Source organism: Pseudomonas sp. PDM17 (genome assembly GCF_014851985.1).
In the GTDB taxonomy this organism is placed as follows: Bacteria; Pseudomonadota; Gammaproteobacteria; order Pseudomonadales; family Pseudomonadaceae; genus Pseudomonas.
Map to the genome: position 1 here is coordinate 57672 of NZ_JACVAT010000007.1, position 115343 is coordinate 173014.

Sequence of the window (115343 nt, forward strand, 5' to 3'; positions counted from 1 at the left end):
GACGGTGCGCTCCAGCCACTTCGGCAACGACCTGGACGAGAACCGCCTGATCCTCAGCTACGTGCTGCCGCTCTGGTAACCAACTGACCGCCTGACTCCTGATCGTCAAGCAAGCCCACTACAACAAGAACGACGCGCGGCTCCTGGCCGCGCGACAACTGGAGATACTTCGATGAGCGTGGTCATCGCCCTTGCGGCCCTCGCCCTGCTGATGCTCGCCGCCTACCGCGGCTACAGCGTGATCCTCTTCGCCCCCATCGCGGCACTGCTCGCGGTGCTGCTGACGGACCCTGCCGCCGTCGCCCCGGCCTTCACCGGGGTGTTCATGGAGAAGATGGTCGGCTTCGTCAAACTCTACTTCCCGGTGTTCCTGCTCGGCGCGGTGTTCGGCAAGCTGATCGAGCTGTCGGGCTTCTCGCGCTCCATTGTCGCCGCCGCCATCCGCCTGCTTGGCACCAGCCAGGCGATGCTGGTGATCGTGCTGGTCTGCGCCCTGCTCACCTACGGCGGCGTCTCGCTGTTCGTGGTGGTGTTCGCGGTCTATCCGTTCGCCGCCGAGATGTTCCGCCAGAGCAACATTCCCAAGCGGCTGATCCCGGCGACCATCGCCCTGGGCGCGTTCAGTTTCACCATGGATGCCCTGCCCGGCACCCCGCAGATCCAGAACATCATCCCCACCGCCTTCTTCAACACCACCGGCTGGGCCGCGCCCTGGCTGGGGCTGATCGGCAGCCTGTTCGTGTTCACCGTCGGCATGCTGTTCCTCCGTCGCCAGGCCGGCAAGGCGCGCGCCGCCGGCGAGGGCTACGGCAGCGAGTTGCGCAACGAGCCGGAAACCGCCGACGACATCCGGCTGCCCAACCCGCTGCTGGCGCTCTCGCCGCTGGTGCTGGTGGGCGTCGCCAACCTGCTGTTCACCCACTGGATTCCCCAGGTCTACGGCAAGACCCACAGCCTGCAACTGGCCGGCATGGCCGCGCCGGTGGCCAGCGACGTGGCCAAGCTGACCGGCATCTGGGCGGTGCAGGCGGCGCTGCTGCTGGGCATCCTGCTGGTGCTGGTGACCAGCTTCGCGGTGATCCGCAGCAAGCTTGCCGAGGGCAGCAAGACCGCCGTGGGCGGCGCGCTGCTGGCGGCCATGAACACGGCTTCGGAATACGGCTTCGGTGCGGTGATCGCCTCGCTGCCGGGCTTCCTGGTGCTGGCCGATGCGCTGAAGAAGATTCCCGATCCGCTGATCAACGAAGCCATCACCGTCACCACCCTGGCCGGCATCACCGGCTCGGCGTCGGGCGGCATGAGCATCGCCCTGGCGGCCATGTCCGAGCAGTTCATCGCCGCCGCCCACGCCGCCAACATCCCGCTGGAAGTGCTGCACCGGGTCGCGGCCATGGCCTCTGGCGGCATGGATACCCTGCCGCACAACGGCGCGGTCATCACCCTGCTCGCGGTTACCGGCCTGACCCACCGCGAGGCCTACAAGGACATCTTCGCCATCACCCTGATCAAGACCCTCGCGGTGTTCGTGGTGATAGGTACCTTCTACGCCACCGGGATCGTATAAGAATCCGCTTGTGGCTAGCTGCGCGTCGGCATAACTGCGTCAAAAGCAGGCGATGACTGCTCATTGACTACACGTCAACTCCGCGCCCTCGCCTGCTTGTTCCCTGTTCTGCTCCAGCTCGCAAGGCCACAAACGAATTCTGGGCAGTCCTGTGTATTGATAGTCGCAGCAATGCGGCCAACCCGTTCCAGAGGAGATTTGCATGACTCTCAAAGGCAAGACCGCACTGGTCACCGGCTCCACCAGCGGCATCGGCCTGGGCATCGCCGCGCGCCTGGCACAGGCGGGTGCCAACGTGGTGGTCAACGGCTTCGGCGATATCGACGCGACGGTACGCGAGCTGTCGGTACATGGCACACGCATCGGCCACCACGGCGCAGACATGGCGCAACCCGAGCAGGTTGGGCAGATGATCGAATACGTCGAGCGCGAGTTCGGCGGCCTCGACATCCTGGTCAACAACGCGGGCATCCAGCACGTCGCGGCGCTGGAGGAGTTCCCCGTGGAGCGCTGGAACGCGATCATCGCCATCAACCTCTCCTCGGTGTTCCACACCACCCGCCTGGCGTTGCCGGGCATGCGCCAGCGCGGCTGGGGGCGCATCCTCAATATCGCCTCGACCCACGGCCTGGTCGCCTCCGCCGGCAAGAGCGCCTACGTGGCCGCCAAGCACGGGGTGATCGGCCTGACCAAGACCACCGCCCTGGAAACCGCCACCAGCGCCATCACCTGCAACGCCATCTGCCCAGGCTGGGTGCTGACGCCGCTGGTGCAGCAGCAGATCGACGCGCGCATAGCGGCCGGTGTCACACCCGAACAGGCACGCCACGACCTGCTGGCGGAGAAGCAGCCGTCGCTCGACTTCGTCACTGCCGACCAGCTGGGCGAGCTGGCGCTATTCTTGTGTTCTGAAGCCGCCGCCCAGGTCCGCGGCGCCGCCTGGAACATGGATGGCGGTTGGGTCGCGCAGTGATCCACCCGCAGCGGCGAAGCACTTCCGGCGACGCTTCGTGTCAAGATGATGGGGGCCGCTGGTCGGCGGTGCCCACCGTTCCTTCGCTGGAGTCGTCGTCAATGAACCCACTGCTCTGGACACCCTCCCCCGAACGCATCGCCGCCACCCGGATGGACGCCTTCCGCCGCAAGGTGGCGCAGCAGCACGGAGTCGACCTGCCCGACTACGCCGCATTGCACGCCTGGAGCATCGCCGAGCGCGAAGCCTTCTGGCTGGCCATCATCGACACCTTCGGCGTGCAGTTCCACGAGGCACCCACGGCAGTCCTCGAGGAAGGCCCGGAAATGCCCGATGCGCGCTGGTTCCCCGGCGCCACCCTGAACTTCGCCGAACACCTGCTGCGCCGCCGCGACAACAAGCCGGCGCTGATCGCCATCAGCGAGGATGAGCGTCGCGAGGTGATCAGCCATGCCGAGCTGGCCGCCCAGGTCGCCGGCCTGCAGCGTGCCCTGCGCGAAGCCGGCGTGGGCGTCGGCGACCGCGTCGCGGCCTTCATGCCCAACACCTGGCAGACGGTGGTCGGCATGCTCGCCACCACCAGCCTCGGCGCCACCTGGTCGAGCTGCTCGCCGGACTTCGGCACCCATGGCGTGATCGACCGCTTCGGCCAGATCGAACCCAAGGTGCTGATCGCCTGCGCCGGCTACCGCTACGCCGGCAAGATGCTGGACCTCAGCGCCAAGCTCAACGAAATCCTCGCCCAGCTGCCCACCCTGGAGCAGCTGGTGATCGTCCCCTACGCCAACGGCCACGCGCGACGCAGCGACTTCCAGACGCCGGCGCTGGTCAGCCTCTGGCAGGACTTCTTCCACAGCGGCGGCGAGCCGGTATTCACCCCGGTGCCTTTCGACCACCCGCTGTACATCCTCTACTCCTCCGGCACCACCGGCGTCCCCAAGTGCATTGTCCACGGCGCCGGCGGCGTGCTGCTGCAGCACCTGAAGGAGCACGGCCTGCACGTCGATCTGGGCAACGACGACACGCTGTTCTACTACACCACCTGCGGCTGGATGATGTGGAACTGGCTGGTCTCGGGACTCGCCGTCGGCGCGACGCTGGTGCTCTACGATGGCTCCCCCTTCCACCCCGGCCCCGAGCGCCTGATGGACCTGATCGACGCGGAGAACATCAGCGTGTTCGGCACCAGCGCCAAGTACATCGCCGCACTGGAAAAGGCCAACGTGCGGCCACGCCAGAGCCACTCGCTGGAGCGTCTGAAGACCCTGCTCTCGACCGGCTCGCCGCTGGCCCACGAGAGCTTCGACTACGTCTACCGCGAGGTGAAGCCCGACCTCTGCCTGTCGTCGATCTCCGGCGGCACCGACATCGTTTCCTGCTTCGCCATCGGTAACCCGACCCTGCCGGTGTGGCGCGGGGAAATCCAGTGCAAGGCACTGGGTATGGCGGTGGAAGTCTGGGACGAGGCCGGCAGGCCGGTGCGCGGCGAGAAAGGCGAGCTGGTCTGTGCGCGGCACTTCCCGTCGATCCCGGCGGGCTTCTGGAACGACGAGAACAACGAGAGATTTCTCGATGCCTACTTCGCCACCTTCCCCGGCGTCTGGGCCCATGGCGACTACGCCGAGGAAACCGCACACGGCGGTCTGGTGATCCATGGCCGTTCCGATGCCGTGCTCAACCCCGGCGGCGTGCGCATCGGCACCGCGGAAATCTATCGCCAGGTGGAGAAGATCGAACAGGTGCTGGAGTCCATCGCCATCGGCCAGGAGTGGCAGGGCGACGTGCGCGTGGTGCTGTTCGTGCGACTGCGTGACGGCGTAGAACTGGACGAAGCGCTGCAGGAACGCATCCGCCAGACCATCCGCAGCAACACCACCCCACGCCACGTGCCGGCGAAGATTCTCGCAGTCGCCGACATCCCGCGCACCATCAGCGGCAAGATCGTCGAACTGGCGGTACGCAACGTGGTGCACGGCCAGCCGGTGAAGAACACCGACGCGCTGGCCAACCCGCAGGCGCTCGAGCTGTTCAGGGATCGGAAGGAACTGGAGAGTTGAGGTTCTCAGGTGACACCGTGCCGATGCACTCCCCTCACCCCAGCCCTCTCCCGGAGGGAGAGGGGGCAGATTGTGCCGGCTGACGCCATGGATGCTCACTACACCGAACGGTCCCCTCTCCCGCTTGCGGGAGAGGGTTAGGGTGAGGGGCTCTTGCTCTTGTAGGAGCAAGCTTGCTCGCGCGCCCTACACCGACAAATCAGAGTCGTAGGGCGCATAACCTGGAACAGGAGATCCGCCGGCAAATCCTGCGGCGGATAACGCTGGCGCGTTATCCGCCCTACCAGAGCGGCCCGAGCGTCAGCCAAGCAGTCACCGCCTGGATGCGTGGTCCGGGCGGCGCTGATCAGGCGTCGCCCAGCGACTCGGTGCCCAGCTCGTCCCACACCGCCTCGGCGAGGTGGAAGGTGGCGTTGGCGGCCGGGATGCCACAGTAGATCGCGCTCTGCAGCAGGACTTCCTTGATCTCTTCGCGGGTCACGCCGTTGTTGCGTGCGGCGCGCAGGTGCAGCGTCAGCTCGCCTTCGCGGTTCATGCCGATCAGCATGGCGATGGTGATCAGGCTGCGGGTGTGGCGCGGCAGGCCGGGACGGGTCCAGATGTCACCCCAGGCATGACGGGTGATCATTTCCTGGAACTCTTCGTTGAAGGCGTTGCGCTTCTGCAGGCTGCGGTCGACGTGGGCGTCGCCCAGTACCGCGCGGCGCACCTGCATGCCGGCTTCGTAGCGTTCTTTCTCGTCCATCTCTAACTCCTACAAGAGCAAAAGCGATCAGGCACGCAGGAAGTCCAGCACACGCTGGCTGAAGGCATCGCCGGCCTGCACGTTGGACAGGTGCGCGGCGCGGAACTCCACCAGCTCGGCGCCGGGAATGCGTGCCTGCAGGAAGCGGCCGTCCTCGGTGGTGGTCACCGGGTCGGCAGCGCCGCAGACCACCAGGGTCGGCGCAGTGATCGCACCGATCTCGCCACGAAAATCGGCATCACGCACAGCCGCGCAGTTGGCTGCGTAACCTTCCGGCGAGGTCTGCGCCAGCATGCCGACGATAGGCTCGACCTTGCCCGGCTCCGCCTCGGCGAAGTCCGCAGTGAACCAGCGCGAGATCGACGCGTCACGCAGGTTGCGCATAGCCTCGGCGCCGCCACTGAGCACGGTCTCGATGCGCGGGTTCCAGACTTCCGGGGTGCCGATCTTCGCGGCGGTGTTGCACACCACCAGACGCTCGATGCGCTCCGGTGCATGGATGGCCAGCCACTGGCCGATCAGGCCACCCATGGACAGGCCGCAGAAATGCGCGCGCGGGATGTCCAGCGCGTCCAGCAGGGCCAGCACGTCACGGCCGTTCTGCTCGATGCTGTACGGGCCGGGGGTGACCAGTGAGCCGCCGTGGCCACGGGTGTCATAGCGCAGCACGCGGAAGTGCTCGGCGAAAGCCGCGACCTGCGCGTCCCACATGTGCAGGTCAGTACCCAGCGAGTTGGACAGCACCAAAACCGGAGCGTCGGTGGGGCCTGAGAGTTGCGGCCCTTCAAGTAAGTAATTCAGGTCGCCATCGGCGAGATGTACGGCAGGCATGCAAGGCTCCTATGGGGATTCTTTGCGCAAGGAAAGTACTTGGTGTTCGGCCAGCGCGCGCTCGACCCAGCGGCGCGCCTGGCCCAGGTAATGGGCGGGATCGAGCAGGCGATCCAGTTCCCCGGCATTCAGTTGGGCGGCGACCTCGGCGTTGGCGCCGAGCACCGCGCGCAGATGTGCGCCCTCCTTCACCGCCTGCTTGCAGCACTGCTCCACCAGGTGGTGCGCGGCGTCGCGACCAATGCGCTGGGCCAGGGCGATGCTCACGGCTTCGGCGAGCACCAGGCCACGGGTCAGGTCGAGGTTCGCCAGCATGCGCCCGGCGTCGACCTCCAGGCCTGGCACCAGGCTCAGCGCCTGTTGCAACGCACCGGAGACGAGGCAGCACAGCTCCGGCAGGCTTTCCCATTCAGCGTGCCACAGGCCGAGGCTGCGCTCGTGCTCCTGGGGCATCGCGGCGAACAGGGTCGAGACCAGGCCCGGCGCGCGGGTGGCCGCGCCGATCAGCACTGCGGCGCCCACCGGGTTGCGCTTGTGCGGCATGGTGGAGGAACCACCCTTGCCCGGCGCGGAAGGCTCGAAGACTTCGCCGGCCTCGGTCTGCATCAGCAGGCTGAGATCGCGGCCCAGTTTGCCGAGGCTGCCGGCAATCAGGCCGAGCAGGCTGGCGAACTCCACCAGGCGGTCGCGCTGGGTGTGCCAGGGTTGTTCGGGGAGTTGCAGGTCCAGCTCTTCAGCCAGCGCGTCGGCCACGGCGAAGCCCTGCTCGCCCAGCGCGGCGAGACTGCCGGAGGCGCCGCCGAATTGCAGGCACAGCAGGCGCGGCTTGAGTTCGCTCAGCCGCTGGCGATGGCGGGTAATCGCACCCAGCCAGCCGGCGATCTTCATGCCGAGGGTGACGGGCGTGGCGTGCTGCAGCCAGGTGCGGCCGACCATGGGCGTGCCGGCGTGGGCTTGTGCTTTTACGGCGAGCGCGTCAGCCAGCCGGGCGAGGTCGCCTTCGAGCAGCTCGATGGCGCCACGCAACTGCAGGACCAGCCCGGAGTCCATGGCGTCCTGGCTGGTGGCGCCCAGGTGCACGTAGCGCTCGGCTTCGGCGTCTTCGGCGGCGATGCGCTTGCCCAGCGCCTTCACCAGCGGGATCGCGGAATTGCCGGCGCTGCAGATGGCCTGCGCCAGTGCGGCAAAATCGTAGAGTTCGGCGCGGCAGGCGGCGGCGATGGGCGCCACGGCGCTCGCCGGGATCACGCCCACACGGGCCTCGGCACGAGCCAATGCGGCCTCGAAGTCGAGCATGCCCTGCACCCGGCCGTGGTCGCTGAAGATCGCGCGCATGGCAGGCTGGGTGAAGTAGGCGTCGAACAGAAGGTGGGTGCTCACTGGGGTGGCTCCGGAGATCGGCGGGCGTTGTCGGACAGTATGACCGGAGAGCTGGCGTAGGGCGCATAACCTGGCACAGGTTATCCGCCGGCTACTCGACGGATAAGCGCTGGCGCGTTATGCGCCCTACGGTCTACACGGCTGAGCGATTACACGCGCTCGACGACCAACGCCACGCCCTGCCCTACGCCCACGCACATGGTGCACAGGCCGAGCTTGCCGCCGGACTTCTGCAGCTGGTGCACAGCGGTCAGTACCAGGCGCGCGCCGCTGGCACCCAGCGGGTGGCCGAGGGCGATGGCGCCGCCGTTGGGGTTCACCCGTGCGTCGTCATCGGCGATGCCCAGATCACGGGTCACCGCCAGGCCCTGCGCGGCAAAGGCTTCGTTCAGCTCGATGACATCGAACTGGTCGACCGACAGGTTCAGGCGCTCCAGCAGCTTGCGCACCGCCGGCACCGGACCGATGCCCATCACGCGCGGAGCGACGCCAGCGCTGGCCATGCCGAGCACTTTCGCCCTCGGCGTCAGGCCGTGTTTCTTCACCGCCTCGGCGCTGGCGAGGATCAGCGCCACGGCGCCGTCGTTCACGCCGGAAGCGTTGCCGGCAGTAACGGTCTTGCCTTCGCCGTTGACCGGCTTGAGCTTGGCCAGCGCTTCCAGGGTGGTGTCCGGGCGCGGGTGTTCGTCGGTGTCGACGACGGTCTCGCCCTTGCGGCCCTTGATCACCACCGGGACGATTTCCTCGGCAAAGTAGCCGTTGGCCTGGGCGACGCCGGCACGCTGCTGGCTGCGCAGGGAGAAGGCGTCCTGGTCAGCGCGGTTGACGTTGTAGTCATCGGCCACGTTGTCGGCTGTCTGCGGCATGGCGTCCACGCCGTACTGCGCCTTCATCAGCGGATTGATGAAGCGCCAGCCGATGGTGGTGTCCTCGATCTTCTGGCCGCGGCCGAAGGCGCTGTCGGCCTTGCCCATCACGTAGGGCGCGCGGGACATGGACTCGACGCCGCCGGCGATGACCAGCTCGGCCTCGCCGCTGGCGATGGCGCGGAAGCCGGTGCCTACCGCGTCCAGGCCCGAGGCGCAGAGACGGTTGAGGGTCACGCCCGGCACGCTTTCCGGCAGGCCAGCCAGCAGCAGCGCCATACGCGCCACGTTGCGGTTGTCCTCGCCGGCCTGGTTGGCGCAGCCGAGGTAGACCTCGTCCAGCGCGGCCCAGTCGACTTGCGGGTTACGTTCCAGCAGCGCCTTCACCGGCACGGCGGCGAGGTCGTCGGCGCGCACGCCGGAAAGCGAGCCGCCGAAGCGGCCGATGGGCGTGCGCACGGCGTCGCAGATGAAGACCTCGCGGCTCATTCCTCACCTCCCAGCTGGCCGTGGGCGGCGGCGGTGCGGGCTTCGAGGGCGCGCAGGGCTTCCAGCTCGACGTCGGTCGGCGCGACGGTCTCGGTCACCTGCTCGGCGAAGCGGATCGCCCAGCCGGTGTTCTCGACCACCTGCTCGCGGGTCACGCCCGGGTGCAGGGTGGTGACGATGAATTCGTTGCTGCCGGCTTCCGGCTCCATGATGCACAGGTCAGTGATGATCGCCACCGGCCCCTTGCCGGGCAGGCCGAGCTGCTGGCGGTGGTCGCCGCCCTCGCCGAAGCCGACCGAGGTGATGAAGGCCAGCTTGTCGACGAAGGTGCGGTGGGACTGCTTGAGGATGATCAGCACTTCCTTGGCGGAACCGGCGATCTCCGGCGCGCCGCCAGCGCCGGGCAGGCGCACCTTCGGCTTGTTGTAGTCGCCGATGACGGTGGTGTTGATGTTGCCGAAGCGGTCGACCTGGGCCGCGCCGAGGAAGCCGACGTCGATGCGCCCGCCCTGCAGCCAGTAGCGGAAAATCTCGCCGGTGGGCACCACGGTGTCCGCGGTTTCGGCCAGTTCGCCGTCACCGATGGACAGCGGCAGCACGCTGGGCTTGGCGCCGATGGGGCCGGATTCGTAGATCAGGACCACGTCCGGCGAGGCGGTCAGACGCGCGAGGTTGGCGGCCTTGGATGGCAGGCCGATGCCGACGAAGCAGACGGCACCGTTCTTCAGGCGGCGGGCGGCGGCCACGGTCATCATTTCATTGGTGCTGTAGGCGCTCATTACTTGGCCTCCGCGAGCTTGGCTTTGAACTCGTTGAAATCTTTCGTGCCGCGGATGTAGGTATCGATCCAGGCGTTGAAGGTGTCGCGGTCGCGGGCGATCGGGTCCCAGGCCTGGTAGAAGCGGTTGTCGCGCTCGGAGTAGCCGTGGGCGTAGGACGGGTGCGAACCGCCGGGCACCAGGCAGACGGCGGACAGCGCCCAGGTCGGCAGCACGCAGGAGTTCATCGGCGCATTCAGGTCGTCGACGATTTCCTCGACGGTGACGATGCAGCGCTTGGCGGCCAGGGCGGCTTCCTTCTGCACGCCAAGGATGCCCCACAGCAGCACGTTGCCCTTGCGGTCGGCCTTCTGCGCGTGGATCACGGTGACATCCGGACGCACCGACGGCACGGCAGCCAATTGCTCACCGGTGAACGGGCAGTTGATGAACTTGATGTTCGGGTTGACCTTCGGCAGGTCGGAACCGGCGTAGGCGCGCAGCACGGCGAACGGCAGGCCCGAGGCGCCGGCGACGTAGGAGTTGGCGAGGTCGGCGTGGCTGTGCTCGTCGATCTCCAGCTCCCGCGGCCAGCCCTTCTCCACCGCGTCACGCAGGCGATGCAGCGAACCGACACCGGGGTTGCCGCCCCAGGAGAAGGTCAGCTTGCGCACGCAGCCGGCACCGATCAGCAGGTCATAGACCAGGTCGGGGGTCATGCGCACCAGGTGCAGGTCTTTCTTGCCCTGGCGGATCAGCTCGTGGGAGGCAGCGGTCGGGATCAGGTGGGTGAAGCCTTCGAGCGCGACGGTGTCGCCGTCGTTGACGAAGCGCTCGACCGCTTCGCGGAGAGTCAGGAGTTCAGCCATGGTCGGTCTCGTTGTGTAGGGGTGCCGATGGGAAAACAGTACCGTCGGGGGGATGGACGAACAATGCGATAATCGACTATTGGTGCGAATATCGAACACTTCTCTTAGGGGGCTAACGGCTGGATTGCGGGGCGGATCGAGCGGAGCCAGGCCCGCCACAGCACGAGTTCCAGTGCAGCAGAGCGCTCTGGGTAGGATGGGTGGAGCGCAGCGATACCCATGCTGTCGGCGCACGGATTGATGGGTATCGCTGCGCTCCACGCCATCCTACGGCGGGGTTACCGGCAAGGCCGGACGTTGGCGGGGATCACGCTTCCTGCAGCGCGCGAGGGCGGTTGCTGCGGTCCTCGGCATCGACGGAAACCGCCTGCTGCAGCTGGAAGTCGAACTCGATCTCGGCGAAGCGCCCGTCCACACCACGCGCCTTGGCGGCAGCCGCGTCCTCGACAAAACGCACCTCGCCGATCAGCCCGTCTCGGGTGGCGTAGGCGAAGTCGTCCCACAGGTACTGGTCACCCGCGAGGTTGATCTGCGTGGTCAGGTGGCGATGCCCCGGCGCGGAGATGAAGAAGTGGATGTGCGCCGGGCGCTGGCCGTGGCGACCGAGCTGGTCGAGCAGCTCCTGGGTCGGGCCGTCCGGCGGGCAGCCGTAGCCGCTGGGCACGATGCTGCGGGCCTTGTAGCGGCCTTCGGCGTCGGTGACGATGCGCCGGCGCAGGTTGAACTCGGACTGGGTGCTATCGAAGTACGAGTAGGTACCCTGGGTGTTCGCGTGCCAGAGGTCGACCACGGCGCCAGCCAGCGGCTTGCCCTGCGGGTCGAACACGCGGCCGGAAAGGAACATCACGGTACCCGCGTCCTTGCCGTCGTCCATCCGCGCTTCGCCTTCGGACAGCGGCGCGCCGGCCACATACAGCGGGCCTTCGATGGTGCGCGGGGTACCGCCGCCGATGCCGGCAGCCGCGTCCTGGGCGTCCAGCAGCAGGTCGAGGTAGTGCTCGACGCCGAGGCCGGCGACGACCAGGCCGGCTTCCTGGCGGGAGCCGAGTCGGTTGAGGTAGTCCACCGCTTTCCAGAACTCGTCGGGGGTGACGTTCATGTCTTCGATCAGTTTCGCGGTGTCCTGCAGGATGCGCAGGACGAGGTTCTTCACGCGCGGGTTGCCCTGGTCATTCAGGGCGCCGCTGGCCTCTTCGAAGAACTTCTGGATGTCGGCAGTCTGGGAAATCTTCACGGTCATGATGCGATCCTCAAGTCTTGTTCTTGTTGATTCGTCCGGGACGTAAATCAGCGGTCGTCGGTATGGATCGAGGACGGATGGCGACAGAGCCCGTCGACCTCGATGTCCATGTAGGGGAACAGCGGCAGCTGCATCAGGGTGTCGTGCAGTTCCTCGACGCTGGCGAGGTCGAACACGCTGTAGTTGGCGTAGTGCCCGGCGATGCGCCACAGGTGGCGCCACTTGCCCTCGCGCTGCAGGCGCTGGGCCAGCTCCTTCTCGTCGGCCTTGAGCTGGGCGGCTTTCGCCGGGTCCATATCGACGGGCAATTTCACGGTCATCTTCACGTGGAACAGCATCGGGTCTTCTCCTCTATCGGGCAGTCGGAAAGGGTTGCAAATCAGTGGCGTCGGAAGCGCGCCAGGCGCTCCTCGTCGAGGGTCAGGCCCAGGCCGGGCGTGCGCGGAACGTGCAGCTGGAAGTCGCGGTAGACCGGCGCCTCGGTGACGATTTCCTCGGTGAGCAGCAGCGGGCCGAACAGCTCGGTGGCCCAGGTCAGCTTCTCCAGGGTGAGGAAGGCGTGGGCCGAGGCCAGGGTGCCGACCGCGCCTTCGAGCATGGTCCCGCCGTACAGCGCGATGCCGGCGGCTTCGGCGATCTGCGCAGTGCGCAGCACGGCGCGCGGGCCACCGTTCTTGGCGATCTTCAGGGCGAAGATGCTGGCGGCGCCGTCAGCGGCGAGGCTGAAGGCGTCGGCCACGCTCTCGATGGATTCGTCGGCCATGATCGGCGCCGGGCTGCGCTGGTTCAGGCGCACCTGGCCGCTGCGGTTAATCCGCGAGATGGGCTGTTCGATGAGGTCGATGCCGTTCTCGCCGAGCACCTGGCAGCCACGGACGGCCTGGGATTCGTCCCAGCCCTGGTTGACGTCCACGCGCACGCTGGCGCGGTCGCCCAGCGCCTTCTTGATCGCCACCACATGCTTGAGGTCCTGCTCCAGCGGGTTGGCGCCGATCTTCAGCTTGAAGATGCGGTGGCGGCGGATGTCGAGCATCTGCTCGGCTTCGGCGATGTCGCGGGCGGTGTCGCCGGAGGCCAGGGTCCAGGCCACTTCGAGACTGTCGCGCACGCGGCCGCCGAGCAGCTCGCTGACCGGCAGGCCGAGGCGCTTGCCCTGGGCGTCCAGCAGCGCGCTCTCGATACCCGAGCGGGCAAAGGTGTTGCCTTTGATCGATTTGTCCAGGCGCTGCATGCAGGCGTTGATGTTGCTGGCGTCCTGGCCCTTGAGTAGCGGCGCGAAGTGCGCGTCGATGTTGGCCTTGATGCTTTCCGGGCTCTCATTGCCGTAAGCCAGGCCGCCGATGGTGGTGGCTTCGCCAATGCCCTCGACACCGTCGGAGCAGCGCAGGCGGATGATCACCAGCGTCTGCTGCTGCATGGTGTGCATGGCCAGCTTGTGCGGACGGATGGTCGGCAGGTCGACGATGATCGACTCGATGCGTTCGATGACGGGGCTACTCATGGACGGCGTTCCGGTCTGGGATTTGTGGATGGGCCGGGCCGCACTGCGGCGATACCCGACAGGTGTTTTCACGATTGACGAAGGATTGCGCCGGGGCCTGCAGGCAGTCCAATATCGTTGCCATCTTGTTGCATACCCTGGAGGTATCATGGAACTGCGACACCTGCGCTACTTCCGCGAGGTGGCCGGCACCCTCAACTTCACCCGCGCCGCCGAGCGCCTGCACATCGCCCAGCCGCCGCTGAGCCGGCAGATCCAGCAGCTCGAGGAACTGCTTGGCGTGGCACTGCTGGAGCGTGGCCGTCCGCTGCGCCTGACCGACGCCGGGCGCTACTTCCACGAGCAGACCGGCACCCTGCTGGCGCAGCTGGAAAGCATCTGCGAGAGCACCCGGCGCATCGGCCAGGGCGAGCGCCAGTGGTTCGGCATCGGCTTCGCGCCCTCGACGCTGTACGACGGCTTGCCCGAGCTGATCCGCGAGTTGCGCGGCGACGCCGCTCTGGAGCTGGGGCTGCAGGAAATGACCACGGTGCAGCAGGTCGAGGCGCTGAAAAGCGGGCGCATCGACATCGGCTTCGGGCGCATCCGCATCGACGATCCGGCGATTACCCAGCAGGTCTTGCGCGAGGAGCCGATGGTCGCCGTGCTGCCGGCCGGGCATCGCCTGCTGGGTGCGCCGCTGAGCCTGGAACAGCTGGCCGGCGAGGACTTCGTGCTCTACCCCGCCAACCCGCGCCCCAGCTACGCCGACCACGTGCTCGCGCTGTTCGCCAACCACGGACTGAGCGTGCGCGTCGCGCAGTGGACCAACGAGCTGCAGACCGCCATCGGCCTGGTCGCCGCCGGGCTGGGCGTGGCGCTGGTGCCGGCGTCGGTGCAGCAACAGCACCGCGCCGACATCGGCTACGCCACGCTGACCGACGCCGGGGCGGTCTCGCCGATCATCCTCAGCCAGCGCCGCGGCGACGTCAGCGCGCCGCTGCAACGCTGCCTGCAACTGATCGGCGCAGACCTGCCGTAGGCGCATCATGGCGGTGCCTCAGCCCAGGTCGCCGCCACCCACCGGCAGGGTCACGCCGGTGATGTAGCTGGCTTCGTCGGAAGCGAGGAAGAGGATCGCGCCGACCTGCTCGTCGATGCTGCCGTAGCGCTTCATCAGGCTGCTGTCGAGGGTCTGGTCGACGATCTGCTGGTACCAGACCTTCTCCTGCTCACTCTGCTGCGCTGCGTTGCGCGGGATGCGCCGCGGCGGCGCTTCGGTGCCGCCGGGCGCGGTGGCGTTGACCCGCACGCCGCGCTCGGCGGTCTCGAAGGCCAGGCATGCGGTCAGCGCGTTCACCCCGCCCTTCGCCGCACCGTAGGGCACGCGGTTCACCCCACGGGTGGCGATGGACGAGACGTTGACGATGGCGCCCGCGCCCTGCTCGAGCATCGGCACCAGCGCGGCGCGGCAGCACCACAGGGTGGGGAACAGCGAGCGGCGCACCTCGGCTTCGATCTCGTCCTCGGCGTAATGCTCGAAGGGCTTCGCCCAGATGGTGCCGCCGACGTTGTTGACCAGGATGTCGAGGCGGCCGAAGCGCGCCAGCGCCTGATCGACTACACCCTGGCAGTCGGCAAAGCGCTCCAGGTCGGCAGTCAGGGTGAGCACTTCGCCGTGCTGGCCGAGGGCGTCCTGCAGTTCGTGGACGATTTCCGAGCGGTCCACGGCGATGACCCTGGCGCCCTCTTCCACCAGCCGCTCGGCGACGCGCCGGCCGATACCCTGGGCGGCGCCGGTGACGAGGGCAACCTTGTTGTCGAAACGGGACATGACGTTCTCCTGTCAGTGTGCGGCCACGAGCCCGCCCGAGGGCTTCTCGCTGCCGCGGATAAGGGCCACGGCGATCAGCGCCAGCAGCAAGGGAACGGCCAGCGCCAGGTAGAAACCGGCGACGCCGCCCCATTCGAGGAAGGTTCCGCCCAGGGCGGAACCGATGATGGCGCCCACCCGGCCCAGGCCGATGGCCCAGCCGGTGGCGGTGGCGCGCAGGCTGGTCGGGTAGGCCGAAACCACCAGGTAGTTGAGGGCGATCTGCTGCCCGCCAATGCCCAGGCCCGCGGCGCCGACCAGCAGGAACACCAGCGCCCAGTTGTCGCCGCTCAGGGACAGGCCAAGGCTGACCATCACGCCGAGGGCGAACAGGCCGAGTAGCACGTTGCGGGTGTTCAGGCGCGGCAGCAGGATCGACAGCGGGATGGCGCAGAGGATGAACACCGCATTGACCGTGACGGTGCCCAGCGGCGCCTGCTCTACCGGCAGGCCGGCGGTCTTCAGCACGGTGGGCAGCCAGGAGAGGAACATGAACCAGGCCACCCAGTTGAACAGGTAGGTCAGCCACACGGCGAGGGTATTGCGCGCCAGCCCCGGCCCGAACAGGGCGCGTACGCTGGTGCGGGTGGCGGCTTCCGGCACGCTGAAGCGCACGTCATCGGCGAGCGTCCGCGAACTGATCCGCGCGAGAATGCGGCGCACCTGCGCCGTCTCGCCCGAGCGGGTGGCCAGGAACTGCAGCGACTCCGGCAGCGCGAAGTACAGGCCGACCAGCAGCACCAGCGGCAGCAGCCCGCCTGCGAGGAAGATGCCCTGCCAGCCGATCAACGGCATGAGCTGGGCAGCGAGCAGCCCGCCGAGCATGGCGCCCGCCGGAAGGCCCAGCAGAATGCCGGTGACGATGGCGCCACGCAGGCGCGCCGGACCGTACTCGGAGGCCAATGCCAGCAGCACCGGCGTGGCGCCGCCCATGCCGAGGCCGGCGAGGAAGCGCAGCACCAGGATCTGCTCGGCACTGCTGGCGAAGGCCGTGGCCAAGGTCGCGAGGGCGAACAGAGCGACCGCGCCCATCACCGTCGGGCGGCGACCGAAGCGGTCACCGAACAGCCCAAGCGCCATGGCACCCAGGGCCATGCCGACGATGCCGGCGCTGAGGATCGGCGCCAGGCCACCGGTGGAAAGCTGCAGGGTCTCGATGATCGCCGGGCCCGTGTAGGCAATGGCCTGGGTATCGAAGCCATCGAAGATGGCGACCAGGAAACACAGGGCGAACACGCGCCACTGGAAGGAACTCAAGGCGGCGTGATCTATCACGTCAGGTATGTTGCACGTCTGGCTCATGTGGGTCTCCGCTGCGAGGGCAATGCCTCGCTGATTGTTGTTATGCAGGCCCTGCCAGGGGCCCAGCCCGGAGGCTAGGGCGCGGTGGCACCGAGGAAAAATACTTTGTCGGCATGCCTGCATACCCACTGGGTATGCAGGCGTATTCCGGGCTCAGGCGGCGCTGGCGGCAAACTTCTCGTAATAGAAATTCGCCGGCGTGATGCCCTGCTCGCGGATGTACTGGCTGACCGCCTCGACCATCGGCGGCGGACCGCATAGGTAGATGTCCACCTCGCCGTCGTTCAGATGCACCGGCTCGATGTGCTGGGTGACGTAGCCCTTTTGCGGGTAGCTGCTCTCGGGACTGGCCACGCAGGCGCTCCAGGTGAAGTTGGGGATGCGCGCGGCGAAGGCTTCCAGGCGATCCATCTCCACCAGGTCGAAGTCATGGGTGACGCCGTAGATGAGGTGCAGCGGATACTCGCAGCCGCGCTCGGCGATCTGTTCGAGCATCGCGGTGAAGGGCGCCAGGCCGGTGCCGCCGGCCAGCAGCAACAGCGGCCGCCTGATCTCGCGCAGGTAGAAGCTACCCAGCGGGCCGACCAGGGACAGAGCGTCGCCGGCTTTCGCCAGGCCGGTGAGGAAGCTGCTCATCAGGCCGCCCGGCACGTTGCGGATCAGGAAGCTGACCTCACCGCCCTTCTGCAGCGAGCTGAAGGAGTAGGCGCGGCTTTGCTCGCTGCCCGGCACCTGCACGTTGACGTACTGCCCCGGCAGGAAGGCCAGCTTGCTCAGCGATTCGCCCTTGATCGACAGCGCAATGGTGCTTTCGGAGAGCTGGCGCACTACGCTGATGCTGGCCTCGAAACTGGCCTGGGCGGTCTTGCAGACTTGCGAGGAGGCCGGTACGCGCACCACGCAATCACTCTGCGCGCGCATCTGGCAGGTGAGCACGTAGCCCTGCTCGGCTTCGTCCTCGGTCAGCGCGTCCTCGATGTAGTCCTGGCCCAGGTCATAGCGGCCGGATTCGGCGAAACACTTGCAGGTGCCGCAGGCGCCGTCGCGGCAATCCAGCGGAATGTTGATGCCCTGGCGGTAGGCCGCATCGGCCACGGTCTCGCTGGGGCTGGCGTCGATGAAGCGGGTAACGCCGTCTTCGAAGTTGAGCGCGATCTTGTTCATGTCATTCGCCTCAAAAACGCGGCTTGAAGCGTCGCGAGCGCAGGCCGGGCAAGGCGGAGGACGGTTCGGAAGCGCAGTTCACTCTAGTGAATGAGCATTACGGACCGTTCTCCAACGCAGCACGGGCAAGCGCAGCAGCTTCACGCCGTGTTTTTCAGATGTGGTAGATGTCGATGACTTGCCTGACGTAGTCGTTCTTCAGCACGACCTTCTTCGCCTTTACCAGCGGCTGCTCGCCGCGTACATCGAGCGTGTAGAAGCTGGTGCCGAAGTAGCTGTCGACGGTCTTGTAGCGGAAGCTCAGGGTGTGCCAGTTGAAGCGCACCTGGCACTGCCCGTCAGCCTCGCCGAGCACCTCGATGTTGCTCAGGTTGTGCGAGGTACGAGTGTCCGGCAGGGTCGCGCTGGAGCGCTCGGTCTTGATGCGGAACACGCGGTCTTCCAGGCCGCCACGGCTGCCGTACCAGATCAGCGAGATTTCCCGCTGCGGGTCTTCGGTGAGCTGGTCGCGGTCGTCCCAGGAGGGCATCCAGAAGGTGGCGTCAGCGGCGTACAGCTCCAGCCACGCATCCCAGTCCTTGTCATCGAGGTAGCGCGCTTCGCGGTAGAGAAAGTCGCGAACGGTCTCGTAGCGGCTCATCACACGCCCTCCTCTGTCACGGCGATGCGATTGGCCTGCTCGGCGGCCAGCGCATCGATCATGGTCTGCTGCCAGTACTGGTGCTGCAGCACGAACAGGCCTTCGTCCTCGGTGCGCACGCCGGACAGAGCCGGCGCCAGGTCGATCTCACGCGCTGCGTCGTCGGCGCCGTCGATCCAGTGCTTCGCTCCGCGCGACATGTCGTTCCAGCCACCCGCGCTGCCCTGGTAGGCCTGCTGGCAGGAACGGAACTCCTCCAGGTCGTCCGGCGTGGCCATGCCGCTGACGTTGAAGAAGTCCTCGTACTGGCGGATTCGCTGGGCGCGCGCCTCGCTGCTCTCGCCCTTCGGCGCGATGCAGTAGATGGTGATCTCGGTACGGTTGACGTCGATGGGCCGGGCGATGCGGATCTGCGAGCTGAACTGGTCCATCAGGTAGACGTTGGGGTACAGGCAGAGGTTGCGCGAGTTCTCGATCATCCAGTCGGCGCGGGCGCGGCCATGGTCGCGGGCGAGCTCGTCGCGACGCTCGAAGGCCGGGCGCGCCTCGGGGTTGGCCCAGCGGCTCCAGAGCAGCAGGTGGCCGTGGTCGAAGGAGTAGAAACCGCCGCCGTGCTTGGCCCAGCCACCGGCACTCATGGTCTTCACTTCTTCGCCGGCTTCGCGCTGCTGGCGCTGGCTCTGGGTGGCAGCGTAGTTCCAGTGCACCGAGCTGACGTGGTAGCCGTCGGCGCCGTTCTCGGCGGTGAGCTTCCAGTTGCCTTCGTAGATGTAGCTGCTGGAACCGCGCAGTACTTCCAGGCCTTCGGGGGACTGGTCAACGATCATGTCGATGATCTTCGCCGACTCGCCCAGGTGCTCCACCAGCGGCTTGACGTCGGCCTTCAGGCTGCCGAAGAGGAAGCCGCGATAGGACTCGAAACGTGCCACTTTCGTCAGATCATGGGAGCCCTCGCAGTTGAAGCCTTCCGGGTAACCGGCCTCGGCCGGGTCCTTGACCTTGAGCAGCTTGCCGGAGTTGTTGAATGTCCAGCCGTGGAACGGGCAGGTGTAGCTTGCGCGGTTGCCGGACTTGTGCCGGCAGAGCATCGCGCCCTTGTGGCTGCAGGCGTTGAGGAAGGCGTTGAGCACGCCGTCCTTGTTGCGCGCGATGAAGACCGACTGGCGACCGATCATCGTGGTCAGGAAGTCGTTCTTCTCGGGGATCTGGCTTTCATGGGCGAGGTAGACCCAGTTGCCTTCGAAGATGTGCTTCATCTCCAGGTCGAACAGGCGCGGGTCGGTGAACATCTCCCGCCGGCAGCGATAGACGCCTTTGGCAGGGTCTTCCTCAAGCAGCGAACGCAGGTAGTCGATACCCAGGGACATGGCCGGGGCCTCCGTTGTTATTGTTCAGGCAGGCTCAGGTTAGGGCTGGGTTGGCGGGGGCAATATCCGCTTTGTGCAGAGTGCTATCCGTTTTCTGCAGGGTTGCCGTGAAGCCGCAACGAAGGCCCGCGCGAGCAGGCCGCCGGGGATTCAGAGGTGGAAGATAACGCCGTATTCAGCGGCCACTTCGACGGTCTTCGGTACGTCCACGGGGCCGGGCGCAAGCTCGCGATCCAGGGCGCGGAACATCTCGATGGCCTGGCTCTGGGCGCCGGTGATTTCGAGCATCTCGCCACCGCCGGGGCCGAAGTTGAAGCCATGCAAGGTGCCGGCGGGAATGTGGATCAACGTGCCGGCCTGGCAGGCGGCCGTGCGTTCGGCGACCGTGAAGACGACTTCGCCGTGGAGCACATAGAAGGACTCGTCCCAGTCATGGGTGTGCGGCGGCGGCCCGGCCCCCTCCTCGCCTGCCTGAAAGGTAATCCGCTGCGCCGCCGAGTCGGTGTCGGCGACCAGCACGTTGATACGGATGCCGACGACATTGAGGGCCGGGCTGCGCGCTCCCGGCGAGAGAATGAACGGGGTGGGATTCATGGACGCGACCTCGCTGGGATTGCGCAGGAATTGCGCACGCCTCTTCCCAGTACAGCCCCACCCCGGCAAGCGAAGCGGGGAATCGGAGGAACGGCAGCACGTAGGGCGCATAACCCGGAACGGGTTATCCGCCGGCCACCTCGCGGCGGATAACGCTGGCGCGTTATGCGCCCTACCAATCGGCTTTCGCAGGAATGGCCTGGTGCCCTGCCGCCTTCCCCGGCGAACGCTTGAGTAGGATGGGTGGAGCTTGCGACACCCATGCTGTCGGTGCGCCGGAATTGATGGGTATCGCTGCGCTCCACGCCATCCTACGTTGGTGCTCAAGCATAACCTCGGCGTGAGCCAGCAGAGATCAGCTGCGACGCCTGAGCGTCTCCGACGGCAGTTCGCCGAACTGCTGGCGGTAACCTTCGGCGAAGCGCCCCAGGTGCAGGAAGCCATAGTCCAGCGCCAGCTCGGTGACGTTGCGCACCGGGCAGGCCGGATCGGCCAGGCAGGCACGGATGCGCTCCAGCTTGAGGCGGCGGATGTACTGGCGCGGCGTGGCGCCGGCATGCCGCTCGAACAGCGCATAGAGCGACCGCAGGCTCATGGAGGCCTGGCGCGCCAGAGCTTCGACGTCGATGTCCTCGCGCACGTGGCCTTCGATATACGCCTCGATGCGTTCGAAGGAAGCGCTGGCACCGGCAATGGGTTCGCGGCTGACGTTGGTCTTCAGCAGAGTCAGCAGCTTGCTGGCGACTATCTGCTGGTAGTGCTCGTCGACCCGCGCCAGGCGCTCGCCGGCTTCGGACTCCTGGCAAACCATCGACAGCAGGTTGACGAAGCCTTCCAGTTCGCCCAGCTGGTAGCGGTTCTCGGTGAAGCGCACACCGGCGCGCGGATGGCTCCAGCGCTGCTCGGCACAGATGGATTCGAGCAGCGTTACCGGAATCTTCAGGATGAATTTCTCGCAGTCGTCCGAGTAGGTCAGGTCGACCGGGTCGTCCGGGTTGATCAGCAGCAGCTCGCCCGGCGCCAGGTAGTGCTCCTGGCGCTGGCCGCGCCACAGGCAGTGGCCGCTGAGGAGGATCTGCAGGTGGAAGATGCTCTCCAGCGCCGGCGAGGTGACGCGCACCGCGCCGCCATAGCTGATGCGGCACAGGTCGAGGCTGGCAAAACGGCGGTGGTTGAGGCTGGCCTGGGGATGGCCGTGGGCCGGCAGGCGCAGGTCGTGGGTGCCCACATGCTGGTTGACGTAGCCGGACACTGCATAGGGGTCGGCACGCTCGAACACGCGGCTGCGCTCGCTCAGCAGGCTTTGCATACAGGCACTCACTCTTGTGGCTGGCCGCGCTCTTCGTCGCGGCTCGTGCGCCCAGTCTATGCCGTGGCCCGGAATACGGGCATCGGCCGGGATGGACGGTCGTGCGGGCAATCCGGATGCAAGGCAGGCCCGCGAATCCGCTTCACCCTAGGGGTCGGTAGCGGCCGGCGCAATTCGACCTGTGGCGCAGTGTTCGCCAATCGCACGCTTTTGTCGCCCACTCATTGCCAGCAGGTGGTGCCGGTTCCCGTGCCGGTGTTGCTGCGGGTGCCGGCCTGGTCGAGGCTCAGGCTCAGACACGGCGCGTCCTTGGCCTGGGCCCCCGTGGCGGTGGCGGTGAGTGTGTAGGTGGTGGCCGTGATGTTGGAAATGGCCAGGCTGTAGTACTGCAGAGCGTTGACATTGCTGGTCATGTTCAGCCCGGCAGCAGTGCTGGCGTAGGCGTTGTTCTGCGAGTAGTAGCGCTCCTGCCGGGCCGCCGCCTCGCTGAGCACGGCCTGGGCTTCGACCCGGTGGCTGCGCAGGACATAACGCTGGTAACTGGGGAAGGCCACGGCGGCGAGGATCGCTACTATCGCCACCGTGACCATCAGTTCGATCAGGGTGAAACCCCTCTCCCACCGACGTTGATTCATGCTTTCTCCCTGTCAGTTGGCTGGCTGGACCTGCCAGGTGCGCCGGCCGCTCACGATGCCGGAATTGGTGCGGATGGCGTCCGACAGGCCTGTCGTGCTGATGTCGGTGCCGCTGTAGGTGTATCCACCGGAGATGCTGATGTCGCCGCCTCCGGTGATGAAGGCCGAAAGCGCATCGAAGGTGCCGTCGTTGTTCAGGTCGAAGACGTTGTACGGCGTCAGCCCGCCCCGCTCGGGATCGATCGCGTAGCGGGTGCCGGAGAGGCCGGCGGCGCAGGTGCCGGTCTGAGGAGTCGAGCTGCTGAAGATGAGGGCGGAGCCGTAGAGCGTCATGTCATAGATCTGCCGCTCGCCGGTCACCGGGAAGTCGAAGTACCAGCCCCATTTGTTGACGTTGGCGTCGGCGGTGTTGCCGGAGGTGTCGTACCAGACCACTTCGTTGTTGCTCAGGGTGTAGGTCGAGGTGCTGTTGAAAGTCCCCGTGCTGAGCGTCTGTGCCTGCAGGTTGCTGCGAGTGCGCGCCGCCGTCAGTGAGGAGGTGGTGGCCTCGCCGGCGATCTTGCGGTCCCAGATGCCGTAGACACTCTGTTGCGCTGTGGAGGTCTTGTCGGCGGTAAGCAGATAGCGGCCCGTGCCGAAGGCGACGATATAGCCGGTGCCGCTGGGGTGATCGACCAGCGACGGCGCGGTGGTGATCGGTTGGCGCGTACCGCTGGCATTGCGCGCAACGTACAGCGGGTTGCCGCCGAAGGAAACGGCGTATCGCGCCTCCGAGGCCGTGCTGTTGAGCGGGTCGCCCACGCTGGTGTCGATCAGGTCGAAACGCCAGAGGTTGCCCAGCAGGTCGCCGCCGTAGGCATAGTCGGCGATGCCGTCATTGTTGGCGTCGGCTACGAACAGTCGCGACAGGCCGTTGTTGAGGGCATCCAGAGAGGCGGTCTCGGCGGCGGTCAGGCTCGGGGTGGCGGTGATTTTCTTCAGCAACGCACCGGTCTGGATGTCGATGATCAGCAGCGACGCAGTGCTGCTGCCGATGTCGTAGCCATTGGGCACCAGTGCCACCCACTTGCCGTTGTGCAGGCGCGCAATGGAAGGCCGCGCCGCCGTGTAGCCGAGGCTGCTGTCGTTGTCGCTGGTGAACTCCCAGAGCAACCTGGGCGCGGCAGGGTCGGTGACGTCGAGGGCGAACACCTCGCGGCCGCCAGCGCCGAGGCTGCCCAGCAGGACCTTGTGCCAGGCCGAGCCGTAGTAGACGTCGGACACCACGGGCGTGCCGTCGACGAAATAGCGGTGCTCGGTGCCCTGCTGCTTGCCGTAGTCCGGCGCGGTGAGGGCGTTGAGGTTGGGGATCACCGCGCTGGGGATGAAGGCGAAGATTTCGGCGCCGGTGGTCGCGTTGAAGGCGTGCAGCATGCCGTCGTTGGCGCCGACATAGACCACCGAGGGCTTCGCCGCCAGCGCGGTGGCGAAAGCCGCATAGGTGGTGCTGCCCTCCAGGGCGTCGGCGCGCGAGGACAGATAGTCGGAGCCGCTGACCAGCACCGGTGCCGAATTGATCATGTCGCCGAGCAGCGTCGTGCGGGTACGGAAGGTGTTGTTCTCGCCGCGCAGGAATCCGACCCGTGCCTGCCCCTGGGTATCCACCACTCCGGCGACGGTGCGGTTGAGCTGGGTCTGCTGGGCGGCAGTCAGGTTGCTCCAGTTGAAGGCGGTGAGCGCTCCGCTCTTGGCGAACAGGATGTTGCGCGTGCTGGGTGTGCCCAGTTGCGCCGACGCGCGCCACAACGTGGTTGTGGTCGTGGTGACGGCGCCGGAGCTGCTGGTGGTCATGGTTCTCTGCTTCTTCAGCAGGTCGCCGGTCCAATCGCCAGTGACGAAGCTGGTGCCGTAGGTGTAGCTGCCACTGTCCAGCGACTGCGAGTCCACCGCCACGGCAGCGACGGAGGTGTTGAGCTGGAGGATGTCGTCGAAGGCCGACTTGAGCTGGGACGCCAGCTTGCTGGGGTTGCTGACCAGGAAGTAGTTGTCCGGCACGCCATCGCCATCGCGGTCCCAGTTGGTGAGGTCGGTCTTGCCGTACTTGGCGGCGTACCACAGGGGGTCCTGCAGGTTGGTCACCGCAGTGGTGGCCGAGGGCGAGAAATTGCGCGTGTGGTAGGCCAGGCGGTTGCCGCTGAGCGCCCCACTGCTGCCGCTCAGGCCGGGCAGCAAGGCGCAGGTGACACCGGTCACCGAGCAGTCGCCGGGGAACTTGCCGTCGGGCGTGTCGAGCCTGTTGCGCACCGAGCCGCTGCCGCCGCCGGTGACCTCCAGGTACACGCCGTCCTTGGTGGTGCCGGCCATGGTGTAGCCCATGTGCGACTCGTCACCGGCCACCGAGTATTCGGTCTGGCTGGTCACGTCCACGGTGCCATCGCTCCTGGCCGTCACGGTGTAGAGCACGATGGCGTCCATGTCGTAGTCACGGCCCTGGGCGGAGTCGTCGTAGACCACGCGAAAGGTGATGGAGGTGAGGTTGCCGGCGCTGTCGCGGGTCAATGTGTCGATGTAGAAGCCGGTGATCTGGCTGACCACGCTCTGGCTGACGTTCATGCTGAACGGCACCAGGCGCAGCGTCCCCTTGCTGGTCTTGATGCGGATGTTGGGCAGGGTCGAGGACTGGGCGATGGAGAAGCTCTGCACCCGGTTCGAACCCGCAGTGGTGAGCGCGTTCTGGCTGCCGAAGAAGGACACGGCCGAGGTCGCGTAGCTGCCCTGGCGCGTGGGCTCTTCGGCAAGCCCGCGGAGGGTGGCGAAGCTGCTGGCGGTCTTGGCGGTGGGCGCCGAGTCATTGGTGCCGCCGGACTGGCCGACGTTCACCGAGGCGCTGCCACCCACCTCGCGGCTCCAAAGGGTGGCGCCGATGCTGGCGAAGTTGAAGCTGATATCGTTGGTCGGCTGGCTGTCGGTGCCCAGGGAGCTGCCCGGCACATCCGAGTCGTAGCTCGGGTTGACGTCGCTCATCAGCGTCATGAACGGCCGGGTGCAGGACGGATAGGTGCTGTAGGGGTTGGCCCAGCTGGTCAGGCTGGAGAGGCCCAGGTTGGTGTCGGCTGTGCCGGCCGCGTAAGCCGCGGTCGGCGCCTTGCCAGCGTAGTAGCGCAGCGTCTCGTAGGCCATCTCGCCGAGCGGGTTGCCCCAGTCGACGCACTTGCCGTTGGTCAGCGGATTGAGGTTGTAGCCGCTGGAGTCAGTGCAGCCGGCGGAAAACACCAGGCGGTCGAGGTTGGCGACTATGCCGCTGTTGTTCACGTAGCAGCGGCCGTTGAGGCAGCCGGTGCCGGTGGTGGAGTCGGTCAGAAAGCGCCCGGTGGAGCTGTTGTATTCGTTGCTGAAGGACGCCGCCGCCTTGCGCACCACGCCACCGCGCAGGTTGTTGGCGTAGGTGCCGGTGACCAGGCCGAAGTACATCTTGTCCGACGCGCCGTAGTCGTGGAGCACACCGGTAGGTTTGTAGAGACTGCCGTACTGGGCGCAGTTGCTTTCCAGCAGGCCGGCCACGCACACCTGCACCCGGACGTTGAGGTCGTACGCGGGGATGATGGTGGTGTCGCTGTTGGTGGTGCTGGTGACGGTGTTGGTGCCCTGCGCCGACTCGCGCGACACCCAGCCCCAGATCCGGTAAGTGCCCAGCAGCGCCTGCTGCAGGCTGGTGATGATCCGTAGCCTCGGCGCGGCGTTGCTGTTGTAGGAACCCAGCGTGCTGGAGCCGATCGAGGTGTTGGCGAAGAGTACGTACTTGCCGTTGGTGGGGACCGGGATCGGGGTGTAGTCCGCCAGGCTGTAACCGTCGCGGGCGACGCTCAGGTACTCCTTGCCCCAGCTGTGCGCGTCGTTGGGGATGAAGGCGCGCTCGAGCACCGTGGAGAAGGCGCTGTCGGTAGAGCGGTAGCCGCCGTAGAGCACCTTGCGCAGCACATCCTGGCGCGACATGGTGAGGTAGTTCAGGTAGTCGCCGCTCCAGCGGCCGATGGCGCTGGTGCATTTCTTCGTGCTGGTGGTGCTGGACGGCGCGAAGGTGCCGCTCAGCACGTCGTAGACGTAGCACTTGTAGGAATCGAAGTAGCCGGTGTAGTCGATGCTGGGCTTGTAGTAGGTGTCCAGCTGGCCATCGCCGTCGATGTCGGAGGCGTCATTGTAGGCCGGGAAGTACAGTTTCTGGTCGCGACCGACCACCAGCATGTTCATCGGCGGGGCGATGTTGCTGACGAACAGCGGCGTCTGCGCCAGGGACGCGCCCCAGGCCTGGGCGCCCGCCAGGCAGGACAGCAGCAGGAACAACGTCGCGCGCAGCATTCTCATGGTGCAAGCCATGGCGTCGGCATCCTTGTACGAGCGCAACGATTCACTGGATCACCAGCCCGAAGGTCGAGCGCAGGCACAGCGCGTCGGCGCCGCAGGCCTTGCTGGTGGCGGTGCCCTTGTAGGCCTGGGAGTTGACTTCGTAGTAGTAGGTGCACCCCACCTGCCCCTTCGACAGGTAGGAGTTGGCGCTGCCACCCGCGCCACCCTTGCAGTTGTTCGAGATGTAGCGCAGGTACCAGCGCGCACTGCGAAGCAGGCTGGTGCCGCCCTCCATCCCGGAGTACAGGTTGGACTTGCTGAAGTCGGTGCTGTAGTTGGTCGCCGCTGCGGTGAAGCACGGCGAGGTGCCCGCCGTGCAGTTGTCCAGTGCGCGGATGCTCTTGCGCAGGCGCCCTTCCCCTTCGCGCAGCGCGGACTCGGCCGCACTCATCAGCCGCTGCTGCTCCAGGCGATTGCCGGTCATCCGCCCCTCCAGCTGCATGCCACGCATGCCGCTGACGGCGGCCAGGGTAATCAGCAGCAACATCACCAGCGCGACGAACAACACCGCGCCGCGCTGCCGACGGGGAGACAGTCGTTTCATGGCATCAGGTTCCTCAACATGCTGGTACCGCTGACGATGCGTCGCACGGGCCCGTCGCCGTCGGTGCAGGCCTTGCTGCCGTAGAGGTCCTGCCAGCGCTGGCAGGTGGTGGCAACCAACCCGCCGCTCACCGAGCCGCTGCTGGCCAGTAACAGTGCGTAGCGCAGGCTGCGCACCGTCTGGCCGGTGGCTGGCGTAGCGACGTACTGCGTCACCTGGCGGTCGAATTCGTCACTGCTGCTGTCCACCCCGAAGTCGAAGCGCAGCGCCACTACGTTCTCCACCAGGGTGCTGCCGTTGCAGGCCAGCTTGCCGTTGCTCAGGGTGAATTTTTCGATGACATTGTTGCTCGGGCTGTAGTTGCTGTAGGGCTTGTTGACCCCGGCGCGGCTGGCCAGCGAAGCGCCGGTGCAATCGACGTCGGTGGTGTCGCGCGGCTGATAGCGCAGGCAGATGGTATTGGCATCCATCCGCACCAGCGCCTGACCGGCGGCGAAGACGCAGCCGTTGCTGGTCTGCGCGGGAAACGCGGCGGTCATGCGCGAGGACGGCAGGCGCCGGTAACCGGCTTTCGACAGGCGCCCATCGAGCATCTGCTGGGCATAGCGCGCACTGTCCTGGTTCTGCACCTGGCCATCGAAGTAGCGCGAACGGTTCTGCCCGTCGAGGAACATCTGGGTCATGCCCAGGATCAGGAACAGGCTCAGGCCCATGGAGATCATCAGCTCGATGAGCGTCACCCCAGCCTGGGCACGCACGCCTGGCCGGCGCATCCTAGGGTTCCTCCCGCAGCACGTAACGGCAGATGGTGTTGTCGCCGGTGGCGTTGGCGTCAAGGCACTCGCCAGCCTTCACCCGCCAGGCCAGCTGGATCTCGATGGCTGACCCGCTGTTGCTGCACTTGCTGGTGCCGTTGGTACGACACACATAGAACTCGCCGGCCAGGCCGGAGGCGCCGGGCAGCGCCTGGTTCACTCGCTGCGACCAGCAGGCCAGGCGCTGGCTGGCAGTCAGCGACGCCAGTGAGGCGCAGCTGCTGGGGGCAGCGGGAAAAGACGCGCTGGCGGCCTTGTAGTAGCCCCAGCTGGACGGTGGCACCACCTGGGCCGCGCTGCCGTCCTGGGTCGAGTAGATGTCGGTGCGCATCATTTCCATCAGCTCGTCCGCCAGTTCCGCCGCGTTGCTGCGCAGGATGGTGTCATGGGCGTAGCCGGTGGTTCGCCCCTGCATCGCCAGCATGCCGAGCACACCGAAGCAGGTGACCAGCAGAGCCACCATCACCTCCACCAGACTGAAGCCCGCCATGTTCCGCCTCGCCGTGCGCCCTATCATTGGCCGGTTGCTCCCTGCAGGCTGATGTAACCCGAAGCGGCCACCTTGATATTGAACGCCTTGCTGGTGCCGCTGCTGGAGATGCCCAGGTCCGCCGCCGCGGCGCTGCCGTCAGGCTTGAACGAGAGGTTGTTGACGCTGCTGCTCACGCTGAGGCTGCCCGGCAGGTCCAGGCGCTGGCTCACTGAGGTCGTGGTGATCGAACCACAGGTGCTGGCGCGCACGACCACCCACTGCAGATTTCCACTGCTGGGGCAGAGCGTGAGGGTCTGGCGGGTATTCACCGCATCCGCGCGGGAGGCCTGGAGCAGCCGGAAAAGCGTCGAAGCGCCGCTCTGCACCCGGCTGGATTCGATCAGGTAGCGGAAGCCTGGCAGGGCCACGCCGGCGAAGATCGCCAGCAGCGCGACAACCACCATCATCTCCACCAGGGAGAAGCCTTCCTGGCGTCCGGGGCCCCGCCGCGATATCAGGCGGGAAAATAAGCATCCAACTGCATGAAGAACCATGGACTTTTCCAACGATGGTCAGGTGGCCGGGCCCCGTGTGGAGCCCCCCTTCCGGGGTGCCAGGACAAAGATTGGCTATTGGTCCGACAGCAATTTCTTCAGGGAGTTGAATCTAATTCAGCGAAACGGGGTATTTTTTCGACCGCTCATTCCCGCTCAGCGACCGTTCATCCTATTGACGCCAGAACAACCGACATTGCGTCGAGCTCTGCGGCGTAGGAAACGTTCGCCGGCGGAAGAGCCACGACCTTGCATCGCGGCCCCTTCAGACGCGTCCGTCAGGTCGCATCGGCGTGGCTCACCAGCCCCTTGATCAGTACCGCGGCGGTGGCGATGGCGGCGGGCACCATCAGCGCGGTCAGCACCTGCTCGAAGTTCCAGCCCAGGCCCAGCAGCGTGGCGCCAATCCAGGCACCGAGGATGGCGCCGAAGCGGCCGATGCCAAGCATCCAGGACACCCCCGTGGCGCGGCCCTGGGTCGGGTAGAAGCGCGCAGCGAGGGACGGCATGGCCGACTGCGCGCCGTTCACGCACATGCCGGCCGCCAGCACCAGGGTCGCCAGCAGCGTGACGGTGCCCAGGCTCTGCCCGACGCAATAGGCGAACACACCGGCCAGGCAGTAGAAGATGCCGATGACCTTGTGCGGATTGAAGCGGTCCATGGCCCAACCCACCGCCACCGAACTGAGCACCCCGCCGAGCTGGAACAGCGCACCGATGAAGGCAGCCTGCTCCATGCTCGCGCCGGCGTCGCGCATCAGCGTCGGCAACCAGCTGGTGAGCAGGTAGACGATCACCAGGCCCATGAAGTAGGTCAGCCAGAGCAGCAGGGTTCCCGCGCTGTAGGTGCCGGAGAAGATCACCTTGAACACGTTGCGGCTCTGCACCGTCTTCTGCTCGGGCACGCTGAAGTCACGGGCGGCAACCACCTCGGCCGGCGCGATGGGCGCCAGGGCGCGCTTGACCTTGTCCGCCCCGCGATTGCGCACCACCAGGAAGCGCGCCGACTCCGGCAGCCACACCAGCAGCACCACCGCCAGCACCAGCGGCAGCACGCCGCCGAGCAGCAGCAGGCTGTGCCAGCCGTAGGCCGGGATCAGCTTGGCGGAGACGAAGCCGCCGGACGCCATGCCCAGGTTGAAGCCGCAGAACATGCTGGTCACCAGCAGCGACTTGAGGCGCTCGGGGGTGTACTCCGAGAGCAGCGTGGTGGCGTTGGGCATCGCCGCACCGAGGCCGATGCCGGTCAGCAGGCGCAGCGCCATCAATTGCTCGAGGTTGCTGCTGTAGGCCGAGATCAGGCTGAACAGCCCGAAGAGGAACACCGCCACCACCAGCACGCCCTTGCGCCCGAAGCGGTCGGCCAGCGGGCCGGAGCCCAGGGCGCCGAACACCATGCCGATCAGCGCGGCGCTCATCACCGGGCCGAGGCTGGCGCGGTCGATGCCCCAGTCCTGGGTCAGCGCCGGGGCGATGAAGCCCATGGCGGCGGTATCCAGGCCGTCGAGGAAAACGATGAGGAAGCACAGCAGCACGATGCGGCACTGGTACAGCGACAGCGGCTGGGCGTTGATGAAGGACTGGACGTCGAGGGTGCCGGCAGCGGGCACGTGGGCGGAGCTGGTCATGCGAAGACTTCCTGCGAAGGCGTCGTCGCGGGAAGGCCGGCTTTATCGCCCTGCACTCCCGCAAGCTGGACAGGAATGAGGCGCGAGCCGGTGGACGCACGGACCGGCGGATGGGGCAGGCACACAGGGGCCATGGCTGACGCTCATTGTTGTTATTGCCCGTCCGGCTGGACGGGTCGCTCAACAGTACGAAGAGACGTTCAGCCGTTCAATTCGATAATCGCGCCTGTGGGCGGTTAGCGAACAGGGAATAGCAGAGGCCGGCGAAAGACGCTCCGACCTCACTCACACTCAATGGAACAGCCGCGTGCCCAGTTCGCGGCTGGCCTCCAGCAGCACCGGCAGGAAGCGCGTTTCCAGTTCCTGGCGGGAGACGCGGCCGGCGTGGGTGCCGACGTTCAGCGCAGCCAGCACCTGGCCGGCGGAGTCCTTCAGCGGCACGGCGATGGAGCGCAGGCCCACCTCCAGTTCCTGGTCGATGATCACCCAGCCCTGCTGGCGGATCTCGGCGATGCTCGCGCGGAGCATTTCCGGGGTATGCACGGTGCGGCTGGTCTTCACCTGCAGGTCGGCGTGGGCCAGGTAATCCTCCAGCGCATCGTCGTTCAGCCCGGCAAGCAGGATGCGGCCCATGGACGTGCAGTAGGCCGGCAGGCGGCTGCCAACGCTCAGGTCCACCGAGATCAGGCGCTGCGGCGTGGCCGAGCGGGCGATGTAGAGAATCTCGTCGCCCTCCAGCGTGGCCATGGAGCAGGCTTCGTGCAATTGCTCGCTCAAACGGTCGAGGATTGGCTGGGCGGTGACTGCCAGCGGCGTCGAGGACAGGTAGGCGTGACCGAGGGTCAGCACCTTGGGCAGCAGCGAATAGGTGCGGCCGTCGGAGGTGACGTAGCCTAGCTTCATCAGCGTGTGCAGGCAGCGGCGCACAGCGGCGCGGGGTATCTCGGTACGGTGGCTGATCTGTGCGATGGTCAGGTGGCGCTTGCGCTCCTGGAACGCATGAATCACCGCCAGGCCACGGGCCAGCGAGGTCATGAAATTCGGGTCGCCGGTGAAGGCCTCGATGCGCTTGGCGGGCGAAGCGATGATCGGCGGCGCGAGGGGCGGCAGGCTGGCACGGGGAGCGTCGGTCATTGTTGTTGTCCTGGCAGGCGAATGCCGGGCGATTATCGACACGCACGGGCGATTATCGCAACACGACTGATCGATTATCGAACAGAGCTTATTAGAACACCGCAGGGGCGCGCCACGCACTCGAGCGCAGGCATCGCCTGCCCCTGCAAAGGCAATCCGCCAGACGCTACCTAAAGCGGCTCCAGCTTCAACTGCCGCAACCGACTCAGCGTGCGCGAGAAATCCAGCGCCGCACCGCCCGCCGCCAGGTCCTCCAGCGACACCGTGGCGAACAGCTGCAGCTTCAGCTGCCGGTCGTAGGCGATGTCGATGAAGTTGAGGAAGCGCATGCTCACGTCCGGTGGGTAGTCCGCCAGCGGGCCGAGGCCGCTCACCGCCATGCGCGGGTAGTGCTCGATCAGCCACAGGTAGTCGTTGGCCGAGCGCGGGCGTTCGAACATCTCGCTGAAATCCATCCACGCACAATGATCGTCGTGGGCGTGCACCTTCAGCGGATGGTGGTTGACGCTGAGTACCTCGTCGAACTTCGCGTCCGTCGCCAGCCCCAGCCGGGAACCGATGAGCTCGAGGTCATCGGCGCGCGCCGGCCAGAGGAAGCTACCCCACTCCTCCAGCGATGTGCTGTGCTCGCGGTAGTCCTGTCCGGCGTCCACCGAGATCACGTCGAAGCGCTTTTCGATCAGCTCGATGGCCGGGCGGAAGCGCTCGCGGTACAGCGGATTCGGACAGAGGTTTTCCGGCTCGTAGTTGGACGTACAGACCAGGCCTACGCCTTCGTCCACCAATACCTTCAGCATTCGCCCCAGGAGCATGGCGTCGCCGATGTCGTGCACGTGGAATTCGTCGAAGCACAGCAGCCTGGTTTCTTCAGCGATGGCGCGGGCGACGCGCACCAGCGGGTCCGACTGCCCGGTGATCGCCAGCATGCGCACCTGCAGTTCCTGCAGGAAGGCGTGGAAGTGCACGCGGCGCTTGGCCTGGGTCGGCGCAGCAGCGAAGAACTGGTCCATGACGAAGCTCTTGCCGCGCCCCACCCCGCCCCACAGGTAGACGCCCGCCACCGGCTTGCGCAGGAAACCATGGCGACCGGCAAGGAAGTCGTCGAGCCAGCTCGCGAGGTGGTCCACCGCTGCCATCTGCGCATCATCCGCGCGGTAGCCGCGCTCATCGAGCGCGGCGGCGAAATGCCGCCGGACACGGTCGGCGACCGGCTCGGCGGATGTTTCATGTAGTCGTGTATCAGAAGTCAAAGAACACCGTTTCCGCATTTCCCTGGACGCGGATATCAAACCGGTAAGCGAGCCTTCCGTCCACCTCGCAACGCTTTGCAATGAGGGTTTGCCGACGTTCGGGCTGCTCGATGAGGTTCAGCACCGGGTCCACGGCGTTGGCCTGCGCCTCGTCTTCGAAGTACAGGCGGGTCTGCAGGTGGATGTTGATGCCACGGGCAAACAGCGAGACGTTGATGTGCGGCGCCATGGGCACGCCGGCGGCGTTTTTCACCACGCCGGGCTTGATGGTCTGCACCTGCCACTCACCGGCATCGAAGGTCGTTGCCGTGCGTCCGAAGCCATTGAAGGGCTTCTCCTGATCGTAGGCCGCGTCATACACACCCTCATGATTCGCCTGCCACAGCTCCAGGAAGGAGTCGCGGATCAGATGGCCGTTGCCGTCGTACACGTTACCGATCAGCAGGATGTGTTCGCCGGGCGCGCCGGGCTTGGCCATCTCGCTCCAGATTTCCTGGTCACGGGCCGGGTTGCCAGCGGCGGAAAGCGCCAGGCCGATGTGTACGTAAGGGCCGGCGGTCTGCGAGGGGGTTTCCGGCAGCAGTTCGATAGGCATGGTCGGTCCTCCTCACTTGTTCTCGAAATGGGTCTTGCGTTGGCCGCGCAGCACGATGTCGAAGCGGTAGGCCAGGCAATCCATGGGGTTGGCGTTGCTCATGTCGAGCTTCGCGATCAGCGACTCCACCGCGTCCGGGTTGGCGATGGACTTGACGATGGGGCACATCGGGATCAGCGGGTCACCCTCGAAGTACAGCTGGGTGATCAGCCGCGTGGAGATCGACGGCCCGCTGATGGAGAAGTGGATGTGCGCCGGGCGCCAGTCGTTCGGGCCGTTGCGCCACGGGTACGGGCCGGGCTTGATGGTGCGGAAGACGTAGCGCCCTTCGCTGTCGGTCAGTGCACGGCCGACACCGCCGAAGTTCGGGTCCAGCGGCGCCAGGTAACGGTCGTTCTTGTGGCGGTAGCGGCCGCCGGCGTTGGCCTGCCACATCTCCACCAGGGTGTGCGGCACGGGCTTGCCGTACTGGTCCATGACCCGACCGGAAACGATGATGCGCTCGCCGATGGGCAGGCCACCGTTGTTGAAGTTGAGCAGCAGGTCGTTGTCGTGCTCGCCCATCTTCAGGTGCGAGAAGTCCGGACCGCTGGTTTCGGAGACCGATTGCGGAATGCTCACCAGCGCCTGGCGGGGGGAGCGGGCGATGGAAGTCTTGTAGTCGGGGGTGAGGGCTTTGGGGTGCCAGTTTCGGTCACGAATGACGAAGCGGCTGTTTTCCGCGTCGGACATGTCGGTCTCCTCTTGTTCGATTTATAGGAGCCTGTTGCATCAGGCAGTGCGACGGAGTGTCGCCCGCCTACCCGACGCCGAAAACTGAAAAGACGCTCACCATCCATAACCAATAAGTTATGGATAAACCCCCTCGCGGTACGCTTCCCCGACTTCGCGCAGCACCTCCAGGCACCAATGCGCACCGAGCGAAAGCGGCAGCGTCGAGTTGCTGCAAACCCCTACTGAACCGCCCGGTTCCTGTACATCCAGAGGCAGTTCGACGAGCTCGCCGGAGCGCAGGTCCAGGCGCACCGAATCCAGCGGGGCGATCCACAGCGCGTCGCTGGTCAATACATAACGGCGGCTGAGTACCGTGGACAGGGTTTCCAGTCGGCGACGCGGCTGGCCGAGGCCGCTCTGCACCAGCAGGCTGTCGGCGGACTTGCGGATGGTGGTGCCGGCCAGCGGCAGCACCAGCGGCCAGTCGTCCAGCGCCGAGGGCGGCAGCGGTCGGCCCAGCAGCGGGTGCCCGGCGCGGGCCACCAGGGTCATGGATTCGCTGTACAGGTGCTCGAAGGCGAGGCCCTGGATCTGCGGGCTTTCGGTCATGCGGCCGACTACCAGGTCCAGCTCGCCCACGCGCAGTTGCGAGAGCAGGTGCGCGCTCGGCCCGGTCACCACGCTGGCCACCAGCGCCGGATGGCGCTCGTGCAGGCGCCGTACCGTCTCCGGCATCAGCAGGCTTTCCACGGTGGAAAGCACGCCAAGGCGCACGGTGCTGGAGGCGTACTCGCCGCCGCGCAGGCTGTTCACCCCGTCGCGCAACGCCTGCACGCAAGGGCCGGCATAGCGCAGGAAGGCAACGCCCGCCTCGGTCAGGCTGGCGCCGTTCTTGCCGCGCTCGAACAGGCTGGCTTGGAGCAGGTCCTCCAGTTCCTTGAGCGTCTTCGAGATGGCCGGCTGGCTCACCGCCAGGGCGTCCGCCGCGCGGGCCAGGCTGCCCTGCCGGGCCACTTCGAGGAAACACACCAGGTGGCGGAACTTGATACGCGAATCGATATTCATGGCGGCTCAACGCGGCTCGCGGAACGCGCGGGGCGAGACCCCGGCGTAGCGCTTGAAGAATCGGGAGAAGTAGGCAGGTTCGGAGAAGCCCAGACTGTCCGACACCTGCTGGATGGTCATGGCTGTGTACACCAGGTTGCGCTTGGCCTCCAGCAGCAGGCGCTGGTGGATCATCTGCAACGCCGACTGCCCGGCCAGTCGCCGGCACAGCGCATTGAGGTGCGCGGCGCTGATCCCCAGCGCCGCCGCGTAATGCTCGATGGGCCGGTGTAAACGGAAGTCCTGCTCGAGCAGGCGGGAGAACGCATGCACATGCTCGACGCCGCGATCCTGCTGGCTCGCCTGGGCGCGTGCCTGCTCCAGCGCCCGGCGGCTGAGCCAGACCAGCAGCATGTTGAGCAGCGACTGCAGCATCAGGTCGCGGCCCGGCGCATGCTGGGCGTACTCGCGCTCGATGGACTCGAACAGCGCATCCAGCTGGCGCTTGCCCTCGCCCACGGCGAAGCACGCCGGCTGTTCCAGCACCGGGCTTTGCAGCAGGCCGCCGAGCTGCTCGGCCAGCGGCAGGCCCATGCTCAGCACCCAGCCCTGCACGTCCTCGGCAAAGCGGAAGCCGTGCACAGCCAGCGCCGGTGTGACCTGCAGCGAAGCCTCGCGGACCGGCGTCACCCGCCCTTCCACTTCCAGCTCCGCCGCGCCGGACTGCACATAGAGCAGCTGCACCAGGTCGCCATGCCGGTGTGGGCGGATTTCCCAGTCGTGCAGGCGGCTGCGCGAAGCGATGGACTCGCAGTGGATCAGATCCGGCGTCGGCCACACCGTCGTCTCGCCATACAGGCGGAACACCGGGACCGGCGTGTCAGCACATTGTTCGATCACCGCCCACATCCATGAAAAATCCAAGAAGACTGTTGGAAATTACCTTCAAAGGCCGATCCCATCCACAAAAAATGCAGGAGACAAAAACAACAGCGCTCTCCAAGGAGCCACCCCATGAAGACTCAAGTCGCCATTATCGGCGCCGGCCCTGCCGGCCTCCTGCTTGGCCAGCTGCTGCACAAGGCTGGCATCGACACCGTGATCCTCGAACGCCAGACGCCTGACTACGTGCTCGGCCGCATCCGCGCCGGCGTACTGGAACAAGGCACCGCCGACCTGCTGCGCGAAGCCGGCGCCAGCGCCCGGATGGACGCCGAAGGCCTGCTCCACGACGGCTTCGAACTGGTCCTCAATGGCCGCCGCGAGCGCATCGACCTCAAGGCCCTCACCGGCGGCAAGCAGGTGATGGTCTACGGCCAGACCGAAGTCACCCGCGACCTGATGCAGGCCCGCGCAGCCAGCGGCGCGATGAGCGTGTACGAAGCGGCCGACGTGGCGTTGCATGACGTCACCAGCGAAAAGCCCTACGTCACTTTCACTCACCAGGGCGAACACGTGCGCCTGGACTGCGACTACATCGCCGGCTGCGACGGCTTCCACGGCGTGGCCCGCCGCAGCATTCCCGCCGAGCGCCTGAGCGTCTTCGAGCGCGTCTACCCGTTCGGCTGGCTTGGCCTGCTCAGCGACACCCCGCCGGTCAACCACGAACTCATCTACGCCAGCAGCGAGCGCGGCTTCAGCTTGTGCAGCCAGCGCAGCGCCACCCGCAGCCGCTACTACCTGCAAGTGGGGCTGGAAGAGAAGGTGGAAGACTGGTCCGACGAGCGCTTCTGGGAAGAACTCAAGCGCCGCATTCCCGAGGACGCCGCACGCCAGCTGGTCACCGGCCCGTCGCTGGAAAAGAGCATCGCCCCGCTGCGCAGCTTCGTGGTGGAGCCGCTGCAATACGGCGGGCTGTTCCTCGTCGGCGACGCCGGCCACATCGTCCCGCCCACCGGCGCCAAGGGCCTGAACCTCGCCGCCAGCGACGTCGACGCGCTGCACCGCATCCTCGTGAAGGTCTACGGCGAGGGCCGCGTCGACCTGCTGGAACAGTATTCGCCCATCGCCCTGCGGCGCATCTGGAAGGCCGAACGCTTCTCCTGGTGGATGACCTCGATGCTGCACCAGTTCCCCGACAGCGACGCCTTCACCCGGCGCATGCTGGAGACCGAGCTGGACTACTTCCTCGGCTCCGAGGCTGGCCGCACGACCATCGCGGAAAACTACGTCGGCCTGCCGTTCGAGGACGTGGCCTGACTCACGCCGTACGAATCGATTCCCCTGTAGGAGCGCGCCAGGCGCGCGATCGCGGGCATGGGTTAGGCGCCCCCCGCGTCTCCTACAGCGAGACTCTGTCGTCAGCCCAAACGTTGTAGCCCCGTAGGGCGCATAACGCGCCAGCGTTATCCGCCGTTCAAGAGCCGGCAGATAACCTGTTCCAGGTTATTCGCCCTACGATTCTGTAGGAGCGAGCTTGCTCGCGAACCGCCCTACACCGGAGCTGCCGGTAACGCCATTCGCGAGCAAGCTCGCTCCTACAAACAGCCCACGACTATCCTTACCCTCCAGCCACGCCGCTCGCCGCGACACCGCCGGAGGCCGTCATCGACCCGGACGAAGCGAACTTCCTCAGCTACCTGCTCGCCGAAAGCGGCGACGGCGACGCGCGCGCCTTTGCCACGCTGTACCGCAGCACGGCCTCGCGTCTCTACCCACTGGCGCTGAAACTGAAGACCGATCAGACAGAAGCGGAAGCCCTGCTGGTCGACACCTTCCTCCACGTCTGGACCGACGCCGACCGCTACCACCCCACGCGCATCGCCGCGCTGGACTGGATGATCGCCCTGCTCTACCAGCTCGCCGACCGCCCTTCCCCACCAGCCAGCGACGAACCCTGGCCGGAACTGCCGCCGCCGGACGAGCTCTGGCCCGTCATCCACGCGCGCATTCCCGATGACGAGGCCGACAGTCCTGGCCTGCGCTGGCCGCTGATCATCGCCAGCGTGGTCGGCGTACTGATCGGCGCGGCGATCTGCCTGAGCCTGCTGCTGGAACTGCGCCCCGCGTCCTAGGCATTCACCTGAAGGACGATGGGTATCGCTTCGCTCCACGCCATCCTACGACGTGCCAAATTTCCGCCTCGGAGCTTTCCGTAGGATGTGGTGGAGCGCAGCGATACCCATGCTGTCGCCACACCACCACTTCCCCGCGAATCCGCAAACACCCCGCCCCAGCCCCGTAACCCACCATAAAAACCCTGAATTCCGTACGGCATCACCTTGCCAAGCCGCCGCGTACTTGGCATAAACGTCCGATTCTTTTTCGCACACATAACAAGGAAGTTTCGATGCGCATTATCGGCCGCGTCCTACTTGCAGTCCTGCTGCTGCTTTTGCTCATCGGGGGCGTCATCGCCTGGTACACCGCGCATCCCAATCTCCCCGAGTATTCCAGGCCGGAGAAGATGATCCACCTCGACCAGTGGAGCCCGGCAGACCGCGAAACCTACTACTACACGCCCCAGGGCACCCAGGTGAAAGGCCTGCGCTACGACTGGTTCACCCACCTCGAGCAGCCCTTCTCCAGGGACAAGTTCGCCAGCCCCGAGAACCTCGCGCGCTTCGGATTCCTCATCGAGCCCGAGCAGATCGGCCGCGACGCCGACGACACCCTGGCGGCCACTACCAAGAACCCCGGCAACCTGCCCGTGGGCTTCGCTCGCCATCAGGACGGCGAGACCGGCGCCTGGTACCTCGACATCACCTGCTCCGCCTGTCACACCGGTGAGCTGCGCTACAAAGGCACCGCCGTGCGCATCGACGGCGGCGCCGCCATGCACTCCATCGCCTCCACCGTGCCCACCCTGCGCGGCGGCGCGTTCGGCCAGGCACTGGGCGCCAGCCTCGCCTCCACCTACTACGTGCCGTGGAAGTTCGACCGCTTCGCCAAGGGCGTTCTGGGCGACCGCTATCCCAAGGGCAAGGCCGCACTCAAGCGCGACGTGCGCAACGTGCTCGGCACCCTCGTCTCCACCGCCTGGAACGACACCCACCGCGGCCTCTACCCGACCCTGGAAGGTCCCGGCCGCGCCGACGCCTTCGGCCGCATTGCCAACAGCGTGTTCGGCGACGGCATTGATGCCTCCAACTACCGCGTCGCCAACGCCCCGGTGAACTACCCGCAGGTATGGGACATCTGGAAGTTCGACTGGGTGCAGTGGAACGGCTCGGCCATGCAGCCCATGGCGCGCAACATCGGCGAAGCCCTTGGCGTCGGCGCCACCCTGCGCATGTTCGAGAGCGACGGCAAACCGGTGATGGGCGATGAGCGCTACGCCTCCAGCGTGCGCCTGCGCGACCTATATACCCTCGAGGAAACCCTCAAGCAGCTCAAGCCGCCGGCCTGGCCGAAGGACGTCTTCGGCGAGATCGACCTGAAGAAGGCCTCCCAGGGCCGCGCCCTGTTCCAGGCCAACTGCGTGTACTGCCACGGCCCGCACGTGAAGGAGCCGGGCGCCAAGGACTACATCGCCCCGGCCCGCGTGCCCGAGTGGCGCATGAAGATGGTCCCCACCAGCGAAATCGGCACCGACCCGACCACCGCCGACAACATCGCCGACCACACCTTCGACGTGCGCCCGCTGAAGCTCAAGCTCGATGAGCTGCAGAACATGAACGTGGTCCTCGTGCCCAAATCCGACGCGCTGGACCTGTCGAAGATCTCCGCCGCCAAGGGCCTGGCCTACGTCACCGCCTTCGTCGAGCAGCGCGCCTACCGTGACGCGCACATCAGCCCGCTGCAGCAGCAGGAAATGAACGGCTACGGCCTGCCCATCGGCGTCCGCGAACTGCGCGCTTACAAGGCCCGCCCGCTGGACGGCATCTGGGCCACCCCGCCCTTCCTGCACAACGGCTCGGTGCCCAACCTGTTCCAGATGCTCTCCCCGGTGGCCGAGCGCGACAGCCAGTTCTGGGTCGGCAGCTTCGAGTACGACCCGAAATACGCCGGCTACCGCACCGAGCGCTTCCCCGGCGGCTTCCTCTACAAGACCAGCGTCACCGGCAACAGCAACGGCGGTCACGAATTCCGCGACGGCTGCCGCCAGGACGGCGTCATCGGCCGCGCCCTGTCGCCGGAAGAACGCTGGGCGCTGGTGGAGTACCTGAAGGTGCTGGGCAACCCCGACTACGAAAGCAAGCTCGACCCGAACCTCCCCACCCCGCCGTGGACGCCGGGGCCGAAGTGCGAGTGAGCCAGGCAGGGGAATACGCCACCACTCGGACCAGCTCCCTCTCCCTTCGGAGCGGGGCGCGTAGCCAGGGCTGGGGAGAGGGAAACGCCCAGCTCCGATCCAACCCGGAACACCGATCCGCCCCCTCTCCCTCCGGGACAGGGCTGGTGTGAGGGCCAGCCCTCGCTCCGAATCACCACCGAAACACCGAACCCATCCCCTCTCCCTTCAGGGAGAGGGTTAGGGAGAGGGAAACGCCCGGCACCAGGCCCACCCCGCTGCACCCGCAAGGGCCAGGGAACGGAATCCCCTCCATAAAAAGAACACGAAAGGACCCCGTGCCATGCGCTCCCTGCTCACCCGAATCTGGCTCTTCCTCGGCAAATGGCTCGGCCGTCTGCTGCTCGCCGTCGTCGCCATCGGCCTGCTCGGCTGGGGCATCGGCAGCCTCTACTACGCCTGGAAATTCTCCGGCCCGGTCTCCGCCCAGGAACAAATCCCACCGGGCGAAGCCCAGCTCACCCAGGCCATCATCGAAGACGCCGTGCGCATCGTCGAACAGCACCGCGACAACACCCGCGTACTGCGCGACGCACACGCCAAGGCCCACGGCTGCGTGAAGGCCGAAGTCACGGTCGCCAGCGACCTCGCCCCCGGCCTGCGCCAGGGCGTGTTCACTGAACCGGGGCACAAATGGGAAGCCATGGTCCGCTTCTCCAACGGCAACGCCTACCCGCAGTTCGACAGCGCCCGCGACGCCCGCGGCATGGCCATCAAACTGCTCGACGTACCCGGCACCAAGCTGATGCCCGGCAAGGGCCACGACACCGAGCAGGACTTCGTCATGTTCAACCACCCGGTGTTCTTCGTCCGTGACGTCGCCGAATACCGGCAGAACTTCGCAGCCCAGGCCAGCGGCCAGAAGGTCGCCGCCTTCTTCCCCAGCTGGAAGCCCAGCACCTGGGAAATCCGCCACCTGGTCATCGCCCTGCAGACCCTAGCCCCCGCCCCGGACAGCCCCCTGCAGGCCGGCTACAACGGCATCGCCCCCTACAAGCTCGGCGAAGCCAACAACATCAAGTACCGCGTCATCCCGCTGAGCGAAGGCTGCCCGGCCTACCAGCTGCCCAAGCTCAACGAGAAGCTGCCCAACTTCCTGCGCACCGCGATGTACCAGCAACTCTCGGTCGACCGCATCCCCGCCTGCTTCGCCCTGCAAGTGCAGAAACAGGACCCGAACAAATACATGCCCATCGAAGACGTCAGCGTCGAATGGAGCGAGCAGGACTCCCCCTTCCAGACCGTCGCCACCGTCAGCATCCCACCCCAGGACTTCGACAGCCGCGAGCAGAACCTCGCCTGCGACAACCTCTCCTACAACCCCTGGCACGCCCTGCCCGAACACCGCCCGATTGGTGGCATCAACCGGCTGCGCAAGGCGGTTTACGAGGCGGTGAGTGTTTATCGGCATGAGCGCAATGGGGTGGGTGGGGAATGACTCAGCCCACTCACAAAGCGGTAGCACCTGATATTCAGCGGCAAGAGAGCTCGCGGTAGATGATGTTTCACGATTGGCTGATCGCCCAAGGCAAGAGCCAGAAGACCATCAAGCACTACACCGGCGCCATCGACGGGCGCCTAAAAGTTTTGGCAATGCACCTCGACAATGGTGACTTTGCGCTGGGCGATATCAAGTCCAGCGCGGCATTCGCCGACATTTGCCAGACGTTCGATCCAACTGAGGAAATCCTGCCGCTCAACACGCGTGGAAAGGACATGTATCGCCGCGCCCTGGTTATGTACGCGGAGTACCGGGACAGCTCGCTGAACGAAGCGGCACTCGTCCAAGTCGACTTCCTGCAATCCGTGCAGAAAGCGCTTCAAGACTCAAGCGAGCAGCGACGGACCCGCCTGGCAAAAGCCCCAAAGATACCGAGCAAGAAAACGGTCCGCGCAGTGGTGTTTAACCGCAACCCCGATGTGGTCGCCGAGGTATTGCTACGTGCAGAAGGGAAGTGTGAGGGCTGCAAGGAGCCAGCCCCCTTCAAGCGCAAATCCGACAGCTCGCCGTATCTGGAGGTACACCACCGAATACCGCTCGCCCAGAACGGCGAGGACACGGTGGAGAACGCCATTGCGCTTTGCCCAAACTGTCACCGCGAAAGGCATTTCGGCTGAAAGAAACTGCAGACTCACCGCCTAACAGCGAGTCTATCGAATGACCAAGGACCGCCCATGAACAGTCTCCTACGCACGTCCCTCCTAACCTTGACTACTGCCGTGCTATTCCCTATTGCCAGCGCGCATGCCGCCCAGGAGTACTTGGTGATGGCTCCTCTGGATGAAGTACGGCACAAATGCGATAGCGACCTGCCCCGCCTTGGAATCGGATGTACCCTCGACGGCAACCCGATCGGTGGCGAGGCACAATGGATCAAGGTCACCGAGAACCTGTCGCAGGACGAGTGGGCCGCTGGAGTGACCGTCAGCGCTGTACTTCAGCTGACGACGCGCACCACGGCCAACGGCATTCCCTACCTCGCCGCCACCAGCTACCAGGTCACCAGCCAGGCACCGAAGCAAAAGGAAACTCGCTTCGGCAGCACGTTCTGGAAAGTCATCCGCGCCCAGGTGTACAGCAAACCGATCGACGACCCGATCTCCGTGCAATACCTGAAGGACGCCAACGACAACCCCACGCCTGAGCAGCTGGCCGCCCGCGACTTCGCCGCGAAGGACGCCGAAGCTCGCCAGTACGCCGCATCCCCTGAAGCACAGCGCGGTATCTCCGCCGACCTGATTCTTGATTGCGATCTGCGCATAAAAGAAGCGCGCGAAACCATCGCCTACGAAAAGAAGGTGGGCGCCACTTCCGGCTTTGTGAACAAGCTGAACCTGCGTCAGGCAGGCGAGCAGATCGTTCAGTGCCAGGAGGACATGAAAGCGTACTGGAGTGACTACAAGAGCAACGGCGGCAAGTCGCGCAACGTCGAACAACTCAGGGCCGAGCGAGCGAACTGAATGAGCGGCCTGAGCAAGTCTCCACAGCTTTCGCGAACGAAATGGCTGCAGCATCGACTGCAATACTGAGACAGAGCGTGCAGTGCCGCCCCCGGAGCGAACGGTGCCCGCCACCTCTGTTGTCCGAGTCAGCTTGATCCTTCTATCGTCCACCCGCCCCGTGGAAAAGACGGGGCCGGGATTAGCAGCCCGAAACTCCAGAGACAATCGCCGATCTGTATCAGCGGCCCAACCATTTGGGCCGTCCACCGGAACGCGGCGTGTTGGATCGTGTGGCTGCTGATCCAACATCGTCCGTAGGTGGTCTGCTCGCAGTAGAGATGCGACTGAAATGGACGATTCATCCCTGCCAACCCCACTCCCCTTCCTCCGCAATCGCCGCACCCTGCGGTCCCTGCTGATCGACGATCAGGTCTGGTTCATTCTCTCCGACTTCTGCCGCGTGACCGGCTACCCGCACGAAGAACGCCTGGCCATGCGCATGGCCGACGACCCGATTCGCCAGGGGCTCCTGCTGACCGAGGACGGCCTCGAACTCGATTACGTGCTGCTGAGCGAATCCGCCGTGTACCAGGCGCTGGTGACGTTCAACGTGCCGGACTATGGCGCGCTGCGGCGCTGGATCAGCGGCACGGTGGTGCCGCAGGTGCGCAGCCAGTTCAATGCCGCCGGCCCGCGCCATGTGCAGTTGCAATTCGAACGGCAATGCCTGCGGGTGCTGGATTGGCAGGATGATCTGTGGGTGAGCTTCGGCGACCTGCCGCGCGTGCTCGGCGGGCGCTCGCCGATTGCCGGGCGCAGCGGCTGGCGGGGTTGGGCGAAGCGGCTACGGACGTAGGGCGCATAACGCGGTACGCGTTATCCGCCGTTTGGCCGGAACCCGGACCACACCGAGCACAGCAATGGCGCAACGCATAGCGGCGTACAACTGCGAGCGGTTCTGCGCCTCACTAGGAAATGCCGTTCGTAGGATGGCGTGGAGCGCAGCGATACCCATCAATGCCTGCGCGCCGACAGCATGGGTATCGCTGCGCTCCACCCATCCTACAAAAGCCGCCCGCGATGACGGCTCAGTAAACTTCCGGCACCTGCAGTTCCTGCGGAGTGGGATGCCGGCGGTAGCCTTCGTGGCGCTGCCGCTCGGGCAAATCGACAGCGGGCTGTTGCACTTCCTGGTAGGGAATCTGGCTCAACAGGTGGCTGATGCAGTTCAACCGCGCGCGCTTCTTGTCGTCGGCCTGGACGATCCACCAGGGCGCTTCGGGGATGTGGGTGCGTTCGAGCATCACTTCTTTGGCCTTGGTGTAGGACTCCCAGCGGCGCCGCGATTCCAGGTCCATCGGGCTGAGCTTCCACTGCTTGAGCGGGTCGTGGATGCGGCTGAGGAAACGGTAGTGCTGTTCCTCATCGGAGATGGAAAACCAGTACTTGAGCACCTGCACGCCGGAGCGCACGAGCATGCGCTCGAACTCGGGCACGCTGCGGAAGAATTCCTCGTACTGGGCGTCAGTACAGAAGCCCATCACCCGCTCGACTCCGGCGCGGTTGTACCAGCTGCGGTCGAACAGCACGATCTCCCCCGCCGCCGGCAGGTGCGAGACGTAGCGCTGGAAGTACCACTGGGTGCGTTCGCGATCGTTCGGCGCGGGCAACGCGGCGACCCGGCACACGCGCGGGTTCAGGCGCTGGGTGATGCGCTTGATCACCCCCCCCTTGCCGGCGGCATCGCGACCTTCGAAGAGGATGACCACCTTGTGGCCGGTCTTCACCACCCAGTTCTGCAGCTTGACCAGCTCGGCCTGCAGGCTGAACAGGGTGTGGAAGTAACGCTGGCGCGCCAGGCGTTCCTCGTGGGTCTGCAGGCTGCCTTCGCGCAGCCCTTCGAAGTCGTAGAGTTCGTCGAACAGTTCGAGTTCGAGCTCTTCGTCGCGGTCATCCAGCAGGTCGCGCTGGACGCGTCGTGGGAAGTTCTTGTCATCGAGCAGCATGGTGGGTTGCCTTGTGCCGTCACTGGCTCAGTCACATCGAGTGACACTTTCATGACAGAAAAATGTAATCACGCTTTATGACGAATTCATTACAGCCAGTGAAAGATATTTCTTACAAAGCCCGTGCTAGAGCGTTCTTCGATAGGACACCCGATAAATCAGGAAGATCTTGATGACACGGGCGAGCCGCCGGACGGAGCTGATATCGAGGCGATATCAGCGCAAGGAAACGGCCGCGAACACCCATTCACGGCCGCCAACGAGTGGGGAAAAGTCAGGCGTCAGCCAGCGGGCGCGGCTTGTTGACGTACTTGAAGGTGCCGGAAGCGGTCGCGACGACCACACCTTGGCTGTTGCGCAGCTCGCCCTCGCAGAAGGCGATGGAACGGGTGTGGTGCTGGACCTTGCCGTGGGCTTCGAGCACTTCGCCGACTTCGCCGCCGGGGCGCAGGAAGCTGGTCTTCATCTCCACGGTCACCACGCCGCGATAGGCTTCGTCGGCATCGCTGGCACTCAGGGCCATGGCAACATCGAGCAGGGTCATGATCAGGCCACCATGGGCGTTGGCCCAGCCATTCACATGCTGCGGTTCGACGCGAATGACCAGGCGGCCCGGCCCGTTTCCGTCTTCCGCCGGGGCGTGGCGGAACTGCAGGAAATCGAGCATGGGAATAGCGATGCCACGGTGGGCGGTGTAGAGCTTGAGCTGGTCGATATCGAGGGGCATGGGGCTTCCAGGTGCACGAGTGAGGCCAGGCGATGTTCCCCGCTCAGGCCAGCGGATCGCAAGCCCGAAGTGGCTTCATGCACGACAGGAATGCCCGGCGATTGCAGCGCTCGGGCGAACAACCGGCGCCCCTCGCCCCGGGTGGTCAGCGCGAGCGGCGGGTGCCGTTCTTCTTTTCGCTCTGGCGCTCGACGGCCTGGACGAAGAGTTCCTCGACCAGCAGTGACTGGATCGGGGCGCGGGTTTCCAGCGACAGGCTCATGGCCTCCAGCTTCTGGTTCACCCCCAGGCGGGCGATGCCGCACAGCAGAATGCGCTGGGCGCCGAAGATGCTGCCCTTGTCGACCAGTACTTCACGGGGCTTTTCGCCGTCCAGGTAGCTGACCTTGAGGGCGATGGCGGTGTCGTCGCTCACGGCCAGGTTGAGCCAGGTGGCGACGTTGAACTCGACCACCCAGCCCAGGCCTGTCTTCTTGGCCACGGCTTCACGGACCAGATGAGCGGGAACCGGACCCAGGGGGGTGCTGTGGTTTTCCATGGGGCTACTTCTGACTGCTGCGGGTAGAGCGAAATGCGCTAACGGTACCGCTGATTTTATGTGAAGCAGTTCAAGTTTTCAGTCAGAATTTTGTAAGACAACCGCTATCAGGTATGCATGACGTTACAGAAGCGAGCCGCTCTGGAATGCTGCTCTGCTGCCTGAATGAGCTGAAGGGCGCACGGCAGCTCCGGGATACCGAATACTGTCCGACGAAATGAATGGCTAGGTTCTGCGTCACGCAAGGCCGGTCCGGCGCGATGCCGAATCGACCCTGCCGTGTCTCCTTGGCTGGCGCAAGCGCCAGTGAGGCCGGGCTCTGGAGCCCACTTGCTCAGGCCACGCCAGCGAAAGTGCGGGGCCTGTGTTCGCCCGAGCGGTTCTTGCGCACTTCCCGGCGCTCTCTGAAGTCCAGTTCTTCCAGGGCGTCCATGCGCTCCTGCAGGTCTTCGATGACCTGCGGGGTCAACAGCTTGCGATGTCGAGTCATATGCACCTCCTGCGTGCTGATGCCTCAATAATTGGACTAGCACGCGGGTACGAAGATTCAACAGCCAGACGGGGTGGATTGACCAAACGGTCAGGCGAGCGAGGCGTAGGCATTGTGCAGAAAAGCGTCGCGGGCATGGCCCGCTCCTACAGGGAATGCCGGTGTAGGAGCGGGCCATGCCCGCGATCAGCGCCTGAAAGGCGCTCAATCGATCACCGCAATTCGTCGATCAGGCCCGCCACCGTCACCAGCACCGCTCCCGCCAGCGCCTTCGAACGCGCGCCACTCCACCCGGTGCGCGCATTGGGCGACAGGTTGTGGTCCTTGAACGGCATCTCCAGGGTCAGCGACAGGCAGTCATAGGTGCGGCCGACGTGGTTGCAGGCCAGGGTCAGGTTGGCCTGGCCGGGAGCGTCCTTCGGGTAGCCGTGCAAGCTCTGGAATTCGCCGTTGGCTTCCAGGCGCTCGCGGAACAGGCTTTCCAGGCGATCCAGACGCGGCGTGAACTCCGGGTTGCCTTCGCAGCCGGCGGCAAACACGAAGGGGATTTCCTCGTCGCCGTGCACGTCGAGGAACAGGTCCACGCCGTACTGGGCCATCTGCTCCTGCACGAACAGCACTTCGGGGCTCTCTTCGACGCTGGGCGCGGCCCAGGCGCGGTTTAGGTCCTTGCCGGCGGCGTTGGTGCGCAGGTGGCCGTGGAAGGCGCCGTCCGGGTTCATGTTCGGCACCAGGTAGAAGTCGGCGCGTTCCAGCAGGCGCTGGATGTCGGCGTCGCCGGATTGCAGGCGCTCGATCAGGCCTTCCATGAACCATTCGGCCATGTGCTCGCCGGGGTGCTGCTGGGCGATCAGCCAGATCTTGCGCGCACCCGCCGCGCCCTTGCCGATGCGCAGCAGGGGCAGCTCGCGGCCTTCGAGGCTATGCCCGTTAGCGAGCAGTTCGGCGCCGTTGGCCTGGGCGCGCTCCACCAGTTCGGCGTGGCGTGCGCGGCTGTAGGGCTCGAAGTAGGCGAACCAGGCCTGGGGCTGCTCGGCATCGAGGGCGAAATGCAACCCATTGGAGTCGTAGGTACTCGGCACGCGGAACCACTCGCGCTGGTCGAACGACGCCACGGCGTTGTAGCCCGGCCAGCCGCCGGTGTAGCTGGAGCCGGGGGTGTTGGTCAGGCTGAACTGGTACTGTTGGCCGGGCTCGAGGCCCTCGGCCTTGAAGTGGAACCACTGGAAATGCGGGCTTTTGGTATCCGGGCGCAATGCCAGGCGCACGTGGCGCGGGTCGCTGTCGTCAATGACCTGGATGTTGCCGCTGTCGAAATCGCAGTCGATCTTCATGAATTCTCCGTAGGCGCACGAACCTGAGGCGCCAAAGCTCTGCATTTTCGCCCTCCCCGCCGCGCCTGTCATGTAGCGGCGACTTGCTCGTGCAAATATATTATGAATGTAATATAAATCAGGTAACGGATTGAAGCGGCCCTGCGCTGGTGATCCAGCGACCACCGGCTAACCTCGATTGACCCTTTCCACTGACTCTTTCCAAGCATGGAGAACACGGCATGAGCGCATACGATGTGATCGTCATTGGCGGCGGCCCCGGTGGCTACAACGCTGCGATTCGCGCGGGCCAGCTGGGCCTGAAAGTCGCCTGCGTGGAGGGCCGCGAGACCCTCGGCGGCACCTGCCTGAACGTCGGCTGCATGCCGTCCAAGGCGCTGCTGCATGCGTCCGAACTGTATGAGGCGGCGGCCGGCAGCGAGTTCGCCAACCTCGGCATCCAGGTCAAGCCCAAGCTGGACCTGGCGCAGATGATGAAGCAGAAGGCCGAAAGCGTGACCGCGCTGACCAAGGGCGTGGAATTCCTGTTCCGCAAGAACAAGGTGGACTGGGTCAAGGGCTGGGGCCGCATCGACGGGCCGGGCAAGGTCGAAGTGACCGGCGCCGACGGCAGCAAAAGCACGCTGACCGCCAAGGACATCATCATCGCCACCGGCTCGGAGCCCTCCCCGCTGCCGGGCGTCGAGGTCGACAACCAGCGCATCCTCGATTCCACCGGCGCGCTGTCCATCCCCGAGGTACCCAAACACCTGGTGGTAATCGGTGCCGGGGTCATCGGCCTGGAGCTGGGCTCGGTGTGGCGTCGCCTGGGCGCGGAAGTCACGGTGATCGAGTACCTCGACCGCATCTGCCCCGGCATGGACCTGGAAACCGCCAGGACCTTCCAGCGCGCACTGACCAAGCAGGGCATGAGCTTCAAGCTGGGCTCGAAGGTCACCCAGGCCAAGGTCAGCGGCAAGCAGGTGACCCTGAGCGTGGAGCCGGCCGCCGGCGGCACGGCGGAGACGATCCAGGCCGATTACGTCCTGCTCGCCATCGGCCGTCGCCCCTATACCCAGGGCCTCGGGCTGGAGAGCGTAGGCCTCACCACCGACAAGCGCGGCATGCTGGAGAACCACGAGCACCGCAGCAGCGTGCCGGGCATCTGGGTGATCGGCGACGTCACCTCCGGCCCGATGCTCGCGCACAAGGCCGAGGACGAGGCCATCGCCTGCGTCGAGCTGATCGCCGGCAAGGCCGGGGAAGTGAACTACGACGTGATCCCCAGCGTGATCTACACCCACCCGGAAGTCGCCACCGTGGGCAGGACCGAGGAACAGCTCAAGGCCGAAGGCCGCGCCTACAAGGTGGGCAAGTTCCCCTTCACCGCCAACAGCCGGGCGAAGATCAACCACGAGACCGAGGGCTTCGTGAAGGTGCTGGCGGACGAGCGCAGCGACGAGATCCTCGGCGTGCACATGATCGGCCCGAACGTTGGCGACATGATCGCGGAGTACTGCGTGGCGATGGAATTCCGCGGCGCCGCCGAGGACATCGCGCGCACCTGCCACCCGCACCCGACCCGTTCCGAGGCACTGCGCCAGGCGGCGATGAACGTGGACGGCTGGGCCATGCAGGCCTGACCGCCCGTCGCTTCTGACGAGCGGTAGGTGCGGCGCGATAGCGCACCCACCACAACGCTGCAGGCCACGGCTGACGCGGCCTGTAGCGTTAGACTCGGATTAATTTGCGACTACTTTGTGTACAAACGCGACATGGGCTGTGACTTTCTTCGACTCTGAAACCATCAATTGCGTGAACGAACACGAAAGTGGATGAACCGCTTTCGCCACCTTCGCAATGGATTACCGCAGAGAGATCACAACCATGCATGCGACTCTTCGTTTCAACGAGGCTCTGCTGATCACCGGACGAGCCTTCCAACCCTTCAATTGTGTGACCTGGGTTGACCAAGGGGGCGACGGCAGCCTCGACCTGTCCGTCCTCGATCGTACCGGTGCCCGTCTGCTGGGCCTCACCCGCATTCCCAGCTCCGCCTACTCCGACCCGGAGCAGCTCGAAGGCCTGCTGAACCAGGCCCGCGACGAGCTGAACCGCGAAGGCTACCGCCTGCAGGAATGGCACATGCCCGCCTGATCCGCAGACAGGTCCCCATGAAAAAGCCCGGCCTCCGCCGGGCTTTTTCATGGGCGCTGCCAGCCGTCGGCAAGTGCTCAATTTCCCGCCTCTGCCGCCGATAGCGCGTTATCGGTCGCCTCACCGGCTGCATCGTTTCAGCTTCGATTCCGAACCCTGGCTTCCCACTCGTCTGAATCCGCCCTCGTGACGCGGCTTTCGCGGGTGCAGCGACCGACAATGATGGCAATTTGCAGCCATCCTGTGCTCTGCTTCGCACTGACTACCCAGTCTCGTCTTCCACCGGGCCTTCGGCACGCAGTACGGTCTTCGTTCAATGCTCGATCTGCAGCGATATTTCTACAGCGGCGACACCCCTTCGCTGCTGGTTTTCGGCGAGCACAACACGGCGCTGGTAGCGCTCTCCGTCCTCATCGCCATCTTCACCTCGGCCATGGCCCTGCAGCTGTCGGGCGTGGCGCGGCTCGCGCGCAGCCCGTTCTACCGCCAGCTGGCCATCGGCACCGGCGCGGTGGCGCTGGGCGGCGGCGTGTGGGCAATGCACTTCATCGGCATGCTGTCCTTCCAGCTTTGCGCGGCGGTGCGCTATGACCCGCTGATCACCCTGCTCTCCGGCCTGCCGAGCCTGTTCGCCTCGTGGGTCGCCCTGAACCTGCTGGCCCGGCGCAACGTCAGCCCCCTGCAGCTGATCGGCGGCGGCGTGCTGGTCGGCGCCGGCATCGGCGCCATGCACTACAGCGGCATGGCGGCGATGCAGATGGCCCCGCTGCTGCGCTACGACCCATGGATGTTCACCCTGTCGATCCTGGTCGCCGTGGTGCTGGCGGTGATCGCGCTGTGGGTGCGCTTCGGCCTGCGCGGGCGGATGCGGCCGAACCTGACGATCCTGGTCAGCGGCGTGGTGATGGGCCTGGCGATCGCCGGCATGCACTACACGGGCATGGCCGCCGCACGCTTCGTCGGCCGGGAGGAATTTGGCGTGCCGCAAGGCGTGCAGGGCAGTTTCTACCTGGCGATGGCGGTGTCCATGGCCACCGTCAGCCTGAGCATCTGCGTCGCCGCGGTGAACGGCCTGCTGCGCTACCGCCAGCTGTTCCAGGAACTGCAGCGCCGGCGCAAACACCTGGACTCGCTGCTCGACGCCGCCGTCGAGGCGATCCTCACCATCGACCACAGCGGCGTGATCCGCTCGGTCAACCACGCGGTGCTGCGCCTGTTCGGCTGGCACCCCCACGAACTGGTCGGCCAGCCGATGCAGGTGCTGATGAACGAGGCCTACGGGCAGCAGTTCCGCATCGCGCTGGAGAACTACAAGCGCAGCGGCGAGCGCCAGTTCCACAACTCCGAACTGGAGCTCGAAGGCCTGACCCGCGACGGCCGTGAATTCCCCGCACGGGTCAGCCTTGGCGTCACCGACCACGACGGCAAGCCCTGGTTCGTGGTGTTCGTTGCCGACATCAGCGAGCGCCGCGTGATGGAGCAGGCCCTGCGTACCAGCGAGGAACAGTACCGCTCGCTGATTCGCAACATGCCCGGCATCGCCTTCCGCGTCCTGCCGGACGACGTCTGGAGCACGCTGTTCGTCAGCGACGCCGTCGAGGCCGTCACCGGCTGGTCGGCACAGGACTTCATCGACCGACGCATCACCTTCGGCGAGCTGTATCACCCCGATGACCAACCGGCGGTGAACGAAGAAGTCCGTCGCGCCATCGCTGAACGCCGCAGCTATGTCGTCGAATACCGCATGTTCGACCGCAGCGGCACGGAGCATTGGATCTGGGAAGGCGGCAGCGCCTGCTACGACGAAGCCGGCAAGCCGCAGTGGATCGACGGCGTGCTGCTCGACCAGACCGAAACCAAGCTGCTGAGCAACGAGTACGAAGGCAAGGTCACCGCCATCGGCCGCGCCATGGCGCTGATCGAGTTCGACCTCGACGGCCGCGTGCTCGCCGCCAACGAGAACATCCTCGAACTCTTCGGTTACACCGAAGCCGAGGTGCTGGGCCAGCACCACAGCCTGTTCTGCCCGCCGGACGTCGCCGCCAGCGCCCGCTACCAGACGTTCTGGCAGGGGCTGCGCGACGGCGAGTACAGCGCCGGCGAATACCGCCGCCTGGCCAAGGACGGACGCGAAGTGTGGATCCACGCCACCTACAACCCGATCCTCGACTTCGATGGCAAGCCGGTGAAGGTGGTGAAACTGGCCACCGACCTCACCCCGCGCCGCGTCATGGAACAGGAACTGCGCAGCGCCCGCGACCGCGCCGAACAGGCCGCTGCCGCACGCAGCAGCTTCCTCGCTAACATGAGCCATGAAATCCGCACGCCGATGAACGCCATCATGGGCTTCACCGAACTGCTGCTGGATTCGCCGCTGGAAGAGAACCAGCGGCGCTACCTGACCACCGTGCAGAACGCCTCGCGCTCCCTGCTGGGCCTGCTCAACGACATCCTCGACACCGCCAAGCTCGACCGTGGCGCCATCGAACTGGAAGCCCTCGACTTCTCCCTGCCGGAGCTGTGCGAGCAGGTCTGCGCGGCGCTGCGACTGTCCGCCGAGCGCAAGGGCCTGAGCCTGCAGATCGACTACGGCCAGCGCGCCGGCGAGTACTTCCAGGGCGACCCGCTGCGCCTGCAGCAGGTGCTGACCAACCTGCTGGGCAACGCGGTGAAGTTCACCGAGCGCGGCGAAGTCCGGCTGCTCATCAGTGGCGAACCGGGCGCGCTGCGCCTGGCCATCCGCGACACCGGCATCGGCATCGCCGCCGACCGCCTGGAACGCATCTTCGATCCCTTCGCCCAGGCCGACGCCTCCATGAGCCGGCGCTTCGGCGGCACCGGGCTGGGCACCACCATCTCGCGCCAGTTGGTGGAGCTGATGGGCGGTCGCATCACCGTGGAAAGTGAAGTGGGCCGCGGCAGCGTGTTCACCGTCGACCTGCCGTTGCCGGCCGGGCGCAGCGTGCAACCGACGGCCCGCAGCCACGCGCCGAGCCTGCCACCGCTACGCATTCTGGTGGCCGACGATGTACCGCAGAACGTCGAGCTGCTGGAGCTGAACCTGCGCCGTCTGGGCCACCACCCGTACAGCGTCGGTGACGGCCAGGCCGCCGTGGATGCGTACAGCGCAGAGGACTTCGACCTGATCCTGATGGATGTGCAGATGCCCGGCATGGATGGCCTGGAAGCCACCCGGCGGATCCGCAGCATCGAGCAGGATCGGGGCGTGGAGGCCGTGCCGATCATCGCCCTCACCGCCAGCGTGCTCGACCGCGACCGGCAGAATGCCCTGGACGCCGGCATGAACGGCTTCGCCAGCAAGCCGCTGGACCTCACCGGCCTGCTGGATGAAATGGCCCGCCTGCTCGGCGCCGCTCCGGCGGTACGTAGCGCGCAGGCCAGCGAAAGCACGCCACTGGCGACCCTGGACTGGGCCGCCGGCGCACGCCTGTGGGGTGGCCCGCTGCCCATGGCGCGGGCCATCGTGCGCTTCCTCGACGAGCAGGAAGCCGGCCTGAATACCCTGAAAAACGCCGTGAGCGAAGGTGACCGCGCCGTCATCACCGCCCTCGCCCACCGCCTGCGCGGTGCCGCCGCCAACCTTGCCCTGCCGCGCCTGGCCAGTGCCATCGGCGCGCTGGAAGGTGCCGCCGAGCATGGCCCGGCTGAGCAGCTGAACTCCACGCTGGAGCGTGTCCGCGTGGAGTTCGCCACGGTCCGCGAGTCGGTGCCACGGGTGCCGGAAGCGGTTACCGAGGCGGTCGGCCAGATCGTCGGCGAGGCAGCATCGCAGGACCTGCGCGACGCGCTGCAAGCCCTGCAATTGGCGCTCTCCCGCGGCGGTCTTGACGACCAGGCACTGGAACGCCTGCGCCTGGGCACCGCCCAGGGCGAGCACCGCGAGGCCTTCGAAGCCCTGCGCTACGCCATCGACGATTTCGACTTCGACCAGGCCCTGGAATGGGTCCGGACCCTCGGCACCCGCCTGGAGCAAGCATGACCCAGACCGCCCAAGATCATCGGCCCTGCCTGCTGCTGGTGGACGACGAAGCCACCAACCTCCAGGTGCTGCGTCACATCCTGCAGGACGACTACCGCCTGCTGTTCGCCAAGGACGGCGACAAGGCGCTGGAACTGGCCAACCGCGAGCGCCCCGACCTGGTCCTGCTGGATGTGATGATGCCCGGCATGACCGGCTTCGAAGTCTGCCAGCGGCTCAAGGCCGAGCAGGCCACCTGCGCCATCCCGGTGATCTTCGTCACCGCCCTGGCCGACGTGCCGGACGAGACCAAGGGCTTCGAGGTGGGCGCGGTGGACTACATCACCAAGCCGGTCAGCCCGCCCATCGTCAAGGCCCGGGTGCGCACGCACCTGTCACTGGTGCGCGTGGAGGAGCTGCGCGAGACGCGCCTGCAGATCGTCCAGCGCCTGGGCAAAGCCTCGGAGTACAAGGACAACGAGACCGGCCTGCACGTCATCCGCATGAGCCACTACGCACACCTGCTGGCGCGCGCCGCCGGTTATTCGGAGAAGGCCGCCGACGACCTGCTCAACGCCGCGCCCATGCACGACGTGGGCAAGATCGGCATTCCCGATGCCATCCTGCGCAAGCCCGGCCGGCTCGACGAGCACGAATGGCAGGTGATGCGCCAGCACCCGGAGATCGGCGCGCGGATCATCGGCGAGCACGACTCCAACCTGCTGCGCCTGGCCCGCAGCATCGCCCTCACCCACCACGAGCGCTGGGACGGCACCGGCTACCCGAAGGGCCTGCGCGGCGAGGAGATTCCCATCGAGGGGCGCATCGTCGCCATCGCCGACGTGTTCGACGCACTGACCAGCGTGCGCCCGTACAAGCCGGCGTGGAGCATCGACGAGGCGGTGGAACTGCTGCGCCGGGAGAAAGGCAGCCAGTTCGACCCGGAGCTGGTGGAGCTGTTCCTCGGCTGCCTGCCCGACATCCTCGCGGTGCGCGAGCGCTGGGCCGACGCTGGCTGAGCTGAACGGCGGGCCGCGCAAATCCTGCTTTACTCTCAGGCCTTCCCCCCTGCCGAGAGTAAGCAAGATGAATGCGAAACAGCACGACACCCTGCTGGCAACACTGCAGGCCCGCTTCGACCAGCACCCTGAACGCCACCAGGGCATCGACTGGGCGGACGTCCAGGCGCGCCTGAAGGCCGCCCCGGCCAAGCTCAAGGCCCTGGAGCAGATGGAAGCCACCGGCGGCGAACCTGACGTGGTCGGCCGTGAGAGCGCCAGCGGCGCCATCTTGTTCTTCGACTGCTCCGCCGAGACCCCGGCCGGCCGCCGCAGCCTCTGCTACGACCGCGAGGCGCTGGACGCACGCAAGAAGGACAAGCCCGCCGGCTGCGCCACCGAGCAGGCCGCGCAGATCGGCATCGAGCTGCTGGATGAGGCGCAGTACCGCCAGTTGCAGGAGTTGGGTAGCTTCGACCAGAAGACTTCCAGTTGGCTGCGTACCCCCGGCTCCATGCGCAAGCTGGACGGCGCGCTGTTCGGCGACCGCCGCTACGAGCGGGTCTTCACCTACCACAACGGCGTGCAGTCGTATTACGCGGCGCGGGGCTTTCGCGGCGTGCTGAAAGTCTGACGGAAGGCTGGATGTAGTCCGTTTCTGAACGATTCCTGTACCGCCGCTGAACTTTCCCGGGGCCGCCAGGCGGCCCTTGATACAAGTCAGGCGAATTCCTCCGGGTGGCGCGCAGCCTTGTCGCATCCCACTCGATGACGAGGAACTTTCCGTGAAAACCCCCGCCTGCCTTCTGCTCGCCAGCCTGCTGGTCGGTTGCGGCCCGACTCCCCCGGTGCCGGCCGACAGCGTTCGCCCGGTGAAGCTCTACAGCGTGCCCGCAGCGGCCGCCGAAGGTGTGCGTCAATTCCCCGGCCAACTGGTGGCCTCGGATGAAGTCGACCTGTCCTTCCGCCTCGCCGGACATCTCAAGACCCTGGCGGTGAAGACCGGCCAGCGCGTGGAGCGCGGCCAACTGATCGCCGAACTCGATGATGCCGACCTGCGCCTGCGCCTGCGTGACCGCGAAGCCACCTTCAACCTGGCCCGCGCCCAGTACCAGCGCGTCGCCACGCTCAACGAGCGGCAACTGGTGGCCCGCGCCGAGCTGGACCAGCGCAAGGCCCAGCTGGACTCCGCCGAGGCCGCGCTGAAGCTGGCCCGCCAGGAGCTCGGCTATGCGCGTCTGACCGCGCCGTTCGAGGGCGTCATCGCCCAGCTGCCGGTGCAGAACCACCAGATGCTGCAACCCAAGCAGCCGGTGGCGATCCTGCAGTCCGCCGATACCTATGACGTGCAGTTCCAGCTGCCGGAAAGCCTGCTGGAACGCGTCGACGGCGCCAGCCTGCGCACTGACTACCAGCCCATCGTGCGCCTGGCCCGCGTGCCCGGCCGCGACTTCCTGGCGCAGTACAAGGAACACAGCACCCGCCCCGATCCGGCGACCCTGAGCTACACCGTCACCCTGACCCTGCAGCGGCCGAAGGACGTCACCCTGCTGCCGGGCATGAGCGCCACCGTCGAGGTGGACTTCGCCCAGCTCGGCCGCGACGCCCAGACCAGCCTGCGCGTCCCGGTGGAAGCAGTGTTCAGTGCTGACGACGGCGCGCCGGGCCAGAGCCAGGTGTGGGTGGTGAAAGGTACTGGCGATGCGCTGCACGTCGAGCGCCGCGCGGTGCAGTTCGGCCAGCCGGGCGCCGAGGGCATCCAGATCCTTTCCGGGCTCGAGCCGGGTGAGCATATAGTCGCCGCCGGCACTGCCGAGCTGCGCGAAGGCCAGCGCGTGCGCCCGTGGCAACGCGAACGGGGGCTGTGATGGATATCAGCGGCTACTTCATCCACAACAAGGTCAGCAGCTGGATCGTCATTCTCCTGCTGGCCCTCGGCGGCCTCTACGCGATCCTCGAGATCGGCCGCCTGGAAGACCCGGCCTTCACCGTGAAGACCGCCGTGGTCGCCACCCGCTATGCCGGCGCCTCGCCGCAACAGGTCGAGGAAGAGGTCACCTACCCGCTGGAAAACGCCATCCAGCAGCTGGCCTACGTCGACAAGCTCACCTCGATTTCCAGCGCGGGGCTGTCGCAGATCACCGTCAACGTGAAGCCGCAGTATCGCGCGGGCGAGCTGCCGCAGATCTGGGACGAGCTGCGGCGCAAGGTCAACGACCTCGCCCCGCACCTGCCGCCGGGCGTTTCGCCGCCGCAGGTGAACGATGATTTCGGCGACGTCTACGGCATCCTCCTGTCGCTGTCCGGCGACGGCTACAGCTACCAGGAGCTGCGCGACTACGCCGACTACCTGCGCCGCGAACTGGTGCTGGTGCCGGGCGTGAGCAAGGTGGTGGTCTCTGGGCTGCAGGCCGAGCAGGTGCAGGTGGAAGTCTCGCGGGAGAAGATGAACGCCATGGGCGTGCCGCTGCAGCGTCTGGCGGACCTGCTGAACCGGCAGAACGTGGTGTCCGACGCGGGCAGCCTGCGGGTCGGAAGCGAGAGCATCCGCCTGCACCCGACCGGCGAGTTCGCTGACGTCGGCGAGCTGGAGCGGCTGCTGGTCAGCGCGCCGGGCAGCGCCCAGCTGATCCGCCTGGGCGATATCGCCACGGTGAAGCGCGGCTTCACCGACACGCCCAGCCACCTCTGGCGCGCCGATGGCAGGCCGGCGCTGGCGTTGGGCATTGCCTTCGCCCCGCAAGTGAACGTGGTGAAAGTCGGTGACGCGGTGCACCAGCGTCTTGACCAGCTGGAAAGCGAACGCCCGGCCGGTATGCAACTGACGCCCTTCTATGACCAGGCCGTGGAAGTGCACGGCGCGGTCAACGGCTTCCTGCTCAGCTTCGTCACCGCGCTGGCCATCGTCGTCGGCACCCTGCTGGTGTTCATGGGCCTGCGCAGCGGGCTGGTGATCGCCGGGGTGCTGGCGCTCAACGTGCTGGGCAGCCTGCTGCTGATGTACCTGCTGGGTATCGAGCTGCAGCGCATCAGTCTCGGCGCGCTGATCATTTCCCTGTGCATGCTGGTGGACAACGCCATCGTCGTGGTCGAGGGCGTGCTGGTCGGTCGCCTGCGCGGCCAGGGCATCGACGCCGCGATCCGCCACATCGTCCGCCTCACTGCCCTGCCCCTGCTCGGCGCCACGGTGATCGCGGTGCTGGCCTTCGCCCCCATCGGCCTGTCCTCGGACTCCACCGGCGAATACTGCCGCTCGCTGTTCGACGTGTTGCTGGTGTCGCTGCTGCTCAGCTGGATCACCGCCATGACCCTGGCGCCGCTGTTCGCCCGCTGGGCCTTCGCCAGAATGCCGGTGAAGGCGGAAAGCACCGAGCCGCACGCCGGCTGGCTGTACCATGCCTACCGCAGCCTGCTGGAAGCCTGCCTGCGCCAGCGCGCGCTGACCCTCGGCGTGCTCGCCGTGGCGCTGGCCGCCTCGCTGCTGGGCTTCTCCCAGGTGCGGCAGAACTTCTTCCCGCCGGCCAACACGCCGATGTTCTTCGTCGACCTGTGGCTGCCCCAGGGCACCGCCATCGAGCACACCCGGGACCTGGCCGCCGAGATCGACCGGCACATCACCGCCCTGCCGGGCGTGGAGCGCACGGTCACCAGCATCGGCCAGGGCGCGCCGCGCTTCATCCTCACCTACGGCGCCGAGCGCCAGCACGCCAACTACGCCCAGGTGCTGGTGCGCACCGAAAACCGCGCGCAGATTCCGGGGCTGATCGCAGGCCTGCAGCACTACCTCGACGAGAACTACCCGCAGGTACAGACGGGCCTCAAGCGCCTGATGTTCGGCCCGTCCAACGGCAGCGCCATCGAAGTGCGCCTGACCGGCCCGGATCCGCAGGAGCTGCGCCGCCTCGGCGCGCAGGTGGGCGACATCCTCGCCGCCGACCCGGTGGCCACCGGCGTCAGCCACGACTGGCAGGCCCGCGCGCTGCTGGTCAGGCCGCAGTTCAACGAGGCCCGCGGCCGCGAGCTGGGCATCGACAAGCGCGACCTCGACAGCCTGCTGCGCATGAGCTTCAGCGGCCTGACCGTAGGCATCTACCGCGACGGCACCCAGCAGATGCCGATCGTCGTGCGTGAACGCGACGTCGACTCCGGGCAGATCAACGACCTGATGCTGTGGAGTCCGGTGAGCCAGCGTTACCTGCCCATCGAGCAGGTGGTCGGCGGTTTCGACAGCGTCTGGGAGGACCCGCTGATCCTGCGCGAGGACCGCAAGCGCACGCTGACGGTGATGGCCGACGTCGCCCCGCAGAGCGGCGAAACCTCCTCGCAACTGCTCAGCCGGGTGCGCCCGCAGATCGAGGCGCTGCCGCTGCCGCCGGGCTACGAACTGGCCTGGGGCGGCGACGTGGAAAGCTCCAGCGACGCCCGCAACGGCGTGCTCGGCAGCCTGCCCATGGCCTTCCTGGCGATGTTCATCATCACCGTGCTGATGTTCTCCTCGCCGCGCAAGGCGCTGCTGATCTGGCTGACCGTGCCGCTGGCAATGATCGGCGTGACCCTGGGCTTCCTGCTCACCGGCATCCCCTTCGGCTTCATGGCCCTGCTGGGGTTGCTGAGCCTGTCCGGCATGCTGGTGCGCAATGGCATCGTGCTGCTGGAAGAAGTCGACAACCTCGCCGAAACCGGCCAGCCGCCCCGCGAGGCGCTGGTGAACGCCGCCTGCGCGAGGCTGCGGCCGATCTGCCTGACCGCGCTGACTACCATCCTCGGCCTGGCGCCGCTGCTGCTGGACGCCTTCTTCCAAAGCATGTCGGTGGTGATCATGTTCGGCCTGGGCTTCGCCACGCTGCTGACGCTGATCGTGCTGCCGGTGCTGTATGCCAGCGCCTACCGCCTCGGCGGTTCGAAGGGGACTGCCAGCTGATTTGGCAAGATCCGTGGGGCGACTGACGTTGCCGCCAGCGTCGGTCACCGCCACACTCGTGGCATCCAATGAACGAGCCTTGCCATGGAATCGCCACGCCGTATCGCCTGCCTGCTCTACCCCGAGGTCATGAGCCTGGACATCACCGGGCCGCTGCAGGTGTTCGCCTCCGCGAACGTCGAGCGCCAGCGCCAGGGCCTGGCGCCGCTCTACGAGCTGCTGGTGCTGGGCGAACAGGCCGGACCGGTGGCGACCTCGGCTGGCATCCGCATCTGCGCCGACCAGGCGTGGCGCGAAGTCGATCCCTCGAGCCTGGATACCCTGCTGGTGCCCGGCGGGCTGGGCGTACCGGCACAATGCGGGAACAGCGAGCTGCTGCACTGGCTGGCAGCCGCCGAACCCCAGGTGCGCCGCCTCGGCTCGGTGTGCTCCGGTGCGCTGATCCTCGCCGCCGCCGGCGTGCTCAATGGCCGCCCGGCCACCACCCACTGGGCGGATGTCGACGAACTGTGCGCCGGCTTCCCCGAAGTGCTGGTCCAGGGCGACCGCCTGCACACCTACGACCCGCAGCGCCGCGACGGCGACGATCACGTGTTCACCTCGGCGGGCGTCACCGCCGGTATCGACCTTGCCCTGGCGCTGGTGGAGGCCGACCTCGGTCGCGCGCTGGCCCTGGCGGTCGCACGGCGACTGGTGATGTTTCTCAAGCGCCCCGGCGGACAGGCGCAGTTCAGCCACTGGCTGACCCCGGAGCCGACCCGCACGCCGCGCCTGGCCGCGCTGCTGGAATGGATACCGGCGCACCTGGGCACCGACCTGTCGCTGGAAGCCCTGGCCGAGCAGGCCTGCATGAGCCCGCGCACGCTCTCGCGGGTATTCATCAACGAACTGGGCATGGGGCCCGGCCGCTACGTCGAACGGGTGCGCCTGGAAGCGGCGCGGGCGCTGCTGCAGGACGCCCAGGCGTCGATCAGCACGGTGTCGCGGCTGTGCGGTTTCGGTCATCCGGAAAACCTGCGCCGCACCTTCCACAAGCACCTGGCGATCAGCCCGCAGGAATACGCCGAGCGCTTCGGCCAGTTGCACTGACAACGACAACCACCCAAAGGAAGATTGCCATGCTCGAACTCCGCCCCGGCTGCGAGTGCTGCGACCGCGACCTGCCCGGCGACAGCGCCGACGCCCGCATCTGCAGCTTCGAATGCACCTTCTGCACCGACTGCGCCGAGCAGGTGCTGAAAGGCCAATGCCCGAACTGCGGCGGTGAACTGGTGCCGCGTCCGCGCCGCCCGCTGGCGAAGCTGGCGGCCAATCCGGCCTCGACCCAGCGGGTGCTCAAGCCCAACGGCTGCCAGAGCTGAGGACGGACCATGCTGCTGCGCACCCCGGCAATCCGCCTGCTGTTCACCAGCCAGGCGCTGTACTGGTCCTGCTCGCTGATCGGCATCACCCTCACCTCGCTGGTGGGCGCCCAGCTCGCTCCGCTCAACAGCCTGGCGACGCTGCCGCTGGCGGTCCTGGTGCTGGGCAATCTGCTGGCGGTGCAGCCGCTGTCGCTGTTCATGCAGCGCCACGGGCGCCGGCGCGGCCTGTTGCTGGGCGCGGCCTGCGGCGTGCTCGGCGGCTTGCTCTGCGCGCTGGGTGTGTGGCTGGCGGACTTCCTGCTGTTCTGTCTCGGCGCGCTGCCCATCGGCGCGTACCAGGCGTCGGCGATGTACTACCGCTTTGCCGCACTGGAAGCGGTCGATGAAACCCACAAGGGCCGCGCCACGGCCTACGTGATCGGCGGCGGGGTGCTCGCGGCACTGCTGGCGCCGAGCCTCGCCCTGTGGTCGCGCAACGCCCTGCCCGCTCCTTTCGTGGGTTCCTATCTGGCGATCACCGTCCTGGCGCTGGTCGCCATCGCCGTGCTCAGCCGTCTGCCGGAGGGTGCGGCGCCCGCGCCATCCACCGGAGGCTGGAAGGTGATGCGCGAGCTGCTGGCGCGCCCGGCGGTCCGCGCGGCCATGGTCTGCACCGCAGCCGGCCACGGGCTGATGATCCTGATCATGAACGCCACGCCGCTGGCGATGAGCTTCTGCGGGCTGCCGCTGGAGCGTTCGGTGAGTGTGATCCAGTGGCACGTGCTGGGGATGTTCCTGCCCGCCTTCGTCGCCGGTCCGCTGGTAGACAGATTGGGCGGGCGCCGGGTGGCCTGGGTCGGCATGGCGTTGCTGGCGGTGAGCGCGGCGGTGGCCCTGAGCGGGCAGTCGGTGGCGCAGTTCCTGTTCAGCTCGCTGCTGCTGGGCATGGGCTGGAACCTGATGCTGGTGGCGGGCACCACGCTGCTTGCCTTTGGCCATTCACCACAGGAACGCGGCCATGCGCAGGGCCTGATGGAGCTGGGCAATGGCAGCCTGGCGGCGCTGATGTCCTTCAGTTCCGGTGCGCTGATCACCAGCGTCGGCTGGAGCGCGGTGAACCTGCTGGTATGGCCGGTGCTGCTGGTGGCGCTGGTGATGGTCTGGTCGGGACGGCGGGAGCTGGCAGTTACACCGTGAAGGCGCCTTGCAGGCGCTGTTCGCGGGCATGGCCCGCTCCTACAGTACATCCGGGCACCAAAACGCCTGGGGCGTTGTTCGACCTACGACGCCGTGGAAATCCGACCACAAAAAAGGCGACCCGAAGGTCGCCTTTTCGCTGCCAGACGCCGGCTCAGTAGTAGGCGTTCTCGCGGTTGCTGTGGTCGGTGACGTCACGCACGCCTTTCAGCTCCGGGATACGCTCGATCAGGGTCTTCTCGACGCCATCCTTCAAGGTCATCTCGACCGCGCCGCAGCCCTGGCAACCGCCGCCGAAACGCAGCACGGCGATGTTGTCCTCGACCACGTCCACCAGGCTCACCTGGCCGCCGTGGCTGGCAAGCCCTGGGTTGATCTCGGTCTGCAGGTAGTAGTTGATACGCTCGGTGATCGGGCTGTCTTCGTTGACCATCGGCACCTTGGCGTTGGGCGCCTTGATGGTCAGCTGGCCGCCCATGCGGTCGGTGGCGTAATCGACCACGGCGTCGTCCAGGAACGGCTCGCTGATGGCGTCGATGTAGGCGGTGAAGGCTTTCAGGCCGACCGGGGTGTCTTCCGGCTTCTGCTCGCCCGGCTTGCAGTAGGCGATGCAGGTTTCGGCGTACTGGGTGCCCGGCTGGGTGATGAAGATGCGAATGCCGATGCCGGGAGTGTCCTGCTTGGACAGCAGCTCGGCCAGGTAATCCTGTGCGGCTTCGGTGATGGTGATAGCGCTCATGGCAACTCCTCGCAAACGTGGCGCCAGTTTACGCCATTCGGGGATGAAGGATAAAGCCCTACCGTTTTAGTAGGAATAATTCGCAGCTGGATCGACAGCAGGTAACTCCCTGCAGGAGCGGGCCATGCCCGCGATCAAGGGCATGGCCGTTCCTACAAAGAGCGTACCGGTCAGAGGTTCTCGTAGCGGTTCATGTCCAGCACGCCCGCCTCCACCGGCTCGGTTTCACGCAGGTAGGCGTCCAGGTCGTGGAAGTAGAACCAGAACTGCGGGTGGCTGCGGCGGATGCCCCAGCGGTCGGCGACCTTCTCGAAGTCCGTCGCACTCTTCACCTGCTCCAGCGCGGCGACGAAATCGCTCACCTCGGCGGCCTTCAGATTGAACATGAAGTTCGGGTAGCTCGACAGCACGCCGGGGTAGATGGTCAGGGTGTCCAGCCCCGGCTGGTAGCGCAGGGATTCGCCCGCAATGAAAGCGACGTTGCTGTGCGCGCGGTTGCGCAGCACGGTGTAGATCTCGCGCTGCCCGTCCGGCAGTTCCACACGCAGGATGGTCGCCTCGGGAAACTGGTCGATCACCGGCAACCCGGCGGCCGGACGGCTGACCAGTCGGCTGAAGGCCTGTTCGGCGTCCTGCAGCGGCGCCGCCACGGTGTTGCGGTAGCAGGCACCATTCTCACAAAGGTTGATCGGGTCGGGTCGCGCATTGAGTGCCACGTAGTTCTTCAGCAACTGCTTGGCGAAGGCCAGCTTGGCGCCCTTTTCCGGCAGGAACAGGCCGGTCGGCTGGTCACTGTCATTGCTGTAGTAGTCGGCCCACATCTTGATTTTCCCGCTGTTCTGGTACCAGTCGTCGAGCAGCTTCTTGCGTGCGCCGACAGGCATCAGGCGCAGGAAGTTCTGCTCGGCGCCGTTGCGGATCAGGTCAAAGTACAACCGCGTCTGCGCCTGATGGGCGACGTTGCCGAACACGTCGAAGTTCACCACCAGCCCGTAGTAGGTGCGCTCCAGCAGCGGGTAGTCGAGCCACCAGATGGTCTGTGGCACGCCGCCGATCAGGCCCTTGCGCACCGAAGCGCTGTCGTACTGGCGGAAGATGCTCAGCACGGCATTGTCGTTGCCGGCCCAGATATCGGCCCAGGTCGGCGTCGGCGCATCGTCGTAGACGTCCTGGCGCAGCTCTTCGTACTGGTTGCGTTTGTCGCGGTAGGAGCGCCACTGGGACAGCATCGCGCCCACGTCATCGATCTGCCCCGGCAGCGCCAGCAGCGGCGAGGCCTGGCGCTGGAATTTCGGGTCGGTGACGTAGAGGTCGTGATCCGGGTCCTGGAACAGCGCCCAGAAGTTATCGCGGATCACGTCGGTGGCGATCTGCCCGCGGCATACCGGTCCGCGGATGAACGTACGGACGAAGTACTCGGCGTTATCCAGCATGAACTGGTAGCGCGCCCGCGCCGGGATCGCCTCGAAGGTCACGAAGGGATTGGCGCGGTGCTGCAGGCCATAGCCCGGCACCTTGTCGGTGTTCCAGTCGCTGCCGTAGAACAGCTCCTGGTTGCGCTTGAGGCGTGCCTCGTTGAGCGGATAGGTAATGTGCGTCTTGTGCACGATCACGCCCTGGATGGGCCACAGGCGGTAGTAGAAGGTATTGCCCGGATCGTCGTTGGGCCGGCGCGTGGCAATGGGGTCGATGGGCTGACCGCTGGGCGTGCGCGAACGCACCAACTGGAAGAAATGCCCCGGCTCGCCGCGTTCGGTGAAGTACAGGTGAGCGAGGAACAGGTGCTCGTAGATCCAGCGCTGCACCAGGCTCTGGCGCGCGCCGGGCTGGTTCAGGAAGGCTTCCCAGTCGGCGATCTGCGCAGCCTCGCCGGCGCCCGGCTGCCAGGCCTTTTCGTCCACCGGTGCGCCCTGAGCCAGCCAGGTCTTGATAGTCGACAGCTGTTTGTCGCTCAGGCCGGTAACGGCGAACGGCATGCCACTGCGGGGATTCTTGGCGACGAAGTCGTCGATGGAATCGGGTGTCGGGCACTGGTTGGTGCGGTTGATCGACAGGTCCAGCCCGTCGGGAATCTTCGCGTTGGGCACCAGCGGATGCTCGTGTCCGAGGTCGATCATCCGCGCCATCAGCGCCGCCTGGCTGCCGCGGCCGTCGAGCACCGACCAGAAGTCCTTGCGCCGCCAGGCATCCGCGCCCTGGGCGTCGAGGAACAGCCGCGTCGGGTCCTGCGCCTTGCTGCGTCCACCGTCGTAGACCGGCAGCTTGTTCGCCCCGCGCTGCGCGCCTTCGGCAGCTGTCAGGTTGAGCTGGCAAGGCGAGTCATAGCAGGCATGGCAGGCCACGCATTTCTCGGTGAAGATCGGCTGGATGTCCTTGGTGTAGGACAGCCCTCCCGCCAGGGCCTGCGCCGAAAACGCCAGGGATGCGATGAGCAACGTGAAACGGGCTCGCAGGGACATGAAGGACTCCGGACATCAGGATGGAGCGGATTCTAGCGGGAGTGCCGGCGCAATGCGCTCCAACCAAAGGCGGAACATGAGGAATCTTCATGTAAAACCGCGCCCGGTCAAATTTCCTGCAGCTTTGTTATCATCAGCGACCTTTCGTCACGCCTTTTTCCGAGAATTCCAATGATCGACCGTGCCGCACGCCTGCAAGCCCTCCAGCAAGCCCTCAAGGAGCGCATCCTGATCCTCGATGGCGGCATGGGCACCATGATCCAGAGCTACAAGCTGCAGGAAGAGGACTACCGTGGCGCACGCTTCGCCGACTGGCCGAGCGACGTGAAGGGCAACAACGACCTGCTGCTGCTCAGCCGCCCGGACGTCATCCAGGCCATCGAGAAGGCTTACCTCGACGCCGGCGCCGATATCCTCGAGACCAACACCTTCAACGCCACCCGCGTGTCCCAGGCCGACTACGACATGCAGGAGCTGGCCTACGAGATGAACGTCGAGGGCGCGCGCCTGGCCCGTGAAGTGGCCGACGCCAAGACCGCCGAAACCCCGGACCGCCCGCGCTTCGTCGCCGGCGTCCTCGGCCCGACCAGCCGCACCTGCTCGATCTCCCCGGACGTCAACGACCCCGGTTTCCGCAACGTCACCTTCGACGAACTAGTAGAGAACTACAGCGAATCGACCCGCGGCCTGATCGAGGGCGGCGCGGACCTGATCCTGATCGAGACCATCTTCGACACCCTCAACGCCAAGGCGGCGATCTTCGCCGTGCAGGGCGTCTATGAAGAACTGGGCGTCGAGCTGCCGATCATGATCTCCGGCACCATCACCGACGCCTCCGGCCGCACCCTGTCGGGCCAGACCACCGAAGCCTTCTGGAACTCGGTGAGCCACGCCAACCCGATCTCCGTCGGCCTGAACTGCGCCCTCGGCGCGAAAGAGCTGCGCCCCTACCTGGAAGAGCTGTCGACCAAGGCCGCGACCCACGTCTCCGCGCACCCCAACGCCGGCCTGCCCAACGCCTTCGGCGAATACGACGAGACCCCGGCGGAAATGGCCGTGGTCGTGGAAGAATTCGCCGCATCGGGCTTCCTCAATATCATCGGCGGTTGCTGCGGCACCACGCCGGGGCACATCGAAGCCATCGCCAAGGCCGTGGCCAAGTACGCCCCGCGCGCGATTCCGGAAATCCCCCGCGCCTGTCGCCTGTCCGGCCTCGAGCCGTTCACCATCGACCGCAATTCGCTGTTCGTGAACGTCGGCGAGCGCACCAACATCACCGGCTCGGCCAAGTTCGCCCGGCTGATCCGCGAGGAAAACTACGCCGAAGCGCTGGAAGTGGCGCAACAGCAGGTGGAAGCCGGCGCCCAGGTGATCGACATCAACATGGACGAGGGCATGCTGGACTCGAAGGCCGCCATGGTCCGGTTCCTCAACCTGATCGCCTCCGAGCCGGACATCTCCCGCGTGCCGATCATGATCGACTCCTCCAAGTGGGAAGTGATCGAGGCAGGCCTGAAGTGCATCCAGGGCAAGGGCATCGTCAACTCTATCTCCATGAAGGAAGGCGTCGAGCAGTTCAAGCACCACGCCCGCCTGTGCAAGCGTTATGGCGCTGCGGTGGTGGTGATGGCCTTCGATGAAGCCGGCCAGGCCGACACCCAGGCGCGCAAGGAAGAAATCTGCCAGCGCTCCTACGACATCCTGGTCAACGAAGTGGGCTTCCCGCCGGAAGACATCATCTTCGACCCGAACATCTTCGCGGTCGCCACCGGCATCGAGGAACACAACAACTATGCGGTCGACTTCATCGAGGCCTGCGCCTATATCCGCGACAACCTCCCCTACGCCCTGACTTCGGGCGGGGTGTCCAACGTGTCCTTCTCGTTCCGCGGCAACAACCCGGTGCGCGAGGCGATCCACTCGGTGTTCCTCTACTACGCCATCCAGAACGGCCTGACGATGGGCATCGTCAACGCCGGCCAGCTGGAGATCTACGACGAGATCCCGCAGGAACTGCGCGACAAGGTCGAGGACGTGGTGCTCAACCGCAGCCCGGACGCCACCGAGGCGCTGCTGGCCATCGCCGACAATTACAAGGGCGGCGGCGCGGTCAAGGAAGTGGAAGACGAAGAGTGGCGCAGCCTCAGCGTCGAGAAGCGCCTGGAGCACGCGCTGGTCAAGGGCATCACCACCTTCATCGTCGAGGACACCGAGGAGTGCCGGCAGAAATGCGCGCGCCCCATCGAGGTCATCGAGGGCCCGCTGATGAACGGCATGAACGTGGTCGGCGACCTGTTCGGCGCCGGCAAGATGTTCCTCCCGCAGGTGGTGAAGTCCGCCCGCGTGATGAAGCAGGCGGTGGCCCACCTTATCCCCTTCATCGAAGCCGAGAAAGGCGACAAGCCCGAGGCCAAGGGCAAGATCCTCATGGCCACGGTGAAGGGCGACGTGCACGACATCGGCAAGAATATCGTCGGCGTGGTGCTGGGCTGCAACGGCTACGACATCGTCGACCTGGGCGTGATGGTCCCGGCCGAGAAGATCCTGCAGACCGCCCGCGAGCAGAAGTGCGACATCATCGGCCTGTCCGGCCTGATCACCCCGTCGCTGGACGAAATGGTCCATGTCGCCAAGGAAATGCAGCGGCAGAACTTCAGCCTGCCGCTGCTGATCGGCGGTGCCACCACCTCCAAGGCGCACACTGCGGTGAAGATCGACCCGCAGTACAGCAACGACGCCGTGGTCTACGTGACCGACGCCTCCCGCGCAGTGGGCGTGGCGACCACCCTGCTGTCCAGGGAAATGAAGCCCGAGTACACCCGCAAGCTGCGCGAGGAGTACGCGGAGGTTCGCGAGCGCACCGCCAACCGCAGCGCGCGCACCGAACGCCTGAGCTACGAGCAGGCCATCGCCGCCAAGCCGAAGTTCGACTGGGCCGGCTACCAGCCGCCGGTGCCGAGCTTCACCGGCGTCAAGGTGCTGGACGACATCGACCTCAACGTGCTGGCCGAATACATCGACTGGACGCCGTTCTTCATCTCCTGGGACCTGGCCGGCAAGTACCCGCGCATCCTCACCGACGAAGTCGTGGGCGAAGCGGCCACCAGCCTGTTCAACGACGCCCAGGCGATGCTGAAGAAGCTCATCGGCGAGAAGCTCATTCGCGCCAAGGCAGTCTTCGGCTTCTGGCCGGCCAATCAGGTGCACCACGACGACCTGGAAGTCTACGGTGACGATGGCCACAAGCTGGCTACCCTGCACCACCTGCGCCAGCAGACCATCAAGCCCGACGGCAAGCCGAACTTCAGCCTGGCCGACTTCGTCGCACCGAAGGACAGCGGCGTGAAGGACTACGTCGGCGGCTTCATCACCACCGCCGGCATCGGCGCCGAGGAAGTGGCCAAGGCCTACGAGGCCAAGGGCGACGACTACAACGCGATCATGGTCAAGGCCCTGGCCGACCGCCTTGCCGAAGCCTGCGCCGAATGGCTGCACCAGCGTGTGCGCAAGGACTACTGGGGCTACCAGCCCGAGGAGCACCTGGACAACGAGGCGCTGATCAAGGAGCAGTACGTCGGCATCCGCCCGGCGCCCGGCTACCCGGCCTGCCCGGACCATACCGAGAAAGGCACGCTGTTCAAGCTGCTCGATCCGAAAGGTCTGTCAGGCGTAACCCTGACCGAGCACTACGCCATGTTCCCCGCCGCCGCCGTCAGTGGCTGGTACTTCGCCCACCCGCAGGCGCAGTACTTCGCCGTGGGCAAGGTCGACAAGGACCAGATCGAACGCTACAGCGCGCGCAAGGACCAGGAAATCACCACCAGCGAACGCTGGCTGTCGCCGAACCTGGGGTATGACAACTAGGTCCGCCGACAACTGACACCCCTGGCCAGGGAACCCTGACGCCCTGGCCAGGCGTGCTCCTTCGAAGGAAGGAAACGCCCTGCTCCTCCGAACGTCCCTGATTCACCCCCCTATTCCCCACCTTCTCCCGGACAGCGAAAGCCTGCTGCTCACGGCGTCCCCTGCCTTTCTCTTTTCTTCTATTCAAGTTTCCGCAACCTGCACCTGCAAACTTCGGAAACTTACAAATTCCTTTCCATACCAATTCACACCTTCTTTTCCTGAAGCCCATCGACAACAGGCCTCACTGCTTAAATTTAAAACTGAAAACCCTCCTTCAAATACGCACCCACCCAGGCATTAATGGCTCGGAATATTCACTCAACAACACAATTCAATTCCTATTGATCCCACACATACCGGGTGAAACCATCCGGATTCGCCCGCCAAGAGCGCAGCTTCGAAAACTATTTGAGCGCACTGAAGAAGTTCAGCTCTTCCTTGAATATTGAAACCCGTCGCCCATCAGAGCTCCCCATCCAGCCAAGCAGCAACCCCATGAGCCTATCGAAGCCGCCTATTCGAAACGCCAGCAAATCCAACATCCAGAGGAAATACAACAACCAGCCATCACACCTACAAAGCGACAGCAACCACACCCATTAAGCAATCAAGGAAACCGAACAATGAAAAAGCTCGATCGCGACCAACTGATCAACTCCGAACTTTCCGGCGGCTGCTGTAAATCCAAGAAAAAACCGGCTCCTTGCCCGGCTCCCGTTCCGCCCAGTGGCGGTGGAAGCGGCGGTCTGAACAGCAGCCGCTAACTTCGTGACGGCCAGAGACGACGGCGCAAGCGCGGCCTGAAATGTCCCCGACGCCGGCCGGCGAGCGATACCCCTGTCCTGCATCGTCAGTCACGCGGCGCTGCCCGACAAATTTTCGGGTAGCGCCTTCACTCCAACCCACATCGAAAGTATCCACGGAACCACCACCATCCAGGCCGCCCCATGAGTATCCAAGCCGAGAAACTGCCCCGTTTCACCGATATATCCTGGCGCTGGATCGCCTATTCCAGTTCGACGGTAGTGGCAGCGGGCATCGTCTTTGCGTTCTTCCAGGAGGTTGAACTCAAGCGCGACGTTCCCTGCGAAATCGTCTCGCCATCCGAGATCAAGATCAAAGGACTCTCCGGACTGGTGACCAATCCGCAAGTCGTGAACGGCCAGCAGGTGCACCAGGGACAGCCGCTCTTCCAGCTTGCCCGGGACTTCACCCTTTCGAGCGACGGCACACCCCGTCCCCGCTTCGACGAGGCCATGCGCGATGAACAGATCGCGACCGCCACCACGCAGCATGACGACCGGCGCGCCGCCCTGGCCGCCCGCCTCGAGGCCACCGAACGTACGGGAAATGCTCGTGAATTGGAGCTGCAGGCCATCGACCGGCAGCAACTGCGCACCCGGCAAATGGCCGAGGATTCGCAGAGAGCTCTAGGGCGGCTGGAAGGCCTGGCCGACTATGTGGTCCTCGAACGGGTCGAGCAGGCACGCCTACAGGCCAACCAGAGCGCCGCCGATGTCGCCCAGGGCGATGCGCGACGCCAGTCGCTGCTGAGCGAGATCGAGACGCTGCGGGGCAGCAACCTCGAGTTGAAGGTGCAGCAACGGGAACTGGACACCCAACTCGCTCGCGAAATACAAGACATTCGTCTGCGCTTCGAGGCTGCGCGCCAGAATGCCATCATCTTCGCTCCGCACGCGGGCATCGTCACCTTTTCCAGCCTTGTCGCCGGCCACACGCTAGAGGCCGAAGACGTCGCACTGGTCATCAACACCGGCTCCAACCAACCCCTGGTGGCTGCCCTGAGCATTCCGTCGCGGCAGCGCGGCTTCATCAGGGAAGGCCAGATCGTCCGCCTCAAGCTCGACGCGTATCCCTACGCTCGCTTTGGCGCCCTGCCGGCAAGTATCGAATCCATTTCCGACACGGCCATGAACAAGAGCGAGAACACCCCGGCACCGGCATCCAGCAAACCGGCGGAGACCAACAATTACATGGCCTGGGCAACGCTCTCCGGCGCCACCTTCGGCCCATCCCGCGCGCCCCTGCGCATCCTTCCCGGCATGCGCGGCACCGCCAGCGTGGTCATCGAACGCAGAACCATCGCCGAGTGGGTGCTCGAGCCACTGTTCCAGATGATCCGGGGCTGATCGTGCGGATCATCTACCAGAACGAAGTCGCGGACTGCGGCTATGCCTGCCTGGCAATGGTGTTGACCCATCTGGGGCGAGCAACCGACGTGCGTGAAATAACAGCGCGCCGCCCGCTGTCGGCCAACGGCCTGACTTTGATGGACCTGTACGATGTGGCCACCGACTTCGGCCTCGCCGTGCAGCCCTTCCAGTTCGACGCCAGCGACCTGACCAACATCAAGCCCGGCTCGATCCTGCATTTCGGTGGTGCCCACTTTGTGGTGTTCGAGAAGTTCCGGCGCAGCCATGTGGTGGTCATCGACCCGGCCTCGGGGCGACGGCGCCTGACGCTGGAGATGTTCATGGCAAACGTCTCGGGCTACCTGCTCGAATGCTCGCCGACACCCCAGCTGCCGAGCATTCGTGCCCACTCCCGCGTGCCCGGCGCATTGACCAGGGTTCATGCGCTGAATCCGCAGCTTCGCGGGCACATCGCCAAGCTCATGTTCGTAGCCATTGGCGGACAGTTCGCAATCCTCACCCTGCCCTACTTCGGCAATCTGGTCCTCGACCATGTGGTGACCAGCGACAATCGCAACCTGCTGCACATCCTAGCCGTCACCTTCACCAGCATTTTCGCCATCGGTGCCTTCAGCAAGTTCATCCAGTCCTACCTCGTGGCCCTGGCGGGAACACTGGTCAGCGTCAACGTGACCCAGGGGCTGATCGGGCAACTCCTGCGTAACCCGATTTCATACTTCGAGAAACGCAACGTCGGTGACCTGTTCGCCCGCCTGAAATCCCAGGAGGAAATCAACGACTACGCCGTCCGGACCAGCTTCGCGCTGCGCATCGACCTGGTAGTCGCCGGCCTGGCGATAGCCCTCATGCTGATACAGAGCACGCTGCTCGCCGGCGTCGCCCTGACAATATTCGCCCTGTACCTGGGCACCGCGTTCGCCCTCTACGTCCCGATGCGCGACGCTCACATGCTGGTTCTGGAGCGTTCCGCCCAGTGTGACGACACCCTGATCGAAACCATACGGGGTGCCTCGCTGATCAAGCTGGCCTGCGGCGAAACCCGCCGTACCGCGATCTTCATGGCGAAGTTCCGCGCCAATGCCGCAGCGGCATTGCACAGCGCCAAACTGACGGCGACGCGCGATGCCGTGCTGAAGCTGGTGGAATACGCCGACGTGATCGCCATCACCTGGCTGGCTGCTGGACTGATGCTCGACGGCAGGATTTCCGTGGGCGTTTTCTATTCCTTCATGATCTACAAGTCCCTGGCCTCGGAGCGGCTGGCACAATCGATCAACGCCTTGTTCGGCCGCTTCATGCTGAGCGTGCCAGTACAGCGCGTAGCCGACATCGTGGAGCACGAGCCGGAACGCTATGGGCTGACCGAACAGATCGGCAGGACGGCGGAGCTCCAGCGCCTGGATTCCATCGTGGTGCGCGACCTGAACTTCAGCTACGGCCTATCCGACCGTACTGTCCTGTCGGGAGTGACGCTGGACATCCAGCGAGGCGACAAGATCGCCATCGTCGGCCCTTCGGGTGTTGGAAAATCCACCCTATTCAAACTCCTCTGCGCAGCCGAACCGGTGCAACAGGGCGAGATTCGCCTGAACGGCGTGAGCTACGCCAATCTCGCCGTCGACGAAATCCGCCAGCACATGACCCAGATGCGCCAGGGCGACCTGATCCTCAATGGCAGTATCGCCGACAACATATCCCTGTTCGGCGCCAACCCTGACCACAACCGAATCAACCAGCTGCTCAAGGACGTCGGCCTGCTGGACGACGTCATGCAATTGCCGATGCGCACCCAGACGGTGATCAGCGACTCGATCGCGAACATCTCCGCCGGCCAGCGCCAGCGACTGCTGCTGGCACGCACGCTGTACCAGGACGCCGAAGTGCTTCTGCTCGACGAACCCACCTCCAACCTCGACCCCGTGTCGGTGGCGCACATCGCCGCCTTGCTCCAGCGCCTGGAGCGCACGCTCATTGTCATCACCCACGATCTGTCCCTGGCGACCTTCTTCAAGCACAGCTATCAGCTGATCGACGGCACGCTGCGGCGGCGTGTCCGGCAAGAGGAAGGGCTCGCATGACCCTGGCAAAGCTCTTCATCCCGCTGGGAATGTGCCTAGCCCTCGCTCCGCCCGGCGCCTCCTCCGGCGAGTTGCTGTCGGTGGTCAACGATGCCCTGGTCCACGATGCCGAACTCTCTGCGGCGAACTCGGAGATCGCCATTGGCCGTGAAGAGGTTCCGATCGCCAGGGCCGCCCTCCTGCCTAGGCTCGATGGCGGCTGGGGGCGAACCTACAACCAGATCACGACCGACAACCAGCCCACCACCAGGTACTGGCAGAACGGCTGGATGATCACCCTGACTCAACCCGTATTCGACTGGGAGCGCTGGGTCGCTCTCCGCCAGGCCGACATCGCCAGCGCCAAGGCAGAACTCGAATACGCCAGTGCCTGGCAGGCACTGGTGCTACGAAGCGCCAACGCCTATTTCGACTTGCTGGCCGCGGCTCAGGAGCAGTCCCGCGCATCCGACTACCTTAGCGCTGTCAGCGAACAACATGCCCTGACCGTGAAACTGCAGGCTGGCGGAGAGGCGACACTGATCGACGTGCAGGAGGCCCGGTCACGCCTGAGTGAGGCTCAACTGCGCCAGCAGGATGCTCTGCGCAACCTGGACTCGCGCCGACGCGTCCTGGAGACCCTGACCGGCCGCGACGTCACTCCACCCGCAAAGATAAACCTGAGCCGCACAAAACCCTGGTTGAAAGCCAGGAGCCTGCAACAGTGGGTGCGTCAAGCCGAAACCTCCAGTTACTCCGTGCAACTGGGGAAACTCGAGGTGCGCAACGCCAGCGAGGACAGCGAGAAAGCCCGCGCCCAGCGCTACCCCGTTATCAACCTGAGCGCCAGCCATGCGCCCTCCGGCGCGGCTGCCGGCTACTCCGAACCCACCACCACCAATAGCGCGATGCTCACAATATCTGCACCTCTGTTCACGGGCGGCGCAAACCGCGCTCGCCTGCGCCAGACCCTGGCGGAAGAGGAAAAGGCAGAGAATCGCCTATTGGGGGCAACCCGGAAATCGACGGCGGATACTCGGGAGTGGTTCCAGCGCTTCAACTGGGCGCGTGACCGAAGTCAGGCACTGAGCGAGATCGTTCGTCTCAACGCGTCATCGCTGGCGGCAACCCGCAAGGGCTACCAGGCCGGAAGCCGCACGAACCTGGACGTACTGCGCGCCCAGGAAGTGCTTTTTGCCAGCCGCGGTGAGCAGGCGAAGGCCAATTACGAAATGCTCTCGGCCTTCCTGGCCCTGAAGGCCGAAGTCGCTTCCCTCAACCTGGGGGACATCCAATTGCTCGACGACTGGTTGACTGCCGATGCCTCCACCAGCTGAGGCCCCCAAACCGCGCTGGCAGGACCGCTGGCTGCTGGCCTCGTCGGCGCTCGGTCTGGAGCGTGTCGCCCTGCTGTCCTGGGGCCTGCGCAGCATCTTCAGCAGGCGTGCTCGCTGGAAAGGACGGTTGCGCTACGAATGGGGCGCCGACAGCGCTGCGCTGACTCGCGCCGATGCCTGGCGCACCATGGCCAGTGAGGAGATCGAGCAAATGATCGATCGCCGCATGCACCTGGGAAGGCTCTACAACCGGGGCAATCATTGGCCGGAACTGGAGGCAGCAGCTCAGGAGCTGGCCGCTGCCACCCGCAGGCTCCAGAGCGATCTTCCCGGCCGGCCGGTCATTATTTCGCCGTTCCACTACGTTTCCGAGTACGCCAACATCTACGTGGTCGACGCCTTGCGCGCCACGCTGGGTCTGGCGGAGCTCGCCCTCGTCTCCGGCAGCCCGAGGGAAGCCTACGGCCACAGGGAGGACATCCTGATTCCCGGCTTGCGCATCCTGCATACCTATGACGAGAACAATCGTTCCGGGCTGGGGCTGCGCGTGATGCGCGCCCTGCGGCAGGAAGGCATCGCCGTGCTGTTCAGCGACGTACCGCCCTACATGATGCAGCGCTACCCAATGGAAACCGTGGAAGTGGTGCTACTCCGGCGCCCCGCGCGCCTGCACCGAGGCGTCTTCAGCATTGGCAGCCATGTCAACGCGGTAATGCTCTGCTTCCACCTGACCTTTTCGAAGGGCCGATTCGGCCACCATCTGTTCGACCCCATCGAGCTTGCCTGCAAGGATGCGCCGCAACGCGTTGCAGACTGCATCGAGGCAGCTTACCAGCGTGCGTATCCGAACTGGATCCTGGCAGACCATCCATCTCGTTACGGCTTCGCCCCTCGCAAATGACCGGGCCAGTCCAAGCACAACACAACTTCGGGAAATTTCCTTATATGCAGGACTACTTCTCAGACAGACCGCAAACGAGCACTGCGGTAATCATCTCCTGATTGAGGTCGTCACCGGACTCTCCCGGAGAGAACGCAAGTTCCCCTGGATGTCGGAGGCCATCGAATGCCTTCGTTCGAATCAAACGGAACATTTATCTATTGCGCAGCCATGCACGCAGGAGAATCAGCATGAACCCGAGGCAGCTTACCCACTGGCGCACCTACACCCGATCATGGTCACGTACGGCAATCTGCGCTCTGGCGCTAGCCGTGTTTTTCTGGGGCCAGAACGCCTTGGCTGCCGCTACTTGCACATTCAACGGCACAGGCGCTGAAAACTTTACATTCCCCGGTCCCATATCCGTTCCACGCGACAACAGCGCTTCGATGGCTCCGCTTTCGAACTGGGTAACAGGAGAGGCAGCGACCAATATCTATACCTGCACGCTCAGCAACAGCACGAAGGGAGGTATAGGTATCAAGTTCCCCACCATGGCGCAGGCCGGGAGCTACAGCGAAGGAGGAATAACCTACAAGGTTTTCAATACCAGCGTGCAGGGCGTCGGCATCGTCTATGGATTCCGTCTCTATACCGGCGGCAACTACTGCGACCAGAGCGGTGGCGCCAATGGCTGGAACCCCTGGGGCTCCGGATCAGGTTCGACGCCTTACAGTTATCGATGGTGTGACAACTTGCAGTCAGGCAGTTATTCATTTGGCGCCCAGCTGAGGTTTCGCCTGATCCAGACAGGCAGGATTACTGCCGGGACAGTGCCAACCTTCACGATGAGCAACTCCGCACAGGTAACCGATGGTACCTTCTCCACCGCTGCCGGCAGCCGCAACTACGTCATCAGCCCCGTAGCATTCCAGGCCTTGAGCTGCACCGCAGTCGGGGCCAACGTCACTCTGGATACCGCGAAAAAAAGCGACTTCACCGACGCCACCAGCGTCAGGACCAAACCCTTCCAGTTTACCCTGCAGAACTGTCCGGCCGGCATGAACAGTATCAAGTACCAACTCGACCCCATTGGAACGATCATCAGCGCAACCGACGGCACATTCCAGAACGCCACTGGCGCAGACATGGCCAAAGGTGTCGGCCTGCGGATCACCAACGAAGCCAATACGGCGCCCGTTCGCTTCGGCGATTCCAGTTACACCGTAGCGAACTACAGCCCGACATCGGGCAATACGACACTGCCCATCAAGATGAACGTGTCCTACTACCGCACCGGCGCAGCGACCCAGGTCACCGGAGGAAAGGTCCGGGGCACGGCGCAATTGACAGTGTTCTATCTCTGAAAGCCGCGCAGCTGTCATCAGCATTTGCATCAGGGATAACGGGGACGACGTGATACGATGTCCGGCTGTCACCGATCCGGGCCAGTCGCCGGATCAACGAATGCCAAGGAGCTCTCATGAAATACCTCACCCCCGAACAGATGGCCAAGCCGCGCAAGCGTCGCCTGCTGAAGAAACTGCGCCTGGGCGAGTTCCAGGAATTCGGTTTCAGTCTGGAAGTGAACTACAGCGGCGACCTGGATGATGTGTTGGATCAGTGGATCGCCTTCGTCGAGTCCGAGGGCTGGGTCTTCGTCGGCGGCGCCACCGAAGACGGTGAGTTCACCGGCTACCTGTGCCTGAACGCCGTTGGCAGCCTGACCGAAGCCGACCGCGAGACCACCCGCCTGTGGCTGGAAAAGCAATCCTGGGCCAAGTCCTTCGAACTGGGCGACCTGAGCGACTGCTGGCACGGCCTGTTCGAGTAAGGCGCAGTGAAAGGCGGCCATCCTGGCCGCCTTTTCCTATTTGTCCTTCCCCCTGATACCAACTTCGCCGGCATCGTTCAGCACCTGAAACCAACGCTGGAAGCTGTCATGCACCCACTCCTGCTGCTCTTGCTCCTGGCCTGAACCTTCTTGGGCTGCGGCACACTCATCACTCGCCTCGAAGATCCCAGCTGAACCACGGCACCTAGTACAAGGGCGTGCAGGCAGACGCCAAACTACTCACGGGAAACGTCAGCACCGGCTACGCGCCGATCGCGCTGTTCTGTTGGATGAGCATCGTCTGCAGGAAAGTCGCGGTGGTTTCCCTACCTGTGAACGCAGTCATCGACACCGTAGCGCAGCCCATCGACCACTCCTGGCGGACTCCGCTGGCTCGCCTACCGGCGCCCGCTGGTCACGATTGCCAGCAAGCCTTGCCTCTGCGACCCTGCCCCGGTCAAAACACGGAGCAGGTTGCATGGAACACATCGCCATCATCGGTAGCGGATTCTGCGGCACGGCGCTGGCCATCCAGTTGCTGCGCACTGCACAAGGGCCGCTACGGCTCAGCCTGATCAATCGCTCCGGGCGCCTCGCACGTGGCTTGGCCTATGGCACCCGTTCGGCCAGCCACATCCTCAATGTCCCGGCTGAGCGCATGAGCCTTTCCCCTGACCAGCCCTCAGATTTTCTCGAATTTGCCCGCAAGCAGATGCCTGAGGCGCAGCCGGGCGACTTCCTCCCCCGCCGTTTCTACGGTGACTACCTGCAGGACCGCCTCGGCCACGCTATCGCCGAAGCTGCACCTGGCATGCGCTTCAGCAGCCTCTGCCAGCAAGTACTGGAGCTGAGCGACCAGGGTGACCACCTGCGCCTTCGGCTCGATGACGGCCAGCTGCTGGACAGCCGAAAGGTGATCATCGCCACCGGAAACTTTTCCCCCGCCACGCCCGGTCCGCTCAAGTCACTTGAAAACACCCCGCAGTATCTCCGCGACCCCTGGACGGCAGGCGCACTGGAACGTATTCCATCCGATGCCAATGTCCTGCTGCTGGGTACCGGACTGACCATGTACGACATGGCGTTGGCCCTTCAGGACCAGGGTCATAGCGGGCCGCTGCTGGCACTTTCTCGCCGCGCGTTGCTGCCCCATGCTCACCGGGACAATGCCAGCCACCCCATGTTGCCGGCACTGCCCGACGCCTTCCTTGCGCAAATGGGTCTTAACGAGCGGTTGCGCGGCCTGCGTAGGTTGATCCGCCAGGCAGCCGAGGACGGCCACGACTGGCGGGACGTGATCGCCGCGTTGCGACCTGCTACGCCGCACTTCTGGCAGGCAATGAATGACCGCGAGCGCAGCCGTTTCCTGCGCCATTTGCAGGCCTACTGGGATGTCCACCGACATCGCGCCGCGCCACCGGTAGCCCAGCGCATCAGCGAGCTGCGCGACGGCGGACAGTTACACGTGCAAGCCGGCCGGGTGCTGGCGGCCAAAGCGTCGGATAACGGCATCGATCTGCAAATCCGCCATCGCGGAGCGAAGCAATCGCAACAGCATCGCTTCGACTACCTGATCAACTGTACCGGCCCCTGCACCAACCTGCGCGCCGTGAACGAACCACTGCTAAGCGGATTACTGGATCGCGGTGTGATCCGCCAGGACAGGCAAGGCCTGGGGCTGGACACTGACGACGGCTTCCGTCTGTTGGATGCGAGCGGCAAGGCAAACCCGAACCTCTACCTGCTCAGCCCGATGCTGCGCGCCAGCCACTGGGAAGCCACCGCCGTGCCGGAACTGCGCGGGCACGCCGCACGCCTGGCCGAACTGCTGCTGGCCTGAAACGAAGCTGGCCCGCAAGGGCCAGCCCAGTGTCATCAATAAGGGCGGGCCTCCCCGCCCACCCTGGTTTGCGGGGTGTCAGATCGCCACCTGCGCCTCCACCTCCTGCAGTTTTCGCCGGGCCAGCGCCAGGTTGGCTTTCACCTTGTCCAGCACGTAGTACATGAACACGCCTTCATGCTTCGCCATGGGGCGAATGATGTGGTACTGGCGGCCCAGGGTGATGAGGATGTCCTCGATCACATCGTTGAGCGCCAGCGACTTCATGGTCTTGAGCTTGGCGCGGACCACTTCGGTGTTGCCCGCCGCCGCCAGTTCCAGGTCCACGCCGCCACCCGCCTGCCCGAGCAGCATGCCGCTCTTGGCATCCACCACGGCGGACGCCAGGGCACCATCCAGGTTCAGCAGTTCGTCCAGCGATTGTTGCAGTGCTGCCATAGCGATTACTCCTTGAGTGCGCGTCCTGTTGTAGGGGCCCCGCAGCCGCGCGCGCCGCGAAGCCTTTTGTCTCATCCGGCCAGCGACAGGTCCGCCAGCCGTATGGCCGTGCGTTTTGCCTGGTAGAGCACCTGGCCGAGCATCTCCTCGCGGTCGGCGACCAGGTTGAGGATCATCGGATGGCTCGGGTGCGGGATGTCGACGATGACGATGTAGCCTTCGCTCGCCTCGACGATCACGTTCTGGTGCGGCCCGACTTCGCTCTCCTGGCCAACCATCGCACCGAGGGCGGAGATGGAGCAGGCCATCGCCGCCAGCTTGGAAACTTCCAGCCCCTTGCCGGTGCGGGAGGCCACTTCGAAACCATCGGTAGTGGCAATCACTGCCGCGCTCAGCCGGCCCAGGCTGGCGCCCAATTCGTCCAGCGCCAGCTCGGCGTCGTGACGCAGTCTTTCCGGCAGGCTCATCAGGGCATGTTCCATGGTCGACTCCAGTCGGTGGCGAACGTCAGGCCTCAGGCCGCCGTGCATTCGAGTTGCAGCAGGAGCAGGTCAAGCAACAGCCGGACTTCCTCCGCTTCGCGCACGTCGACCTCGATCACCGGGAAGCTGTATCCGGCTTGCGCCAGGGCGGCGGCGTAGTCGTCCAGGCCGGGATGGGGATTACCCGGCAGGCGGCCGACACCGATCACACAGGGCGCGTGGCCGATACAATCGGCAAAGCCGTCGAGGTAGACGCGCAGGTCGCCCAGCGGGTCAGGCCGTGAGTTGTCGATCAGGATCACAAGCCCGAGCGCACCTCGGGCGAGGATTCCCCACATGAAGGCGAAGCGCGCCTGGCCGGGGGTGCCGTAGAGACGCAGACGCTCGTCCGGGCCGAGCACCACTTCGCCGTAGTCCAGGCCGACCGTGGTGCGAGCCTTGTCCAGGCTGGGGTCGTTGTTCTGCACATCGGTGCTGACCGGGTCGATATCGCTGATCGCGGCGATGGCGGTGGTCTTGCCAGCGCCCATGGTGCCGGTGAAGAGGATCTTGTATTCCCTCATCGGCTGGCCTCCGCAGTACCGCCCAGACCGAGATGACGACGGATGCGCGCCAGCAGGCCGATGGGCGCTGCGGTTTGCTGCGCGGGCGCAGCAGGCGTGGCCTCGACGGGTTGAAGCATCTGCTGGGCGTCCATCAGGCGGACGAAGCTTTCCGCCACCTGGCGCGGCACGCCGGAGCGCTCGCACAACTCATCCAGGCTCATGGCCCGCGCGCAGAGCAGTGTGGCCAGGCGCACGTAGCGATGCTCACCCTTGAGCAAGGAAGCCGCCGGCCAGTGCTTCAGGCGCAGCGCTCCGCCAGGAGTCTCCACTGGCCGGTGACCGATGGCACGGGCGGCGCGCTCAAGACAGTCGAAGACTTCACTGGCACGCAGCGGCCAGTGGACCCAGAGCGGCACGCCTTCGGCGGTGCGCAATTGCACGCGGGGCTCGCCTTCCTCCCCCTCGACCAGCAGGTCGGCCGGGCCTTCGACATACGCCCAGTTCGCCAGCGTGCGACCACTGAGCAGGCCGACAATAGATTTGAACACCACCTGATCCCGCAACGCCATTCGGGCGAACCCGTAGGTGTATTGAACCTGATACGGCTGATTCATCGGCGCGCTCCCTTGGGCCAACAAACACCATCAACCTGCACGGGTTGATCAGGAGGCTCACCGGGACGTTGGAGGATGCCGAGCGCAAGCTCGCAGAAGGCACGGACGAATGTCCGGCCTGCTTGGCAACCCCGCGGTCATGGCCCTTCCGGGCTGTAGATCGGTGGCTTTGCGTCCCTGGCTTTCGCACAGGTTTGCCCTGGTCAATTGAGTCTCAGCGTAGTACGCCGATTTCGTTCGCCAAGGCGAAAAAGCGTGATGCACCTCACACAAATATCGGAAATATCGCCGGAACAACTTCGCAATATTCGTAGGCATATTCCGTTCTAAAAAGGGGCGGGAAGCGCTCCCTTCGGCTAGGATTTCCTACAGCGAAGCCCTACCGGCACGGGCCCGCCAGATGTCCAGAACAGGCCGGGGCTTACTGCCCAGAGACGCCATGCTAGAGCGCCAGCGGTTCCAGAATATTCTCAGCCTGGGCCTGCCGATCATCGGCGGGATGCTCAGTCAGAGCCTGCTCAACCTGGTGGATGCGGCCATGGTCGGCCACCTCGGGGAAAAGTCCCTCGCCGGGGTCGGCATCGGCAGCTACGCCAACTTCGTCGCCATCTCGCTGGTGATGGGCCTGGGCGCAGGCGTACAGGCACTGGTGGCGCGCCGGCGGGGTGAAGGCCGCAGCGCCGAGTTCGCCGCGCCGTTGAACTGCGGGCTGCTGGTGGCGCTGGGCCTGTCGCTGCCGATCACGCTGATCTGTCTATTGTTCGCCGAGCCCATCGTCCATGCGCTGTCCAACGACCCCGAGGTGCTCGCGGTCGGTATCCCCTACTTCGAATGGCGCGCCTTGTCGGTGCTAGCCGTCGGACTGAACTTCTCCTTCCGCGGCTACTGGAACGGCACCCGGCGCTCGGGCATGTACATGCGTACCCTGGTGGTGATGCACCTGGCCAACGCGGCGATCAGCTACAGCCTGATCCACGGCCTGTTCGGCCTGCCCAGGATGGGCGCGGTGGGCAGCGGCCTGGGCACCACGCTGGCGCTGTACATCGGCTCGCTGATCTACGCCTGGATCACCTGGCGCGATGCCCGCGCCCAGGGTTTCCACCCGCGCCTGCCGAGCGAATGGGACATCCGCACGCTGCTGCGCCTGTCGCTGCCAAATTCACTGCAGCAGTTCTTCTTCGCCGCCGGCATCACCCTGCTGTTCTGGATCATCGCCCAAGTCGGCACCCGCGAGCTGGCAGTGGCCCACGTGCTTATCAACCTGGCGCTGTTCCTGATCCTGCCTGGTGTCGGCCTGGGCATGGCGGCGACGACGCTGGTCAGCCAGAGCATGGGCGAGCGCGACTTCGACAGCGCGCACCGCTGGGGCTGGGACGTGGTGAAGGTGGCGGCCTGCGGCCTGGCGCTGTTGGGGGCGCCGTTCTGGATTTTCCCCGAGGCGATCCTGCGGCTGTTCGTCAGCGATCCTGCGCTGATCGAACTGGGCCGGGTGCCGCTGATGCTCACCGGCATGGGCATGGTGATCGACGCCACCGCGCTGGTACTGACCCAGGCGCTGCTCGGCGCAGGCGCCGTGCGCACGGTGATGGCGGTCAGCCTGGGCAACCAGTGGCTGTTCTTCCTGCCGCTGGCCTACCTGGTCGGTCCGGTGCTGGGCGGCGGGCTGCTGGCGATCTGGAGCATGCAGATACTGCAGCGCGGGCTGGCCTCGGCGATCTTCGCGGTGATGTGGCAGAAACGCCAGTGGACGCAGATCGAACTCTAGCGTTCGCGCCCTCAGGAGCTAGGCTTGCAGGCAAAAGGAGGACCAACGATGGACGAGCAACAGAACAAGCCGCCGAGCTTCTGGCAGATGCTCCACAGCGTGCTGGCCGCGGCCTTCGGCGTACAGAGCGGACGCAACCGCGCGCGCGACTTCACCCACGGCAAGCCCAGTCATTTCATCGCCATGGGCATTCTCTTCACGCTGGTCTTCGTGCTGCTGCTCTACGGGCTGGTGCAGCTGGTGCTGCATTTCGCCGGACTGTAGGAAAGCCGGCTGGGGGATGAGGTACCGGGCGGGCCGCAGGACGACCCGCCGGCACCGCTGTCACTGGTGGCTGACCCAGAACACGGCGGTCGCTACCACCAGCAGGATCAGGATGAATGCGGCGCGGGCATCGACGACGCTGTCGCTGGTCTTGCTGGACGTTTCTTCGCTCATGCTTCCCCCATCTTCTCGTTATTGGCTGAAGGACCACAGGCAAGAGTTAAGACCAGCCCGGCCCGCTGCTCAAGGAATCGCCCCTTTCCGCCACTGCGCAAATGCCGTTAGGCTGCTGATTCCATAAGAACAAGCAAGTGGATTAAGCGCGTGGACTCACTGCAAGACACTGTTGCGCCGGAAGGCGTCTGCTACGGCTGCGGCGGCAGCAACCCGCACGGACTGCACATCAAGAGCCGCTGGCACGAGGACGGCATCCACGTCGTCGCCGAGCACCTGCCCGAAGCCAAGTACTGCGGCTGGCCGGAACTGGTCTACGGCGGCCTGATCGCCATGCTGGTGGACTGCCATTCGAACTGGACGGCCATGGCCTACCACTACCGCGCCGAAGGCCGCGAGCCGGGCAGCCTACCGCGCATCGACTGCGTGACCGGCAACCTGGGCATCAAGTTCATCAAGCCGACACCCATGGGCGTGCCGCTGACCCTGAAGGCTCATGTAGAAGGTGAAGTCGGGCGCAAGAGCCGGATCATCTGCGAGGTCTACGCCGGGGATGTGCTGACCTGCGTCGGCGACTCGATCTTCGTCCGCGTCGACACCTCACAACTGCGCGACGCCGCCCACGGCCGGGATGCCTGATCGACTCCCGTTGCGCCGCCGCCCATAGCCAGACGAAGCGGCGCAACGGAGCAACAGACGTCCGGCTTCAAGTCCCGTCCCGCCTGTGTTTCAGGCTTGGCGCGACTTATACCCGAAAGTTCTCGCCATATACTCAAACATCACTTTTGCGCATATTCCCGAACTGGTATCGTGCGCCCCACTCCGCGTGGAGCGCGTTGCCGTGCGCGCTGGGATACGCAATACGCCCTGAGCGCTATAGCCTGACAGCAGGATGATTCATGTACGTATATGACGAATACGATCAGAGGATCGTAGAAGATCGCGTCAAGCAGTTCCGCGATCAGACCCACCGTTACCTGGCGGGCGAACTGACCGGCGAGGAATTCCGCCCGCTGCGTCTGCAGAATGGCCTGTACATCCAGCGCTACGCGCCCATGCTGCGAGTGGCTGTGCCTTACGGCCTGCTGTCCTCCCGGCAGGTTCGCAAGCTGGCGCAGATCGCTCGCGACTACGACAAGGGCTACGCGCACATCAGCACCCGCCAGAACGTCCAGTACAACTGGCCGGAACTGGAAGACGTGCCGGAAATCCTCGCCGAACTGGCCACCGTGCAGATGCACGCGATCCAGACCAGCGGCAACTGCATCCGCAACACCACCACCGACCAGTTCGCCGGCGTCGCCCGTGACGAACTCGTGGACCCGCGCCCCTGGTGCGAGATCATCCGCCAGTGGTCGACCTTCCACCCCGAATTCGCCCACCTGCCGCGCAAGTTCAAGATCGCCGTCAACGGCGCCGTGAGCGATCGCGCTGCCATCGAGGTGCACGACATCGGCCTGGAAGCGGTGCAGAACGAAGCCGGCGAGCTGGGCTTCCGCGTCTCCGTCGGCGGCGGTCTGGGCCGTACCCCGATCGTCGGCAGCTTCATCAATGAATTCCTGCCCTGGCAGCACCTGCTGTCCTACCTGGACGCCATCCTGCGCGTGTACAACCGCTATGGCCGTCGGGACAACAAGTACAAGGCGCGCATCAAGATCCTGGTCAAGGCGCTGACTCCGGAAGTCTTCGCCCAGAAGGTCGACGCCGAATGGGCGAACCTGAAGGACGGCCCGAGCACCCTGACCGACGCTGAACTGCAGCGCGTGGCCGCCCACTTCGTCGACCCGGCCTACCAGACCCTGGAAGACCAGGACGCCGCCCTCGCCCAGCTGGACGCCGAGAACCCCGGCTTCGCCCGCTGGCGCACCCGCAACACCTTCGCCCACAAGAAACCCGGCTACGTCGCCGTGACCCTGTCGCTCAAGCCCACCGGCGTGGCGCCTGGCGACATCACCGACAAGCAGTTGGATGTGGTCGCCGACCTGGCCGACCGCTACAGCTTCGGCGAAGTGCGCAACAGCCATAACCAGAACATCATCCTCGCCGACGTCGAGCAGGCGCAGCTGTTCACCCTCTGGGGCGAACTGCGCGAGAACGGTTTCGCGACCCCGAACGTGGGCCTGCTGACCGACCTCATCTGCTGCCCGGGCGGCGACTTCTGCTCCCTGGCCAACGCCAAGTCGCTGCCGGTGGCCGAAGCCATCCAGCGTCGCTTCGATGACCTGGACTACCTGTTCGACATCGGCGACCTCGACCTGAACATCTCCGGTTGCATGAACGCCTGCGGTCACCACCACGTGGGCCACATCGGCATCCTCGGCGTGGACAAGAAGGGCGAGGAGTTCTACCAGGTCTCCCTCGGCGGCAGCGCCAGCCGTGAGGCGAGCCTCGCGCAGATCCTCGGCCCGTCGTTCGCCCAGGACCAGATGGCCGACGTGATCGAGAAGATCATCAAGGTCTACGTGGAACAGCGCACCGAAGAGGAACGTTTCCTCGATACCTACCGTCGCATCGGCATCGACCTCTTCAAGGAGCGCGTATATGCAGCGAATCATTAAGAACCGCGAGGTCGTCGACGATCGCTGGCACCTGCTGCCCAAGGACGCGACCCTCGAGACCGTGCCCAACTGCGACGACGTGATCATCCCGCTGAACCTGTGGCTGGAACACGGCCCTGCCCTGCGCGGCCGTGACGGCGGCCTGGGCGTGTGGCTGGACGCGGACGAAGAGCCCGAAGCCATCGCCGAAGACCTGGACAAGTTCAAGGTCATCGCCGTGAACTTCCCCGCCTTCACCGACGGCCGCGGCTTCAGCACCGCGCGCCTGCTGCGCGAGCGCTTCGGCTACAAGGGCGAAGTGCGCGCCATCGGCGACGTGCTGCGGGACCAGCTGTTCTTCATGCAGAGCTGCGGCTTCGACGCCTACGCCATCCGCGCCGACCGCGATCCGCAAGCGGCGCTGGCCGGCCTGGACGACTTCTCCGAGGTCTACCAGACGTCGGCGATCCAGCCGCAACCGCTGTTCCGTCGCCGTCAGCTCGCCTGATCCAGCGACAGTAAAAAGCCCCGCACTGCGGGGCTTTTTCATTTCTTCGCGGCGTGTTTCTCGTAGTGACCTTCAAGCTCGCACGCTGTCCCACGCGATCTGAGCCAGTTGCTCGCGGCACTCGATCAGGTCCACCCGCGTGCGCCCGGCCAGCCAGTTGCGCGCGTAGTCGTGGGTCGGGCCGATGACCACGGAGTTGAACAACTCCGCCGACAACGCCCTGAACGCCCCGGCCTTGCGGTGCTCGGCGAGCAGTTCGGCGATACGCCGGCCCTGCTGGCGGTTGGCCTCGCGCAGCTCCTCGCCCATCTCCCCTGCTTCCACGCGCCCGCGGCTGTGCAGGATGAAGCGCGCCCACTGCGGATTGGTCGAGACCCAGTCGATGTAGGAGGTGACGAACAGCTTCACCACCGCCTCGGCACTCTTCGCCTCCTCCAGCCCCGCGTCCAGCAACGCCGCGTACTGGCCGATACCGGTCAGGTACAGCGCACCGATGATGCGTTCCTTGTTGCCGTAATGGTGATAGAGGCTGCCGATACTGGCGCCGGAGCGGTCGCGGATCATCTCGATGGTGGTGGCGTCCACGCCGGATTCGCTGAAGCAGGCCAGCGCGGCCTGGAGGATGTCGTCTTTGCGGGAAGGTCGGGCCATGAGCGTCCTATCGGGAATTCGTTCCAGAAAGTAATTCTAGAATATTCTTCTAGAATTACTTTCTAATCTTCGTATACTGCCTGGGCGCGCACTGCTCTTCAATGACAGTTCTTCAATCACAGCTCTTCAATCCCAGCTTGCCCACCCCATCAGCCTGCGGAGCCACCATGAGCCAGATGCTGCAGATGTTCCAACAGGCCGGTCCGGCGCAGTTCAGCGCCATGATCGGCCAGGTTGCCCCCTATTTCTCCACCATTGCCCCGCAGTTCGTCGAGCTGCGTCCGGGTTATGCGGAAGTCACCTTCCCCAAGCGCCGCGAAGTGCTGAACCACATCGGTACCGTGCATGCCATCGCCCTGTGCAACGCCGCCGAGCTGGTGGCCGGGACTCTGACCGACGTGTCGATCCCCAAGGGTCGCCGCTGGATTCCCCGCGGCATGACCGTGGAATACCTGGCCAAGGCCGAGGGCGACGTCCGCGCCGTGGCCGATGGCCGCGCGATCGACTGGAACCAGGAAGGTGACATCATCGTCCCGGTGCTGGCCTACGTCGGTGAGAAGAAGGTCTTCCGCGCCGACATCACCCTGTACGTCAGCCAGGCCTGAGGGAACCCGCCATGATCACCCCACTCCCCCGTCCACTGGACAACGGCAACGGCCACAGCCTCTCCAGCCACTGGTACTACCCGCCCGGCGAAGCCCGTGGAGCGGTGCTGATCGTCCCCGCCATGGGTGTCGAACAGCGCTTCTACACCGCCTTCGCCAACTGGCTGGCCGAGCGCGGCTACCTCGCCGTGACTTTCGATTACGTCGGCATGGGCAAGTCCCGCGCCGGCCACCTGCGCGAACTGGACGTCAACGTCGTCGCCTGGGGCAACCATGACTGCAGTGCCATGCTCGACGCGGTGGTCGAGGCCGCCGGCGAGTTGCCGGTGTACTGGATCGGCCACAGCCTGGGCGGCCAGATACTGCCCTTCGTGCGCGGCAACGAGCGCATCCAGCGCGCCTTCACCATTGCCACCGGCAGCGGCTACTGGCGCGAGAACACCAAGGGATTGCGGCACAAGGCCTGGCTGCTCTGGTACTGCCTGGCACCGACCATCACGCCGCTGCTGGGCTACTTCCCGGGCAAGCGCCTGGGCGTGGTCGGCGACCTGCCGCGCGGAGTGATCGAGCAATGGCGGCGCTGGTGCCTCGACCCGGAATACGCCGTGGGCGCGGAAGGAGGCGCGGTGCGCGAGGCCTATTCATCGGTGCGCACGCCCATCACCTCCATCTCTTTCACTGACGACGAGATGATGTCCGGTCGCAACACCGAGTCGCTGCACGGTTTCTACCGCGGCTCGCCAAAGACCGTGAAGAGAATCGCCCCAGAGGACATCGGTGTGAAACGCATCGGCCACTTCGGATTCTTCCGCAGCCAGTTCGCCGATTCTCTGTGGGCGGGTTACCTGCTGCCGGACCTGAGCTGACAACCAGGCCCGGTGCGGGCGTCGATCAGAGGATCAGTCCAGCGTCACCAGCACCCGGCCGACCAGCTTGCCGGCAAGAATCTGGTGAATGGCGGCCGGCAGGTCGTCGAGCTTGACCTCGCGCACCGCCGCTTCAAGGTTGTCGAGCTTCCACTGCAGGGACAACTTGTCCCACATGGACGCCTTGACCACCAGCGGCAGCTCCACCGAATCGACGCCCAGCAGGTTCACGCCGCGCAGGATGAAGGGCAGCACGGTGGCCTTGAAGGCGGCGCCGGCGGTCAGGCCGCAGCAGGCGACGCTGCCGCCGTATTGCAGCGACTTGACCACATTGAACAGGATGTCGCCGCCCACGGTGTCCACCGCGCCGGCCCACTGCTCGCGCAGCAGCGGCTTGTCGACGCCATCGGAGACGGTGGCGCGGTCGAGGATCTGCCGCGCTCCGAGGCGGTTCAGTAGCTCGGCCTGCTCCAGCTTGCCGGTGGCGGCGGCCACGGTGTAGCCCAGTTGCGCCAGCAGCATCACCGCGATGCTGCCCACGCCGCCAGTGGCGCCGGTGACCAGGATCGGGCCAGCGGACGGCGTGACGCCAGCGCGCTCCAGCTTGTCGACGCAAAGCGCGGCGGTGAGGCCGGCGGTGCCGAGGATCATCGATTCGCGCAGCGACAGGCCCTGCGGGCGCTTGATCAGCCAGGCCGCGGGCACGCGGATGTACTGGCCGAAACCGCCCGGCGTGTTCATGCCCAGGTCATAGCCGGTAACGATGACTTCGTCGCCGGCGGCGAATTCGCCCACCGAGGACGCCTCCACCACGCCGGCGGCATCGATGCCGGGAGTGTGCGGGTACTTGCGGGTGACGCCACGGTTGCCGCTGGCGGACAGCGCATCCTTGTAGTTCAGCGAGGAATACTTCACCCGCACCAGCACCTCACCCGCCGGCAGATCGGCAACCTGCCGCTCGGCCACCTGCAGGTCATACACGCCATGCGCGCTCTCCGTGACCCACAACGCCTTGAATGCACTCATCTCGACCCTCCTCTTTCGAATTTGGAACGGGCGCGATCCCGGCGCCCGACGACGATCATTGCCAGAAGCGGCTGCGACCCAGGCGGTCCCACCAGATCACCAGCACGCGATCGATCACGCCGCTGACGCCCACGCCGAAGCGCTCCTGGATGGACTTCTTCTGTACGTAACTGAGCTGGTAGACATCCGCCTCGCGGGCGCGTTCGGCCAGGTATTCATCACTGGTCTTGAGCTCGTCGACCAGCTTCTTGCCCAGCGCCGCCTGACCCAGCCAGACTTCGCCGGTGGCGATCTCGTCGATGGCCAATTGCGGGCGGTAGTGGACGACGAAGCGCTTGAACAGCTCGTGGGTGGTTTCCAGGTCTTCCTGGAACTTCTCCCGGCCCTTGTCGGTGTTCTCGCCGAACACGGTCAGGGTGCGCTTGTACTCGCCTGCGGTGAGCACCTCGAAATCGACGTCGTGCTTCTTCAGCAGGCGATGGATGTTGGGCAACTGCGCCACCACGCCAATGGAGCCGAGAATGGCGAAGGGTGCGGAAAGGATGCGCTCGCCGATACAGGCCATCATGTAGCCGCCGCTGGCTGCGACCTTGTCAACGCAGACGGTCAGCGGTACGCCGGCCTGGCGGATGCGCGCCAGCTGGGAAGCGGCCAGGCCGTAGCCATGGACCATGCCGCCGCCGCTCTCCAGGCGCAGCACCACTTCGTCGCGCGAGGTGGCGAGGGTCAGCAGCGCGGTCACTTCATGGCGCAGCTGCTCGGTGGCCGAGGCCTTGATGTCGCCGTCGAAGTCGAGCACATAGACGCGGTTCTTCTCGCCGCCCTTCTTCTTTTTCGCTTCCTTCAGGCTTTTCGCCTCGGACTTGCGCAGCGCCTTGAGTTTGGTCTTTTCCAATACGCTATGTTGCAGGCGCTCGCGCAACTCCTTGTAGAAGTCGTTGAGCTTGTGCACTTCAAGATGCCCGCTGCCGCCGCGACGGCCGCGGCCGCGCAGTGCGGCGATCACCACCAGGACGATGACGATGGCCACCACCACGGTGAAGGTCTTGGCCAGGAAACCCGCGTAATCCGCTAGAAACTCCACTCACATCCCCTTTTACAATTCTGGTCGAGCCCGCCAGGCGAGCGCAGCGAATCCCGCAAGCATACCCACGCGGCAGGCCCGCCACCAGCGCTGGCAAACCGCTGCATCAGTCCAGCGAATGCCATTCAAACAAGCGTATGTTTTTTCGTTGACAGCCCCAGGTGATCCTCATAACCTCGCCGGAACTTTCAGCCCTGCCGGGATACTGCGCGTGGGAAGCATCTACCTGATTCGACATGGCCAGGCTTCATTCGGTGCCGACGACTACGATGTGCTCTCGGCCACTGGCGTACGCCAGGCTCAAATCCTCGGCGAACACCTGGCTGGCCTGGGCCTGCGCTTCGATCGCTGCGTGGCCGGCGACCTGCGCCGCCAGCGCCACACCGCCGAAGCGGTGATGGGCCGGCTGAACGAAGCCGGGATCGAAACTCCCATTCTGGAAATCGACTCGGCCTTCAATGAATTCGAAGCCGACGCCGTGATCCGCGCGCACCTGCCGGACCTGCTCGAAATCGAGCCGCAGGCCCTGCACATCATGCGCAACGCTGCCGACCACCGCGCCGAGTTCCAGCGCCTGTTCTCCACTGTGATCGCCCGCTGGGTTTCCGGCGACCACGACAAGGACGGCCTGGTCAGCTGGGCCGAGTTCCTCGACACCGTGCACGGCGGCCTCCAGCGCCTGCTGGAGTCGGCCAGCGGCAAGGACAACATCGGCGTGTTCACCTCCGGCGGCACCATTACCGCGGTGCTCCAGCAGGTGACCGGCATCCCGGCGCTGAACGCCTTCGAACTCAACTGGCAGATCGTCAACACCTCGCTCAACCGCCTGAAGTTCCGCGGCAGCGAAGTGGCCCTGGCTTCCTTCAACAGTCACGTGCATCTGGAACTGTTGAGGGCGCCGGAACTCATCACCTATCGTTGAGTACCGGCCCATTGCGACGCGAGCGTCGCGCGAGAAAACCTAGAAAAGGAATAGAACCATGAGTGTTGCTGACATCGTTTCCACCATGCAGAGCAAGTTCAACGCCAGCGCGGCCGCCGGCCTGGATCTGGTGTTCCAGTTCAACATCGAAGACGGCGACAACCACTACCTGGTCGTCAAGGACGGCACCTGCCAGGTCGTACAGGGCGACGCCGAGTCCCCCAACGTCACCCTGATCATGGACAGCGAAACCCTCAAGGGCATCACCAGCGGCGAAACCGACGGCATGCAGGCCTTCATGGCTGGCAAGCTGCGCGCCGAAGGCGACATGATGCTGGCGATGAAGCTGGGCGAACTGTTCCCGGTCTGATCCGAGGAAAACCTGCCCGCGCAGCACGAAAAACCGGAGTCCATGGCTCCGGTTTTTTTATGCCCGCGCTCCGCTGCAAGGCCCGGATCAGGCAGCTTGATCGGGGTGCAACACGAACGCCAATAAGGGCTTTGTGTGCTTGTGACGGGCAAGGCCGGACATTAGATTAGCCAATGATCACCCGGCGCTATCATTGCTTTGCCTGATCCTGCCACGACCCATCGGGCAAGACACAGGCGCCGGCCTGCGCGCACCTCGCCAGGAGCCCTGGGCCCTCGCGGGGAGATCAGTACGAGCCAGTACAAGACGAGCTCCTAGATAAAAAGGGACCAGCATGTCGTTGACCGACCAGACCATCCGCTCCCGCGAAGGCGAAGAACTCGATGCCACCGTGATCGACGGCTTCCTCAAGGACCACATTCCCGGCCTGCAGGGTCAGCCGCGCATCAGCCAGTTCCCCGGCGGCGCCTCGAACCTGACCTACCTGATCCAGTACGACAACCAGGAACTGGTCCTGCGCCGCCCGCCGTTCGGCAAGAAGGCCAAGTCCGCCCACGACATGGGCCGCGAGTACCGCATCCTGAACCAGCTCAAGGACGGCTTCCCCTACTGCCCCAAGGCGTACGCCTACTGCACCGACGAGTCGGTGATCGGCGCCGAGTTCTACGTCATGGAGCGGGTCAACGGCATCATCCTGCGCAGCGACCTGCCCAAGGAGCTGAACCTCGACGCCGAGCAGACCACCGCCCTGTGCAAGAGCTTCATCGACAAGTTCGTCGACCTGCACAACGTCGACTACAACGCCTGCGGCCTGGGTGACCTGGGCAAGCCCGAGGGCTACGTACAACGCCAGATCGGCGGCTGGATCGATCGCTACGAGAAGTCCCTGACCCCCGACGCGCCAGCCTGGGAACAGGTGAAGGTGTGGCTGCGCGAGAAGATGCCGGCCGACCACCACAAGCCGGGCATCGTCCACAACGACTACCGCTTCGACAACGTCATCCTCGACCCGAACAACCCGATGCAGATCATCGGCGTGCTCGACTGGGAGATGACCACCATCGGCGACCCGCTGATGGACCTGGGCAACACCCTCGCCTACTGGATCGAAGCGGGCGACCCGCAGCCGATGCAGATGCTGCGCCGCCAGCCCAGCCACGAGCCGGGCATGCTGACCCGCCAGCAGTTCGCCGACTACTACGCCGAGCGCGCCGGCATCCAGATCGACAACCTCGATTACTACTACACCTACGGCCTGTTCCGCCTGGCCGGCATCATGCAGCAGATCTACTACCGCTTCTTCCACGGCCAGACCCAGGACAAGCGCTTCGCCACCTTCATCCACGCCAACAAGCTGCTGGAACAGGTGAGCCTGCAAGTCATCGGCAAGTCCCGCCTGTAACGGCGCCCCAGAACAAGGAGAACTCCCATGTCCAAGACCCAACTGTTCGACCTCGAAGGCAAGATCGCCTTCGTCTCCGGCGCCAGCCGCGGCATCGGCGAAGCCATCGCCAAGCTGCTGGCCCAACAGGGTGCCCACGTGATCGTCTCCAGCCGCAAGATCGACGGCTGCCAGGCCGTGGCTGACGAAATCGTCGCCGCCGGCGGCAAAGCCACCGCGATTGCCTGCCACATCGGCGAGATGGAGCAGATCCAGGCCGTCTTCGCACAGATCCGCGAGCAGTTCGGCCGCCTGGATATCCTGGTCAACAACGCTGCCACCAACCCGCAGTTCTGCAATGTGCTGGACACCGACCTGTCGGCCTTCCAGAAGACCGTCGACGTGAACATCCGCGGCTACTACTTCATGTCCATCGAGGGCGGCAAGCTGATGAAGGCCAACGGCGGCGGCAGTATCATCAACGTTGCCTCGGTCAACGGCGTCACCCCGGGCGAGTTCCAGGGCATCTACTCGGTGACCAAGGCCGCAGTGATCAGCATGACCAAGGTCTTCGCCAAGGAGTGCGCGCAGTTCAACATCCGCTGCAACGCCCTGCTGCCGGGCCTGACCGACACCAAGTTCGCCTCCGCACTGGTGAGCAACGATGCCATCCGCAACGTGGCCCTGCAGCGCATCCCGCTCAAGCGCGTGGCCGACCCGAGCGAAATGGCCGGCGCTGTGCTGTACCTCGCCAGCGATGCGTCCAGCTACACCACTGGCGTGACGCTGAATGTGGATGGCGGGTTCCTCGCCTAAGCGTTATCGCGGATATGAAAAAGGGAGCCGGTTGGCTCCCTTTTTCTTTGGTGAGGAATGGGCTCGCTCAGACAAGATCAAAAGCCCCTCCCCCCAACCCTCTCCTGCAAGCGGGAGAGGGTTGGGGGGAGGGGATGAAGCGGCAAAGACTTCACAGGGGAAACCAGTTACCCCTCGCTCACTGCCAATCTTTGAGAGCCTGGTTCGCCGCCGCATTCATCGGCTCGGCGGTCAGCCCGCCGGCCCCATAGCGCACGGAGAAAACGGCCTGGTCGGCCAGCGGCAGGTAGTTCACCCGGCCCGCCTTGGGCACGAAGGTCAGCAGGTCATGCTGGCCGTCGCGCAGCCAGCGCCACAGATCGAGCCCCAGCACGTCGTCCGCCAGCATGACCTTGCGCCCCAGGCTCTGCTGCTCGACAGCAAGGAATCTGCCGCTGAGGTCCTGCAGACGATAACCCGGCGCCATCCCTATCAGCCGCGCCAGGCCTTTCCACTCCAGTACCCGCGCATCCAGTTGCCAGAGGTCGCCAGCCAGTTCAACACGACGCTCTTCATCGCCCTGCAGCAACGTCACGTCATAACGCTGCTCACCGACCTTGTGGAAGCTCAGGGTCGCCAGCGGGCGCTCTGCCGGTAGCGGGTCGTAGCTGCGCAGGTCCCAGGCCACCAGCGCCACCAGCGCGGCCACGGCCACGAACAGCATGCCCATCGTCCCCCGCAGCCAGCCGAGGAACCAGTGACGGTCGAACAGAATGCGGGCGGCTACCACCAGGGCCAACAGCGCCAGGAAGGCAACGACCCAGGCCAGACCGTCGTACTGCATCGAATGATTTCCTTCCTCGTAGAAATGCCGGCATTATGCGCACCGCGTACCTGCACGGCCAGCCAGACCGTCGCAGCTTTCGGGCCCGTTAACGTTTCCCGCGCACCATTCTTTACGAGAGAGTGGCGCCACGGGCCCCCGATCAAGGCCAACCCCATGCCCTTCGAACTCGTCGTAGACCCGACCACCCTCGTCATTCTCGCCGGCGTCGCCTTCCTTGCCGGTTTCATCGACGCCATCGCCGGCGGCGGTGGCCTGCTGACCATCCCTGCCCTGCTCACCGCTGGCGTCCCACCGCACCTGGCGCTGGGCACCAACAAACTGAGCTCGACCTTCGGCGCCGCCGTGGCCAGCTACACCTTCTACCGCCGCAAGCTGTTCCAGCCGCACCAATGGCGCAAGGGCCTGATCGCCACAGCCATCGGCGCAGCGCTCGGCGCCTGGGCCGCCCACCTGATGCCGGCAGAGTGGCTCAACCGCATGCTGCCGGTGGTGGTCTTCGGTTGCGGCCTGTACCTGCTGTTCGGCAAGACGCCCGAAGCGCCGCTGGACGCCAACCCGCGCATCGCCCAGCGCCGCCAGTGGCCGCAGGGCCTCGGCCTGGGATTCTATGACGGCGTGGCCGGCCCCGGCACTGGCGCCTTCTGGACCGTCAGCACCCTGCTGATGTACCCGCTCGACCTGGTCCGAGCCAGCGGCGTGGCGCGCAGCATGAACTTCGTCAGCAACATCGTCGCGCTGGCGGTGTTCATCGCCTCGGGTCAGGTGGTCTGGCTGATGGGCCTGTGCATGGGCAGTTCGCTGATGATCGGCGCCTACTTCGGCGCGCGCACGGCGATCGGTGGCGGCGCCAAGTTCATCCGTCCGGTGTTCATCCTGGTGGTACTCGCCTTGACCGTGCGCCTGGCCTGGCAGCACTGGTTCACCGCCGCGGCCTGAGGAAGGCCGGAGCGGCGCCTGGAATCAGGCGCCGCCGGGCAGGACAGGATCGGGACGACCGGCGCGGCGCGCCAGGTAGACCTCGATCAGGTAGCGGGCGATGGAGCGCTCGGCCGGCAGGCGCGGCAGCTCGTCGACGTGGAACCAGCGGGCATCCTCGATCTCGTCGGGCTGCATGACGATCTCTCCACTGACATACTCGGCGTGGTAGCCGAACATCAGCGAATGCGGGAACGGCCAGGGCTGGCTGCCCATGTAGCGGATATTGCCGATCTCGACGCCCACCTCTTCGCGCACCTCGCGCGCAACGCAGTGCTCCACCGACTCGCCCGGCTCGACGAAGCCGGCCAGGGTGCTGTACATCCCCGGCACGAAGCGCGGCGAACGTGCCAGCAGTACCTCATCGCCACGGGTCACCAGCACGATCATGCTCGGCGACAGCAGCGGGTAGCGCTGGATGCCGCAGCTTTCGCAGTGCATGGCGCGATCGCGGGGCATGCGCAGGCTGGGCTGGCCGCAGCTGCCGCAGAAACGGTTCTGCCGCCACCAGATGCCGATCTGGCTGGCGAAGCCGAGCATGGCGAAGATGTCTTCTTCAGCCTGCATCATGAACTGGCGCAGGCCGATCCAGCTGGCGCCTTCCAGCGGGTCGGTACGGTCCATTTCCAGCAGGTAGACCGGTTCGCCGTCGAACTGGCCGACAGCATGTTCGGACAGCACCGAAAGATCCTGGCGCTTGAGCCAGTCACGGGGGAACAGCACGCCATTGCTGTCGGCGAGGAACTGCTGCTGGCAGTGGGCGAGCGCCCAGCCGCCGTTGGCAGCGACCTCGAACATCGAGGATTCCCAGCGCCCGGTACGCATCAGGCTGCCACCGTCAGGCCCAGGGCCTTGACGCTCTCGCTGGCGACGTCCAGAACGTCGGGTTGACCCTCAGGCCGCATCATGGCTCCACCCTCCAGGTAGTACTCCAGGCCGGTCAGCGCATCCGCCAGGGTTTCCAGCATCTGCTCGGACGGCATCTGGGTCGTCTCGATCATCTGCCCCTGAATGTAATCGGCACAGGCGCCCACGAGCAATGCCGCGCGCTCCTGACCGAGGAACCACAGGCCACCGCGCACCGCCTGCAGGCTGATCGGCACGTTGGCCAGGTGCAGCTTGTCGCCATTGGATTCCAGGTAGGCGGTGATCGCGCGCTTGGCCAGCGCCAGACCAGCCTGGGCCTCGTCGATCACCACGATGCGCGCTTCGGCGAGCTGGTGCACGGCGAAGGAGTCGTCTTCACCCATGGGCACCGGACGCGCGCTCATGCGCTCGCCACGCTCCAGGTTGCCAACCATGCTCTCGACGTACAGCAGCGCGTCGGCCAGCGCGTTGAGCGCGGCAGGTTCGTCCACCACGCCCTTGGCGACCCAGCCGGCGACCACACCATGCTGGTGCTGCAGCGAGGTGGCGGCGGAATTCAGGCCGACCATGCCCAGGGTCTTGGCCAGCTTGCCCAACTGGGTGTGCAGGATGCCCAGCGCATCGGACTGGGACACGCCGCGCTCGATCAGGTCGAGCTGGTCCTTCACCGCCGTGAGCTCTTCCCGGATCGCCACCGACAGCGAGCGCATCACCGATTTTCCCGGGCCGGACAGGCGCTGCGACTCGTCTTCGAGCAGGTGATCGGTGAACGGCAGCGGTGCCAGGCCGAACACCTGGCGCAGCTCGGTCGCGCGCACGCCGCTGGTATCAGCCAGCGTGGTGAGATACAGCAACTCCTTGAGCAGCTGCCGTGGCGCTTCGTACTGCGGGTTTGCAATCAGTTGCTTGAGCTCGCGGTCCAGGCGCGAGAACACCTGCTTGCGCGTCTTGCGCGGCAACATCTGCGCGTCCACCAGGGATTCCAGCGCGCCAGCTCCGACCCAGCACAGGCGGGTGCGCGCGGCGCTGCCCAGCAGCACGTCGAGCTTGCCCAGCGCCCGGCCCATGAGCTTGAGGCTGGGGTAGAGATTCTGTTCGCGGATCAGCCCGACCAGGCCGACCTGGTACATCTGCCGCAGGCGGCGTACCTCGCGGGCCGGGTCTTCCACCTGCGGCGCGGTGATGGCGCGCAGCGGGCGCGGCAGGTCCAGACGCGCGCTGAAGAAGAAGCTCTCCGGCAGCGCGGGCTGGCCGGCGGCATGGCGCACGTCGTTGATCGCCGGCAGCAGCAGCTCGGGGATTTCCTGGCGGTGCGCTTCGAGGTTTTCCAGGTAGCGGCGCAGCACATAGAGCGCGTTGCCGAGCGCGGCCAGCTGGCCGTCGCGGTCTTCACTGACCCCGGTCGGAATGTCGGTGGCAAGGTCCAGCGCTTCCTGCGCCAGCAGTTCGGCGCCGGCCAGTTCGATGAGATTCAGCGTGCCGCGAATCTGGCTCAGGCAATCGACGGAATGTTGCAGCAGGCTGCCGTTCTGACGCTCGGCGATGAAGTGCTCGAGATTCTGCTCGGCTTCCTCCATCGTCGCGAACAGCTCGTCGCGGACCAGACTGAGGGACGTGGCTCCAGTAACCATCGGCCTAGTGCGCCTCCTGCGCGCAAGAAGAGTGGACGGACATCAATCGGCAAACTCGGGGGTCTTCTTGCTCATGTGCGCCATCATGGCGGCCTGCAGGTCAGCGGACTGCAGCATGGCGGCGTTCCAGGTGGCGATGTATTCCAGGCCATCCTCGACGCGGTGATCGCGTGCGTAGCCGATCATTTCCTTGGTGCCGCGGATGGCGATCGGCGACTTGGCGGCAATCTGTCGGGCCAGTTCCATCACGCCGTCCTGCAGCGCCGAATGGTCGGCATAAACGCTGTTGACCAGGCCGATACGCTGCGCTTCCTCGGCGTTGACGTTACGCCCGGTGTAGGCCAGCTCACGCATGATGCCGTCGCCGATCAGGCGCGGCAGGCGTTGCAGGGTGCCGACATCGGCCGCCATGCCCATGTCGATCTCCTTGATGGAGAACTGCGCGTCCGCGCTGCAGTAGCGCATGTCGCAAGCGGAGATCAGGTCGATGCCGCCGCCGATGCAGTAGCCCTGGATCGCCGCGAGGACCGGCTTGCTGCACTTGTCCACGGCGTTGAAGGAGCCCTGCAGCTGCAGGATGGTCTTGCGCAGGGCGCGGGCGTTGCGGCCGACGTCCTTGCCCAGGTGGCTGGCGGCCTGGGCCAGCAGGGCGAGGTCGATGCCGGCGGAGAAGTGCTTGCCAGCGCCGCTGAGGACGACGACGCGGACTTCATCCGTTTCATCGGCCCACTGGAAGATATCGATGATTTCCTTCCAGAAATCGGCGTTCATCGCGTTGAGTTTTTCCGGGCGGTTGATCTGCACATGGGCGATCTTGTCCGCCAGTTCAACGCGGAAGGCTTTGTATTCGGTCACGGGAGATGTCCTCGGGAATGCCCTGCTTCTCGTCTGGGTGCGGCGCGCTGCCGCTGGAGCCCGGGCCAACAGTTCTTATGGTTGCCGCATACAGATTTTTGGCATCGCGCCACTATAACAAGGCAAGACCAAAAGTCGATGCTGCGGTCTGTGACACAGGCCACGGCATCGGGCGTGAATCCGCTCGCAATCCGCTCACCAACTGCTTGATCTGGCAGGAAGGTGGCCGCCGCGGCAATCAGTCGCCGGCGGCCATCGGCAGCCCCTGCGCGCGGTTGCGGTACTGGCGCCACGTGTACATCGGGATGCCCGCCATGAACACCAGGAAGCCCCAGAAGATCGCCTGCTGCCCCGTGCCGTAGAGCGCCCACAGCGAGTAGAGGAAGCCCAGGCAACCAATCGCCAGCACCTGCGGGCGCGAACGCGGGGAGAAGGACTCCGGCTTCACCGCCAGCATCTGGATCAGCGCAGCGGTGCAGAAGGCGTAGGGCACGACGCCGGTCATGGTGCCGAGCAGGATGATGACGTTGAACACCTCCACCAGCTCGCCATGGCCGTCGACCATCACCAGCGCGGTGACCAGCAACCCGGAGGACAGCAGCCCGTTGGCCGGCGCACCGTTCTTGTTGAGCTTGCCCAGGGATTCGGGGAACAGCCCGTCGCGGGCCGGCGCCACCGGGATCTGGCCCTGCAGCAATACCCAGCCGTTGAGCGCGCCCAGGCAGGCGATCACCGCGCCACCAGCCACCAGGTAATAGCCCCAGGTGCCCAGCAGGATGCGCGCGGCATCGGCGAACGGTGAAGTGGACTTGGCCAGCACTTCCGGCGGCATCAGGCCCTGCACGGCGGTGATCGACAGGATGTACACCGCGGCGGCCGCCAGGGTGCCGAACAGCGTGGCGCGGGGGATGGTCTTCTTCGGGTCGCGCACATCGTCCGCCGGCACGGTGGCCGACTCCAGGCCGATAAACGACCAGAGCGTCAACGCCGCCGTGGTGGCGATCGCCTGGGCGTAGCCCATGTTCGGCAGTTCGCTGGGCGCCGGGATGGTCAGGTAGTCGGGGTTGAAGTGGAACCAGCCGAGAATGCCCACCAGCAGCAGCGGGATCAGCTTGAGCGCGGTCAGGCAGTTCTGCACCACGGCGAAGGCGGTGATGCCGCGCAGGTTGATCAGGGTGCACAGCCAGATGGCGCCGATGGCCGTGGCGACCATCAGCAGCGGGTCGGCCAATGCGGGGATGAACACCCGCAGGTAGCCCACGAGCGTGACGGCGATGGCCGCGTTGCCGATCCACGCGGCCTTCCAGTACGTCCAGGCACAAAGGTAGCCGGCGAAGCTGCCGAAGCCGTCACGGGTATAGGCGTAAGGCCCGCCGGCACTGGGATTGAGCCGCGCCAGGCGGGCGAAGGTGAAGGCCAGGATCACTGCCCCGGTGCTCGACACCAGCCAGCCGAACAGGCTCAGCCCACCAAACGCCGCCAGGCTCGACGGCAGCAGGAACACCCCCGACCCCACCATATTGCCAACCACCAGCGCGGTGCAGCTCCAGAACCCCATGCTGCCCTTTTTCGCTTCCGCCATCTGCGCTCCTTAGAAGCCCGCGATCTGTATTTTCGTGTTATCGCCCTGGCCATCGTAGGGACGCAGAGCGGCGATCTGTCCTACAGGGTAGACAGCGCCGGGCAAAGGAGGAAACCGTTTTGCAGGACGAGACCGCCCGTTTCGAGCGATTTCGCCCCGCGCGGTCAATGCCGTTGCAGAAATTCCGCCGCTCAGGCGGAGCCGAACTGGCGCGTGCCGATCTCGTAGAGCTGTTCGAACTGCAGCGACGGCATAGGCTTGGCGAACAGATAGCCCTGCCCTTCGGTGCAGCGTTCGGCGCGCAGGCGGTCTCGCTGGGCGGAGGTTTCGATGCCCTCGGCGATGGTCTCCAGGTCGAAGCTGCGGGCCATGTCGAGGATCGCGCGGATCACCGAGAGGTCCTGCTGGGTCTCCAGCATGCCGATGACGAAGGTGCGGTCGATCTTGATGCGGCTCAGCGGATAGGTCTTGAGCAGACTGAGGGAGGCGTAGCCGGTGCCGAAATCGTCGAAGGCGATACCGACCCCATAGGAGCGCAGGCTCTGCAAGGTGCTGAGCACGGTGTCGTCGTGGTTGAGCACGATGTTCTCGGTGATCTCAAGCTCCAGCGCCTCCGCCGGCAGACCGTGCCGTTCCAGTGCCTCCAGCACCTGGGTGACCAGGTTGCCCATGCGGAACTGCGCACCGAACAGATTCACCCCCATGCGCAGGTCGGGCGCACCGTTGCGCCGCCAGTAGGCAGCCTGTGCGCAGGCCTCATCCAGTATCCAGGCGCCGACGATAGCCGCCAGCGGCCCACCCTCCAGCGACGGCAGGAAAGCCGCCGGCGACAGCAGGCCGCGCTGCGGATGCTGCCAGCGGATCAGCGCCTCGGCCCCGCGCAGGGAGCCATCGCGCAGGCTGACCTGGGGCTGGTAGAACAACAGGAACTCGCCGTTGGCCACGGCGCGATGCAACTCCATGCCATACAGATGCCGCGCCGCCGCTTCCATCTTCAGCGCCGGAAGGAATACGAACGCGTGGCTGCGACCGCTGCTCTTGGCCTTGAACAGCGCAAGGTCGGCGTCACCCACCAGCTCCAGCGCTTCCTGCGCATGCAGAGGCGCCAGAGCAACGCCGCAACTGGCAGCGACCCGCACCTCATGAGCGTCGATGACGATGGGCTCCGCAATGCTGGCAATCACCGCCTGGGCGAAGCGCATGGCGTGTTCGGGCGAGAGCAGGTTCGGCTCGAGGATGGCGAACTCGTCGCCACCGATGCGCGCCACCGTGGCACCAGCGGTGGCCAGCCGGGCCAGTCGCTCGGCGACCTGCCGCAGAATGCCGTCGCCGACGGCGTGGCCGAGGGAATCGTTGACGTCCTTGAAGCCGTCCAGGTCGATCATCAGCACGGCCGCCGGGCGCGACTGCACCAGGACTTCTTCGGTACGCCGGTAGAACTGGCCTCGATTGGCCAGACCGGTGAGCACGTCGACGCTGGCCAGTTGGCGCAGCGCCTCCTCTTCCCGATGGCGGGCGGTGAGGTCCTTGAGCACTGCCTCGAACTTGAGCTTGCCCCTTTCCGACCAACTGAAGAGCGTCAGACCCAGCGAGAGTTCGGAGCCGTCCTTGCGCAGGCCGGCGATTTCCCCCGGCACGGCCATGCCATCCAGAGACGTGGCATCGCTGGCTCCGCTGATCAGGGCGCGGAAGGACTGGCGACTGCGCTCGGGCAGCAGCAGCTCGAAGGACTGGCCGCTGCCTTCGATCAGTTCGTAGCCGAACAGGTTGGCCGCCGCTTCGTTCCAGGCACCGATCTCGCCCCAGCAGTCGAACCAGACCACGGGAGTCGGCGAGGTGCCGGCGTACTCCTCGAACAGCGGCCGGGTACGCGACGAGGCCACCTCGATGCGGCGCAGTTCGAGCCGGTCGGACGCCATGCGCGCCAGCTCGACCAGACGCTCGCGGTCCTCGCCGGAAAAGTCTTCGTGGGGCTGGCTGTCGATGATGCACAGCGCGCCCAGCGCCTGTCCCTCGACCGAGAGCAACGGCACGCCCGCGTAGAAGCGCACGCCATTGGGCGCCGTCACCAGCGGGTTGTCGTGGAAGCGCTCATCGCGGCTGGCGTCGCCCACCACCATCACGCCGTCCTGGGCGATGGCATGGGCGCAGAAGGATACGTCGCGCCCCATGTCGACTTCGCCGATGCCGGTGGCGGCGGCGAAGAACACGTGGTCGCTGCCGATCATGTTCACCGCTGCGACCGGCATGCCGAACATGCGCACAGCGATCTGCACCACCGGGTCGAGGCTGGGCAGCAGGCTTTCGTCGTCGAAACCGTAATCGGAGAGCGCACTCAGGCGCTCGCTCTCGTTCGGCAACGTCACGGGACAGCGCATGGGGGAAACCTCCCTTTTTCCTCAATTTCTCCCTTTACCGATGCGCACAAGGATAGTTCCACTTTTCATACAGTGATGTATGTCGCTGCTGTCAGTAGTCGGACGGTCACTTGCAGCACTCCACGGTATAACGCCGCTCACCGTCTACCTCGCGCACTTGCAGGCCATGGACGTCGGAATCGAAGCCGGGGAAATTGCGTTCGAAACTCTGCGCGAAGGCCAGGTAATCCAGTATGGAGCGGGTGGATTCGGTGAACCGCTCGCCCGGCATGATCAGCGGAATGCCTGGCGGATATGGCACCAGCATCACCGCGGCGATGCGCCCCTCCAACCGATCGATAGGCACCGCCTCCACCTCGCCGCGCACCAGTTGCGCGTAGGCGTCCGCCGGGCGCATGGCGATTTCCGGCAGCACCGTGTACATGCGCTTCATCGCCTTGGCGGTGGCGTGGTCGCGATAGCAACGGTGCAACTCGTCGCAGAGGTCGCGCAGGCCCATGCCCGCATAACGCACGCCGCCGGCCTGGGCGACGCTGGGCAGCGCGTCCGCCAGCGGCTGGTTGGCGTCGTAGCTGCGCTTGAACTCCAGTAGCTCGGTGACCAGGGTGCTCCACTTGCCCTTGGTCACGCCCATCGAGAACAGCACGAGGAAGGAGTACAGCCCGGTCTTCTCCACCACCAGCCCTCGCTCCCAGAGGAAGCGGCTGACCACCGCGGCGGGAATCCCGCGCGAATCCAGGCGCCCGCCGGCGGTGAGGCCCGGCGTGGCCAGGGTGACCTTGATCGGGTCGAGCAGCACGTAGTCTTCCACCGCGTCGCCGAAGCCGTGCCAGTCGGCGTTGGGTTCCAGCACCCAGTCGCGGGTCTTCACCTCGTCAGTGCCCTCGACGCCCGGCGGCTGCCAGACGCAGAACCACCAGTCGTTCTCCGCGAGGTTCTGTTGCACATTGGCCAGGGCGCGGCGGAAGCTCAGGGCTTCGTCGAAGGTTTCCTGGATCAGCGAGCGCCCCGCCGGGCCTTCCATCATCGCCGAGGCCACGTCCAGCGAGGCGATGATGCCGTACTGCGGCGAGGTGGAGATGTGCATCATGAAGGCTTCGTTGAAGCGTGCCTGCTCGAAGCGCCGCGCGCCGGCATCCTGCACATGGATCATCGAGGCCTGGCTGAAGGCGGCGAGCATCTTATGCGTGGAGTGAGTGGTGAACACCAGCGGGCCGCTGTCGTCACGGCTGGTGCCCATGCCGTAGCGTCCGTCATAGAACTCGTGGAAGGCCGCGTAGGCGTACCAGGCTTCGTCGAAATGCAGCACCTCGACGCTGTCGCCCAGGGCCTGCTTGATCATCTGCGCGTTGTAGCAGAGGCCGTCGTAGGTGGAGTTGGTCACCACCGCCAGCCGCACCCTGGGCTCTCGGCCGCGCGCCAGCGGGCTGGCCTCGATCTTCGCGGCGATGGATTCGCGGCTGAACTCCGACAGCGGGATCGGCCCGATGATGCCCAGCTCGTTGCGCTCCGGCGTCAGGTACAGCGGGATGGCGCCGGTCATGATGATCGAATGGAGGATCGACTTGTGGCAGTTGCGATCCACCAGCACCAGGTCATCGCGGCAGACCATGGAGTGCCAGACGATCTTGTTCGCCGTGGAGGTGCCGTTGATCACGAAGAAGGTATGGTCGGCGCCGAAATTGCGCGCCGCGCGGGCCTCCGCCTCGGCCAGCGGCCCGGTGTGGTCGAGCAGCGAGCCCAGCTCGGGGACCGAGACGGAAAGGTCCGAACGCAGCGTGTTCTCCCCGAAGAACTGATGGAAGGCCTGCCCCACCGGGCTCTTGCGGTAGGCCACACCTCCTCCGTGGCCAGGCGTGTGCCAGGAGTAATTGGACTGCGCGGTGTGCTCCACCAGCGCGCGGAAGAACGGTGGCAGCAAGCCCTCCAGGTACTTGCGCGCAGCACGACTGACCTGGCGGGCGAGAAAGGGCACGGTGTCTTCGAACAGGTAGAGGATGCCACGCAGCTGGTGCAGGTCGGCCATGGACTCGGCCGGCGCGTTCTCGATGGTCATCTGCTCGCCGAGGGCAAAGATCGGCAGTTGTGGCGCGCGCACCCGCGCCATGCGGATCAGCTCCACCACATCCTGCAGCAGCCTCTGGTTCTCCCCCGCCCCCTCGGCGGCGACCAGGATGCAGGCCAGACCGTGGTGGGTCGAAGCGACGATGCGCCCCTCGGCGGAACTGGCGGTGGACAGGATGCTGAAGCCGTCCTGCTCCAGTTCCCGCGCGATATCCCTCACCCGGTCGCCGGCCACGGTATCGGCCTTGATGTCGCGGTGAACGATGAGGATGGGGAATTTTAAGTCTTTGTACATTGTGAACCCCTGAATGGACGTACGACTGGCGTCGATCCCTTTCAGAGTATGGACTCACGGATTGTAGGGGAATGCGCCCGGCTGACGGCTGTAATAAAACGTCGCGTGGGTGACAGGTGCGCTCACCTTGAGCGTTTTGCTCTGGCTCTGGCTCTGGCTCTAAAAGACTTCCAGAGAAATGCCAGCGCACTCCAGACTGCCCCGTTCAGGAGGCCTCGTTGAATTGGAGTTTCAGGGGTTGAGCGACATGGATGTCGCGAGAGCCGCGATGGGCCAGGGATGGCCCTTCGTGGGGGGACGCCTAGTTCGTGCCCCTGAAACTTCGATTCAACGAGGGGATTTTTCGCCTAAGCGAAAAACCGGATGTCCGGGGCAAGCCTTCTTGGTTACTTCTTCGGCGTTTGGAAGAAGTGACTCGCCCGAGGGGGCGAAACACAGAGTTCGCGCGTACGCCAGAGCGACGCGAGACTGCCTAAGTCAAAGCAGCGTTACAGGATCAACATCCGAGCAGAGAACGGCGCCGGCACTGCCGGCGGATCGCGGGCATGGCCCGCTCCTACACTGTCTGCGGAAATGAAAAAGGCCCCGGTTCAGGGGCCTTTTCTCAGGTAGCTAGGAGGATCACTCCTTCGGCGCTTCCATCTGCGCCCACAGCGACGGGCCACCGGCGGATTTCTCGATCACCGCCAGGCGCGCCACATGCGCCTCGATCTCCGCATCGCTGGCGCGAATCACCCGGGTCAACCCGCGGTCCGCCGCCAGGCGACGGATCGCCGAGGCCGTGGCACGGCCGCTGCCGTCACCCTCTGCACCATTGCCAGCCAGCGACAGGCTGGTCTGGCCACCGGTCATCGCCAGGTAGACGTCGGCAAGAATCTCGGCGTCGAGCAATGCGCCGTGCAGGTCACGGCCGGAGTTGTCGACGCCATAGCGCTTGCACAGCGCATCGAGGTTGTTGCGCTGGCCCGGATGGCGCTCGCGGGCCATCAGCAGGGTGTCGAGGATGCCGCAGTAGTCGGCGACGTCCGCACGCTCGGACTGCCCCAGCAGGGCGAACTCGTTGTTGATGAAGCCAACGTCGAACGCCGCGTTGTGGATGATCAGCTGGGCGCCCTTGATGAATTCGAAGAAGTCATCCGCCACTTCGCGGAAGCGCGGCATGTCCTTGACGTATTCATTGGTGATGCCGTGGACCGCGATCGCACCTTCGTCGATCTCGCGGTCGGGCTGCAGGTAGACGTGGAAATGCCGGCCGGTCAGGCGGCGACCGTCGAGTTCGACGCAACCGATCTCGATGATCCGGTGGCCGTCGGTGACCGGCATACCGGTCGTTTCAGTATCGAGTACGACGCTGCGCATTCTGTGTGAAACCTTCTTGCGATTGATGCGCCCGAATGACTTCGGGCGACCTTGATTCTGAGAGCGGACGCTTAGCGCGGCAGCTCGCTCACGCCACGGTTGGCGAGCATGTCGGCGCGCTCATTGCCGGGGTGGCCGGTATGGCCGCGTACCCAGCGCCATTCGACAGTATGCCGGTTTACCTGCTCATCCAGCGCCTGCCACAGGTCGGCGTTCTTCACCGGCTGCTTGGCGGCGGTCTTCCATCCGCGCTTCTTCCAGTTGACCATCCACTCGGTGATGCCCTGCATGACGTACTGCGAGTCGGTGACGATACGCACATCGCAATGCCGCTTGAGTGCGGCCAGGGCCATGATGGCGGCCATCAGCTCCATGCGGTTGTTGGTGGTTTCGGCCTCGCCGCCCCACAGTTCGCGCTCGGCGCCCTTGTAGAACAGCACGGCGCCCCAGCCACCCGGTCCCGGGTTGCCCTTGCAGGCGCCGTCGGTGTAGATCTCGACTTTCTCTTCGCTCATTTGGCTCGCTTTCAGGACTCGGAATCGCGGCGGCTGACCTTGGCCACCGGCAGCGGCACCAGTTGGCCGCGCGGCTCGCGACGGGGCTGACGCAGGGGCCGCAGACCGACCACCAGCTTGCGCGCCACCAATAGATAGAAGCCGGCGCCGGAGCCCTGCAGGACGGGGCCCCAGGTCTCCATGCGGGCCAGACGACCCTGCCATTTCGCCGATGCAAGCGGCGGACGATAACACCCGAAGCGGCGTTTCTCCAGCGCGAAGCCCAGCAGGTTGAGCCAGTCGCAGACCCGGTTCGGCGAGATGCAACGGGCGCGGCGCAAGGCATCGCGGGCGAAGTAGTGGCGGATGCCCCAGGCACTCCAGGGATTCACCCCGACCACCAGCAGGTGCCCGCCCGGACGCACGCTGCGCGCGGCTTCGCGCAACAGGCGATGCGGCGACAGGCAGAAATCCAGGCCATGCTGCAGCAACACCACATCAGCGGCATGCTCGCCCAGCGGCCAGGCCGCCTCGTCGCAGGCGATCTCCACGCCGGGCAACGGCGGCCCGAGGCGCACGCCACGCTGGATATTGCCGACGCTGGCCGGCAGCTCCGCATGCGGCCCGTAATGCACCAGGTAGCCGCCGAAATAGCGCTCCAGTTCATCGATCAGCAACTGCTGCTCTTCGGCGAGCATCATTCCGCCGATCGGCCCGGACAGCCAGTGGCGGGCCTGGTCGATCAGTTCGAGCCAGTCGGCATCGGCCTGGGCGAAGGGTTCTTCGATCATCACTACCCCCTGTGGGACAGCGCGACACAAAAGTGCGTATCCGCACTACTATGCGCCAATGCCCACCACTTGGCGACTTTTCCCCATGATACAGATAGATGCTCTGCCCGCCTTTTCCGACAACTACCTCTGGCTGTTGCAGGATGTGACCCGCCGCGAATGCGCGGTTGTCGATCCGGGTGACGCTGCGCCGGTCGAGCAATGGCTGCAGGCCCATCCCGGCTGGAAGCTGACCGACATCGTCATCACCCATCACCATGCCGACCACGTCGGCGGCGTCGCCCGCCTCAAGGCGGAAACCGGCGCCCGCGTACTGGGCCCGGCCGGGGAAAAGATTCCGGGACGCGACGTGGCGCTGGAAGACGGCGATCGGGTCGAAGTGCTGGGGCTGGGCTTCGAAGTCATCCATGTGCCCGGCCATACCCTCGGCCACATTGCCTATTTCCATGCAACGAACAGCCATGACGATGAAAGCCAGCCACTGCTGTTCTGCGGCGACACCCTGTTCGCCGCCGGTTGCGGCCGCCTGTTCGAAGGCACGCCGGCGCAGATGCATGCCTCGCTGAGCCGACTGGCCGCCCTGCCCGGCCGCACCGCCGTGTACTGCGCCCACGAATACACCCTGAGCAACCTGCGTTTCGCCTGTGCGGTCGAACCGGAGAATCCAGAGGTCCTCGCGCGCTTCGAAGAAGTCAGCCGCTGGCGTGAACAAGGCAGGATTAGCCTTCCTTCTTCCATTGCCCTGGAACAAGCGACGAATCCTTTCCTTCGCGTGTCGGAAATATCCGTTAAGAAAGTCGCCGACGAGCGGAACGGCCAGCAAATCCGCACGCCGGACGAGGTCTTTGCGACCATTCGCCGCTGGAAGGATCAGTTCTGAAGGCTGGCGAAATCTTGACCAGGGCAGGCTCGGTTTCTAGAATCGCCGAAATTTTTGCCCCGGACATAGTCATCAGCCAATGCCGCCCAAGACCAGAAAGACCTCCGATCTAGACGCATTGGCACGTGCCATCCGAGTCTCTATTGTCCTCCTCGCGGCGGGCCTGGCGGGCTGCCAGTCGACCCAGCAGACCGCCAGTGACAACCAGGCCCGCAGCGCCTCCCGCGCCATTGATGTGCAGTTCAATCCCGCCTGGAACCAGGCCCAGAACGATATCTGGGAACGCATGCGTGGCGGCTTCCAGTTGCAGGACCAGCTCAATACCAACCCGCGTATCGAGCGTCAGCGCCTGTGGTTCATGAGCAACCAGTCGTTCCTGGAAAACGCCAGCGAGCGCGGCGCGCCTTACATGCATTACGTGGTCGAGCGCCTGGAAGAGCGCGACATGCCGCTGGAACTGGCGCTGTTGCCGATGATCGAGAGCTCGTACAACCCGATGGCCGTGTCGCGTGCCCAGGCCGTTGGCCTGTGGCAGTTCATCCCGAGCACCGGTACGCACTTCAACCTGCGCCAGACCAACTTCTATGACGGCCGCCGCGACATCACCGCGTCGACCAATGCCGCGCTGACCTACCTGAACCGCCTGCACGACATGTTCAACGGCGACTGGCTGCTCGCGCTGGCCGCCTACAACGCCGGCGAAGGCACCGTCAGCCGCGCGATCGAGCGCAACGAGCGCCTCGGCCTGCCCACCGACTACTGGAACCTGCCTCTGCCGCAGGAAACCCAGGACTACGTGCCCAAGCTGCTGGCCCTGTCGCAACTGGTGAATGCCCCGACCATCTACGGCATCAACCTCAGCCCGATCGCCAACCAGCCCTACTTCACTTCGATCCGCGTCAAGCCGGGCCTGGATCTTTCCCAGGTTGCCGCGGCCGGCGACCTGGATCAGGACGAACTGCAGCAGCTCAACCCCGCCTTCAAGCGTGGCGTGACCCTGGATGGCCCGCATCACCTGCTGGTGCCGCTGGCCAAGGCGGATTCGCTCAAGGCTGGCGTCGCCAACCTGGAGCCGGTGCAGGTCAAACCGCTGGTAGCTTCGAACAACGGCCATTACCGCGTGCGCAAAGGCGATAGCCTGCACAGCATCGCCCAGCGCTACCGTCTGAGCGTGGCCGAACTCAAGGCCGCCAACCGCCTGAGCGCCAACCGTCTGCGCAATGGCCAGACCCTGGTCATCCCCGGCCAGCCCGGCCGCCCGACCATCGAGCCGGAGAGCCCGCGTCAACTGGCCCAGGTGGAAAGCTCGAAGACCGTCGCCAGCGCCCGCGTCGCTACTCGCAGCTACACCGTGAAGAATGGCGACACCCTGTGGAACATCGCCAAGAAGAACGGCGTCGAGGTCGCGGACCTCAAGCGCTGGAACGGCCTGGACAGCCATGGCGTCAAGCCCGGCCAGACCCTCAAGCTGCAGAGCGCCGCCGCCACCCAGCTGGCTTCCAGCAGCAAGAGCAAGGCCAAGCAGGACACCGCGACCTACTACAAGGTCAAGCAGGGCGATTCGATGTACCTGATCGCCAAGCGCTTCAACGTCGAGATGCAGCACATCAAACGCTGGAACCCGCGCAGTGGCCAGGCCCTGAAGCCCGGCCAGACCATCACGCTGTACCTCGATACTGCCAGCCGCTGAGTTTCACCTTGCGCCGGGGCGCACAGCCCCGGCCGCATGTCTTCTGGCAGCAAGGACAAGCTGCTACTGTACGACGCTAACCTCCTTCAGCCAGCCGGGATCGGATCCTACGCCTGATGCGTCGCTTGTCTCTCCTGCTCCTGGGACTCTTCCTGGGCCTCCCCGCCTCCGCCCAGATCACCGAGAGCCACGGCTACGCCCAGTTCGGCGAACTCAAGTACCCGGCCAGCTTCGACCACTTCGACTGGGTCAACCCCAAGGCGCCCAAGAGCGGCCTGCTAAGGCTGATGGGCCTGGGCACCTTCGACACGCTCAATCCTTACACCTTCAAGGGCAGCCCGCCGGTCAGTACCGCGGACTTCCTGCAGTACGGCGTCAGCGAGCTGAACGAGCCACTGATGATCGGGACCGGGCTGTATGACCCGTCCGGCGACGAGCCTGCCTCCAGCTACGGCCTGATCGCCCGTAGCGTGGAGTACGCCGAGGACCGCAGCTGGGTGGTGTTCAACCTGCGCCCGGAAGCCCGCTTCCACGACGGCAAGCCGATCACCGCCTACGACGTGGCGTTCTCCTATCGCACCCTGCTCAAGCATGGCCACCCGATGTACCGCACCAACCTGCAGGAAGTGCAGCGGGTCGACATCCTCTCGCCGCAGAGCATCCGCTTCGTCTTCAAGCGCCACGACAACCCGCTGCTGATCCTGCGCCTGGGCGAGATGCCGGTGCTGCCGCAGCACTACTGGAAAGGCCGCGACTTCCAGGCCACCACCTTCGAACCGCCGCTGGGCAGCGGCCCCTACCGAATCACCGAGGTGGTGCCGGGGCGGCGCCTGGTGTTCGAGCGGGTCAAGGACTGGTGGGGCAAGGACCTGCCGGTGAATCGCGGCAAGTACAACTTCGACCGTGTCGAGGTGGACTTCTACCGTGACGCCGGTATCGCCTTCGAAGCCTTCAAGGCCGGCGAATTCGACGTCTACATCGAACACCAGGCGAAGAACTGGCGCAGCAACTACCGCTTCCCGGCCGTTCGCCGTGGCGAAGTGCTGAAGGTGGAAATCCCCCACCAGATTCCCACCCAGACCCAGGCGCTGTTCCTCAACACCCGCCGCGCGACCTTCGCCGATCGCCGCCTGCGCGAGGCGCTGGGGATGATGTTCGACTTCGAATGGACCAATCGCGCGCTGTTCAACGATGCGTACGTGCGCGCCAGCAGCTACTACCCCAACAGCACCCTTGCGGCCACCGGCGTACCGCAGGGCCAGGAGTGGCTGCTGCTCTCGCCGTACCGCTCGCAGCTGCCCGAGGCACTGTTCAAACGCCCCTTCACCGTGCCGGTGACCAAAGGCGCCGGCATCCCGCGGGAAACCCTGCGCCACGCTTTGGGTCTATTGGGCGAAGCCGGCTGGAAGCTCTCCGGCGATCGCCTGCTGGACGCCAACGGCAAGCAGCTGCGCTTCGAGATCCTGCTGGTCAACCCCAGTCTGGAACGCATTCTCCAGCCGTATCGCGAGAACCTCGCCAGCATCGGCATCGATGCGAGCTTGCGCACCGTGGACCGCGCCCAGTACAAACAGCGTCTGGACCAGTTCGACTACGACATGATTCTGATGACCCTGCCCCAGACCCTGAGCCCCGGCCTCGAACAATGGCAGTACTTCCATTCCAGCCAGGTGGCGGTGAAGGGCAGCAAGAACTATGCGGGCATCGCCAACCCCGTGGTGGACGCGATGCTTGAGAAACTCCTCGGCGCCACCAACCGCGACCAGCAGGAAGCCGCGGCGCGCGCCCTGGACCGGGTACTGCTGTGGCAGCACTACAGCATTCCCAACTGGTATCTGAACAAGCACCGGCTGGCGTATCGCAACCGCTTCGCCTTCGTCACCACGCCGCCCTATACGCTGGGTCTGCGAGCCTGGTGGCAAAAAGACCAGGAGAAAACCCTATGAAAAGCCCCCGCCGCGCCGCGCTCTGTGCCGGCCTGTTGCTGGGACTGCTGGGCAGTGCGCAGGCCGCGCCGCAGCACGCTATCACCCTGTATGACGAGGCGCCGAAATACCCGGCGAACTTCAAGCACTTCGACTTCGTCAATGCCGATGCGCCCAAGGGCGGCACGCTGCGCCTCTCCGACTTCGGCGGTTTCGACAGCCTCAACCCCTTCATCGCCAAGGGCAACTCCGCACCTCAGATCAACCTGATCTACGACACCCTGACCTTCCACTCCCTCGACGAGCCCTTCACCGAATACGGACTGCTCGCCGAGAAGATCGAGAAGGACCCCGAGCATCGCTTCGTCCGTTACTACCTGCGCCCCGAGGCGCGCTTCCAGGACGGCACACCGGTCACCGCCGAAGACGTCGTGTTCACCTTCGAGACGCTGATGAAGGACGGCGACCCGATGTACCGCAACTACTACGCGGACGTCGACAAGGTGGTGGCCGAAGACAAGCTGCGCGTGCGCTTCGACTTCAAGCACGGCGACAACCGCGAGCTGCCGCTGATCCTCGGCCAGCTGTCGATCCTGCCCAAGCACTGGTGGGCCAGCCGCGACTTCAACAAGACCAACATGGAGCCGCCACTGGGCAGCGGCCCGTACCGCATCGCCAAGGTCGAGGCCGGTCGCTCGATCCGCTACGAGAGGGTCAAGGACTGGTGGGGCGACAAGCTGCCGGTGAACCGCGGCTTCAACAACTTCGACGCCGTGGTGGTGGAGTCCTACCGCGACCTCACCGTTGCCCTGGAAGCCTTCAAGGCCGGGCAGTTCGACTTCAACGACGAGCGCATTGCGAAGAACTGGGCGACCGCCTACGACTCGCCCGCCGTGCGCGACGGCCGGATCGTCCGTGAGGAGCCGGTGAACGGCAACCCGTGGGGCATGCAGGCTTATGCCTTCAACATCCGCCGCCCGGTGTTCCAGGACCCGCGCGTGCGCGAAGCGATCACCAACCTGTTCGACTTCGAGTGGACCAACAAGCAGCTGTTCTTCGGCTCCTACCTGCGTGACGGCAGCTACTTCGAGAACTCCGAGATGGCCGCCAGGGAGCTGCCCGACGCCGAGGAGCTGAAGATTCTCGAGCCGCTACGCGACAAGCTGCCGCCAGAGGTCTTCAGCCAGGTCTACGTGCCGCCCACCAGCGACGGCAGCGGCATCATCCGCGAGCAGAAGCGCAAGGCCTACCAGTTGTTGCTGGAGGCCGGCTACAAGATCGAGAACGACAAGATGGTCGGCCCCGACGGCAAGCAACTGAGCTTCGAGTTCATGCTCGCCCAG

At 65.4% G+C, this 115343-nt stretch carries 100 protein-coding genes and 1 riboswitch (2 of these 101 cut by a window edge); of the genes, 47 read left to right on the top strand and 53 right to left on the bottom strand.

Features of this window, described 5'->3' with window-relative positions; translation table 11 throughout:
• From IB256_RS23815 to IB256_RS23830, 4 genes are all read left to right on the top strand, one after another.
• Window positions 1-79 carry the 3' end of an OprD family porin gene (locus tag IB256_RS23815; protein WP_192404349.1) on the top strand. The gene continues 1187 nt to the left of window position 1, outside the view, so the window shows 79 of its 1266 coding nt (coding positions 1188-1266); its start codon lies beyond the left edge, outside the window; its stop codon occupies window positions 77-79.
• 93 nt (window positions 80-172) lie between these two features.
• The gene (locus IB256_RS23820; protein ID WP_138216252.1) at window positions 173-1564 is read left to right on the top strand and encodes a GntP family permease; all 1392 of its coding nucleotides are present in this window, start codon (window positions 173-175) and stop codon (window positions 1562-1564) included.
• Between the two features lie 202 nt (window positions 1565-1766).
• A complete protein-coding gene (locus IB256_RS23825) occupies window positions 1767-2537 on the top strand; it encodes a 3-hydroxybutyrate dehydrogenase (RefSeq protein WP_192404351.1) in 771 nt (256 codons plus the stop codon).
• A 101-nt stretch (window positions 2538-2638) separates the two neighbouring features.
• A complete protein-coding gene (locus tag IB256_RS23830; protein ID WP_192404353.1) occupies window positions 2639-4594 on the top strand; it encodes an acetoacetate--CoA ligase in 1956 nt (651 codons plus the stop codon).
• A 346-nt stretch (window positions 4595-4940) separates the two neighbouring features.
• Here IB256_RS23830 and pcaC read toward each other — a convergent pair whose 3' ends face one another.
• The 9 genes from pcaC to IB256_RS23875 form a co-directional block, all read right to left on the bottom strand.
• Entirely contained in the window at window positions 4941-5339 is a 399-nt protein-coding gene (gene pcaC / locus IB256_RS23835) for a 4-carboxymuconolactone decarboxylase (protein ID WP_045208224.1), read from the bottom strand.
• 27 nt (window positions 5340-5366) lie between these two features.
• The gene (pcaD, locus tag IB256_RS23840; protein WP_192404355.1) at window positions 5367-6170 is read right to left on the bottom strand and encodes a 3-oxoadipate enol-lactonase; all 804 of its coding nucleotides are present in this window, start codon (window positions 6168-6170) and stop codon (window positions 5367-5369) included.
• A 9-nt stretch (window positions 6171-6179) separates the two neighbouring features.
• Window positions 6180-7550, bottom strand: a complete 1371-nt coding sequence (locus tag IB256_RS23845; protein ID WP_192404357.1) for a 3-carboxy-cis,cis-muconate cycloisomerase — start codon at window positions 7548-7550, stop codon at window positions 6180-6182.
• 149 nt (window positions 7551-7699) lie between these two features.
• Window positions 7700-8905 carry a 3-oxoadipyl-CoA thiolase gene (pcaF, locus tag IB256_RS23850; RefSeq protein ID WP_192296270.1) on the bottom strand — a complete coding sequence of 402 codons (1206 nt, stop codon included), beginning with the start codon at window positions 8903-8905 and terminating at the stop codon, window positions 7700-7702.
• Window positions 8902-9684, bottom strand: coding sequence for a CoA-transferase subunit beta (locus tag IB256_RS23855; protein ID WP_138216258.1), 783 nt, complete (start codon window positions 9682-9684; stop codon window positions 8902-8904). Before IB256_RS23855 ends, pcaF begins: the two co-directional genes overlap by 4 nt.
• Entirely contained in the window at window positions 9684-10532 is an 849-nt protein-coding gene (locus tag IB256_RS23860; RefSeq protein WP_081516604.1) for a CoA transferase subunit A, read from the bottom strand. The genes IB256_RS23855 and IB256_RS23860 overlap by 1 nt, the downstream gene beginning before the upstream one ends.
• Before the next feature lie 307 nt (window positions 10533-10839).
• Complete coding sequence (gene catA / locus IB256_RS23865) at window positions 10840-11772, bottom strand: catechol 1,2-dioxygenase (protein WP_192404359.1); 933 nt, start codon at window positions 11770-11772, stop codon at window positions 10840-10842.
• A gap of 47 nt (window positions 11773-11819) precedes the next feature.
• Window positions 11820-12110 (bottom strand): muconolactone Delta-isomerase, encoded by a 291-nt coding sequence (gene catC / locus IB256_RS23870; protein WP_081516603.1) that lies wholly within the window; start codon window positions 12108-12110, stop codon window positions 11820-11822.
• Between the two features lie 41 nt (window positions 12111-12151).
• Window positions 12152-13273, bottom strand: coding sequence for a muconate cycloisomerase family protein (locus IB256_RS23875; protein WP_192404361.1), 1122 nt, complete (start codon window positions 13271-13273; stop codon window positions 12152-12154).
• A gap of 148 nt (window positions 13274-13421) precedes the next feature.
• Here IB256_RS23875 and IB256_RS23880 point away from each other — a divergent pair, with 148 nt between their 5' ends.
• Entirely contained in the window at window positions 13422-14294 is an 873-nt protein-coding gene (locus IB256_RS23880; RefSeq protein WP_192404363.1) for a LysR family transcriptional regulator, read from the top strand.
• Between the two features lie 18 nt (window positions 14295-14312).
• On the opposite strand, the gene IB256_RS23885 is transcribed toward IB256_RS23880, so the two are convergent.
• The 20 genes from IB256_RS23885 to IB256_RS23980 all read right to left on the bottom strand — a co-directional run bounded on the left by IB256_RS23885 (window position 14313) and on the right by IB256_RS23980 (window position 36166).
• Window positions 14313-15086, bottom strand: coding sequence for a 1,6-dihydroxycyclohexa-2,4-diene-1-carboxylate dehydrogenase (locus IB256_RS23885; protein WP_192295491.1), 774 nt, complete (start codon window positions 15084-15086; stop codon window positions 14313-14315).
• 12 nt (window positions 15087-15098) lie between these two features.
• A complete protein-coding gene (locus IB256_RS23890; protein ID WP_192295490.1) occupies window positions 15099-16427 on the bottom strand; it encodes an MFS transporter in 1329 nt (442 codons plus the stop codon).
• A gap of 153 nt (window positions 16428-16580) precedes the next feature.
• Entirely contained in the window at window positions 16581-17591 is a 1011-nt protein-coding gene (gene benC, locus IB256_RS23895; protein ID WP_192295489.1) for a benzoate 1,2-dioxygenase electron transfer component BenC, read from the bottom strand.
• 154 nt (window positions 17592-17745) lie between these two features.
• Window positions 17746-18231, bottom strand: a complete 486-nt coding sequence (gene benB / locus IB256_RS23900) for a benzoate 1,2-dioxygenase small subunit (RefSeq protein ID WP_225601932.1) — start codon at window positions 18229-18231, stop codon at window positions 17746-17748.
• The gene (benA, locus tag IB256_RS23905) at window positions 18231-19598 is read right to left on the bottom strand and encodes a benzoate 1,2-dioxygenase large subunit (protein ID WP_192404364.1); all 1368 of its coding nucleotides are present in this window, start codon (window positions 19596-19598) and stop codon (window positions 18231-18233) included. Before benA ends, benB begins: the two co-directional genes overlap by 1 nt.
• A gap of 150 nt (window positions 19599-19748) precedes the next feature.
• Window positions 19749-20192, bottom strand: coding sequence for a cupin domain-containing protein (locus tag IB256_RS23910; protein ID WP_192210871.1), 444 nt, complete (start codon window positions 20190-20192; stop codon window positions 19749-19751).
• A 355-nt stretch (window positions 20193-20547) separates the two neighbouring features.
• Window positions 20548-21501, bottom strand: coding sequence for an AraC family transcriptional regulator (locus tag IB256_RS23915; RefSeq protein ID WP_192404366.1), 954 nt, complete (start codon window positions 21499-21501; stop codon window positions 20548-20550).
• Window positions 21502-21722: 221 nt separating this feature from the next.
• Window positions 21723-22136 carry a type IV pilin protein gene (locus IB256_RS23920; RefSeq protein ID WP_192295486.1) on the bottom strand — a complete coding sequence of 138 codons (414 nt, stop codon included), beginning with the start codon at window positions 22134-22136 and terminating at the stop codon, window positions 21723-21725.
• Window positions 22137-22148: 12 nt separating this feature from the next.
• Window positions 22149-26477: a pilus assembly protein gene (locus tag IB256_RS23925; RefSeq protein WP_225601933.1), complete on the bottom strand. Its 4329-nt coding sequence runs from the start codon at window positions 26475-26477 to the stop codon at window positions 22149-22151.
• Between the two features lie 43 nt (window positions 26478-26520).
• Window positions 26521-27063, bottom strand: a complete 543-nt coding sequence (locus IB256_RS23930) for a PilX N-terminal domain-containing pilus assembly protein (protein ID WP_192295485.1) — start codon at window positions 27061-27063, stop codon at window positions 26521-26523.
• Window positions 27060-27836, bottom strand: coding sequence for a PilW family protein (locus tag IB256_RS23935; protein ID WP_192295484.1), 777 nt, complete (start codon window positions 27834-27836; stop codon window positions 27060-27062). The genes IB256_RS23930 and IB256_RS23935 overlap by 4 nt, the downstream gene beginning before the upstream one ends.
• Before the next feature lies 1 nt (window position 27837).
• Complete coding sequence (gene pilV, locus IB256_RS23940; RefSeq protein WP_225607879.1) at window positions 27838-28368, bottom strand: type IV pilus modification protein PilV; 531 nt, start codon at window positions 28366-28368, stop codon at window positions 27838-27840.
• 23 nt (window positions 28369-28391) lie between these two features.
• On the bottom strand, window positions 28392-28904 hold the full coding sequence (locus tag IB256_RS23945; protein ID WP_225601934.1) for a GspH/FimT family pseudopilin: 513 nt from the start codon (window positions 28902-28904) through the stop codon (window positions 28392-28394).
• A gap of 278 nt (window positions 28905-29182) precedes the next feature.
• Window positions 29183-30532 (bottom strand): MFS transporter, encoded by a 1350-nt coding sequence (locus tag IB256_RS23950; protein WP_192404368.1) that lies wholly within the window; start codon window positions 30530-30532, stop codon window positions 29183-29185.
• Window positions 30533-30823: 291 nt separating this feature from the next.
• Window positions 30824-31666: an IclR family transcriptional regulator gene (locus IB256_RS23955; protein WP_017519476.1), complete on the bottom strand. Its 843-nt coding sequence runs from the start codon at window positions 31664-31666 to the stop codon at window positions 30824-30826.
• A gap of 170 nt (window positions 31667-31836) precedes the next feature.
• Window positions 31837-32916: a cell division protein ZapE gene (gene zapE, locus IB256_RS23960; protein WP_192295480.1), complete on the bottom strand. Its 1080-nt coding sequence runs from the start codon at window positions 32914-32916 to the stop codon at window positions 31837-31839.
• A complete protein-coding gene (gene pcaG, locus IB256_RS23965) occupies window positions 32906-33511 on the bottom strand; it encodes a protocatechuate 3,4-dioxygenase subunit alpha (RefSeq protein WP_151186601.1) in 606 nt (201 codons plus the stop codon). The genes zapE and pcaG overlap by 11 nt, the downstream gene beginning before the upstream one ends.
• Window positions 33512-33523: 12 nt before the next feature.
• On the bottom strand, window positions 33524-34243 hold the full coding sequence (gene pcaH / locus IB256_RS23970; protein WP_138216277.1) for a protocatechuate 3,4-dioxygenase subunit beta: 720 nt from the start codon (window positions 34241-34243) through the stop codon (window positions 33524-33526).
• A 117-nt stretch (window positions 34244-34360) separates the two neighbouring features.
• On the bottom strand, window positions 34361-35290 hold the full coding sequence (gene pcaQ / locus IB256_RS23975) for a pca operon transcription factor PcaQ (RefSeq protein ID WP_192404370.1): 930 nt from the start codon (window positions 35288-35290) through the stop codon (window positions 34361-34363).
• Between the two features lie 6 nt (window positions 35291-35296).
• Complete coding sequence (locus IB256_RS23980) at window positions 35297-36166, bottom strand: helix-turn-helix domain-containing protein (protein WP_192295504.1); 870 nt, start codon at window positions 36164-36166, stop codon at window positions 35297-35299.
• A gap of 117 nt (window positions 36167-36283) precedes the next feature.
• On the opposite strand from IB256_RS23980, the gene pobA reads away from it, so the two are divergent.
• The 7 genes from pobA to IB256_RS24015 all read left to right on the top strand — a co-directional run bounded on the left by pobA (window position 36284) and on the right by IB256_RS24015 (window position 44301).
• Window positions 36284-37468, top strand: a complete 1185-nt coding sequence (gene pobA, locus IB256_RS23985) for a 4-hydroxybenzoate 3-monooxygenase (protein ID WP_192404373.1) — start codon at window positions 36284-36286, stop codon at window positions 37466-37468.
• 578 nt (window positions 37469-38046) lie between these two features.
• A complete protein-coding gene (locus IB256_RS23990) occupies window positions 38047-38283 on the top strand; it encodes a hypothetical protein (RefSeq protein WP_192295477.1) in 237 nt (78 codons plus the stop codon).
• Window positions 38284-38558: 275 nt separating this feature from the next.
• A complete protein-coding gene (locus IB256_RS23995; RefSeq protein ID WP_192404375.1) occupies window positions 38559-40463 on the top strand; it encodes a di-heme-cytochrome C peroxidase in 1905 nt (634 codons plus the stop codon).
• A gap of 322 nt (window positions 40464-40785) precedes the next feature.
• Window positions 40786-41940 carry a catalase family protein gene (locus tag IB256_RS24000; RefSeq protein WP_192404377.1) on the top strand — a complete coding sequence of 385 codons (1155 nt, stop codon included), beginning with the start codon at window positions 40786-40788 and terminating at the stop codon, window positions 41938-41940.
• Between the two features lie 59 nt (window positions 41941-41999).
• The gene (locus IB256_RS24005; RefSeq protein WP_192404378.1) at window positions 42000-42620 is read left to right on the top strand and encodes an HNH endonuclease; all 621 of its coding nucleotides are present in this window, start codon (window positions 42000-42002) and stop codon (window positions 42618-42620) included.
• A 150-nt stretch (window positions 42621-42770) separates the two neighbouring features.
• The gene (locus IB256_RS24010) at window positions 42771-43463 is read left to right on the top strand and encodes a hypothetical protein (protein WP_192295473.1); all 693 of its coding nucleotides are present in this window, start codon (window positions 42771-42773) and stop codon (window positions 43461-43463) included.
• A 331-nt stretch (window positions 43464-43794) separates the two neighbouring features.
• A complete protein-coding gene (locus IB256_RS24015; RefSeq protein ID WP_192404379.1) occupies window positions 43795-44301 on the top strand; it encodes a BRO family protein in 507 nt (168 codons plus the stop codon).
• 232 nt (window positions 44302-44533) lie between these two features.
• Here IB256_RS24015 and ppk2 read toward each other — a convergent pair whose 3' ends face one another.
• The 5 genes from ppk2 to IB256_RS24040 form a co-directional block, all read right to left on the bottom strand.
• Window positions 44534-45451 (bottom strand): polyphosphate kinase 2, encoded by a 918-nt coding sequence (gene ppk2 / locus IB256_RS24020; protein WP_081516572.1) that lies wholly within the window; start codon window positions 45449-45451, stop codon window positions 44534-44536.
• 274 nt (window positions 45452-45725) lie between these two features.
• On the bottom strand, window positions 45726-46178 hold the full coding sequence (locus IB256_RS24025; protein WP_138216286.1) for a PaaI family thioesterase: 453 nt from the start codon (window positions 46176-46178) through the stop codon (window positions 45726-45728).
• A 145-nt stretch (window positions 46179-46323) separates the two neighbouring features.
• Window positions 46324-46716 (bottom strand): hypothetical protein, encoded by a 393-nt coding sequence (locus IB256_RS24030; RefSeq protein WP_192295471.1) that lies wholly within the window; start codon window positions 46714-46716, stop codon window positions 46324-46326.
• Between the two features lie 334 nt (window positions 46717-47050).
• Complete coding sequence (locus tag IB256_RS24035) at window positions 47051-47206, bottom strand: hypothetical protein (RefSeq protein WP_192295470.1); 156 nt, start codon at window positions 47204-47206, stop codon at window positions 47051-47053.
• A 212-nt stretch (window positions 47207-47418) separates the two neighbouring features.
• The gene (locus tag IB256_RS24040) at window positions 47419-48540 is read right to left on the bottom strand and encodes a M14-type cytosolic carboxypeptidase (protein WP_192404380.1); all 1122 of its coding nucleotides are present in this window, start codon (window positions 48538-48540) and stop codon (window positions 47419-47421) included.
• A 221-nt stretch (window positions 48541-48761) separates the two neighbouring features.
• Here IB256_RS24040 and lpdA point away from each other — a divergent pair, with 221 nt between their 5' ends.
• The 10 genes from lpdA (at window position 48762) to IB256_RS24090 (ending at window position 63114) form a co-directional block, all read left to right on the top strand.
• Window positions 48762-50162, top strand: coding sequence for a dihydrolipoyl dehydrogenase (gene lpdA, locus IB256_RS24045; protein ID WP_192295468.1), 1401 nt, complete (start codon window positions 48762-48764; stop codon window positions 50160-50162).
• Between the two features lie 244 nt (window positions 50163-50406).
• On the top strand, window positions 50407-50676 hold the full coding sequence (locus IB256_RS24050) for a hypothetical protein (protein ID WP_081516567.1): 270 nt from the start codon (window positions 50407-50409) through the stop codon (window positions 50674-50676).
• A 316-nt stretch (window positions 50677-50992) separates the two neighbouring features.
• On the top strand, window positions 50993-54676 hold the full coding sequence (locus tag IB256_RS24055) for a PAS domain S-box protein (RefSeq protein ID WP_192404381.1): 3684 nt from the start codon (window positions 50993-50995) through the stop codon (window positions 54674-54676).
• Window positions 54673-55674, top strand: a complete 1002-nt coding sequence (locus IB256_RS24060) for a two-component system response regulator (RefSeq protein WP_192404382.1) — start codon at window positions 54673-54675, stop codon at window positions 55672-55674. Before IB256_RS24055 ends, IB256_RS24060 begins: the two co-directional genes overlap by 4 nt.
• 67 nt (window positions 55675-55741) lie before the next feature.
• Entirely contained in the window at window positions 55742-56287 is a 546-nt protein-coding gene (locus IB256_RS24065; protein ID WP_192404383.1) for a DUF4256 domain-containing protein, read from the top strand.
• A gap of 151 nt (window positions 56288-56438) precedes the next feature.
• Entirely contained in the window at window positions 56439-57521 is a 1083-nt protein-coding gene (locus tag IB256_RS24070; RefSeq protein WP_192404385.1) for an efflux RND transporter periplasmic adaptor subunit, read from the top strand.
• Window positions 57521-60574 (top strand): efflux RND transporter permease subunit, encoded by a 3054-nt coding sequence (locus IB256_RS24075; protein WP_192404387.1) that lies wholly within the window; start codon window positions 57521-57523, stop codon window positions 60572-60574. Before IB256_RS24070 ends, IB256_RS24075 begins: the two co-directional genes overlap by 1 nt.
• An 84-nt stretch (window positions 60575-60658) precedes the next feature.
• Complete coding sequence (locus IB256_RS24080; protein WP_081516561.1) at window positions 60659-61663, top strand: GlxA family transcriptional regulator; 1005 nt, start codon at window positions 60659-60661, stop codon at window positions 61661-61663.
• A 29-nt stretch (window positions 61664-61692) separates the two neighbouring features.
• Entirely contained in the window at window positions 61693-61935 is a 243-nt protein-coding gene (locus tag IB256_RS24085; protein WP_192404389.1) for a DUF1272 domain-containing protein, read from the top strand.
• Between the two features lie 9 nt (window positions 61936-61944).
• Window positions 61945-63114, top strand: coding sequence for an MFS transporter (locus tag IB256_RS24090; protein ID WP_192404391.1), 1170 nt, complete (start codon window positions 61945-61947; stop codon window positions 63112-63114).
• Between the two features lie 154 nt (window positions 63115-63268).
• Here IB256_RS24090 and nfuA read toward each other — a convergent pair whose 3' ends face one another.
• Together nfuA and IB256_RS24100 are read right to left on the bottom strand one after the other, a co-directional pair.
• A complete protein-coding gene (nfuA, locus tag IB256_RS24095) occupies window positions 63269-63853 on the bottom strand; it encodes a Fe-S biogenesis protein NfuA (protein ID WP_045208304.1) in 585 nt (194 codons plus the stop codon).
• 170 nt (window positions 63854-64023) lie between these two features.
• Complete coding sequence (locus IB256_RS24100; protein WP_192404393.1) at window positions 64024-66312, bottom strand: fatty acid cis/trans isomerase; 2289 nt, start codon at window positions 66310-66312, stop codon at window positions 64024-64026.
• A gap of 171 nt (window positions 66313-66483) precedes the next feature.
• On the opposite strand from IB256_RS24100, the gene metH reads away from it, so the two are divergent.
• The 9 genes from metH to IB256_RS24150 all read left to right on the top strand — a co-directional run bounded on the left by metH (window position 66484) and on the right by IB256_RS24150 (window position 80340).
• The gene (gene metH, locus IB256_RS24105) at window positions 66484-70176 is read left to right on the top strand and encodes a methionine synthase (protein WP_192404395.1); all 3693 of its coding nucleotides are present in this window, start codon (window positions 66484-66486) and stop codon (window positions 70174-70176) included.
• A 665-nt stretch (window positions 70177-70841) separates the two neighbouring features.
• The gene (locus tag IB256_RS24110; RefSeq protein ID WP_192295458.1) at window positions 70842-70982 is read left to right on the top strand and encodes a hypothetical protein; all 141 of its coding nucleotides are present in this window, start codon (window positions 70842-70844) and stop codon (window positions 70980-70982) included.
• 183 nt (window positions 70983-71165) lie between these two features.
• A complete protein-coding gene (locus IB256_RS24115; RefSeq protein WP_192404397.1) occupies window positions 71166-72368 on the top strand; it encodes an HlyD family secretion protein in 1203 nt (400 codons plus the stop codon).
• 2 nt (window positions 72369-72370) lie between these two features.
• Window positions 72371-74470, top strand: coding sequence for a peptidase domain-containing ABC transporter (locus tag IB256_RS24120; protein WP_192404399.1), 2100 nt, complete (start codon window positions 72371-72373; stop codon window positions 74468-74470).
• Entirely contained in the window at window positions 74467-75786 is a 1320-nt protein-coding gene (locus IB256_RS24125; protein ID WP_192404401.1) for a TolC family outer membrane protein, read from the top strand. The genes IB256_RS24120 and IB256_RS24125 overlap by 4 nt, the downstream gene beginning before the upstream one ends.
• Window positions 75770-76687, top strand: a complete 918-nt coding sequence (locus IB256_RS24130; RefSeq protein WP_225601936.1) for a hypothetical protein — start codon at window positions 75770-75772, stop codon at window positions 76685-76687. The genes IB256_RS24125 and IB256_RS24130 overlap by 17 nt, the downstream gene beginning before the upstream one ends.
• A gap of 230 nt (window positions 76688-76917) precedes the next feature.
• The gene (locus IB256_RS24135; RefSeq protein WP_192404403.1) at window positions 76918-78033 is read left to right on the top strand and encodes a fimbrial protein; all 1116 of its coding nucleotides are present in this window, start codon (window positions 76918-76920) and stop codon (window positions 78031-78033) included.
• A gap of 116 nt (window positions 78034-78149) precedes the next feature.
• Window positions 78150-78500 (top strand): 50S ribosome-binding protein YggL, encoded by a 351-nt coding sequence (locus IB256_RS24140; protein ID WP_192295453.1) that lies wholly within the window; start codon window positions 78150-78152, stop codon window positions 78498-78500.
• 478 nt (window positions 78501-78978) lie between these two features.
• Window positions 78979-80340 (top strand): FAD/NAD(P)-binding protein, encoded by a 1362-nt coding sequence (locus tag IB256_RS24150; protein WP_192404405.1) that lies wholly within the window; start codon window positions 78979-78981, stop codon window positions 80338-80340.
• Window positions 80341-80418: 78 nt separating this feature from the next.
• Here IB256_RS24150 and IB256_RS24155 read toward each other — a convergent pair whose 3' ends face one another.
• The 4 genes from IB256_RS24155 to IB256_RS24170 all read right to left on the bottom strand — a co-directional run bounded on the left by IB256_RS24155 (window position 80419) and on the right by IB256_RS24170 (window position 82419).
• On the bottom strand, window positions 80419-80778 hold the full coding sequence (locus tag IB256_RS24155) for a hypothetical protein (protein WP_017519512.1): 360 nt from the start codon (window positions 80776-80778) through the stop codon (window positions 80419-80421).
• A gap of 71 nt (window positions 80779-80849) precedes the next feature.
• A complete protein-coding gene (locus IB256_RS24160) occupies window positions 80850-81260 on the bottom strand; it encodes a roadblock/LC7 domain-containing protein (RefSeq protein WP_192295451.1) in 411 nt (136 codons plus the stop codon).
• A 32-nt stretch (window positions 81261-81292) separates the two neighbouring features.
• Window positions 81293-81823 (bottom strand): GTP-binding protein, encoded by a 531-nt coding sequence (locus IB256_RS24165; RefSeq protein ID WP_192404407.1) that lies wholly within the window; start codon window positions 81821-81823, stop codon window positions 81293-81295.
• Window positions 81820-82419 carry a hypothetical protein gene (locus IB256_RS24170; protein ID WP_192404409.1) on the bottom strand — a complete coding sequence of 200 codons (600 nt, stop codon included), beginning with the start codon at window positions 82417-82419 and terminating at the stop codon, window positions 81820-81822. Before IB256_RS24170 ends, IB256_RS24165 begins: the two co-directional genes overlap by 4 nt.
• A 121-nt stretch (window positions 82420-82540) precedes the next feature.
• A riboswitch (cyclic di-GMP riboswitch) is annotated at window positions 82541-82628 on the bottom strand.
• A gap of 230 nt (window positions 82629-82858) precedes the next feature.
• Between IB256_RS24170 and IB256_RS24175 the strand changes: the two genes are divergently transcribed.
• The 5 genes from IB256_RS24175 (at window position 82859) to IB256_RS24195 (ending at window position 87667) form a co-directional block, all read left to right on the top strand.
• The gene (locus tag IB256_RS24175; RefSeq protein WP_192295448.1) at window positions 82859-84184 is read left to right on the top strand and encodes an MATE family efflux transporter; all 1326 of its coding nucleotides are present in this window, start codon (window positions 82859-82861) and stop codon (window positions 84182-84184) included.
• Window positions 84185-84232: 48 nt separating this feature from the next.
• Window positions 84233-84448 carry a DUF2970 domain-containing protein gene (locus IB256_RS24180; RefSeq protein WP_045208331.1) on the top strand — a complete coding sequence of 72 codons (216 nt, stop codon included), beginning with the start codon at window positions 84233-84235 and terminating at the stop codon, window positions 84446-84448.
• A gap of 324 nt (window positions 84449-84772) precedes the next feature.
• A complete protein-coding gene (locus IB256_RS24185) occupies window positions 84773-85261 on the top strand; it encodes a PaaI family thioesterase (RefSeq protein WP_405307856.1) in 489 nt (162 codons plus the stop codon).
• A gap of 260 nt (window positions 85262-85521) precedes the next feature.
• Window positions 85522-87180, top strand: coding sequence for a nitrite/sulfite reductase (locus IB256_RS24190; RefSeq protein ID WP_192295447.1), 1659 nt, complete (start codon window positions 85522-85524; stop codon window positions 87178-87180).
• A complete protein-coding gene (locus IB256_RS24195) occupies window positions 87164-87667 on the top strand; it encodes a DUF934 domain-containing protein (RefSeq protein ID WP_192295446.1) in 504 nt (167 codons plus the stop codon). The genes IB256_RS24190 and IB256_RS24195 overlap by 17 nt, the downstream gene beginning before the upstream one ends.
• 72 nt (window positions 87668-87739) lie before the next feature.
• Here IB256_RS24195 and IB256_RS24200 read toward each other — a convergent pair whose 3' ends face one another.
• The gene (locus tag IB256_RS24200) at window positions 87740-88318 is read right to left on the bottom strand and encodes a TetR/AcrR family transcriptional regulator (RefSeq protein ID WP_192295445.1); all 579 of its coding nucleotides are present in this window, start codon (window positions 88316-88318) and stop codon (window positions 87740-87742) included.
• Between the two features lie 167 nt (window positions 88319-88485).
• On the opposite strand from IB256_RS24200, the gene IB256_RS24205 reads away from it, so the two are divergent.
• Entirely contained in the window at window positions 88486-88923 is a 438-nt protein-coding gene (locus IB256_RS24205) for a hotdog fold domain-containing protein (RefSeq protein WP_192295444.1), read from the top strand.
• A gap of 11 nt (window positions 88924-88934) precedes the next feature.
• Window positions 88935-89789 (top strand): alpha/beta fold hydrolase, encoded by an 855-nt coding sequence (locus IB256_RS24210; protein ID WP_192404411.1) that lies wholly within the window; start codon window positions 88935-88937, stop codon window positions 89787-89789.
• A gap of 33 nt (window positions 89790-89822) precedes the next feature.
• Here IB256_RS24210 and IB256_RS24215 read toward each other — a convergent pair whose 3' ends face one another.
• Together IB256_RS24215 and sohB are read right to left on the bottom strand one after the other, a co-directional pair.
• The gene (locus tag IB256_RS24215; RefSeq protein ID WP_192404413.1) at window positions 89823-90815 is read right to left on the bottom strand and encodes a YhdH/YhfP family quinone oxidoreductase; all 993 of its coding nucleotides are present in this window, start codon (window positions 90813-90815) and stop codon (window positions 89823-89825) included.
• Window positions 90816-90870: 55 nt separating this feature from the next.
• Window positions 90871-91899 carry a protease SohB gene (gene sohB, locus IB256_RS24220; protein ID WP_192404415.1) on the bottom strand — a complete coding sequence of 343 codons (1029 nt, stop codon included), beginning with the start codon at window positions 91897-91899 and terminating at the stop codon, window positions 90871-90873.
• Window positions 91900-92110: 211 nt separating this feature from the next.
• Here sohB and IB256_RS24225 point away from each other — a divergent pair, with 211 nt between their 5' ends.
• The 4 genes from IB256_RS24225 (at window position 92111) to IB256_RS24240 (ending at window position 95388) form a co-directional block, all read left to right on the top strand.
• Window positions 92111-92821 (top strand): histidine phosphatase family protein, encoded by a 711-nt coding sequence (locus tag IB256_RS24225; RefSeq protein WP_192404418.1) that lies wholly within the window; start codon window positions 92111-92113, stop codon window positions 92819-92821.
• A 58-nt stretch (window positions 92822-92879) separates the two neighbouring features.
• Window positions 92880-93191, top strand: a complete 312-nt coding sequence (locus IB256_RS24230; protein ID WP_081516542.1) for an SCP2 sterol-binding domain-containing protein — start codon at window positions 92880-92882, stop codon at window positions 93189-93191.
• A 334-nt stretch (window positions 93192-93525) separates the two neighbouring features.
• Window positions 93526-94593, top strand: coding sequence for a phosphotransferase family protein (locus tag IB256_RS24235; RefSeq protein ID WP_192404420.1), 1068 nt, complete (start codon window positions 93526-93528; stop codon window positions 94591-94593).
• 27 nt (window positions 94594-94620) lie between these two features.
• Window positions 94621-95388 (top strand): SDR family oxidoreductase, encoded by a 768-nt coding sequence (locus IB256_RS24240; protein ID WP_045208354.1) that lies wholly within the window; start codon window positions 94621-94623, stop codon window positions 95386-95388.
• A gap of 178 nt (window positions 95389-95566) precedes the next feature.
• On the opposite strand, the gene IB256_RS24245 is transcribed toward IB256_RS24240, so the two are convergent.
• Entirely contained in the window at window positions 95567-96211 is a 645-nt protein-coding gene (locus tag IB256_RS24245; protein ID WP_192295441.1) for a hypothetical protein, read from the bottom strand.
• 156 nt (window positions 96212-96367) lie between these two features.
• On the opposite strand from IB256_RS24245, the gene IB256_RS24250 reads away from it, so the two are divergent.
• The gene (locus tag IB256_RS24250; protein ID WP_192404422.1) at window positions 96368-97150 is read left to right on the top strand and encodes a TSUP family transporter; all 783 of its coding nucleotides are present in this window, start codon (window positions 96368-96370) and stop codon (window positions 97148-97150) included.
• Window positions 97151-97174: 24 nt separating this feature from the next.
• Here the strand turns inward: IB256_RS24250 and nudC are convergent, their stop codons facing one another.
• From nudC to IB256_RS24295, 9 genes are all read right to left on the bottom strand, one after another.
• A complete protein-coding gene (gene nudC / locus IB256_RS24255) occupies window positions 97175-98014 on the bottom strand; it encodes an NAD(+) diphosphatase (protein ID WP_192295439.1) in 840 nt (279 codons plus the stop codon).
• A complete protein-coding gene (locus tag IB256_RS24260; RefSeq protein ID WP_192295438.1) occupies window positions 98014-99687 on the bottom strand; it encodes a ferrous iron transporter B in 1674 nt (557 codons plus the stop codon). The genes nudC and IB256_RS24260 overlap by 1 nt, the downstream gene beginning before the upstream one ends.
• Before the next feature lie 42 nt (window positions 99688-99729).
• The gene (locus IB256_RS24265; protein WP_138216321.1) at window positions 99730-100542 is read right to left on the bottom strand and encodes a crotonase/enoyl-CoA hydratase family protein; all 813 of its coding nucleotides are present in this window, start codon (window positions 100540-100542) and stop codon (window positions 99730-99732) included.
• Window positions 100543-100780: 238 nt separating this feature from the next.
• A complete protein-coding gene (locus tag IB256_RS24270) occupies window positions 100781-102124 on the bottom strand; it encodes an amino acid permease (RefSeq protein ID WP_192295437.1) in 1344 nt (447 codons plus the stop codon).
• Between the two features lie 191 nt (window positions 102125-102315).
• Window positions 102316-104502, bottom strand: a complete 2187-nt coding sequence (locus IB256_RS24275) for a putative bifunctional diguanylate cyclase/phosphodiesterase (RefSeq protein ID WP_192404424.1) — start codon at window positions 104500-104502, stop codon at window positions 102316-102318.
• A 106-nt stretch (window positions 104503-104608) separates the two neighbouring features.
• The gene (locus tag IB256_RS24280) at window positions 104609-106861 is read right to left on the bottom strand and encodes an Orn/Lys/Arg decarboxylase N-terminal domain-containing protein (protein WP_081516534.1); all 2253 of its coding nucleotides are present in this window, start codon (window positions 106859-106861) and stop codon (window positions 104609-104611) included.
• 621 nt (window positions 106862-107482) lie between these two features.
• A complete protein-coding gene (gene dnaQ / locus IB256_RS24285) occupies window positions 107483-108220 on the bottom strand; it encodes a DNA polymerase III subunit epsilon (RefSeq protein ID WP_081516488.1) in 738 nt (245 codons plus the stop codon).
• A gap of 71 nt (window positions 108221-108291) precedes the next feature.
• Complete coding sequence (gene rnhA, locus IB256_RS24290) at window positions 108292-108735, bottom strand: ribonuclease HI (protein ID WP_024763291.1); 444 nt, start codon at window positions 108733-108735, stop codon at window positions 108292-108294.
• Window positions 108736-108746: 11 nt separating this feature from the next.
• Window positions 108747-109502, bottom strand: a complete 756-nt coding sequence (locus tag IB256_RS24295; protein WP_151189651.1) for a class I SAM-dependent methyltransferase — start codon at window positions 109500-109502, stop codon at window positions 108747-108749.
• Between the two features lie 88 nt (window positions 109503-109590).
• Between IB256_RS24295 and gloB the strand changes: the two genes are divergently transcribed.
• The 4 genes from gloB to IB256_RS24315 form a co-directional block, all read left to right on the top strand.
• Window positions 109591-110385 (top strand): hydroxyacylglutathione hydrolase, encoded by a 795-nt coding sequence (gloB, locus tag IB256_RS24300; protein ID WP_192404426.1) that lies wholly within the window; start codon window positions 109591-109593, stop codon window positions 110383-110385.
• Between the two features lie 79 nt (window positions 110386-110464).
• Window positions 110465-112075 carry a LysM peptidoglycan-binding domain-containing protein gene (locus IB256_RS24305; RefSeq protein ID WP_192404428.1) on the top strand — a complete coding sequence of 537 codons (1611 nt, stop codon included), beginning with the start codon at window positions 110465-110467 and terminating at the stop codon, window positions 112073-112075.
• A gap of 116 nt (window positions 112076-112191) precedes the next feature.
• Window positions 112192-114021, top strand: a complete 1830-nt coding sequence (locus IB256_RS24310; protein WP_192295434.1) for an extracellular solute-binding protein — start codon at window positions 112192-112194, stop codon at window positions 114019-114021.
• On the top strand, window positions 114018-115343 hold the 5' portion of the coding sequence (locus tag IB256_RS24315) for an extracellular solute-binding protein (protein ID WP_192404430.1). It continues 540 nt past the right edge of the window; only the first 1326 of its 1866 coding nucleotides appear in the window; its start codon is at window positions 114018-114020; its stop codon lies beyond the right edge, outside the window. The genes IB256_RS24310 and IB256_RS24315 overlap by 4 nt, the downstream gene beginning before the upstream one ends.

Excerpts from the sequence above, each read along its gene's own strand:
- IB256_RS24130 (WP_225601936.1), top strand. The coding sequence starts at position 75,770 with ATGCCTCCACCAGCTGAGGCCCCCAAACCGCGCTGGCAGGACCGCTGG.
- IB256_RS23875 (WP_192404361.1), bottom strand. The coding sequence starts at position 13,273 with ATGAGTAGCCCCGTCATCGAACGCATCGAGTCGATCATCGTCGACCTG.
- IB256_RS23955 (WP_017519476.1), bottom strand. The coding sequence starts at position 31,666 with ATGACCGACGCTCCCCGTGCCAGCCTGCCGCCCCTCGCGCCGCCGATC.
- IB256_RS23950 (WP_192404368.1), bottom strand. The coding sequence starts at position 30,532 with ATGACCAGCTCCGCCCACGTGCCCGCTGCCGGCACCCTCGACGTCCAG.
- IB256_RS23860 (WP_081516604.1), bottom strand. The coding sequence starts at position 10,532 with ATGGCTGAACTCCTGACTCTCCGCGAAGCGGTCGAGCGCTTCGTCAAC.
- IB256_RS24055 (WP_192404381.1), top strand. The coding sequence starts at position 50,993 with ATGCTCGATCTGCAGCGATATTTCTACAGCGGCGACACCCCTTCGCTG.
- pcaQ (WP_192404370.1), bottom strand. The coding sequence starts at position 35,290 with ATGAATATCGATTCGCGTATCAAGTTCCGCCACCTGGTGTGTTTCCTC.
- IB256_RS24085 (WP_192404389.1), top strand. The coding sequence starts at position 61,693 with ATGCTCGAACTCCGCCCCGGCTGCGAGTGCTGCGACCGCGACCTGCCC.
- IB256_RS24090 (WP_192404391.1), top strand. The coding sequence starts at position 61,945 with ATGCTGCTGCGCACCCCGGCAATCCGCCTGCTGTTCACCAGCCAGGCG.
- IB256_RS24050 (WP_081516567.1), top strand. The coding sequence starts at position 50,407 with ATGCATGCGACTCTTCGTTTCAACGAGGCTCTGCTGATCACCGGACGA.
- IB256_RS24165 (WP_192404407.1), bottom strand. The coding sequence starts at position 81,823 with ATGAGGGAATACAAGATCCTCTTCACCGGCACCATGGGCGCTGGCAAG.
- IB256_RS23830 (WP_192404353.1), top strand. The coding sequence starts at position 2,639 with ATGAACCCACTGCTCTGGACACCCTCCCCCGAACGCATCGCCGCCACC.
- pcaH (WP_138216277.1), bottom strand. The coding sequence starts at position 34,243 with ATGTCCGACGCGGAAAACAGCCGCTTCGTCATTCGTGACCGAAACTGG.
- IB256_RS24250 (WP_192404422.1), top strand. The coding sequence starts at position 96,368 with ATGCCCTTCGAACTCGTCGTAGACCCGACCACCCTCGTCATTCTCGCC.
- IB256_RS23820 (WP_138216252.1), top strand. The coding sequence starts at position 173 with ATGAGCGTGGTCATCGCCCTTGCGGCCCTCGCCCTGCTGATGCTCGCC.
- dnaQ (WP_081516488.1), bottom strand. The coding sequence starts at position 108,220 with ATGCGCAGCGTCGTACTCGATACTGAAACGACCGGTATGCCGGTCACC.
- ppk2 (WP_081516572.1), bottom strand. The coding sequence starts at position 45,451 with ATGCTGCTCGATGACAAGAACTTCCCACGACGCGTCCAGCGCGACCTG.
- IB256_RS24065 (WP_192404383.1), top strand. The coding sequence starts at position 55,742 with ATGAATGCGAAACAGCACGACACCCTGCTGGCAACACTGCAGGCCCGC.
- IB256_RS24205 (WP_192295444.1), top strand. The coding sequence starts at position 88,486 with ATGAGCCAGATGCTGCAGATGTTCCAACAGGCCGGTCCGGCGCAGTTC.
- lpdA (WP_192295468.1), top strand. The coding sequence starts at position 48,762 with ATGAGCGCATACGATGTGATCGTCATTGGCGGCGGCCCCGGTGGCTAC.
- IB256_RS24170 (WP_192404409.1), bottom strand. The coding sequence starts at position 82,419 with ATGAATCAGCCGTATCAGGTTCAATACACCTACGGGTTCGCCCGAATG.
- IB256_RS24190 (WP_192295447.1), top strand. The coding sequence starts at position 85,522 with ATGTACGTATATGACGAATACGATCAGAGGATCGTAGAAGATCGCGTC.
- IB256_RS24110 (WP_192295458.1), top strand. The coding sequence starts at position 70,842 with ATGAAAAAGCTCGATCGCGACCAACTGATCAACTCCGAACTTTCCGGC.
- IB256_RS23930 (WP_192295485.1), bottom strand. The coding sequence starts at position 27,063 with ATGAAACGACTGTCTCCCCGTCGGCAGCGCGGCGCGGTGTTGTTCGTC.
- IB256_RS24005 (WP_192404378.1), top strand. The coding sequence starts at position 42,000 with ATGATGTTTCACGATTGGCTGATCGCCCAAGGCAAGAGCCAGAAGACC.
- IB256_RS24125 (WP_192404401.1), top strand. The coding sequence starts at position 74,467 with ATGACCCTGGCAAAGCTCTTCATCCCGCTGGGAATGTGCCTAGCCCTC.
- IB256_RS24240 (WP_045208354.1), top strand. The coding sequence starts at position 94,621 with ATGTCCAAGACCCAACTGTTCGACCTCGAAGGCAAGATCGCCTTCGTC.
- IB256_RS23935 (WP_192295484.1), bottom strand. The coding sequence starts at position 27,836 with ATGCGCCGGCCAGGCGTGCGTGCCCAGGCTGGGGTGACGCTCATCGAG.
- IB256_RS23910 (WP_192210871.1), bottom strand. The coding sequence starts at position 20,192 with ATGAATCCCACCCCGTTCATTCTCTCGCCGGGAGCGCGCAGCCCGGCC.
- IB256_RS24135 (WP_192404403.1), top strand. The coding sequence starts at position 76,918 with ATGAACCCGAGGCAGCTTACCCACTGGCGCACCTACACCCGATCATGG.
- IB256_RS24210 (WP_192404411.1), top strand. The coding sequence starts at position 88,935 with ATGATCACCCCACTCCCCCGTCCACTGGACAACGGCAACGGCCACAGC.
- pobA (WP_192404373.1), top strand. The coding sequence starts at position 36,284 with ATGAAGACTCAAGTCGCCATTATCGGCGCCGGCCCTGCCGGCCTCCTG.
- IB256_RS24230 (WP_081516542.1), top strand. The coding sequence starts at position 92,880 with ATGAGTGTTGCTGACATCGTTTCCACCATGCAGAGCAAGTTCAACGCC.
- IB256_RS23920 (WP_192295486.1), bottom strand. The coding sequence starts at position 22,136 with ATGAATCAACGTCGGTGGGAGAGGGGTTTCACCCTGATCGAACTGATG.
- IB256_RS24215 (WP_192404413.1), bottom strand. The coding sequence starts at position 90,815 with ATGAGTGCATTCAAGGCGTTGTGGGTCACGGAGAGCGCGCATGGCGTG.
- IB256_RS23885 (WP_192295491.1), bottom strand. The coding sequence starts at position 15,086 with ATGTCCCGTTTCGACAACAAGGTTGCCCTCGTCACCGGCGCCGCCCAG.
- catC (WP_081516603.1), bottom strand. The coding sequence starts at position 12,110 with ATGCTGTTCCACGTGAAGATGACCGTGAAATTGCCCGTCGATATGGAC.
- IB256_RS23915 (WP_192404366.1), bottom strand. The coding sequence starts at position 21,501 with ATGCAAAGCCTGCTGAGCGAGCGCAGCCGCGTGTTCGAGCGTGCCGAC.
- IB256_RS24015 (WP_192404379.1), top strand. The coding sequence starts at position 43,795 with ATGGACGATTCATCCCTGCCAACCCCACTCCCCTTCCTCCGCAATCGC.
- IB256_RS24195 (WP_192295446.1), top strand. The coding sequence starts at position 87,164 with ATGCAGCGAATCATTAAGAACCGCGAGGTCGTCGACGATCGCTGGCAC.
- IB256_RS23990 (WP_192295477.1), top strand. The coding sequence starts at position 38,047 with ATGATCGCCCTGCTCTACCAGCTCGCCGACCGCCCTTCCCCACCAGCC.
- IB256_RS24260 (WP_192295438.1), bottom strand. The coding sequence starts at position 99,687 with ATGGTTACTGGAGCCACGTCCCTCAGTCTGGTCCGCGACGAGCTGTTC.
- IB256_RS24275 (WP_192404424.1), bottom strand. The coding sequence starts at position 104,502 with ATGCGCTGTCCCGTGACGTTGCCGAACGAGAGCGAGCGCCTGAGTGCG.
- IB256_RS24030 (WP_192295471.1), bottom strand. The coding sequence starts at position 46,716 with ATGGAAAACCACAGCACCCCCCTGGGTCCGGTTCCCGCTCATCTGGTC.
- IB256_RS23825 (WP_192404351.1), top strand. The coding sequence starts at position 1,767 with ATGACTCTCAAAGGCAAGACCGCACTGGTCACCGGCTCCACCAGCGGC.
- IB256_RS24150 (WP_192404405.1), top strand. The coding sequence starts at position 78,979 with ATGGAACACATCGCCATCATCGGTAGCGGATTCTGCGGCACGGCGCTG.
- pcaG (WP_151186601.1), bottom strand. The coding sequence starts at position 33,511 with ATGCCTATCGAACTGCTGCCGGAAACCCCCTCGCAGACCGCCGGCCCT.
- pcaD (WP_192404355.1), bottom strand. The coding sequence starts at position 6,170 with ATGCCTGCCGTACATCTCGCCGATGGCGACCTGAATTACTTACTTGAA.
- IB256_RS24160 (WP_192295451.1), bottom strand. The coding sequence starts at position 81,260 with ATGGAACATGCCCTGATGAGCCTGCCGGAAAGACTGCGTCACGACGCC.
- IB256_RS24075 (WP_192404387.1), top strand. The coding sequence starts at position 57,521 with ATGGATATCAGCGGCTACTTCATCCACAACAAGGTCAGCAGCTGGATC.
- IB256_RS23855 (WP_138216258.1), bottom strand. The coding sequence starts at position 9,684 with ATGAGCGCCTACAGCACCAATGAAATGATGACCGTGGCCGCCGCCCGC.
- rnhA (WP_024763291.1), bottom strand. The coding sequence starts at position 108,735 with ATGAGCGAAGAGAAAGTCGAGATCTACACCGACGGCGCCTGCAAGGGC.
- IB256_RS23945 (WP_225601934.1), bottom strand. The coding sequence starts at position 28,904 with ATGGTTCTTCATGCAGTTGGATGCTTATTTTCCCGCCTGATATCGCGG.
- IB256_RS24155 (WP_017519512.1), bottom strand. The coding sequence starts at position 80,778 with ATGGCAGCACTGCAACAATCGCTGGACGAACTGCTGAACCTGGATGGT.
- IB256_RS24115 (WP_192404397.1), top strand. The coding sequence starts at position 71,166 with ATGAGTATCCAAGCCGAGAAACTGCCCCGTTTCACCGATATATCCTGG.
- IB256_RS24080 (WP_081516561.1), top strand. The coding sequence starts at position 60,659 with ATGGAATCGCCACGCCGTATCGCCTGCCTGCTCTACCCCGAGGTCATG.
- IB256_RS24310 (WP_192295434.1), top strand. The coding sequence starts at position 112,192 with ATGCGTCGCTTGTCTCTCCTGCTCCTGGGACTCTTCCTGGGCCTCCCC.
- IB256_RS24060 (WP_192404382.1), top strand. The coding sequence starts at position 54,673 with ATGACCCAGACCGCCCAAGATCATCGGCCCTGCCTGCTGCTGGTGGAC.
- metH (WP_192404395.1), top strand. The coding sequence starts at position 66,484 with ATGATCGACCGTGCCGCACGCCTGCAAGCCCTCCAGCAAGCCCTCAAG.
- IB256_RS24180 (WP_045208331.1), top strand. The coding sequence starts at position 84,233 with ATGGACGAGCAACAGAACAAGCCGCCGAGCTTCTGGCAGATGCTCCAC.
- benC (WP_192295489.1), bottom strand. The coding sequence starts at position 17,591 with ATGAACAAGATCGCGCTCAACTTCGAAGACGGCGTTACCCGCTTCATC.
- benB (WP_225601932.1), bottom strand. The coding sequence starts at position 18,231 with ATGAGCCGCTACGAGACCGTTCGCGACTTTCTCTACCGCGAAGCGCGC.
- IB256_RS24280 (WP_081516534.1), bottom strand. The coding sequence starts at position 106,861 with ATGTACAAAGACTTAAAATTCCCCATCCTCATCGTTCACCGCGACATC.
- IB256_RS24100 (WP_192404393.1), bottom strand. The coding sequence starts at position 66,312 with ATGTCCCTGCGAGCCCGTTTCACGTTGCTCATCGCATCCCTGGCGTTT.
- IB256_RS23880 (WP_192404363.1), top strand. The coding sequence starts at position 13,422 with ATGGAACTGCGACACCTGCGCTACTTCCGCGAGGTGGCCGGCACCCTC.
- IB256_RS23925 (WP_225601933.1), bottom strand. The coding sequence starts at position 26,477 with ATGAGAATGCTGCGCGCGACGTTGTTCCTGCTGCTGTCCTGCCTGGCG.
- catA (WP_192404359.1), bottom strand. The coding sequence starts at position 11,772 with ATGACCGTGAAGATTTCCCAGACTGCCGACATCCAGAAGTTCTTCGAA.
- IB256_RS24035 (WP_192295470.1), bottom strand. The coding sequence starts at position 47,206 with ATGACTCGACATCGCAAGCTGTTGACCCCGCAGGTCATCGAAGACCTG.
- nudC (WP_192295439.1), bottom strand. The coding sequence starts at position 98,014 with ATGCGTACCGGGCGCTGGGAATCCTCGATGTTCGAGGTCGCTGCCAAC.
- IB256_RS24040 (WP_192404380.1), bottom strand. The coding sequence starts at position 48,540 with ATGAAGATCGACTGCGATTTCGACAGCGGCAACATCCAGGTCATTGAC.
- IB256_RS24245 (WP_192295441.1), bottom strand. The coding sequence starts at position 96,211 with ATGCAGTACGACGGTCTGGCCTGGGTCGTTGCCTTCCTGGCGCTGTTG.
- pilV (WP_225607879.1), bottom strand. The coding sequence starts at position 28,368 with ATGGCGGGCTTCAGTCTGGTGGAGGTGATGGTGGCTCTGCTGGTCACC.
- benA (WP_192404364.1), bottom strand. The coding sequence starts at position 19,598 with ATGTCCCTGGGTATCGACTACCTGCGTTCGCTGCTTGAGGAAGACCCT.
- IB256_RS24200 (WP_192295445.1), bottom strand. The coding sequence starts at position 88,318 with ATGGCCCGACCTTCCCGCAAAGACGACATCCTCCAGGCCGCGCTGGCC.
- IB256_RS24140 (WP_192295453.1), top strand. The coding sequence starts at position 78,150 with ATGAAATACCTCACCCCCGAACAGATGGCCAAGCCGCGCAAGCGTCGC.
- IB256_RS23890 (WP_192295490.1), bottom strand. The coding sequence starts at position 16,427 with ATGAGCCAGACGTGCAACATACCTGACGTGATAGATCACGCCGCCTTG.
- nfuA (WP_045208304.1), bottom strand. The coding sequence starts at position 63,853 with ATGAGCGCTATCACCATCACCGAAGCCGCACAGGATTACCTGGCCGAG.
- IB256_RS24305 (WP_192404428.1), top strand. The coding sequence starts at position 110,465 with ATGCCGCCCAAGACCAGAAAGACCTCCGATCTAGACGCATTGGCACGT.
- gloB (WP_192404426.1), top strand. The coding sequence starts at position 109,591 with ATGATACAGATAGATGCTCTGCCCGCCTTTTCCGACAACTACCTCTGG.
- pcaC (WP_045208224.1), bottom strand. The coding sequence starts at position 5,339 with ATGGACGAGAAAGAACGCTACGAAGCCGGCATGCAGGTGCGCCGCGCG.
- pcaF (WP_192296270.1), bottom strand. The coding sequence starts at position 8,905 with ATGAGCCGCGAGGTCTTCATCTGCGACGCCGTGCGCACGCCCATCGGC.
- IB256_RS23995 (WP_192404375.1), top strand. The coding sequence starts at position 38,559 with ATGCGCATTATCGGCCGCGTCCTACTTGCAGTCCTGCTGCTGCTTTTG.
- IB256_RS24235 (WP_192404420.1), top strand. The coding sequence starts at position 93,526 with ATGTCGTTGACCGACCAGACCATCCGCTCCCGCGAAGGCGAAGAACTC.
- IB256_RS24000 (WP_192404377.1), top strand. The coding sequence starts at position 40,786 with ATGCGCTCCCTGCTCACCCGAATCTGGCTCTTCCTCGGCAAATGGCTC.
- IB256_RS24270 (WP_192295437.1), bottom strand. The coding sequence starts at position 102,124 with ATGGCGGAAGCGAAAAAGGGCAGCATGGGGTTCTGGAGCTGCACCGCG.
- IB256_RS24010 (WP_192295473.1), top strand. The coding sequence starts at position 42,771 with ATGGCTCCTCTGGATGAAGTACGGCACAAATGCGATAGCGACCTGCCC.
- IB256_RS24175 (WP_192295448.1), top strand. The coding sequence starts at position 82,859 with ATGCTAGAGCGCCAGCGGTTCCAGAATATTCTCAGCCTGGGCCTGCCG.
- IB256_RS24025 (WP_138216286.1), bottom strand. The coding sequence starts at position 46,178 with ATGCCCCTCGATATCGACCAGCTCAAGCTCTACACCGCCCACCGTGGC.